Origin of the sequence: Enterococcus sp. DIV1537a, assembly GCF_051712085.1 — a bacterium.
GTDB classification, from domain to species: Bacteria; Bacillota; Bacilli; order Lactobacillales; family Enterococcaceae; genus Enterococcus; species Enterococcus faecalis.
The window spans coordinates 2,395,001-2,510,343 of sequence record NZ_JBIOOE010000001.1; the positions used below are offsets into that span (position 1 = coordinate 2,395,001).

General features: G+C 38.5%; 103 protein-coding genes, 1 rRNA gene, 2 pseudogenes and 1 other annotated feature (2 of these 107 running past the window's edge). Of the genes and pseudogenes, 19 read left to right on the plus strand and 87 right to left on the minus strand.

Annotated elements, in window-relative coordinates; genetic code table 11:
* The 4 genes from IGJ41_RS11800 to IGJ41_RS11815 form a co-directional block, all read right to left on the minus strand.
* Positions 1 to 1,056: ribosomal RNA gene (locus IGJ41_RS11800) — 16S ribosomal RNA — on the minus strand; it reaches 505 nt to the left of the window's first position.
* Positions 1,057 to 1,490: 434 nt separating this feature from the next.
* Positions 1,491 to 1,739 carry a hypothetical protein gene (locus IGJ41_RS11805; RefSeq protein ID WP_002392518.1) on the minus strand — a complete coding sequence of 83 codons (249 nt, stop codon included), beginning with the start codon at positions 1,737 to 1,739 and terminating at the stop codon, positions 1,491 to 1,493.
* Complete coding sequence (locus IGJ41_RS11810) at positions 1,723 to 2,094, minus strand: hypothetical protein (RefSeq protein WP_002385270.1); 372 nt, start codon at positions 2,092 to 2,094, stop codon at positions 1,723 to 1,725. Before IGJ41_RS11810 ends, IGJ41_RS11805 begins: the two co-directional genes overlap by 17 nt.
* A 64-nt stretch (positions 2,095 to 2,158) precedes the next feature.
* A complete protein-coding gene (locus IGJ41_RS11815; protein ID WP_002365178.1) occupies positions 2,159 to 2,527 on the minus strand; it encodes a CvfD/Ygs/GSP13 family RNA-binding post-transcriptional regulator in 369 nt (122 codons plus the stop codon).
* A 183-nt stretch (positions 2,528 to 2,710) separates the two neighbouring features.
* On the opposite strand from IGJ41_RS11815, the gene IGJ41_RS11820 reads away from it, so the two are divergent.
* The gene (locus IGJ41_RS11820; protein ID WP_002381174.1) at positions 2,711 to 3,877 is read left to right on the plus strand and encodes a MalY/PatB family protein; all 1,167 of its coding nucleotides are present in this window, start codon (positions 2,711 to 2,713) and stop codon (positions 3,875 to 3,877) included.
* 33 nt (positions 3,878 to 3,910) lie between these two features.
* On the opposite strand, the gene IGJ41_RS11825 is transcribed toward IGJ41_RS11820, so the two are convergent.
* On the minus strand, positions 3,911 to 4,117 hold the full coding sequence (locus tag IGJ41_RS11825; protein WP_002355151.1) for a DUF3955 domain-containing protein: 207 nt from the start codon (positions 4,115 to 4,117) through the stop codon (positions 3,911 to 3,913).
* Positions 4,118 to 4,281: 164 nt separating this feature from the next.
* Positions 4,282 to 4,872 carry a peptidylprolyl isomerase gene (locus IGJ41_RS11830; protein WP_002361120.1) on the minus strand — a complete coding sequence of 197 codons (591 nt, stop codon included), beginning with the start codon at positions 4,870 to 4,872 and terminating at the stop codon, positions 4,282 to 4,284.
* A 204-nt stretch (positions 4,873 to 5,076) separates the two neighbouring features.
* On the opposite strand from IGJ41_RS11830, the gene IGJ41_RS11835 reads away from it, so the two are divergent.
* Both IGJ41_RS11835 and IGJ41_RS11840 read left to right on the plus strand, forming a co-directional pair.
* Positions 5,077 to 6,087 (plus strand): NAD(P)/FAD-dependent oxidoreductase, encoded by a 1,011-nt coding sequence (locus IGJ41_RS11835; protein WP_010827753.1) that lies wholly within the window; start codon positions 5,077 to 5,079, stop codon positions 6,085 to 6,087.
* A gap of 148 nt (positions 6,088 to 6,235) precedes the next feature.
* Positions 6,236 to 7,198, plus strand: coding sequence for a phosphoglycerate dehydrogenase (locus tag IGJ41_RS11840; RefSeq protein ID WP_002355148.1), 963 nt, complete (start codon positions 6,236 to 6,238; stop codon positions 7,196 to 7,198).
* 64 nt (positions 7,199 to 7,262) lie between these two features.
* Here the strand turns inward: IGJ41_RS11840 and IGJ41_RS11845 are convergent, their stop codons facing one another.
* From IGJ41_RS11845 to efrA, 19 genes are all read right to left on the minus strand, one after another.
* Positions 7,263 to 8,816: a bifunctional metallophosphatase/5'-nucleotidase gene (locus tag IGJ41_RS11845; protein ID WP_002419148.1), complete on the minus strand. Its 1,554-nt coding sequence runs from the start codon at positions 8,814 to 8,816 to the stop codon at positions 7,263 to 7,265.
* Between the two features lie 97 nt (positions 8,817 to 8,913).
* Positions 8,914 to 10,194 (minus strand): extracellular solute-binding protein, encoded by a 1,281-nt coding sequence (locus IGJ41_RS11850; protein WP_002359172.1) that lies wholly within the window; start codon positions 10,192 to 10,194, stop codon positions 8,914 to 8,916.
* A 23-nt stretch (positions 10,195 to 10,217) separates the two neighbouring features.
* Entirely contained in the window at positions 10,218 to 11,507 is a 1,290-nt protein-coding gene (locus tag IGJ41_RS11855; RefSeq protein WP_002359171.1) for an MBL fold metallo-hydrolase, read from the minus strand.
* Positions 11,491 to 12,309, minus strand: coding sequence for a carbohydrate ABC transporter permease (locus IGJ41_RS11860; protein ID WP_002355144.1), 819 nt, complete (start codon positions 12,307 to 12,309; stop codon positions 11,491 to 11,493). Before IGJ41_RS11860 ends, IGJ41_RS11855 begins: the two co-directional genes overlap by 17 nt.
* A gap of 4 nt (positions 12,310 to 12,313) precedes the next feature.
* Positions 12,314 to 13,189 carry a carbohydrate ABC transporter permease gene (locus tag IGJ41_RS11865; RefSeq protein ID WP_002355143.1) on the minus strand — a complete coding sequence of 292 codons (876 nt, stop codon included), beginning with the start codon at positions 13,187 to 13,189 and terminating at the stop codon, positions 12,314 to 12,316.
* Positions 13,189 to 14,322 (minus strand): ABC transporter ATP-binding protein, encoded by a 1,134-nt coding sequence (locus IGJ41_RS11870; RefSeq protein ID WP_002396511.1) that lies wholly within the window; start codon positions 14,320 to 14,322, stop codon positions 13,189 to 13,191. Before IGJ41_RS11870 ends, IGJ41_RS11865 begins: the two co-directional genes overlap by 1 nt.
* A gap of 146 nt (positions 14,323 to 14,468) precedes the next feature.
* Positions 14,469 to 15,407 carry a glycosyltransferase family 2 protein gene (locus IGJ41_RS11875; protein WP_002373102.1) on the minus strand — a complete coding sequence of 313 codons (939 nt, stop codon included), beginning with the start codon at positions 15,405 to 15,407 and terminating at the stop codon, positions 14,469 to 14,471.
* Positions 15,408 to 15,614: 207 nt separating this feature from the next.
* Positions 15,615 to 15,944, minus strand: coding sequence for a HesB/YadR/YfhF family protein (locus IGJ41_RS11880; RefSeq protein WP_002355140.1), 330 nt, complete (start codon positions 15,942 to 15,944; stop codon positions 15,615 to 15,617).
* Positions 15,945 to 15,998: 54 nt separating this feature from the next.
* On the minus strand, positions 15,999 to 16,664 hold the full coding sequence (locus IGJ41_RS11885; RefSeq protein ID WP_002355139.1) for a potassium channel family protein: 666 nt from the start codon (positions 16,662 to 16,664) through the stop codon (positions 15,999 to 16,001).
* Between the two features lie 103 nt (positions 16,665 to 16,767).
* Entirely contained in the window at positions 16,768 to 17,400 is a 633-nt protein-coding gene (locus tag IGJ41_RS11890) for a response regulator (RefSeq protein WP_002355137.1), read from the minus strand.
* On the minus strand, positions 17,375 to 18,478 hold the full coding sequence (locus IGJ41_RS11895) for a sensor histidine kinase (RefSeq protein WP_002365182.1): 1,104 nt from the start codon (positions 18,476 to 18,478) through the stop codon (positions 17,375 to 17,377). The genes IGJ41_RS11890 and IGJ41_RS11895 overlap by 26 nt, the downstream gene beginning before the upstream one ends.
* The gene (liaF, locus tag IGJ41_RS11900) at positions 18,475 to 19,206 is read right to left on the minus strand and encodes a cell wall-active antibiotics response protein LiaF (protein ID WP_002381168.1); all 732 of its coding nucleotides are present in this window, start codon (positions 19,204 to 19,206) and stop codon (positions 18,475 to 18,477) included. Before liaF ends, IGJ41_RS11895 begins: the two co-directional genes overlap by 4 nt.
* 150 nt (positions 19,207 to 19,356) lie before the next feature.
* Positions 19,357 to 19,836 carry a transcription elongation factor GreA gene (gene greA / locus IGJ41_RS11905; protein WP_002355133.1) on the minus strand — a complete coding sequence of 160 codons (480 nt, stop codon included), beginning with the start codon at positions 19,834 to 19,836 and terminating at the stop codon, positions 19,357 to 19,359.
* Between the two features lie 260 nt (positions 19,837 to 20,096).
* Positions 20,097 to 21,482 (minus strand): endolytic transglycosylase MltG, encoded by a 1,386-nt coding sequence (gene mltG, locus IGJ41_RS11910; protein WP_002407365.1) that lies wholly within the window; start codon positions 21,480 to 21,482, stop codon positions 20,097 to 20,099.
* Positions 21,483 to 21,689: 207 nt separating this feature from the next.
* On the minus strand, positions 21,690 to 22,367 hold the full coding sequence (locus tag IGJ41_RS11915) for an HAD family hydrolase (protein ID WP_173963941.1): 678 nt from the start codon (positions 22,365 to 22,367) through the stop codon (positions 21,690 to 21,692).
* Positions 22,368 to 22,441: 74 nt separating this feature from the next.
* Positions 22,442 to 23,593 (minus strand): non-hydrolyzing UDP-N-acetylglucosamine 2-epimerase, encoded by a 1,152-nt coding sequence (gene wecB / locus IGJ41_RS11920; RefSeq protein WP_172451660.1) that lies wholly within the window; start codon positions 23,591 to 23,593, stop codon positions 22,442 to 22,444.
* A gap of 13 nt (positions 23,594 to 23,606) precedes the next feature.
* Positions 23,607 to 24,098 carry a gamma carbonic anhydrase family protein gene (locus IGJ41_RS11925; protein ID WP_002355129.1) on the minus strand — a complete coding sequence of 164 codons (492 nt, stop codon included), beginning with the start codon at positions 24,096 to 24,098 and terminating at the stop codon, positions 23,607 to 23,609.
* Positions 24,099 to 24,340: 242 nt separating this feature from the next.
* The gene (gene efrB, locus IGJ41_RS11930; protein ID WP_108120202.1) at positions 24,341 to 26,110 is read right to left on the minus strand and encodes a multidrug efflux ABC transporter subunit EfrB; all 1,770 of its coding nucleotides are present in this window, start codon (positions 26,108 to 26,110) and stop codon (positions 24,341 to 24,343) included.
* The gene (gene efrA, locus IGJ41_RS11935; RefSeq protein WP_438714495.1) at positions 26,107 to 27,834 is read right to left on the minus strand and encodes a multidrug efflux ABC transporter subunit EfrA; all 1,728 of its coding nucleotides are present in this window, start codon (positions 27,832 to 27,834) and stop codon (positions 26,107 to 26,109) included. The genes efrB and efrA overlap by 4 nt, the downstream gene beginning before the upstream one ends.
* A gap of 228 nt (positions 27,835 to 28,062) precedes the next feature.
* Here efrA and IGJ41_RS11940 point away from each other — a divergent pair, with 228 nt between their 5' ends.
* From IGJ41_RS11940 to rnjA, 3 genes are all read left to right on the plus strand, one after another.
* Entirely contained in the window at positions 28,063 to 28,449 is a 387-nt protein-coding gene (locus tag IGJ41_RS11940) for a YbaN family protein (protein ID WP_002355126.1), read from the plus strand.
* Positions 28,450 to 28,753: 304 nt separating this feature from the next.
* Complete coding sequence (locus IGJ41_RS11945; protein ID WP_002355123.1) at positions 28,754 to 28,966, plus strand: DNA-directed RNA polymerase subunit epsilon; 213 nt, start codon at positions 28,754 to 28,756, stop codon at positions 28,964 to 28,966.
* Position 28,967: 1 nt separating this feature from the next.
* Positions 28,968 to 30,653 carry a ribonuclease J1 gene (gene rnjA, locus IGJ41_RS11950; protein WP_002355122.1) on the plus strand — a complete coding sequence of 562 codons (1,686 nt, stop codon included), beginning with the start codon at positions 28,968 to 28,970 and terminating at the stop codon, positions 30,651 to 30,653.
* A gap of 105 nt (positions 30,654 to 30,758) precedes the next feature.
* Here the strand turns inward: rnjA and IGJ41_RS11955 are convergent, their stop codons facing one another.
* From IGJ41_RS11955 to IGJ41_RS11970, 4 genes are all read right to left on the minus strand, one after another.
* Complete coding sequence (locus IGJ41_RS11955) at positions 30,759 to 30,959, minus strand: cold-shock protein (protein ID WP_010827758.1); 201 nt, start codon at positions 30,957 to 30,959, stop codon at positions 30,759 to 30,761.
* A gap of 153 nt (positions 30,960 to 31,112) precedes the next feature.
* Entirely contained in the window at positions 31,113 to 31,811 is a 699-nt protein-coding gene (radC, locus tag IGJ41_RS11960; RefSeq protein WP_373966905.1) for a RadC family protein, read from the minus strand.
* A 54-nt stretch (positions 31,812 to 31,865) separates the two neighbouring features.
* Positions 31,866 to 32,525 (minus strand): HAD family hydrolase, encoded by a 660-nt coding sequence (locus IGJ41_RS11965; protein ID WP_025191191.1) that lies wholly within the window; start codon positions 32,523 to 32,525, stop codon positions 31,866 to 31,868.
* A complete protein-coding gene (locus tag IGJ41_RS11970) occupies positions 32,509 to 33,831 on the minus strand; it encodes a bifunctional folylpolyglutamate synthase/dihydrofolate synthase (protein ID WP_010827760.1) in 1,323 nt (440 codons plus the stop codon). Before IGJ41_RS11970 ends, IGJ41_RS11965 begins: the two co-directional genes overlap by 17 nt.
* A 248-nt stretch (positions 33,832 to 34,079) precedes the next feature.
* Here IGJ41_RS11970 and IGJ41_RS11975 point away from each other — a divergent pair, with 248 nt between their 5' ends.
* Entirely contained in the window at positions 34,080 to 36,644 is a 2,565-nt protein-coding gene (locus IGJ41_RS11975; RefSeq protein WP_438714499.1) for a YfhO family protein, read from the plus strand.
* Positions 36,637 to 37,236, plus strand: coding sequence for a TVP38/TMEM64 family protein (locus IGJ41_RS11980; RefSeq protein ID WP_252672100.1), 600 nt, complete (start codon positions 36,637 to 36,639; stop codon positions 37,234 to 37,236). The genes IGJ41_RS11975 and IGJ41_RS11980 overlap by 8 nt, the downstream gene beginning before the upstream one ends.
* A gap of 46 nt (positions 37,237 to 37,282) precedes the next feature.
* On the opposite strand, the gene IGJ41_RS11985 is transcribed toward IGJ41_RS11980, so the two are convergent.
* From IGJ41_RS11985 to IGJ41_RS12015, 7 genes are all read right to left on the minus strand, one after another.
* The gene (locus IGJ41_RS11985; RefSeq protein ID WP_173963927.1) at positions 37,283 to 39,925 is read right to left on the minus strand and encodes a valine--tRNA ligase; all 2,643 of its coding nucleotides are present in this window, start codon (positions 39,923 to 39,925) and stop codon (positions 37,283 to 37,285) included.
* 103 nt (positions 39,926 to 40,028) lie between these two features.
* Positions 40,029 to 40,268 (minus strand) — a binding site (T-box leader).
* A 49-nt stretch (positions 40,269 to 40,317) separates the two neighbouring features.
* The gene (gene tpx, locus IGJ41_RS11990; RefSeq protein ID WP_002367321.1) at positions 40,318 to 40,806 is read right to left on the minus strand and encodes a thiol peroxidase; all 489 of its coding nucleotides are present in this window, start codon (positions 40,804 to 40,806) and stop codon (positions 40,318 to 40,320) included.
* A gap of 63 nt (positions 40,807 to 40,869) precedes the next feature.
* Positions 40,870 to 41,517, minus strand: a complete 648-nt coding sequence (locus IGJ41_RS11995) for a redox-sensing transcriptional repressor Rex (protein WP_002365189.1) — start codon at positions 41,515 to 41,517, stop codon at positions 40,870 to 40,872.
* Between the two features lie 129 nt (positions 41,518 to 41,646).
* On the minus strand, positions 41,647 to 42,861 hold the full coding sequence (gene thiI, locus IGJ41_RS12000) for a tRNA uracil 4-sulfurtransferase ThiI (RefSeq protein ID WP_207491815.1): 1,215 nt from the start codon (positions 42,859 to 42,861) through the stop codon (positions 41,647 to 41,649).
* A 159-nt stretch (positions 42,862 to 43,020) separates the two neighbouring features.
* Positions 43,021 to 44,334, minus strand: coding sequence for an NCS2 family permease (locus IGJ41_RS12005; RefSeq protein WP_002355107.1), 1,314 nt, complete (start codon positions 44,332 to 44,334; stop codon positions 43,021 to 43,023).
* A gap of 178 nt (positions 44,335 to 44,512) precedes the next feature.
* A complete protein-coding gene (locus IGJ41_RS12010) occupies positions 44,513 to 45,250 on the minus strand; it encodes an SDR family oxidoreductase (RefSeq protein WP_002359155.1) in 738 nt (245 codons plus the stop codon).
* The gene (locus IGJ41_RS12015) at positions 45,250 to 45,831 is read right to left on the minus strand and encodes a DapH/DapD/GlmU-related protein (RefSeq protein WP_002355105.1); all 582 of its coding nucleotides are present in this window, start codon (positions 45,829 to 45,831) and stop codon (positions 45,250 to 45,252) included. The genes IGJ41_RS12010 and IGJ41_RS12015 overlap by 1 nt, the downstream gene beginning before the upstream one ends.
* A 107-nt stretch (positions 45,832 to 45,938) precedes the next feature.
* Here IGJ41_RS12015 and IGJ41_RS12020 point away from each other — a divergent pair, with 107 nt between their 5' ends.
* Positions 45,939 to 46,823 carry a LysR family transcriptional regulator gene (locus IGJ41_RS12020; protein WP_002365269.1) on the plus strand — a complete coding sequence of 295 codons (885 nt, stop codon included), beginning with the start codon at positions 45,939 to 45,941 and terminating at the stop codon, positions 46,821 to 46,823.
* 19 nt (positions 46,824 to 46,842) lie between these two features.
* Here the strand turns inward: IGJ41_RS12020 and rbsU are convergent, their stop codons facing one another.
* The 4 genes from rbsU to rbsR all read right to left on the minus strand — a co-directional run bounded on the left by rbsU (position 46,843) and on the right by rbsR (position 50,166).
* Positions 46,843 to 47,730: a ribose/proton symporter RbsU gene (gene rbsU, locus IGJ41_RS12025; protein ID WP_108120212.1), complete on the minus strand. Its 888-nt coding sequence runs from the start codon at positions 47,728 to 47,730 to the stop codon at positions 46,843 to 46,845.
* Between the two features lie 20 nt (positions 47,731 to 47,750).
* Positions 47,751 to 48,146, minus strand: a complete 396-nt coding sequence (gene rbsD / locus IGJ41_RS12030; RefSeq protein WP_002355102.1) for a D-ribose pyranase — start codon at positions 48,144 to 48,146, stop codon at positions 47,751 to 47,753.
* A 15-nt stretch (positions 48,147 to 48,161) separates the two neighbouring features.
* Positions 48,162 to 49,079, minus strand: coding sequence for a ribokinase (gene rbsK / locus IGJ41_RS12035; RefSeq protein WP_002381157.1), 918 nt, complete (start codon positions 49,077 to 49,079; stop codon positions 48,162 to 48,164).
* Positions 49,080 to 49,170: 91 nt separating this feature from the next.
* Positions 49,171 to 50,166, minus strand: coding sequence for a ribose utilization transcriptional repressor RbsR (rbsR, locus tag IGJ41_RS12040; protein ID WP_002414145.1), 996 nt, complete (start codon positions 50,164 to 50,166; stop codon positions 49,171 to 49,173).
* A gap of 211 nt (positions 50,167 to 50,377) precedes the next feature.
* Here rbsR and IGJ41_RS12045 point away from each other — a divergent pair, with 211 nt between their 5' ends.
* Positions 50,378 to 51,352: an alpha/beta hydrolase gene (locus IGJ41_RS12045; RefSeq protein WP_104855610.1), complete on the plus strand. Its 975-nt coding sequence runs from the start codon at positions 50,378 to 50,380 to the stop codon at positions 51,350 to 51,352.
* 64 nt (positions 51,353 to 51,416) lie between these two features.
* Here the strand turns inward: IGJ41_RS12045 and IGJ41_RS12050 are convergent, their stop codons facing one another.
* The 26 genes and pseudogenes from IGJ41_RS12050 to IGJ41_RS12175 form a co-directional block, all read right to left on the minus strand.
* Positions 51,417 to 52,784: a PTS ascorbate transporter subunit IIC gene (locus IGJ41_RS12050; RefSeq protein WP_002355097.1), complete on the minus strand. Its 1,368-nt coding sequence runs from the start codon at positions 52,782 to 52,784 to the stop codon at positions 51,417 to 51,419.
* 14 nt (positions 52,785 to 52,798) lie between these two features.
* Positions 52,799 to 53,098 carry a PTS sugar transporter subunit IIB gene (locus IGJ41_RS12055; RefSeq protein ID WP_104855609.1) on the minus strand — a complete coding sequence of 100 codons (300 nt, stop codon included), beginning with the start codon at positions 53,096 to 53,098 and terminating at the stop codon, positions 52,799 to 52,801.
* Between the two features lies 1 nt (position 53,099).
* Positions 53,100 to 55,109: pseudogene (locus IGJ41_RS12060) on the minus strand (BglG family transcription antiterminator).
* A 166-nt stretch (positions 55,110 to 55,275) separates the two neighbouring features.
* Positions 55,276 to 55,500, minus strand: coding sequence for a hypothetical protein (locus IGJ41_RS12065; RefSeq protein ID WP_104855606.1), 225 nt, complete (start codon positions 55,498 to 55,500; stop codon positions 55,276 to 55,278).
* Positions 55,501 to 55,546: 46 nt separating this feature from the next.
* Positions 55,547 to 55,948: an LPXTG cell wall anchor domain-containing protein gene (locus tag IGJ41_RS12070; RefSeq protein WP_173963977.1), complete on the minus strand. Its 402-nt coding sequence runs from the start codon at positions 55,946 to 55,948 to the stop codon at positions 55,547 to 55,549.
* Complete coding sequence (locus tag IGJ41_RS12075; protein ID WP_002415867.1) at positions 55,929 to 57,062, minus strand: DUF916 and DUF3324 domain-containing protein; 1,134 nt, start codon at positions 57,060 to 57,062, stop codon at positions 55,929 to 55,931. The genes IGJ41_RS12070 and IGJ41_RS12075 overlap by 20 nt, the downstream gene beginning before the upstream one ends.
* Before the next feature lie 87 nt (positions 57,063 to 57,149).
* Positions 57,150 to 57,839 carry a WxL domain-containing protein gene (locus tag IGJ41_RS12080; RefSeq protein WP_438714506.1) on the minus strand — a complete coding sequence of 230 codons (690 nt, stop codon included), beginning with the start codon at positions 57,837 to 57,839 and terminating at the stop codon, positions 57,150 to 57,152.
* Between the two features lie 426 nt (positions 57,840 to 58,265).
* A complete protein-coding gene (locus IGJ41_RS12085) occupies positions 58,266 to 59,237 on the minus strand; it encodes a dimethylarginine dimethylaminohydrolase family protein (protein WP_104855695.1) in 972 nt (323 codons plus the stop codon).
* A gap of 111 nt (positions 59,238 to 59,348) precedes the next feature.
* Complete coding sequence (locus IGJ41_RS12090) at positions 59,349 to 60,794, minus strand: alkaline phosphatase (protein WP_162783062.1); 1,446 nt, start codon at positions 60,792 to 60,794, stop codon at positions 59,349 to 59,351.
* An 87-nt stretch (positions 60,795 to 60,881) separates the two neighbouring features.
* A complete protein-coding gene (locus IGJ41_RS12095) occupies positions 60,882 to 62,795 on the minus strand; it encodes an endonuclease MutS2 (protein ID WP_406741627.1) in 1,914 nt (637 codons plus the stop codon).
* A 346-nt stretch (positions 62,796 to 63,141) separates the two neighbouring features.
* Positions 63,142 to 63,885, minus strand: a complete 744-nt coding sequence (gene dagF, locus IGJ41_RS12100) for a 2-dehydro-3-deoxy-phosphogluconate aldolase (protein ID WP_002361094.1) — start codon at positions 63,883 to 63,885, stop codon at positions 63,142 to 63,144.
* 3 nt (positions 63,886 to 63,888) lie between these two features.
* The gene (locus IGJ41_RS12105) at positions 63,889 to 64,992 is read right to left on the minus strand and encodes a DgaE family pyridoxal phosphate-dependent ammonia lyase (protein ID WP_113793655.1); all 1,104 of its coding nucleotides are present in this window, start codon (positions 64,990 to 64,992) and stop codon (positions 63,889 to 63,891) included.
* Positions 64,993 to 65,003: 11 nt separating this feature from the next.
* Positions 65,004 to 65,855 (minus strand): PTS system mannose/fructose/sorbose family transporter subunit IID, encoded by an 852-nt coding sequence (locus IGJ41_RS12110; RefSeq protein WP_002359140.1) that lies wholly within the window; start codon positions 65,853 to 65,855, stop codon positions 65,004 to 65,006.
* Positions 65,855 to 66,604: a PTS mannose/fructose/sorbose/N-acetylgalactosamine transporter subunit IIC gene (locus tag IGJ41_RS12115; protein WP_438714509.1), complete on the minus strand. Its 750-nt coding sequence runs from the start codon at positions 66,602 to 66,604 to the stop codon at positions 65,855 to 65,857. The genes IGJ41_RS12110 and IGJ41_RS12115 overlap by 1 nt, the downstream gene beginning before the upstream one ends.
* 23 nt (positions 66,605 to 66,627) lie before the next feature.
* Positions 66,628 to 67,122: a PTS system mannose/fructose/N-acetylgalactosamine-transporter subunit IIB gene (locus tag IGJ41_RS12120; protein ID WP_002355078.1), complete on the minus strand. Its 495-nt coding sequence runs from the start codon at positions 67,120 to 67,122 to the stop codon at positions 66,628 to 66,630.
* A 19-nt stretch (positions 67,123 to 67,141) separates the two neighbouring features.
* A complete protein-coding gene (locus tag IGJ41_RS12125; protein ID WP_153853880.1) occupies positions 67,142 to 67,543 on the minus strand; it encodes a PTS sugar transporter subunit IIA in 402 nt (133 codons plus the stop codon).
* A gap of 71 nt (positions 67,544 to 67,614) precedes the next feature.
* Positions 67,615 to 70,428, minus strand: coding sequence for a sigma 54-interacting transcriptional regulator (locus IGJ41_RS12130; protein ID WP_173963728.1), 2,814 nt, complete (start codon positions 70,426 to 70,428; stop codon positions 67,615 to 67,617).
* 122 nt (positions 70,429 to 70,550) lie between these two features.
* Positions 70,551 to 71,078, minus strand: coding sequence for a histidine phosphatase family protein (locus IGJ41_RS12135; protein WP_104855699.1), 528 nt, complete (start codon positions 71,076 to 71,078; stop codon positions 70,551 to 70,553).
* Between the two features lie 65 nt (positions 71,079 to 71,143).
* Entirely contained in the window at positions 71,144 to 72,592 is a 1,449-nt protein-coding gene (locus IGJ41_RS12140; protein WP_173963727.1) for an amidase, read from the minus strand.
* A 96-nt stretch (positions 72,593 to 72,688) separates the two neighbouring features.
* Entirely contained in the window at positions 72,689 to 73,354 is a 666-nt protein-coding gene (locus tag IGJ41_RS12145) for a helix-turn-helix domain-containing protein (protein WP_002383329.1), read from the minus strand.
* A gap of 380 nt (positions 73,355 to 73,734) precedes the next feature.
* The gene (locus IGJ41_RS12150) at positions 73,735 to 74,943 is read right to left on the minus strand and encodes an ABC transporter permease (protein WP_153853882.1); all 1,209 of its coding nucleotides are present in this window, start codon (positions 74,941 to 74,943) and stop codon (positions 73,735 to 73,737) included.
* On the minus strand, positions 74,940 to 75,614 hold the full coding sequence (locus IGJ41_RS12155) for an ABC transporter ATP-binding protein (RefSeq protein WP_002365285.1): 675 nt from the start codon (positions 75,612 to 75,614) through the stop codon (positions 74,940 to 74,942). The genes IGJ41_RS12150 and IGJ41_RS12155 overlap by 4 nt, the downstream gene beginning before the upstream one ends.
* Positions 75,607 to 76,773 carry an efflux RND transporter periplasmic adaptor subunit gene (locus IGJ41_RS12160; protein WP_438714514.1) on the minus strand — a complete coding sequence of 389 codons (1,167 nt, stop codon included), beginning with the start codon at positions 76,771 to 76,773 and terminating at the stop codon, positions 75,607 to 75,609. Before IGJ41_RS12160 ends, IGJ41_RS12155 begins: the two co-directional genes overlap by 8 nt.
* Before the next feature lie 171 nt (positions 76,774 to 76,944).
* Entirely contained in the window at positions 76,945 to 77,244 is a 300-nt protein-coding gene (locus IGJ41_RS12165) for a rhodanese-like domain-containing protein (protein ID WP_002355066.1), read from the minus strand.
* Positions 77,237 to 78,886: an FAD-dependent oxidoreductase gene (locus IGJ41_RS12170; protein ID WP_173963726.1), complete on the minus strand. Its 1,650-nt coding sequence runs from the start codon at positions 78,884 to 78,886 to the stop codon at positions 77,237 to 77,239. The genes IGJ41_RS12165 and IGJ41_RS12170 overlap by 8 nt, the downstream gene beginning before the upstream one ends.
* Positions 78,887 to 79,201 (minus strand): rhodanese-like domain-containing protein, encoded by a 315-nt coding sequence (locus tag IGJ41_RS12175; RefSeq protein WP_002365287.1) that lies wholly within the window; start codon positions 79,199 to 79,201, stop codon positions 78,887 to 78,889. It lies immediately after the preceding gene.
* A 168-nt stretch (positions 79,202 to 79,369) separates the two neighbouring features.
* Here IGJ41_RS12175 and IGJ41_RS12180 point away from each other — a divergent pair, with 168 nt between their 5' ends.
* Positions 79,370 to 79,630 (plus strand): metal-sensitive transcriptional regulator, encoded by a 261-nt coding sequence (locus IGJ41_RS12180; protein WP_002355063.1) that lies wholly within the window; start codon positions 79,370 to 79,372, stop codon positions 79,628 to 79,630.
* 48 nt (positions 79,631 to 79,678) lie between these two features.
* On the opposite strand, the gene IGJ41_RS12185 is transcribed toward IGJ41_RS12180, so the two are convergent.
* Both IGJ41_RS12185 and IGJ41_RS12190 read right to left on the minus strand, forming a co-directional pair.
* The gene (locus tag IGJ41_RS12185; protein WP_010816797.1) at positions 79,679 to 80,938 is read right to left on the minus strand and encodes an MFS transporter; all 1,260 of its coding nucleotides are present in this window, start codon (positions 80,936 to 80,938) and stop codon (positions 79,679 to 79,681) included.
* Between the two features lie 97 nt (positions 80,939 to 81,035).
* Entirely contained in the window at positions 81,036 to 82,244 is a 1,209-nt protein-coding gene (locus IGJ41_RS12190) for a pyridoxal-phosphate-dependent aminotransferase family protein (protein WP_002355061.1), read from the minus strand.
* 171 nt (positions 82,245 to 82,415) lie between these two features.
* On the opposite strand from IGJ41_RS12190, the gene IGJ41_RS12195 reads away from it, so the two are divergent.
* Complete coding sequence (locus IGJ41_RS12195; RefSeq protein ID WP_104855702.1) at positions 82,416 to 84,041, plus strand: PucR family transcriptional regulator; 1,626 nt, start codon at positions 82,416 to 82,418, stop codon at positions 84,039 to 84,041.
* Positions 84,042 to 84,158: 117 nt separating this feature from the next.
* Here IGJ41_RS12195 and allE read toward each other — a convergent pair whose 3' ends face one another.
* The 6 genes from allE to sylA form a co-directional block, all read right to left on the minus strand.
* Positions 84,159 to 84,944 carry a (S)-ureidoglycine aminohydrolase gene (gene allE / locus IGJ41_RS12200; protein ID WP_002384779.1) on the minus strand — a complete coding sequence of 262 codons (786 nt, stop codon included), beginning with the start codon at positions 84,942 to 84,944 and terminating at the stop codon, positions 84,159 to 84,161.
* 21 nt (positions 84,945 to 84,965) lie between these two features.
* Positions 84,966 to 86,189, minus strand: a complete 1,224-nt coding sequence (gene allC / locus IGJ41_RS12205; protein WP_156210202.1) for an allantoate deiminase — start codon at positions 86,187 to 86,189, stop codon at positions 84,966 to 84,968.
* Positions 86,190 to 86,370: 181 nt separating this feature from the next.
* The gene (gene allB / locus IGJ41_RS12210; RefSeq protein ID WP_438714518.1) at positions 86,371 to 87,735 is read right to left on the minus strand and encodes an allantoinase AllB; all 1,365 of its coding nucleotides are present in this window, start codon (positions 87,733 to 87,735) and stop codon (positions 86,371 to 86,373) included.
* Positions 87,736 to 89,232 (minus strand): allantoin permease, encoded by a 1,497-nt coding sequence (gene allW / locus IGJ41_RS12215; protein ID WP_104855703.1) that lies wholly within the window; start codon positions 89,230 to 89,232, stop codon positions 87,736 to 87,738.
* A gap of 594 nt (positions 89,233 to 89,826) precedes the next feature.
* Positions 89,827 to 90,339 carry a GNAT family N-acetyltransferase gene (locus IGJ41_RS12220; RefSeq protein WP_156210200.1) on the minus strand — a complete coding sequence of 171 codons (513 nt, stop codon included), beginning with the start codon at positions 90,337 to 90,339 and terminating at the stop codon, positions 89,827 to 89,829.
* A gap of 18 nt (positions 90,340 to 90,357) precedes the next feature.
* Positions 90,358 to 90,810: a transcriptional regulator SylA gene (gene sylA / locus IGJ41_RS12225; RefSeq protein ID WP_113794613.1), complete on the minus strand. Its 453-nt coding sequence runs from the start codon at positions 90,808 to 90,810 to the stop codon at positions 90,358 to 90,360.
* 192 nt (positions 90,811 to 91,002) lie between these two features.
* On the opposite strand from sylA, the gene IGJ41_RS12230 reads away from it, so the two are divergent.
* The gene (locus IGJ41_RS12230; RefSeq protein ID WP_173963723.1) at positions 91,003 to 91,695 is read left to right on the plus strand and encodes a hypothetical protein; all 693 of its coding nucleotides are present in this window, start codon (positions 91,003 to 91,005) and stop codon (positions 91,693 to 91,695) included.
* A 163-nt stretch (positions 91,696 to 91,858) separates the two neighbouring features.
* Here IGJ41_RS12230 and IGJ41_RS12235 read toward each other — a convergent pair whose 3' ends face one another.
* The 3 genes and pseudogenes from IGJ41_RS12235 to IGJ41_RS12245 form a co-directional block, all read right to left on the minus strand.
* Entirely contained in the window at positions 91,859 to 93,520 is a 1,662-nt protein-coding gene (locus IGJ41_RS12235; protein ID WP_173963722.1) for a SulP family inorganic anion transporter, read from the minus strand.
* Positions 93,521 to 93,640: 120 nt separating this feature from the next.
* The gene (locus IGJ41_RS12240) at positions 93,641 to 94,312 is read right to left on the minus strand and encodes a glucose-6-phosphate 1-dehydrogenase family protein (protein WP_156210198.1); all 672 of its coding nucleotides are present in this window, start codon (positions 94,310 to 94,312) and stop codon (positions 93,641 to 93,643) included.
* 265 nt (positions 94,313 to 94,577) lie between these two features.
* Positions 94,578 to 96,236, minus strand: a pseudogene (locus IGJ41_RS12245) (PucR family transcriptional regulator).
* A 127-nt stretch (positions 96,237 to 96,363) separates the two neighbouring features.
* Between IGJ41_RS12245 and IGJ41_RS12250 the strand changes: the two are divergent.
* The 5 genes from IGJ41_RS12250 (at position 96,364) to IGJ41_RS12270 (ending at position 102,943) form a co-directional block, all read left to right on the plus strand.
* Positions 96,364 to 97,230: a DUF2877 domain-containing protein gene (locus IGJ41_RS12250; protein WP_156210196.1), complete on the plus strand. Its 867-nt coding sequence runs from the start codon at positions 96,364 to 96,366 to the stop codon at positions 97,228 to 97,230.
* Positions 97,208 to 98,767 (plus strand): acyl-CoA synthetase FdrA, encoded by a 1,560-nt coding sequence (gene fdrA / locus IGJ41_RS12255; protein WP_025186696.1) that lies wholly within the window; start codon positions 97,208 to 97,210, stop codon positions 98,765 to 98,767. Before IGJ41_RS12250 ends, fdrA begins: the two co-directional genes overlap by 23 nt.
* Entirely contained in the window at positions 98,754 to 100,178 is a 1,425-nt protein-coding gene (locus IGJ41_RS12260) for a DUF1116 domain-containing protein (RefSeq protein WP_002355045.1), read from the plus strand. The genes fdrA and IGJ41_RS12260 overlap by 14 nt, the downstream gene beginning before the upstream one ends.
* A 43-nt stretch (positions 100,179 to 100,221) precedes the next feature.
* Positions 100,222 to 101,403: a hypothetical protein gene (locus tag IGJ41_RS12265; protein WP_002381125.1), complete on the plus strand. Its 1,182-nt coding sequence runs from the start codon at positions 100,222 to 100,224 to the stop codon at positions 101,401 to 101,403.
* Positions 101,404 to 101,503: 100 nt separating this feature from the next.
* The gene (locus IGJ41_RS12270) at positions 101,504 to 102,943 is read left to right on the plus strand and encodes a helix-turn-helix domain-containing protein (RefSeq protein WP_002419572.1); all 1,440 of its coding nucleotides are present in this window, start codon (positions 101,504 to 101,506) and stop codon (positions 102,941 to 102,943) included.
* A 5-nt stretch (positions 102,944 to 102,948) separates the two neighbouring features.
* On the opposite strand, the gene IGJ41_RS12275 is transcribed toward IGJ41_RS12270, so the two are convergent.
* The 8 genes from IGJ41_RS12275 to gst form a co-directional block, all read right to left on the minus strand.
* Positions 102,949 to 105,501 (minus strand): cation-transporting P-type ATPase, encoded by a 2,553-nt coding sequence (locus IGJ41_RS12275; protein ID WP_438714523.1) that lies wholly within the window; start codon positions 105,499 to 105,501, stop codon positions 102,949 to 102,951.
* A gap of 149 nt (positions 105,502 to 105,650) precedes the next feature.
* The gene (gene sstT, locus IGJ41_RS12280; protein ID WP_002359106.1) at positions 105,651 to 106,913 is read right to left on the minus strand and encodes a serine/threonine transporter SstT; all 1,263 of its coding nucleotides are present in this window, start codon (positions 106,911 to 106,913) and stop codon (positions 105,651 to 105,653) included.
* A gap of 128 nt (positions 106,914 to 107,041) precedes the next feature.
* Positions 107,042 to 107,425, minus strand: a complete 384-nt coding sequence (locus IGJ41_RS12285; protein WP_002355036.1) for a potassium channel family protein — start codon at positions 107,423 to 107,425, stop codon at positions 107,042 to 107,044.
* A 102-nt stretch (positions 107,426 to 107,527) separates the two neighbouring features.
* Positions 107,528 to 108,268, minus strand: coding sequence for a tRNA pseudouridine(38-40) synthase TruA (truA, locus tag IGJ41_RS12290; protein ID WP_002365313.1), 741 nt, complete (start codon positions 108,266 to 108,268; stop codon positions 107,528 to 107,530).
* A 243-nt stretch (positions 108,269 to 108,511) separates the two neighbouring features.
* Positions 108,512 to 110,293, minus strand: a complete 1,782-nt coding sequence (locus IGJ41_RS12295) for a hypothetical protein (protein WP_002391386.1) — start codon at positions 110,291 to 110,293, stop codon at positions 108,512 to 108,514.
* 151 nt (positions 110,294 to 110,444) lie between these two features.
* The gene (locus IGJ41_RS12300) at positions 110,445 to 111,371 is read right to left on the minus strand and encodes an anti-sigma factor (protein WP_033600620.1); all 927 of its coding nucleotides are present in this window, start codon (positions 111,369 to 111,371) and stop codon (positions 110,445 to 110,447) included.
* 2 nt (positions 111,372 to 111,373) lie between these two features.
* Complete coding sequence (locus tag IGJ41_RS12305) at positions 111,374 to 111,838, minus strand: RNA polymerase sigma factor (protein ID WP_002383292.1); 465 nt, start codon at positions 111,836 to 111,838, stop codon at positions 111,374 to 111,376.
* A gap of 138 nt (positions 111,839 to 111,976) precedes the next feature.
* Positions 111,977 to 112,486 carry a DinB family glutathione transferase gene (gene gst, locus IGJ41_RS12310; protein WP_002381118.1) on the minus strand — a complete coding sequence of 170 codons (510 nt, stop codon included), beginning with the start codon at positions 112,484 to 112,486 and terminating at the stop codon, positions 111,977 to 111,979.
* A gap of 328 nt (positions 112,487 to 112,814) precedes the next feature.
* Between gst and IGJ41_RS12315 the strand changes: the two genes are divergently transcribed.
* The gene (locus tag IGJ41_RS12315; protein WP_002387350.1) at positions 112,815 to 114,218 is read left to right on the plus strand and encodes a dicarboxylate/amino acid:cation symporter; all 1,404 of its coding nucleotides are present in this window, start codon (positions 112,815 to 112,817) and stop codon (positions 114,216 to 114,218) included.
* Between the two features lie 97 nt (positions 114,219 to 114,315).
* On the opposite strand, the gene IGJ41_RS12320 is transcribed toward IGJ41_RS12315, so the two are convergent.
* Both IGJ41_RS12320 and rlmH read right to left on the minus strand, forming a co-directional pair.
* Positions 114,316 to 115,158 carry an LEM-3-like GIY-YIG domain-containing protein gene (locus IGJ41_RS12320; RefSeq protein WP_002381116.1) on the minus strand — a complete coding sequence of 281 codons (843 nt, stop codon included), beginning with the start codon at positions 115,156 to 115,158 and terminating at the stop codon, positions 114,316 to 114,318.
* 47 nt (positions 115,159 to 115,205) lie between these two features.
* Positions 115,206 to 115,343, minus strand: the end of a protein-coding gene (gene rlmH / locus IGJ41_RS12325) for a 23S rRNA (pseudouridine(1915)-N(3))-methyltransferase RlmH (protein WP_002355021.1). It continues 342 nt past the right edge of the window; the window shows 138 of its 480 coding nt (coding positions 343-480); its start codon lies beyond the right edge, outside the window — the gene reads right to left on this strand; it ends in the stop codon at positions 115,206 to 115,208.

Sequence of the window (115,343 nt, forward strand, 5' to 3'; positions counted from 1 at the left end):
GTCCCCGAAGGGAAAGCTCTATCTCTAGAGTGGTCAAAGGATGTCAAGACCTGGTAAGGTTCTTCGCGTTGCTTCGAATTAAACCACATGCTCCACCGCTTGTGCGGGCCCCCGTCAATTCCTTTGAGTTTCAACCTTGCGGTCGTACTCCCCAGGCGGAGTGCTTAATGCGTTTGCTGCAGCACTGAAGGGCGGAAACCCTCCAACACTTAGCACTCATCGTTTACGGCGTGGACTACCAGGGTATCTAATCCTGTTTGCTCCCCACGCTTTCGAGCCTCAGCGTCAGTTACAGACCAGAGAGCCGCCTTCGCCACTGGTGTTCCTCCATATATCTACGCATTTCACCGCTACACATGGAATTCCACTCTCCTCTTCTGCACTCAAGTCTCCCAGTTTCCAATGACCCTCCCCGGTTGAGCCGGGGGCTTTCACATCAGACTTAAGAAACCGCCTGCGCTCGCTTTACGCCCAATAAATCCGGACAACGCTTGCCACCTACGTATTACCGCGGCTGCTGGCACGTAGTTAGCCGTGGCTTTCTGGTTAGATACCGTCAGGGGACGTTCAGTTACTAACGTCCTTGTTCTTCTCTAACAACAGAGTTTTACGATCCGAAAACCTTCTTCACTCACGCGGCGTTGCTCGGTCAGACTTTCGTCCATTGCCGAAGATTCCCTACTGCTGCCTCCCGTAGGAGTCTGGGCCGTGTCTCAGTCCCAGTGTGGCCGATCACCCTCTCAGGTCGGCTATGCATCGTGGCCTTGGTGAGCCGTTACCTCACCAACTAGCTAATGCACCGCGGGTCCATCCATCAGCGACACCCGAAAGCGCCTTTCACTCTTATGCCATGCGGCATAAACTGTTATGCGGTATTAGCACCTGTTTCCAAGTGTTATCCCCCTCTGATGGGTAGGTTACCCACGTGTTACTCACCCGTCCGCCACTCCTCTTTCCAATTGAGTGCAAGCACTCGGGAGGAAAGAAGCGTTCGACTTGCATGTATTAGGCACGCCGCCAGCGTTCGTCCTGAGCCAGGATCAAACTCTCATAATAAAAGTTAGAACAATCTTACGATTGTTAAGCTCAATTTGTTTGCTAGCATATTGCTTGCTTGTTAAAAATGTTTGTTGTCTTGAATTGAATCAAGACGCCCTACACATTTGGTTCGTCTATTCTTTGTTCAGTTTTCAAAGGTCTACGTTACCTCGCAGCAACTTTTATATCATAACAAACTTTCGTTTGAATGTCAAGAACTTTTTTGAAAAAGTTTTTTTAAGTTGTTTTGCTCGGTCGTTGTTGTCTGTTGTGACAACTTCTATATCTTATCATCTCGTTTGTTATTTGTCAACAACTTTTTTGTTGTTTTTTCAAACTTTTTTCGAGAGATTTGAAATCAAGAATTGTTATTTAATTATTGATTTCTGAATCGCTCAGCTGTGTGACTCGCCTTGCGACATGTAATAATATATCAAGATTTTGATGTTTGGTCAACACTTTTTTTCAAAAAAATTAAAAGAAGTTTTCAATCTGTTTTCATTCTTTTCAATTATTTCGTTTTTAAACTTTTTAAATCCTAATTGTCTATCAAAACAGTTTAATTCCTTACTAAAAATCGAACAATTTGAATCATATATTTGAAATAGTTCGATTAACTTTTTTACGTACAACATAAAAAAAGAAAGAATCTGTTCAATTATCGACAGATTCTTTCTTTTTTGTTTAAAACATTGGGACACCTTCAATATGATATTTTGACCAAATCGTTTTTAATTCTGCAGGCGCTACCCATGTATAGTCTTTATCCATTTCATTTTTAAGTGCTTGTTCATCCATCTCGAAGACAAACAGCGGAACATTTTCTTTATTGATATGCGCGTTAGTTAATTCTACTAAGCTAATTGAAGTAACGTCCAATTGAACCTCTTCTTTGAACCATTGTAGCATACTAGCTAAACCCGTCATCTCATCAGAAACTTTTGCCATCGCAAACTCAATCGCTTCACCTATTGGATGCATCAAAAATTTTTTACTACCATCGTTTAAGTTCAGTATGATTGTTCCAGCGACTTTTTTGTTAGACACGACATCCACCTCAATTAATTTTTAGATTCACTAACAAAAGAAATTGTAACACACTTTCTGAAAAAATACAGAATTATTTTTCAAGCAACTTATCCATTGCTTCATCAATCCATTCTGGAAGTTCTTTGTCTAAGGTTGCAAAGCCAATTTTTTTATTCTTATCCGTAAAATATTTTTTGCGTCGATGGTTCACTGAATGAACTTTGTCTTCAAGGGTTCGTAAAGATAAGCTAATCTTTTGAGAATATTCATCAACATCAATAACTTGAACGGTTACTTTTTGTCCAACGGTTAAGAGTCCATGGATATTTTTGGTAAAGCCAGCTTGTACTTCCGAAACATGAATCAGTCCTTGTGTTTCTTCGTCTAAAGAAACAAATGCGCCATATGGTTGAAGTCCGGTAATTGTGCCAGAAAGTACCATACCAATTTTGTACTTCATCAAATTTCCTCTTTTCATACGATAAATTTCTTTTTCCGTTTCTACTCATTTAAAATAATAGCATTTTTTCAACGTTTGTGCATTATTTCTTCCCTAGTTGTTAAAACTATTGTTTCATCTTTTAAGCAAAATCTACTATACTATAGGAAGTAAGACTTTATATAGAAGAAAAGGAGTTATCTTATGTTTAATTTTAATGAAACCATTGATCGTCGCCACACGAATTGTGTTAAATGGGACACCGTTGAAACTAGTTACCACGAAAAAGATTTACTACCTTTATGGGTTGCTGATATGGATTTCAAAGTACATCAGCCTATTCTTGATGCCTTGTCACAAGTTATTGAACAGGGCATTCTAGGATATGCGATTGCACCTAATGAACTGTATCAAGCAATTCAAGATTGGCAACGGCAACACCATCAATTGATTGTTGAAAAAGAAGAAATTTTGTTTAATAGTGGCGTGGTACCCAGTTTGGCCACAGCCGTTCAAGCGTATACAGCACCTGCTGATTCTGTCATGATTTGTGATCCAGTCTACCCCCCTTTTGCAGATGTGGTAAAACAAAATGAGCGTAGACTTGTGCGCCATTCTTTACTAGAAGTTAACGGACATTATGAAGTTGATTTGGTTAAAATGGAACAACAGATAATCGAAGAAAAAGTGAAACTGTTACTTTTTTGTAATCCCCATAATCCTGGTGGACGTGTTTGGACAAAAGAAGAATTGCTAGCAATTGGCCGTTTATGCCAAAAACACCAAGTAACTGTGGTTAGCGATGAAATTCATCAGGATTTGATTTTCAAACCGCATACCTTCACTTCCTTCACTGTCGCTGATGAAACATTTAAGGAATTCACTGTTACCTTAACAGCGGCAACCAAAACCTTTAATTTAGCGGGGATTAAAAATTCAATGCTGTTCATTCCTAATGAAAAACTACGGCAATCTTTCGTATCTTTACAAGACAAAAATCATCAAGGCGGCATCAATACTTTTGGCTACGTTGGAACGGCAGCTGCCTATCAAACAGGGGAAGAATGGCTAACGGCGTTACTTGATTATTTAAAAGAAAATATTGATTTTGCCCTTTCCTTTTTCCGTGAAGAGCTGCCTAGCGTTCGTGTAATGGAACCTGAAGGAACCTATCTTTTATGGTTAGATTTTAGTTCTTATTCGCTAACGGATCGGGAACTTCGCGATACCTTAATTCATAAGGGGAAAGTGGTTTTAAATCCAGGAATTAGTTTTGGTCCCCAAGGTTCTCAACACATGCGTTTAAACTTAGCTTGTTCAAAAGAAACTCTCGAAGAAGGCCTTTTACGTATCAAAAAAGCCTTTAATTAAAAACAGCTGTCCTAGTTTTTAGGACAGCTGTTTTTAATTCTTTCTTTTGCGTTTAGCTAAATAAACTCTGACGAACCAGATACCTGAAAATAGAAGTAAAATTTCTCCAATTATGATTGTATAAAATCCTGGTTCATGAACGATTCCTTGCTGATCTACATACGTAAAAAACGTTCCTATAAATGGGAGTATTACTGCAAACAAAGCCAAGGCCATTGGATATCTGTATTTTTCTAACAAATTCGCTTCCTCTCCTTCTATTCTTTAATTCAGTATCCTATAAAGACTTCATTAAAAGAAGCGATTTGGATGCTTTTAAAAAAAAGTTAGTCGTTTTAAGAAAAAAATAAAGAGTACCAACGAATTTGTCCCTCGTTGGTACTCTCTTTTTCAATTGGTTAAACTTATTCACCAATGATTTCAACTGTGTCCATCACGACGTCAAATGTTGGACGGTCTTGGGCATCCCGTTGGACTCCACCAATTTCATCCACTACATCCATACCATCAACAACATGACCAAAAACAGTATGACGGAAGTCTAACCAAGGTGTTCCGCCTTGTTTGTAAGCTTCAATAATTTCTTCTGGAAAACCAGCGTCTTCTAACTGACTCATCATTTGAGCTGGAACATTTTGATTAGTAACAACAAAGAATTGGCTACCATTTGTGTTAGGACCAGCATTTGCCATTGACAATGCGCCACGCAAATTGAAAACATCCCGAGAAAATTCATCCTCAAATGCTTCTCCATAAATACTTTCGCCGCCCATTCCTGTTCCGGTTGGGTCACCGCCTTGAATCATAAAATCAGGAATCACACGATGGAAAATAACGCCATCATAGTAGCCCTTTTTCGCTAATTCAACAAAATTTTCAACCGTTTTAGGCGCTTGTTCTGGGAATAATTGAACAGTGATGTCGCCTCGGTTTGTTTTAATGACCGCTTTTGGGCCTTTAGCATTTTCTAAATCTAATTGTGGAAATTGTGACATGAGAATGTCCTCCTAGATAATTATTTTATAGTTCCATCATATCGAAAAATGCTGAAAATTGCTATGATCTTTTTCCAATGATTAAAGAATGCTTTGATTCGTTAGCCAAACTTGCTTTTTTTGAAAAGCCGTGCTATTTTGTGAAGTGTTCGCAAAACGTTCAATAGTTGTCTCAACCCTAAATGAATTAGGAGGAATTTTCAAATGTCTGATGAAAAAGATATTTATGATTTAACGATTATCGGCGGCGGTCCTGTTGGATTATTTGCCGCTTTTTATGCGGGAATTCGTAAAGCGAAAACGAAAATCATTGATAGCCTGCCGCAATTAGGTGGTCAGCTAACAATGCTGTATCCCGAAAAATATATTTATGATATTCCTGGATTCCCTGCTATTAAAGCCGGTGAGTTAATTGCCAATTTGGAAAAACAGATGCAGCCATTTCAGCACGATGTTTGCTTGGAAGAAGAGGTCACACACCTTGCACAGGAAGCAGATGGACTTTTGCGCTTAGACACAACTAAAGGCACACATTATTCTAAAACGGTTATCTTTGCGATTGGTAACGGCGCTTTCCAACCTCGACGTTTAGCTATCGAAAATGTTGAAGCCTTTGAAGGTGAGTCAATCCATTATTATGTGACTGACATGAAAAAATTCGCTGGCAAAAAAGTTGCGATTGCTGGTGGCGGCGATTCCGCAATTGACTGGGCTTTAATGCTAGAAAACGTTGCAGAAGAAGTATCTATTATCCATCGTCGCCCACAATTTCGCGGCCACGAACATAGCGTGGAACAACTGGAAAAATCTAGCGTTTCTATCAGAACTCCTTATATCATTAGTGATATTTTAAAGGAAAATGAAACGTTCACAGGCATCCAATTAACGGAGACAAAAGGTGACCAAACATTGGATCTCCCTCTGGATGATTTAATTATCAATTATGGCTTCACTTCTTCTTTAACACACCTCAAAGAATGGGGATTAGACGTTTCTAGAAATGCTATTAATGTTCATTCCGATATGTCAACTAACATTCCTGGTGTATACGCTGTAGGGGATATCTGTTTCTATGAGGGAAAAGTGAAATTAATCGCTACAGGATTTGGTGAGGCACCTACTGCCGTAAATAATGCTTTACATTACTTACGGCCCGATGCTCGACGTCAACCAGTTCATAGTACAAGTTTATTTGAAAACGGCGTACCTAAATAAGGTTAGCACTGGACTTTAGCAGTTTTTAAGCCAAGGACAAAAATCTAAATCGGATTTTTGTCCTTGGCTTTCTGCTTTACTGAAAAGCCTTTCTTTTTCTCTTTTAAATTTATTTTTGATACAATAAAAAGTGCTAGGAGGAAGAAAGATGAACCAACCAATTATTTATTTAAATGAAGTATTCAACGAAGAACAACTGGAACAAGTGAAAGCTGTGGCGCCCAATTATCTAGTTAAAACATCTACCGATCATTTATCCTCTGCTGAAGAAGAGGCAATCGAAATTATGTTAGGCTGGCATAAAGAAATTGGTCCGCGTTTATTAGCCTCTGATACTAGTCACCTAAAATGGATTCAGCTCATTTCTGCTGGTGCTGATTATATGGATTTTGATAAATTAAGAGAAAAAGGCATTCTGTTGTCTAATGGTAGCGGAATCCATAGTGTTTCTATCTCAGAACATGTTTTAGGCGTTTTATTAGCACATACCCGCGGACTGCAAGAAAGTATCCAACAACAAATGCAACACACATGGAATCAAACAGCCCCTTCCTATCAACAACTTTCTGGGCAAAAAATGTTAATCGTAGGCACCGGGCAAATCGGACAACAATTAGCTAAATTTGCTAAAGGTTTAAATCTTCAAGTTTATGGCGTGAATACCTCTGGACATGTGACGGAAGGCTTCATTGAATGCTATTCACAGAAGAATATGAGTAAAATTATCCATGAAATGTCCATTGTTGTGAACATTCTTCCTTTGACTGAAACAACAAAACATTTATACAATCAGGCACTTTTTGAAAAAATGGCTCCTGAAACAATTTTCGTAAATGTTGGTCGCGGCGCCTCAGTAGCAACGAACGATTTGATAACTGCCTTAAACAATAAAACCATTGCTTTTGCTGCCTTAGATGTCTTTGAAGAAGAACCTCTTCCCGAAGATAGCCCTTTATGGGAGATGCAGAATGTTTTATTAACACCTCATATTTCTGGCATGACACCGAAATTCAAATCAAAATTACTGGCGATTTTTATTCCAAACTTAAATCAATTTGTGACGGATCAGACCCTCGTCAAAAACCAAGTTTCCTTAAAAAAAGGCTATTAACTCAAAAAAGGCCTTCAACCATCTTTCAAGTAATTGCATGGTTGAAGGCTTTTTTTGCTATTTTTTACCAGATAACCTTGAAGTTATCATTTGTCGACGCTTGAATGATTGGATGTTTTTTTAAATATTCTGCAATCAGTTCCGTCATATCAATTTGGATTTCTCGAATAATTTTTTCAGGTTGGAACATTTGATAGTTTCCGCCACCGACTGCACGGTATTGATTTGTCACGATTTCCAAAACATCTTCTGCTTGCACTGCTTTGCCATGATAATTAAGTTTCGTCACTCTTTCACCAAACGGTTGTCTTAAATCAAGCGTATACTCAATGCCTTCATACATATCATAATTATAGTATTGTGGTTTTGGATCGACATATTTCGGGTTAAAAATTGGTTGGCCTTTTTCTAACACAAAATAAGTAGCGCTTTGTTCTAACGCTTCACGGAGGTCTTGTCCAGTGACACGCAATACAGCCAAAGTATTTGGATAAATATAGTTGGTAATGATATCGCGCATCGTAATTTGGTTATTAAACCCTTTGCCTTCATTGTTAAAAAGTGCAGTCCCTGAAATATCCGTTCCGCTTGAAGCCATTTGGACGTTATTAATAAATTCTATATATGGATGTTCTTTGAGGCGTACGGCATTCGGATTTTGAATCGTCATATCCCCTTCCACATTTCCCACTGGTTGATCAAGCCACTCTTCTACCTCGTCATGTAACGCTGTTGTCAAAGCTAAAACTTCTGCATCTGGTTGTTCGTTTCCAACAGGATGAATAGCTGCGTCACTTCCAATAACGCGATAGCCTTTAGCCATAGGTTCAATTTCTAAAGTAATTTCTCCAACAAAAGCTCCTCGAAAACCTGGTTGAATCACAGGTATTCCATTCAGTTTTGTAGCAATTTCTCGATGTTGGTGACCAGTGACTAAGGCATCAATCCCAGGAACTTTTTCCAATAAATCGTAGCCTTCATTTTCTCCTGTTAGTAATTCCGTGGGTTCCCCTGTTTCTAAATCTTTTTCAAAACCGCCATGGTAAGCGACAACAACTAGGTCTGCTTCTTCCCGCAGTTTTGGCACGTATTCCGCCGCTGTTTCAACGACACTTTTAAACGTTAAATCTTTGACTGTTGCCGGCTGTTCCCAATGAGGAATATATTGGGTCGTCACGCCAAGGATGGCTACTTTAACCCCTTGTTTTTCTATGATGACATACGGCTGACCGAAATAAGGTTGTCCATCTTTACCAAGAATATTGGCAGCTAAAACTGGCTGTTGATAACTGGCAATCGTTTCCTTTAAATAATCTAAACCGTAATTAAATTCATGGTTGCCTAAAATGCTAACATCATAATTCATTTGATTAATGATTTTAGTGATGGCTTCCACTGAATGTGTTTCTGCTTTTCTTACGTAGTAACTAAGCGGCGAACCTTGAATAAAATCCCCATTTTCAATTTGAAAAACTGGTCCTTTGGCAGACGCCCGTAACTTTTTCAGCATGGTTGCTGCTTTTGCGGTTCCAAAAGGCAAATCCATCTTTTTTTCACTATAACTTGTCGGCATAATATACCCATGCATATCACTTGTTGCTAAAATTTTTATTTGCATTTTGTTTCTCTCCTTCTTCCGCCCAAAAGAACAGGAAGGTTAGAACACGAGCCATAACGACTCAGATCCCAACCTCCCACGTCTGTTTATTTATTGATTATTGGTTCCATGCTTGTTCAAATTGTGATGTTGCATCTTTCAATAATTTTTTCGTGTCTTTATTTGATGAAGCAAAAATACTTTCCATAATTGTCCGCATTTCATTATAGGCTGAATCAGCATTTTCTTCTACTGGGATAGCGAATAAATCTTTTACTGCGTTTTCAAGTTGTGCAGGTACTTTGGTTGTCTTAGAATTTTTGTACTCATCACTGTGTAAAACAGATTCTAAAATTGGCATATAACCTGTTTGTTGTGCCCAGTACAATTGTGAATCAGGAGTAGCTAAGAATTTCATGAATTCAAATGCCGCTGTCCGTTGTTCTGGCGTAGCACTATCGAACATATAAATATCTGTTCCTTGTTGTAAGTTGATTTTTTCAGGACGTGGTGCAACACCGTATTCATAGCCACCAGCTTCAGCATCTTTTTGAACAAAACCAGCACCAGCAATACTACCGACAAACATTGCTACCTTTTTGTTTGCAAATGGGCCAGATAAATATTTATCTGAACCAGCTGTGCGGAAGTAACCTGCTTCGATACCATCACGGTAATAGTCCACGACTTCTTGTGAATCTTTGCTTGTTAAATCTAAGTCTTTATTAAAATCAACGCCTTTGTTTTTCATTCCAATTGCGTAATAGTTATTTAACGAGTCAAAACCAGCACCAACGACTTCTTTGTTGGATTTTTCGTAAATTGTTTTAGAAGCTTCTTTTAATTCCTCTAATGTTTTCGGTACTTCAACACCATATTCTTTCAACAAATCAGCATTATAGAATAACATTTCTGTCGATTTATTAAATGGAATGCCGTATTGTTTGCCGTCGATTTTGGCGCCGTCTAACAATACTTCACGAATTGGCTCTGCATCTTTCCAGCCGATTGTGTCATCATCCATATATGGTTTTAAGTCCACTAACATTTCATCTTGTGCAGCATTCCATAACCAGCCTGGGTACGCTTGCGTAATTGTTGGTAAATCTTTTGGTGAAGTTAAAGTCGAATTGATTTTGGCTTGTAAATCAGGGTAAGCAGATTGATTTTGTAATTCCACTTTAATTTTTGGATTTTCTTTCATGAAGTCTTTCGTTAATTTTGTTAACGCTTCTTCTTGAACCCCATTCATTGCATGCCAGAAAGTGATTGTCGTATCTTCCTTCACTTCTTTCACAATATCGTTTGATTCTTTGGCCCCATTACCGTTACCACAAGCCCCCAATGCGAAAATAGCTGCGGTTGCTAACACTGTTGTTGCTAGAGTTTTGAACTTCATTTTTTTCTCTCCCTTAAAAAAATTTATAAAACAATTTGCTCGCCACGTTCTGGCAATATTCTTTCACCATACGGGTTTTCCAGTTTTTCTGGTTTTAACGTATGGATTGGAACCAATACTTGAGGTTCAATCAATGCAATAATTTTATCCAGATCTTCTGGAATTGCATGTCCTGAACAAGCTAAACGGACAAAAGTAATGTCTTTTTTAGCCAACAAATCTAAAAACACGCGATACTGTGGATCAAAGTCTCCTAACGGTTGTGCATCACTGTGAATGTATAAACTACCTTCTTGGAGGTTGTCAAACTGGTTCACAACTTGCCACAAATAGTCTGTTTTGTCCTTTAGTAACGTGTCATACGGGATTTCTAACGCTGGATTCAATTCTGGTATTTTACCAGATTCAGCATAATAATAACGAACTTCTATTCCAAATACTTCAAGTAACAACGCAGCCATATTTGCTTCTAAAACGACTGTACGTGGTGACTTTTCAATAATCTTAGCAAAACGTTCCACGTTTGCTGGATAACCATTAAAGGTAATTTGTCGATTCGGGTTTTCTAGTTCTAAACGAACCAAGTGCTGAACAAGATCTTCTTCACTGACAACCGCTATTTGGGCTGGATCTGGTTCACGTTCTGGGAAGCTAATGCTTACGCCTTCCATCATTAATAATTCAGTATGTTTGGCTTTTTCACAAAAAGCTAAAGTCTCTTCACGATTATGGCCATGTAAGCGCAAATCACCTGTGTATGTGATGAAATGGTCAGGCGTGCGAATCAGTAATGCCGAAGCACCGTACGCATCATGATCAACAGGCACGATTTCCACTGAAATTTCGCCAACTTTAATCACATCGTTTTTATTAAGACCAATCATTTCTCGGGTAAAATTCTTTTCTTCAAACGGTGATGGAATCAAAAAATCACCTTTTCGATTTAAACTATTTAGAATCATTTTCGTTTCTTTTAGGGTGTACAACGGAACAGCTGGGTCTAAATAATTAATCATGCGTGAATGATCTAAGTGGGCATGAGATAAGAAAACAGCTGTGTGTTGATACTCTTTGTCTTCTGCACCATGATATTCATAACCTAAACGTGGATCATATAAGTCTTTTAATTCTGGCACTAAACGATTATTAATTAAGGTTTCAATGTGATCATCGGGCAAATCTAATTCTGGTCGAAATTCTGTACCAAAATCAAAGAAGATGTGGGCATCTTTATACGCCACTTCAATCACGGTTCCTCCAATTGTTAAAATGCCACTGTGAAAAGTCACAGTTGTTTTAGCCTTTGATTCCATTTTTTGCAACTCCTCTGATAATTTCTTTTCTGAAAATCAAGTAAATAATTAAAATTGGAATAACGGTTAATGTTGCAGCAGCCATTTGTAAATGTACGTCACTACCGCTCTCTGTCGCAAAGGCCGATAGTCCATTATTCAATAGACGGTATTTTTTCTCGTTCGTCACCAACAATGGCCACAAGAAAGAATTCCAACTAGAAATGAATGTTAAAATCCCTACTGTTACCAACGCTGGTTTTGACATTGGTACTAAAATACGCCAAATATATTCTAAATCACTAGCGCCATCAATCTTGGCAGCCTTGTAAAAAGTATCAGGAATACCTTTTAAATACCCGTTTAAATAGTAAATATAAAAAATACTAGTTAAAAATGGAATAATTAAGGCGCTGTAAGTATTTAACAAACCTAATTGCGCAATCGTTTGATAATTGGTAAAGATAATAGATTCATATGGAACCATTAACAACGAAATCATCAAAGCAATGACCACATTTTTAAAACGGAACTTCAAACTCGTTAACGCGAATGAAGCTAACACGGCGGTGACTACCGTAGCAATCGTTGTAACACCTGAAACAAAGACTGTGTTCAAGAAATACCGAAGAAAGGGTGCTTTTTGAAAGACCTCTGTGTAGTTTTGCCATTGTGGTTGTTTTGGAAACATGGTTGGCGGCATGCTGGTCGCTTCAGAGTAACTCATTAAACCAGCTAAAATCATATAGACAAATGGAAATAACGTAATAACGGCTAAAATGCCTAAGAAAACAAATGCGATAATCGTTAAAACTTTTTTCATTGGCTTATTGCCCCACTTTCTTTAAGAGTTTATTTTGTAAGAAAGTGACCACTAAAATAATCACAAATAAAATCACTGTGGCGGCCATCGCAATTCCGGGACGCCCTGCAATGTGGAATTTGTCATAAATATAGTACACTGCGGTTGTGGCACTATTGGCAATCCCCGCACGACCACCGAATAAAGCATAAACTTGTGTATAAACTTTAAAGGCGCCAATTAAATTGACCGTTAATAAAAAGGCAATGGTCGGGACTAATTGCGGAAACGTAATACGTCGGAAAATTTCGCCGTCTGAGGCACCAAACATTTTCGCTATTTTAAAGTGTTCTTCATCAATATTTCTCAAACCCGCCAACAAAATAATAATATTAAATGCTAAACTCGTCCAAACCCCAAAAATAATCAATGTTGGCATACTCATTTGAACATTATCTAGCCAGTTGACAGAAGGAATGCCGAAAAAACCTAAGACGTAATTGACAATTCCATAATCGCCATTAAAGAAGTAACGGAAGACAATCCCAATGGCAATCGTACTCGTTACATAAGGCATAAAGAAAATCGTTTCAAAGAAACTCTTATGTTTAACTTTTTCAAAGATAATCCAAGCAATTGCTAGGGAAATTATCAAGGCAATCGGTACCACAGCAAATGCATAGAGCGCTGTATTTTTTAACGCTTTATAGAAGATTGGATCATTCAATACACGTTGATAATTTTCTAAACCAGCGTAGCGTTGGTTAATTAAGGAACCTTTTTGGAAGCTCATCCACAAAGAACGAAACAGCGGATAAACGCTAAACAGTAAAATGATTCCTAATGATGGCAGAAGGAAGAGCCATGCTTTTGGTTGATTTTCTGGATTGTATTTTTTCATTAGTAAACCCGGTCTCCCGCTTCGTTAAAGATAAATACTTTTTTATATGAAAAATCAAAAGATAAAGTGTCTCCTTCTTCAATCGCTTCTTCTACACTTACAATTGATTTCACTTGTTCATTTCCTAATGTAAATCGTAAAATACGTTCTCGACCAATCAATTCCACTAAATCTGTCGTTGTGGTAAAGAGACCTGTTTCAGCTGGTACCACATCTTCTGGACGAGAAGCAAACGTATATTTCCCATCAGTCATCGGCATTTTAAAGCGTGCTTGCTCAAAACGCTCAAGCGGAATTTCAAAACTTTCATGGTACATTTTGCCGTCTTTCACTTCAACAGACAATAAATTAATAATTGGGTTACCTATGAACTGAGCAACAAATAAGTTATTTGGTTCTAAGTAAAGGTTTTGAGGTTCATCATTTTGTTGAATAACCCCTTCGTTTAATAAAATAATTTTATCACTGATTGATAGCGCTTCCTCTTGGTCGTGCGTTACAAATATTGTTGTAATGCCTACTTCTTTCACCAAGCGGCGGATTTCTTCACGAATTTTCAAACGCAAACGTGCATCCAAGTTACTTAAAGGCTCATCTAATAATAAAACATCTGGTTTTTGAACTAACGCCCGGGTAATCGCAACACGCTGTTGTTGACCACCAGAAAGTGTGCCTGGCTTTTTATGGCTTAACTCTTCAATATTCGTTAGTTTCATATATTCTTCGGCAATAGCTTGTGCCTCTGCCTTGGGAACTTTCTTACTTCCTACCGTCAAAGGAAACATTACGTTTTCTAGAACAGTCATATGTGGATATAAGGCATAGTTTTGAAAAACGAACCCGATGTTCCGATCTTTTGGTGCTGTTTTGACAACCGATTGCTGTCGAAACTGAATATCTCCATCACTTGGATGTAATAAACCTGCAATTAAGTTTAAAATTGTGGATTTCCCACACCCACTTGGTCCTAACAAACAAACCAAGTCCCCTTGCTCAATCGTAAAATTGACCGATTTTAACGCTTCAAACCCATTATCGAATACTTTTTTCAAGTCGATAACTTCTATCATGACCCAACCTCCAAAAAAACATTTAATAGCATACCTTTTGATTTTAACATTTATTTCTTGCAACCGCGAGAGCAAAGCTGTTTCATTAAGATAAAAATAGGTAAAGTTAATGTATTTTTTATGTAAAAAATGTTGTTTTTCTGAAAAGCCTGTTTACACTTTTTTTAACGCACAACAAAAAAACAGAGAATTTTTCTCTGCTTTTTTGGTTATTTTTTAGAATCTTTTTCTGATTCCTTTACAATATAAATTGGTCGTTTTTTCGTTTCTAAGAAAATTTTGCCGATATATTTGCCAATAATTCCTAAACATAATAGTTGCAAACCACCTACAAAAAGTACAATACAAACCATTGAAGGCCAGCCGCTTGTTGGATCACCATTAACTAATGTTCGAAAGATAATCACTAACATTGCTAGTGCAGAACCAATACACGAAAAGGCGCCAACGTATGAAGCAATATTCAATGGTGTTTCTGAAAAATTGACAATCCCGTCAATTGAATAACTTAATAGACTCCAGAAAGACCAAGAGGTTTCTCCAGCAATTCGTTCTCGATTTTTAAATTCAATATATTCTGTTTTAAAGCCGACCCAACTAAAAATCCCTTTTGAAAAACGATTATACTCAGATAACTCTAAAATCGCATCGACCATTTGTCGGGTCATGACACGAAAGTCACGGGCACCATCCACCATTTCCGTCTCAGCAATTCGATTAATGAGTTTATAGAACATCCGTGCAAAAAAGCTACGAATGGGCGGTTCGCCGTCTCTTGTTATGCGTCGTGTGCCAACACAATCTAAATCTGTACTGGTTTCAATCATCTCAATCATTTGAGGTAATAACTCGGGCGGGTCTTGTAAATCAACGTCCATGACTGTCACTAAGTCACCTGTTGCTTCTTTTAAACCAGCGTATAAGCCTGCTTCTTTCCCAAAATTTCGTGAAAAAGAAAGATAACGGACCTTCTCTGGATGTTCGCGATAAAGCTGTCTTAAAACAGCTAACGTATTATCTTTTGAGCCATCATTCACAAATATATATTCTACTGAATGAGATAGTTGCTGGCTAATTTTTTCTACTTCTTCAAAAAACAGCGGAATCGCTGCTTCCTCATTATAACAAGGGACAACAATTGATAACATTTTATTTCCTCCACACTTCAGTTAATTATCATTATACCATATGATAGCCTTATTAAATAACGATATCCAATTAAGAATAGCTTAATTAAATAGAAAGAACCTGAGAAAAAATCCAAAACGATTTTTTCTCAGGCTGACTAGCGGTTAAACGAAAGCAACAGAAATAGTCCTACGCACTACTTAAGCTTCTTCTGTTTAGCACTAAAATTATTTTGTTAAATCTTCTTGGTTTGCTTCAAATTGATAACGCGGTTCATCATTCTTTTCATCATAATCAACAATCAAATCATACCCTTTAAAGAACCAATCATCTGTTTCTTCAATAAAATAGGTAATCCCATCTAGGTTCTCTTTAATCATTGGCTCATCTGGCGCTTCTACAGACATCGCAATGGAAAAACCATCATGAACAGGTGTTTTTCCGTAAATTTTTCCGAAAAAACGAATGCCTGTCTCAGGCTGAACCCCGGTTTCTTCTTTAAACCATTGTTGGGCTTTCGGTGTCACTTCTAATTTCATTCTTTGTTCCTCCTTCACATCTCTGTCGCCATTTATTGTAGCACAGCGCAGTGCTTTTAGAGAATAAAGTGCTTAGCCATTCATTTTTTCATCTAATAAATCGACATCTGCGGTATCACCGATAACTAATAAATTGTCGTTTTCTCGAACAATTTCAGAAGCATCTGGCGAAGCAATTACTTCTGTTTTCGAGCGGCGGATTGCTACCACAGTTAAACCAAATCGCTGACGGAAATTTAATTCTGCTAAGGTTTTATTGTAAAATTTAGGATTGGTGACCCGAACCTCAGCTAATGAAAATTCGCTAGATAATTCAATATAATCTAAAATATTGCGTGAAACAAGTTTGTGAGCAATTCGAATACCCATATCCCGCTCTGGGTGAACGACCATGTCTGCCCCAATTTTATCTAAGACACGGGCATGATATTCATTGACTGCTTTGGCTAAGACATTGGGAACCCCCATCTCTTTAACCATTAGTGTCACTAAAATACTCGCTTGAATATCTTCACCAATTGCCACCACTACGTGATCAAAATTCCGAATCCCTAAAGAACGCAACGTCATTTCATCTTGGGCGTTAGCCACCACTGCATGCGTTGCAATATTCATATATTCATTGACACGGTCTTCACTGCTGTCAATGGCCAAAACTTCTTGACCAGCTTCCACCAAAGTTTGGCATATGCTGCCGCCAAAACGTCCTAAACCAATAATTGCAAAATTTTGTTTCATTTCTTCTGACCGCTCCTGTCTGTTCGTTAAAATTAGTATAACAAATCCATAAATAAATTCCTAGAAGGATTTCCTAGAATTTATTTATGGATTTATCTGATATTTATTTGGCTAAACCATGTTGAAAAGCATAAATCGCTGCTTGGGTCCGATCATCCACATCTAGTTTTGCTAAAATGTTTGAAACATGTGTTTTAACTGTTTTCAAAGTGATAAAGAGTTCATCAGCTATTTCCTGATTACTTTTACCTTGTGCAATCAACATTAAAATTTCGTGTTCTCGATTTGTCAAATCTTCATGCAACACCGGCTCTTGTTTTTTTGTTAACCGTTCCATCATCTTATGCGTCACTTCAGGTTCCAACACACGCTCTCCGCGATAAGTCGCCCGAATTGCATCAGCAATCTCATGTGCTGTTGATGTTTTTAATAGGTAGCCCGCTGCACCAGCTTCAATCGCCGGATATACTTTTTCATCATCAATAAAACTCGTCACAATAATAATCTTGGCTTCTGGCCAATCTTTCAAGATCGCTTTTGTTGAATCAATGCCGTCCATTTCTTCCATTACCAAATCCATCAAAATAACATCTGGACGTAGTTCCAATGCTTTTTCATAGCCAATCTTACCGTTTTCTGCTTCGCCTACGACTTCTATATCCTCTTGAATAGATAAATATGATGAAACGCCTAAACGGACCATTTCATGGTCATCCACTAACATTACTTTGATCACTTGCAGTTTCCTCCTTTATGACAGGAACTTTAATTTCAACGCTGGTTCCCTGCCCTTTAAAACTAATAATTTTAACTGTACCGCCCATGCCGACAACACGTTCTCGAATATTATTTAAGCCATAACTACCGGCTTTATTACTTTGTTCCTTCATATCAAAGCCGACACCATCATCAACAATACGCAATAACACGTTTTTATCGACTTGGTGTAAGTATACCTCTAATTCCTTTGCTTTGGCATGTCTTAAGGTATTGGAAAGTAATTCCTGCACAATTCGGAAAAGATGATCCTCAATGCTGCTATTTAAATGAACATCTTCAACATCCCAAATCAATTCAATTTTAATTTTTGTTTGTAGTTCTTTCAGTAATTGTTCAATACCTTTACGCAAACTTTTTCCTTCTAGACTGATAGGACGCAAGTGCAATAGTAACGCGCGCATTTCCGATTGGGAGGCATTAATGATTTCTGCCACCATGGCTAGTTGTTTACGATATGGTTCCGGGGTTTCTGTTCGTTGTGCTTGTTCATTTAAGGCAGACAACATCATCATGGCTGCAAAAAGTTGTTGACTGACTGAATCATGCAACTCCCGCGCCAAACGATGCCGCTCGTTCTCTAAAATTTCTTCTTTTGTTTGCCCATCCATTAATTGCGGCCGACTGTTTAATAATTGCAATTCTTTAGACATCTCTAATAATTTATTTTTAATCGACCAAATATCTTGTTCGACTTCGGTTAGATAATGGTCTTGATTCTCACTGGTCGTTGGTTTGTTTAAGACTGGACTTTCATAATTACCATTGGCCAATAACCGAAGTTTTTCTTCAATCCGTCCATATTGCCCTTTTTGAACCAATGAAATCAGTAAAAAGGTCAATAAGCCTATTAGTAAGGATATGAGAACAATATGCACAATTAGTGGTAAATAAAAGACTTTTCTCTGAAGAAGCTCTAATAGCCACCGGTTTTGTTTAATCGAATGAAAATATGAAAACAATGTAATTAAGATAACAATAAAGGTGCTAAGGGACGCATATAATGAAATCATGCGTCTTGAAATCCGATCGGTCATACACGGATCACCTCAACATCTCCTACTAAAGTGTTCGTCATAATTTTCAAACGACGAAGATTGGTATCATAATCATTGCTGTAAATTTTTAATGATTCGTTTTTCAATTGATATTTTTCTTCTTCAAAACGTACCGTTCCGTAAAAAGTTGAATGTTCTAACAAAATAGCTACACCTAACGGCACTAGAATTCGCGTGCGGCCAAAACCTTTACGAATAATAATAATATTGTCTTCTTTCGGTAGTAGCGTATTACCTAAATCAATAATGGTGTCCCCAGAGATTAAATCAATATTGATGTCATCCCATTCATAGATATTGTTACCAATGCGTTCGTTGGCAAACCAGCGGCGTTTAAATCGTTTGCCATTTTTAGGTTCTTTTGCCGCCGTCTCTACCATAATCATTTGTTTTTTACGCCAAGGTGCTCGTTCAGCTATATCCACGCCTGAAATCTCAAAGCCTTTTAAGCCGATAAAGAGTACGCCAAAAATCAACATAAACCAAACAGCCGTGCTGTTCATTGCACCAATGACAATAAAAACAACGCCGAGGACGAATTGAAAGTTGTTAAAATGTGTTTTAGATGCTTTCCTGGAAACATAGGCCACAAGTAAAACGCCAATTGTTAATAAAACAGCTAATCCAGGATTATGTACAATTTGCCATAACGCCAGAATAAAAAGTAATGCTTCTGCGACGATAAAAAAGCGCCAAGGGTTATTCATAGATTTGCCTCCTCCCTCTCTCATTTATTTTACTCGTTTATTTTATTTAATCATAGTGGTTTGCGCCTCAGGTTACCATAGGACTTTAGCCCTAAATGTCCTATATTGCGAAAGGACAGGCCTTGGAAGCTGCCTGCCCTACTCAATTATTTAGTTTGCTTCAACTTTTGTAATTTTAACTGTCATGTCGCCACCAGGGGTTGCAATAATCACTTGATCGCCTAATTGTTTACCAATTAAGGCTTGCGCAATCGGTGAATCGTTAGAAATTTTACCAGAAAATGGATCGGCTTCGGCACTTCCTACGATTGTGTATTCCTCTTCTTCTCCATCAGGCAATTCTTGGAAAGTAACTGTTTTACCGATGGAAACTTCGTCTTGGTCCACGCCATCATTGTCGATAATTTCTGCAAAACGAATCATATTTTCTAACGTTGTAATACGTCCTTCAACGAAAGCTTGTTCATCTTTAGCTGATTCATACTCTGAGTTCTCTGAAAGATCCCCAAAGCTACGAGCGATTTTAATACGCTCTACGATTTCTTTACGTTTAATTGTTTTTAATTCTTCTAGCTCTTGTTCTAATTTTTCTTTTCCTTCAAGAGTCATTGGATATACTTTTTCTACCATGTTAATTCTCCTTTTTCGCTTAACGATACGTAGTTCTTGGTTGGTTATTGAAAAAAATTCCGCTTTCAATCCACAAAAGAGTACCACGCTTTTTCTAAATTGTAAATATAATTATTGAATTTTTGTGATTTTGCTAAATTTTATTTATATAAATTTCTAGTTGCTACCCTTTCCCTCTGTTAAACAGATTACTTTTTGAGTATCTAAAAGCTTGGTGAATCATACAAAATTGATTCACCAAGCTCTTTTATGTTTTCATTTTATTCACTACTTGAATTATTGACATACTGATCTACTAATACTTGATGTTCTTCATATGTTTTTGAGAAGTATACTTTTCCTGTAGAAATATCTGCTACAAAGTATAAATAGTCACTTGGTGTCGGATTCAAGACTGCTTTAATTGACTCCTCACTTGGGCTATCTAATGGTCCTGGTCCATAACCAGTATTTTTATACAAGTTATAAGACGAGTCCACTTCCAAGTCAGCATACGTTACAGTTTCTTTGTGTTCTCCTAGAGCATACAAAATAGAAATATCTGATTGGATTGGCATATCAGCAGCCAAGCGGTTAAAGAATACTTGCGCAATTTGTTTGCGGTCTGCTTCTTTGACTCCTTCTTTTTCAACCAGTGAAGCTAACGTTAAGACTTGCTGATTGGTTAAATTCTTTGCATGAATTGTCGGCGTATATTGTTCCATTACTGTGTTCATTTTAGCAATCATTTGTTCGACAAATTCAGGAAGTGTTGCTTTTTTGTAGTAATCATAAGTTGCCGGGAACAAATAGCCTTCTAAGCGATAACGAACACCTTCTGCAGTTGCAGCACTTTCAAGTAAATCAGGATACTTAGCCTTCATTTGATTGAAGAAGTCTTCGTTTTTCATTAATGCAATGAAATCTGCTTTCTTGAAATCCGTATTTTTTTCAATGGCTTCGCCAATTTTATCTATATCGTAGCCTTCAGGAATCGTTACTTTGCCATCTGCAATTTTAGTTGGTTCTGGCGTGCCTCCTTCTTTTAGCATTTCACCAATTTCATCGAGTGTCATGCTTGGAGACATTTGATAATAGCCCGCTTGAAAATCTGTTAAGTTTTTAAATTTTACGTAGTAGTTAAAAACCATTCCGCTTTTAATGACGTTGCTTTCTTCTAAAACCGCAGCAATTTGCTTATTAGAAGATCCTTCTGGGATATGCACTTGAACAAGCTTCTTATTGTTCTTGTCTAGTGGTTGTAGCCCAGCATCTACATATTTATAAAAAGTAAACCCAAAGATTGCCATCATTAAAACCAATACAGAAACTACAATTAACACGATACGACCGACTAAACGATCTTCTTTTTTACGTGTTTGTTTTTTTGTATTTGTTGGCTTTTCGTCTGTTTCAATCGGGGTTGGCTCTTCGACTGTCTGTGTTGTCTTGTCTTTCCCACGTCTTCGAGCAGCTCTAGAACCTGCACGTGTTTGTGTTGTGCGGCTCGCTGTTTCTTGTGATTCATCATATGAAGGTTGGGGAGACCTATCATTTTTTTCAGAGGAATCAGGTTGATCGCCATCATTTCTACCTTTTAAAGACCCAGTTACTTGGTCTCTAAGCGAAGATTTGGGATCTTGGTTATTTTGGTTATCATTAGCCAAAACTAACCCTCCTTACTATTCTATCGTTTATGACTGAAACTATTATACATGAAACCTCTTTAAAATTAAATGTTTTTAATAAAAAGACCGTCATTCCCTGATAAAAAATTCATCATTGACAACGGTTAAAGCCTATGATGGCGCTTTTCTATTGAAACGATAATAAATCTTAAAATCCTCCTAAATTTATCGAAAATCCATTTTCTATTAAGAATTTTGTAGCAAAATAGCACCTAAGTCTTTAGGCGATTGTACTAGGAATGTTGCTCCCGCCTCTTGTAATTCTGTTTCTTCACCAAATCCATACAAGACACCTATACTATCTAAGCCATTTTGTTGAGCACCAAGAATGTCATGATTACGATCACCAACCATGATAATCGCTTCTTTGGTTGGGTCTAATTGAGCTTCCGTTAATGCATACTGAATCACATCTGCTTTTTTAGAACGATGACCGTCCATACTCGCTCCATAGATGCCTGTAAAATAACGATCTAAATCAAAATGAGTAATAATCTTTTTAGCAAATTCTTCTGGCTTGGAAGTCGCAATGTATAACTTTGCTCCCGCTTCCTTTAACCTTGTTAACACTTCTGGAATCCCTAGATACACATGGTTTTCAAACATACCTTTTCTCTGATAATACGCTCGATAATGACCCACGGCTTGTTGCGCTGCTTCAGCTGAAGGCGCCATGTGCAAAAATGACTCATATAAAGGCGGCCCTATGAAAGAACGTAACGTCTCCTCGCTAGGATCTGGCCAGCCTAATTGTTCTGTTGCGTACAAAATAGAACGCATAATGCCGCTACCAGAATCCGTAATTGTGCCATCTAAATCAAATAAAATCGTTTGATACATCTTCACTTCACTACTTTCTAGCATTTTTTGTCTAATTGATTCTTCAAAATAAGATACGCAAAAGAAGCACATTTTTCAGCGCTTCTCTGCCTTTTTATTTATTTTGCTGTAAACGAATCTGGTTTTTTATCTGATTGCTGCATTTCATAGGCAATGGCTTCAACGATTCGGCGGCTAGCTTGACCATCCCCATACGGATTTTGTGCATGCGCCATCGCGTGGTAAGCATCAGAATCAGTCAATAATGTTTTCGCCTCTTGATAGACTACTTGTTCGTCTGTACCAACCAATTTCAATGTTCCTGCCGCTACGCCTTCTGGACGTTCCGTTGTATCTCGTAAAACTAAAACTGGCACCCCTAAGGAAGGAGCTTCTTCTTGCACACCACCAGAATCAGTTAAAATTAACGCACTTTTCGCTGCAAAATTTTGAAAATCTTTGACATCCAATGGTTCAATTAAATGCACACGAGCTAATTCACCTAAGTGTTCCGCTACTATTTCACGGACTTTGGGATTTTTGTGCATAGGGAAAATGACTTCAATTTCTGGATGTTCCATTACAAGTCGACGAACAGCTTTAAACACATTTGTCATTGGCAGGCCTAAATTTTCACGACGATGCATTGTAATTAGCACGATACGTTGGTCTGTAGGGATTTTTTCCAATAAATCATTTTGATAGTGGGCATCAACAGTGTACGCCATCGCGTCAATCGCTGTATTGCCAGTCACATAAATATGTTCTTCTGGATGATTTTCTTTGATTAAATTGTCCTTACTTTGAGTGGTTGGGGCAAAATAAATATCCGTTAACACATCTACCAGTTGACGATTCATTTCTTCCGGAAACGGAGAATATTTTTGCCAGGTCCGTAATCCTGCTTCCACATGTCCCACCGGAATCTGTTGATAAAAAGCAGCCAATGCAGCCGCAAATGACGTGGTTGTATCGCCATGAACCAAGACAATATCCGGCTGTTCTGTCACAAGAACCTCAGTTAATAAATTCAAAACACGACTTGTAATATCTGTTAAGGTTTGCCCATCTTTCATGATATTTAAATCATGATTCGGTGTAATTTGAAAATCTTCTAACACTTGATCCAACATTTGGCGATGTTGCGCTGTTACGACTACTACAGAGTCAAATCCTTGACTTTGCTCTTCTAAAACTTTGATTAAGGGAGCCATTTTGATTGCTTCTGGCCGTGTTCCAAAAACCGTCATTACTTTAATTTTCTTCATCATTTTCCTCCTAATTCTATGTTAGTTTCGGGTATTTTTGTTGGCGAAATTCTTCTGCTCGTTGAATATAATGTAAGGCGTTCGTATGATTACTGGCTATTTCTGCTGCCGTTAACGGACGGATAACCTTCGCTGGTCGACCAAATGCTAAAACATTTGGCGGGATAATTTTGCCTTCTGTCACTAAAGAGCCCGCGCCAATCAGGCTGTTTTCTCCAATAATGGCATTATTTAGAATCGTTGAACCCATGCCAATCAAAGCACCATCACCGATTTTACAACCGTGTAACATGCATTGATGGCCCACCGTTACATACTTGCCTACAATTGTCGGGGCATCTTCATCAACATGAATAATCGTGCCATCTTGAATATTACTACCTTCACCAATGGTAATTGTGTTACTGTCACCTCTTAAGACCGACTGAAACCAAATATTACTATCCTTCGCTAGTTGTACGTTTCCATAGACATCTGCACTAGCAGCAATAAAATATTCTTTTTTCAAACTCTGTCACCTCTTTTCATTAAGTATAGACAAGAATTCCTCACTTTCATAGTAAAAAAGACAAGAAAGAGGTCGGGACAGAAGCGTTTAACTCCGAGAAATAAGAAGGAATTTCCGAAAATTGTTCTATAATTTTTGGATAATTTCGGCTTATTTCCGAAGGAGTTGCTTCTGTTCCCGCCGTTTATCAATTTTTAAGCCTGGGACAAAAATCCAAAGTGATTTTTGTCCCAGGCTCTTTTTTATTCCTCATAGTCGCCTTCTTCAGCAAATTGACTATTGTATAGTTTTTCATAGAAGCCACCTTGTTCCAGCAACTCATGATGCGTACCTTTTTCAATGATTTCTCCTTGTTTCATAACAAGAATTAAATCAGCTTCACGAATAGTTGATAGGCGGTGGGCAATAACGAAACTCGTTCGTCCTTCCATAACACGATCCATTGCTTTTTGAATTAAGGCTTCCAAGCGTGTATCGACTGAACTAGTCGCCTCATCTAAAATCAAAATTTTCGGATCAGAAATTACCGCTCGGGCAATGGTCAACAATTGTTTTTGACCAAGGGAAACGTTATCTCCCTCAGAATTGATTTCCATTTCATACCCATCTGGCATTGTCCGAATGAAGTGATCCACATTGGCCGTTTTCGCTGCATCGACAACTTCATAATCCGTGGCATCCAACTTCCCAAAACGAATGTTATCTGCAATGGTACCTTTATACAACCAAGCATCTTGCAATACCATTCCAAATACAGAACGGACATCACTACGGTTCATTTTTTTCGTGTCAATACCATCAATTTTAATGGCGCCTTCTGTTACATCATAAAAACGCATCAGCAAATTGATTAAGGTTGTTTTCCCAGCGCCAGTTGGTCCCACAATCGCAACCATTTGGCCCGCATCAACTTTAAAGTTCAAATTACGAATTAACGGTTTTTCTGGGTCATAACTAAAGCTGACATTTTCAAATTCAACAGAGCCTAAAATAGGTTCTGGTAAAGGAACATCTTGTTCGTTAAGTTCTTCTTCTGGTTCATCTAGGATTTCAAAAATCCGCATGGTCGAAGCTGAAGCGCTTTGTAAAGCTGCAGACAACTGCGTAATATTCCCCATTGGTTGGCTAATTTGCCAAATATATTGAATAAACGCTTGTAATTGCCCCACTACAATCACACCAGCAACCACATAGTAACTACCAAGGACAGCTACCCCGATATAGGTCCCATAAGCGGTCATCTGAACCAATGGCAACATTAATCCTGAGATAAAGGATGCTTTGAAACCAAAACCATTTAATCGATGATTGACTTGTTTAAAGCCTTCAAGGGTTTCTTTTTCCCGACCATATAGTTTTAAGACACTGAACCCAGTCATATTTTCTTGGACATAACCATTTAAGTCTCCTAAAGAATTTTGCATTCCTTGGAAATATTTCTGGGAGATTTTAACAATTGTTTTGGAAATAATCAGAGACAACGGAATCATAATCACTGAAAAAATCGCCATCAGCGGATTGATCAAGAACATCATCACTACCGCCATCACAATCCCTAAGACTGCCGAAACAATATTAATAAAACTTTGTTGCATCGCATTGCTGACAGCATCCACATCGTTCGTCACCCGTGACAAAATATTTCCTTGTTGGTTCTTATCAAAATAAGAAACTGGCAAACGATTGATTTTTTCTTCAATATCTCGACGTAAATCGCGCATGGATTGTTGAACGACATTCGTCATTAAAAAGCCTGACAAAAATTGTGCCACACAATAACCTGTTCCCACAACTAAAATCCAAATTAAACATTGGATTACATAATCAAAATTGATTGATTCACCGGCCGCAATATTACGGCTAATTTCTGTCGTTGGTAATCCAGTCAAATAAGGCAACGCTGCATTAAAGGCAACGGTTAATATTGTAAATAAAATAACTAAATAAAACGTCACTCGGTACGGTTTAATATAGCGACCGATTCGTTTCATAGAAGAAAAGGCGTGTTTCATGCTAATTCCTCCTCTGACAATTGAGAAGCCGCAATATCATAGTAAATTGGACAAGTCTCAAGTAATTCACGATGTGTGCCAATTCCGACCACGTCGCCTTCGTTTAAAACAACAATGCGGTCCGCATGCATAATTGTTCCAACACGTTGTGCCACAATTAAAACAGTGGATTCTGTTGTTTCTTTTTTCAGACGCGCTCGTAAATTTGCATCTGTTTGATAATCTAACGCAGAAAAACTATCATCAAATATATAAATTTCCGGATTGCGAATAATCGCCCGTGCGATAGCTAAACGTTGTTTTTGACCACCAGAAAAGTTCGTGCCACCTTCTGAAAGAGGTTCATCATAGCCTTGCGGTTTTTGTGAAACAAATTCTGTAGCTTGAGCAATGTCAATTGCTCGTTCCATTTCTTCTAACGTCGCATCTTCCTTACCGTAGCGAAGATTATCAGCAATTGTACCAGTAAAAAGTAACGCTTTTTGTGGAATATAGCCAATCTTATTGCGTAATGCACTAAGTTGGTACTCTTTTACGTTCACTCCATCGATTAAAATTTCACCTTCTGATACATCATAAAACCGTGGAATCAATTGAATTAATGTTGATTTCCCACTACCTGTGCTCCCAATAAAGGCCACTGTTTCACCAGGTGACGCCTTAAAACTTACATTGCGGATGACTGGGCTTTCCGCATGTCCAGGATAGGCAAAGGTTACATTTTTAAACTCTAGATAGCCTTTAGTAGCTGTTTCTGTTACGCCTTCTTCTTCACGAATAGCTGGTTCCATGTCTAAGGCTTCTTGAATCCGTGAAGCCGAAACCGCAGCCCGCGGATACATCATAAAGACACTGGCAAATAACATAAACGAGAACAGCGCATGGAAAATATATTCAATAAAAGCAATTAAATTCCCAACTTCTAAATCCCCATGGCTGATTTGAACAGTCCCGCTCCAAATGATTAAGACCATCACAATATTAAATAAGAAAAAGAACCCTGGTTGGGCTGCTGCCATTAAACGAAACAGACTTTTTGAACTTTTAGTGTAAGTTTCATTGACTTTATTAAAACGAGATTCTTCAAATTTTTCATTAACAAATGCGCGTATTACCCGCAATCCAGAAAGATTTTCTCTTAAAATCCCGTTGATTCCATCTAAGTTCTTTTGTTGCTTTTTAGATAACGGTTCTGACAAACGAGCAATCCCGACAACGGCTAGCAGTAGAAAAGGCAAGGCACCTAAAACGTACATTCCTAACGACGGACTCGTCCGCATCACCATGTAAAGACTGGCAATAAACATCACTGGCGTCATAAAGCCAAGACGTAAAATATTTCCCATGAAGAGCATAATTTGGTATGCATCATTGGTAGTTCGCGTAATTAAGGAAGAAACCCCAATACTTTCATATTCACTGTGTGAGAAAGTTTGAATCTTTTCAAATAAATCATCACGAATATCACGAACAATGTTTGTTGTAATTCTGGCACCAAAGTACCCCAGCAAAATATTCATTGCGACACCAATAATCGTAATTACAACCATCCAAATCCCTTGCTGATAAATATAGTCCTTATCTCTAGGAATAATTCCTTTGTCAATCATTCGTGCTAAAATGGTCGGCAAGCCTAATTCAATCAAAATAAAACCAAACACACAAATAAAATCAGCGAAAAGTAATTTCTTATAACGCATTGTGTAACGCCACATTAACTTCAATTAATCATCTCCTTCTTATCTTACTTTAAATTTTCTAGTACTCCCACTGTATCAAAAAGAAATCGGTAATACAAGCTGTCTGGCTAGAAAAAACAGCCTTTCTCTTTCTATCCTTTCCCTTTTAGATTTTCTAAAAAATAGATAATTTTAATGATTTACTTATACGATTAAAATTGCTACTTCCTTTTGATTGTGCCATAATTGGGAAAAACTGAAAGGACCCTTTGAATGAAAAAATTATTCTTCATTTTTCTCGGTTCCTGTACGTTTGCTTTAGGCACGTTAGGAATCTTTTTGCCGCTTTTACCCACCACTGGTTTTTATTTATTAACGGCCTTTTTTTGGATGCGTAGTTCAGATAAACTTTATAACAAATTTTTAGCTTCTTCTTATTATCAAAAATATATCCAAGAAGCCTTCTTTGAGAAAAAAATTACTCGTAAAGGCAAATGGAAACTATTTATTTCCATGTTTCTTTTATTTGCCATTCCGTGTTTAATTGTCCGAAATACGTTGATGACTACGACTTTAGCGATTGTTTATTTAGCCCACGTGATTGGCTTAAGTTGGTATTGGCGTCCTAAAAAAAAGGCACTTGAACTTGATCAAGAATAAGGCGACACAAGAAGTTTGTTTTTTTTTAAAGTCCAGTGAGTGTTTCTATACTTCCTTATCATTCTATGATAAAATAAGCTTAATTGTTGTTATTCACAACACACGGGACGGTTGAAAAAGAACACATAAAATCAAATACCCAGAATGAAGCAAAGTCGAGGCTTCATTTCATCATTAACAGATGTTTTTGATGAGCATTCTTTTTTAGGTGATCAGCACCTCGTTTTGTTGTGTTTAATTTTCTGTCTTAAAATGAAAAAAACTATAAATTGCTACTATTAGTAGCTGAAGGAGAAATGAATCGATGATTTACAAAGTATACTATCAAGAAACAAAAATCAGAAACCCAAAAAGAGAAGACACAAAATCTCTTTACATGGAAGCCGATAGCGATGTAATCGTGCGCCAATTAGTTGAAGAAAATACCCCATACAATATTGAATACGTTCAATTATTAGACGAAAAACATCTTGCTTACGAGCAAGAACATGCGGACTTCACTCTAACGGAGTTTTAACATGAAAGTAAACATAAAAAATAACGAAACTGGCGTTTTTGCAATCGGTGGTTTAGGCGAAATTGGAAAAAACACATATGGGGTACAATTCCAAGATGAAATTATCATTATTGATGCTGGGATCAAATTCCCAGAAGATGATTTACTTGGGATTGACTACGTGATTCCAGATTATAGCTACATCGTTCAAAATTTGCATAAAGTCAAAGCACTCGTTATTACCCACGGTCATGAAGACCATATTGGTGGCGTTCCTTATCTTTTACGTCAAGCGAATATTCCAATCTATGCGGGACCACTAGCCTTGGCTTTAATTACCAACAAACTAGATGAACATGGTTTATTGCGAGAAGCGGAATTACACGAAATTAATGAAGATACGGTGATTCGTTTTAGAAAAACAGCGATTAGCTTTTTCCGGACGACTCACAGTATTCCTGATGCCTTGGGCGTTGTGGTTAAAACGCCTTCTGGTAACATTGTCGCAACAGGTGACTTTAAGTTTGACTTTACACCCGTTGGCGAGCCAGCCAACTTACACAGAATGGCAAAATTAGGTGAAGAAGGCGTCCTTTGTCTTCTTTCGGATAGTACCAATGCTGAAATACCCACCTTTACAAAATCCGAAAAAACAATTGGGACCTCTATTTTAAAAATCTTTGAAAAAATTGATGGTCGGATTATCTTTGCCAGTTTTGCTTCAAACATTTTCCGTTTACAACAAGCTGCTGACGCAGCTGTGAAAACCGGTCGCAAAATTGCTGTTTTTGGTCGTAGCATGGAAAATGCCATTGTCAATGGCGAACGCTTAGGCTACATCAAAGTGCCAAAAGGAACGTTTGTCGATGCGGCGGAACTGAACCAATTGCCAGCAAATGAAACAATGATTTTATGTACTGGCTCTCAAGGAGAACCTATGGCCGCGCTTAGTCGGATTGCTAACGGTACACACCGCCAAATTAGTATTCAACCAGGCGATACGGTTGTTTTCTCAAGCTCACCAATTCCTGGGAATACGACAAGTGTTAACCGTTTAATCAACTTATTATCTGAAGCCGGTGCGGAAGTTATCCACGGAAAAATCAATAATATCCATACTTCTGGTCACGGTGGACAAGAAGAGCAAAAATTAATGCTTCGCTTGATGAAGCCTAAATATTTCATGCCTGTTCATGGTGAATTTAGAATGTTAAAAATCCATGCTTCGCTCGCTCAAGATACAGGGGTTCCTGAAGAAAATTGCTTTATCATGGGCAACGGCGATGTCTTAGCTTTAACGGCTGATAGCGCACGTCCTGCTGGTCACTTCAACGCTAATGACGTGTACGTTGATGGAAATGGTGTCGGTGATATCGGGAATGTTGTTTTACGGGATCGTCGTATCTTATCTGAAGAAGGTTTAGTTTTAGCGGTAGCAACGGTTGATATTAAAAATAAAGAAATTATGGCTGGTCCAGACATTCTTTCCCGTGGTTTTGTCTACATGCGTGAGTCTGGTGATATGATTCATGAAGGCCAACGTCTTTTATTCAATGCTCTACGTGAAGCAATGAAAGATAAAAACTGTACCGAAGCAAAATTAGGCGAAGCCATGACGACCGCTTTACAGCCTTTCTTGTTTGAACAAACAGAACGTCATCCAATGATTCTGCCAATGATTATGACTGCCACAGTTAGTGATCAATAAAGCTCTCATTTAATAGAGAAGAAAAATGTTTGTTCATTTTTCTTCTCTATTTTTTCTAACAAAAAAACACCTAACATGCGTTAGGTGTTTTTGGATTATTTTTTATTAGTTTTTTTCTACGTTAACTGCTTGAGGGCCACGGTCTGAATCTTCAACATCAAAAGTCACTGATTGACCTTCTTCTAAAGTTTTGAAACCATCACCTTGGATAGCTGAGAAGTGTACGAATACGTCGCTTCCGTCTTCGCGTGAGATAAACCCAAAACCTTTTTCTGCGTTAAACCATTTTACTGTTCCTTGTTCCATTCTTTTGTTCCTCCTCGTGCATTTGCACATAAATAGTCGTAACTTTGCTCGCTTCCAATAGAATATTTAAAAACATTTAAAAAGTCTACATAATTCCAAACAAGATTACCCTTTCATTTTACACGTGATAAAATATTTTTGCAAGAATTGTCCTCATTCTGAAGCAAAAAAATTCTCTTCTCTCAAACTAATGTATCCGCTATCACCAACAATAATATGATCCAACAATTGAATCCCCATCATTTCGCCACATTCTTCCATTCGTTTGGTAAATTGAATATCTTGTGGAGACGGTGTCGGATTGCCAGATGGATGATTATGAGCTAATAGTATGCGAGCAGAAGAATATTTAACCGCTTCCCGAAAAATTTCGCGTGGATGAGCAATACTTTGATTCAGTGATCCTTTGAAAATCGTTTTCTGTTGAATAATGTCATTCTTAGTATTCAAGTAAATACAAATTAAATGTTCTTGTTGCAGCCCCTTCATCTCTTGGAGTAATCGTAGAGCGACTTGTTGACTGGACGTAACTTTGCCAAATTTGATTTGACTACTTTGATAAATTCGACACCCCAATTCAATAGCCGCACGTAATTCAATGGCTTTCACTTGGCCAATGCCTCTAATAGCCATTAACTCGTTCAATGTGGCTTGCCGCAAATAAGAAAGTTGCTTAAACTGTTTTAACAGCGTTGCGGCAACAGTCATCACGTCTGCTTCTTTTGAGCCAGTTCGTAACAGAATCGCCAACAACTCTTGATTTGATAATGCTTTTTCTCCTATCGCTAAGAGCCGTTCTCGTGGTAAACAATCACTCGGCATCTCGCGAATAAATAGATCCGATACTTGCATAAAAAACCTCCTTTGCTAGTCATTAATAAACTACGCAAAGGAGTGTTGTTTTTATTATTTTAAATAATGTGGCGCTTGATGTAAACTCTCCAAGACATGCAATGTTTTCTCTTGGATAACTTCAGTTGGTTGCAATAAATCAGGTACCATGATCACTGGAATGCCCGCACTATGAGCCGCACTTACCCCATGAAATGAGTCTTCGAAAATCAAGGTTTTCGGGGCTTCTGTTCCTAAAAGTTGACGAGCTTTTTGAAAAATTTCTGGGTCCGGTTTTGCTCGTTTAACATCCTCTGCTGAAACGATCCCTACAAAACGATCCTGAATCCCAGCATGGCTTAATAACATTTCAATTGCTGGACGGACGTTACTTGAAGCAACCAATCGAGGAATTTTTTGATCATCTAAAAAGTCGAGGAATTCCACCACCCCTGGTTTTAAAGGGACGTTACCAGATCGAAACTCTTGTAGGGTATCATCATAAGAACGGCGGATAAATTCTTCCACTGTGTCGTGACCATAGGATGCATAAATACGTCGGTAATTCTCTTGTACTTCTTCATCGGAAATCCCAACATAGTCTAAATAGACTTCTTTACTATATGGTAACCCTATTGCATCTGCTACTTTTTGAGTAGATGTATAGTAAATCAACTCCGTATCAAAAAGCAACCCATCCATATCAAAAATTACGCCATCAAATTTCTTCATCATTTCCTCCTATAGTTAAAAGTAATTCTCTTACTTGAGAAACAAAATATAATGAACCTGTTACTAATAATAAATCATCTGCCGACATTTTTTCTAAAATTTCGCCTAAGCCAAATTGCCATAAAGACACAATTTCTGTTAAATCGTCTTCATATTTTTCCATTTCTGTAAGTGCAATAGCTTTAGGGTAATCAAAGCTAGTTAAGTAAAGATGCGCATTCGGTACTTGCTTTAAGTCCTGAATCATCTCATCCACATCTTTAGTTGCTAAAGCTGAAAATAAAATATGAATCGTGTGTTGTGGAAACTCTTTGCGCAAGTTTTCAACTAAGCGTTTTACTGCATGATCATTGTGGGCACCATCTAAAACAATCAACGGTTCATCACTAAGACGTTCCATTCGAGCTGGCCATTGCGCTTTAGCTAACCCTTGAGTAATGTCTCGTTCTTTAAACGGCAAATGTTGTAGTTGGCAATACTTGTCAAATAATTGAATAGCTACCGCCGCGTTTTCTACTTGGTGACGCCCCAACAAGGGAACTTTAATCTTTGTCAGTTTGCCCATTTCTCCATAGAAATTAAATACTTCCCCCCATTGTGTGTCAGGATGTAGATATTCCACTTGATACTCTTTGCCAAAACGAAAAATTGGACTCTGTTTTTCTTGTGCGACTTTTTCAATGACTGCTAGCGCATCAGCACAAATATTGCCTGTTACTACTGGGACTTTTTCTTTAATAATACCCGCTTTTTGATAGGCAATTTCAGCAATTGTTTCACCTAAAATTTCTGTGTGATCCTTTCCAATTGTCGTAATTCCCGTCAATAATGGCTTCACGACATTGGTGCTATCAAGTAATCCACCTAAGCCAACTTCAACAACTGCGATATCCACTTGTTCATTCACGAAATAGTCCAAGGCCATTCCTGTCAATGTTTCGAATTCTGTAATTCCAGCCACTTCAGTGATTTTGTCTAATTCTTTAATGATTGGTTGATACTTTTCCACATAGGTAATCAATTGTTCGTCTGAAATTGGTTGACCATTTATCGCAATTCTTTCATTAAATGATTCAATATAAGGAGAGGTAAAGGTTCCGACTTTCAAGCCCATTTCTTCTAATAGACAGCGTAAATATGTCACGGTTGAGCCTTTACCATTGGTTCCTGCGATATGAATCGTTGGCACTTTGTTTTCTGGATGATCAATTTTTTCTAATAACGCATTAATCCGATCCAAACCAGGTCTTGAACCAAAGGGTAACCGGCTATGAATCCATTCAATGGCTTCTTCTATTGTTAATTGCATCTTGTCCAACTCCTTGTCTTCTTCTACATTATAACTAAGTTAGGTGACTTTTTCACTAATAACCAATTGAAACTTTTTCTTGAAAACTTTTTGCATTTTTCATAATTTTGCGTTATTAGCGGATACATTAATGAACTTATGGTAAACTAACATTCTGGATGGTTCGTTCCAGCCAGCCAATTAAAAACTATTTTTAGAGCGTTCAACACGCTTATTCATGATTTTTTTATAAAGGTGGACTTATTTTGATGAAAAACAAATCGAAGCTTTTATGGTTAGGAAGTTTTTTCTTGCCGTTTTTACTTCTGTTGCTTGTATGGATGACATTACAACTTGCGCCTTTTGGTGACAACAACTTATTAGTTAGTGATTTAGGCACGCAATACATGCCTTTCTTGAGTTTTTTAAAACGCTCTTTTCACGAGGGAATAAATACATTCTACTCTTTTTCCAATGAGATTGGTGAGTCGATTGTTCCTTTGGCAGCCTATTACTTACTGAGCCCTTTTAATGTGTTGGCTTTCTTTTTTCCTTATGAACAATTACCTATAGCAATTTTATGGATTATTACCTTAAAACTTGCCTTGATGGGCACTACGATGTTTAGCTATTTAAAATACACCTATCAAAAAGTTGATGGCACCACGTTACTTTTTTCAACGTCCTATAGTTTCTGTGGCTTTGTCACCGTCTATAGCCAAAACTTTATGTGGTTGGATGCACTGATTCTATTCCCGCTTATCTTATTGGGACTCCAACGTTTATGGGATCAACGCAAATGGGGCTTATACAGTATAACCCTGTTTTTAGCGATTGTGACGAATTACTACATGGGTTATATGATTTGTCTCTTTGCTGTTTTGTACAGTATCTATTGGTTCTTTAAAAAGAATACTCAAGCCCATGCTATTCGGCAATTTTTTAAACAAAGTCCGTTATTCATCCTCGTTTCTTTTTTAACAGGAACCGCAACTAGCTTTTTATTATTACCTGCAGCAGAAGGAATGCTCTATACAAAAAAAGCAGATTTTGATGTCTCGACGTTCTTTTTAACGCCTAAGTTCAACACTTCGTTCTTCTCGCAATTAGGCTTAGGTTCTATTAATTATGAGTTGCGTTTAGACCATTTACCAACCGTTTTTGCTGGATTATTTGTGACACTCCTCTGTGTCGCCTATTTTCAAACGAAACAAATTGCGTTAAAAGAAAGAATAGCTTCAGCGATTCTTTTATTCATTCTCTTTTTAAGCTTTTGGTTAGAAGCCTTTAACACTGTCTGGCACATGTTTCAAAGCCCAGCTGGTTTCCCTTACCGAAATGTCTTTATCTTTAGCTTTTTATTGATTGTCTTTGCCTATGAAGCTTGGCTTAAAAAAGTGACCATTCCTTGGTCCGCACCTATTATTTTTAGTCTGCTGTTAGTCATTGGCTACGGATCTTTGTATTATGGTCCACAAAAGAATCTCTTAATTTCGATCAATTATTTATGGCTAAGTTTACTTTTTATTTGGTTGATTTTCTTTTGCTTGCGTTTAGCACACAAAAAGGCCTTAAGAAACTATGTAGTCGTGGCTTTATTCTTACTGGTCAGCACAGAATTAACAACGAATTTCTGGATTTCTTTTAAACATATGCCCTTTGGTAGCCAAGCAACATTTGCCCAAGATTACCGAAAACACAGCCAATTAATCGATGAAAAAATGACCTCAGCACCAGAACTTTATCGCATGAAACAAGTCATTCCTTCCAAAGAAACAGGGTTCCGTGAAATCAATAACGGCTACAATAATCCTTTACTTTATGGCTATGCTGGCGTTTCTAGCTATACTTCGACTTTAACTGCCACTACCCAAGACACATTAAGTGCGCTAGGTTTATATCGAAAAAATGATCGCCGGATTGCTTATGTGGATAATTCACAATTAACCAATTTACTTTTAAATGTGAAATATGACTTTTTACCAATTGAAAAACCTACGAGTGAAAAATTGCTAAAAACAGTTGGTTCCACGAAAATCATGGAAAATGATGAAGCGATCGGTATGGGCTTTTTGGCGCCAACCGCATTAACCAAGTTAAAATTAGCAAAAAATAATCCTTTAGATGCCCAAGAAGAACTCCTGCAAACGCTCGTGCCGACGGATAAACCTTACTTTAAAACAGCTTCGTTGATAAATGAACCTCATCATACCAACGAAACAATTGAAGCAACCTTTAAAGTGAATAGCACTGGCGACTTGCATCTTTATATTCCGAATTTAAAATGGAAAAAAGTTACACAATTGAAGGTAAACCAACAAGTTATCTCGACGCCGATTTATATTGCAACCAATCAACTGTTCAATTTAGGGCATTTTGAAAAAGGAACTACCGTGACCCTGTCACTAACTGCTGAACAAGTGGTTGATTTAACTAATTGGCAACTTCAAACTTTAGACCAAACAGCCTTTAATCGTGCGGTTGACAAATTACGCCAACAAGCTCTTCACGTGAATGCAACTAAAAAAGGCCATTTAAATGGCGCACTGAATGTACCTGGAAATGATACTCAGTTACTGTATACGTCCATTCCTTATGATCAAGATTGGCAAGTCAAATCGTCGCTACAAAAAGAACCATTAAAAACACAACGCATTCTAGGTGGCTTTTTAGCTGTTGAAGTCCCAGCTGGCAAACAGCAGTTAACCTTTGCCTATCATCCAAGAATGATTTATCTCGGCACTGCCGTCAGCGGAACGATTTTACTGGGAACGGCTGGTTATCTTGGCTTTAAAAAATACCGTCGAAAACGTCAGGAGGCCACTCATGACTAATCAGAAAAAATTTTTAAATGGACTCATTCGGTGGTTACCCCTAGTTGGACTTGTGCTTTTCTTCGGCTTAATTTTATGGGGATATTCCAGAGGAATTTTTCATTCTGTTGCTTCCTTGCAAGCTTTTATTAAACAGTTTGGTAACTATGCGGTTCTGTGTTTCATTTTTTTACAAATCGTCCAAGTGATTATCCCTATTCTACCTGGAGGAATCTCTTCTGTTGCAGGAATGTTGATGTTTGGCAATTTGCAAGGCCTTTTGTATAGCTATATTGGATTGATTATTGGTGAGTTTATTGGCTTTTTACTAGTTCGTTACTATGGACGTAGCTTTGTAAAAATAATCCTTTCTCCCAATAAATACAAAAAATTTGAAGAGATTTTAGACAAAAATGAACACAATGTCAAAAAGCTTTTAATCTTTACTATGTTAGTCCCCTTCGCTCCAGATGATATTGTTTGTTTAGTGGCGGGAATTACAGATATTTCTTTAAAAGAATTCATGAAAATTGTTCTTTTATTGAAATTCTGGTCTGTGGCTACTTACAGCTACTTAATGTTGTATTTGTTTCAATTATTTGGCAAATTATAACAAAAAGACAACAAAACCAACGTTTGGTTTTGTTGTCTTTTCTTTTTTAGATTGAACGTAAATGGGCAATCCGTTCTTTGACAGCCTCTTGTTTTTCAAGGTAGTCTTTTTCTTTTGCACGTTCTGCTTCCACGACCTCATCTGGTGCATTTGACACAAAACGTTCATTTGAAAGTTTGCCTTGCACACGTTTGACTTCTTTTGTCCATTTGTCTAATTCTTTTTCTAAGCGAGCAATTTCTTCTTCAATATTAATCAAACCAGCTAATGGTAGGAATAGTTCTGCGCCTGTTAAAACAGCGGACATGGCTAATTCTGGCGCTTCTATTTCACGACTGATGACTAATTCCTCTGGGTTACAGAAGCGTTCCAAGTAGCTAGTATTAGCTGTTAAAAATTCTTCTACTTCTGTATCGTTTGTTTTAATTAACAAAGTAATTGGTTTAGAAAGTGGTGTATTCACTTCTGCTCGAATATTCCGAACTGAACGAATGACTTCTTTCAGAACTTCCATTCCTCGAGCTGCTGCTTCATCGTTAAATTCTTCATGCACAACTGGATACTCTGCCACAACCAATGACTCACCTTGATGCGGAATTTTTTCCCAAATTTCTTCTGTTACAAACGGCATAATTGGATGTAATAAGCGTAAGATTTGATCCAATGTGTACACCAAGATGCTCCGTGTTGTTTGTTTAGCTACTTCATTGTCTCCGTAAAGAATTTCTTTACTCATTTCAATATACCAATCACAGAAATCATCCCAGATGAAGTTGTATAATTGGCGACCTGCTTCACCGAATTCAAAACGATCAAATAATTCTGTCACACGGGCGACTGTTTCGTTTAAGCGCGTTAAAATCCAACGATCAGCGACAGTCTTTTCACCACTAAAGTCAATATCTGCAGCAGTCATACCTTCTACATTCATGATAACGAAGCGACTTGCATTCCAGATCTTATTGATAAAGTTCCAAGAAGCATCCATTTTTTCATAACTAAAACGAACATCTTGACCTGGAGCTGAACCATTTGATAAGAACCAACGTAACGCATCTGCACCATATTTTTCGATGACATCCATTGGATCAATCCCATTCCCCAATGATTTACTCATTTTGCGTCCTTGCTCATCACGAATTAAGCCGTGAATTAAGACATTTTGGAAGGGACGTTCACCTGTAAACTCTAAACTTTGGAAAATCATACGACTCACCCAGAAGAAGATGATGTCATAGCCAGTAACTAATGTGCTTGTTGGGAAGTAACGTTGATAATCTTCGCTTGCTTCGTCCGGCCAGCCCATCGTTGAAAATGGCCATAATGCAGAACTAAACCATGTATCTAAGACATCACTATCTTGAACCCAGTTTTCACTGTCGGCTGGTGCTTCCATTCCAACATACATCTCGCCCGTTTCTTTGTGATACCAAGCAGGAATTTGATGGCCCCACCATAATTGTCGCGAAATAACCCAATCATGTACATTTTCCATCCAACGTAAAAATGTTTGATTGAAGCGTGGTGGATAAAATTCAACAGCGTCTTCTGTTTCTTGATTTTTCATTGCTTTTTCAGCTAGTGGTCCCATTTTTACAAACCATTGGGTCGATAAACGTGGTTCCACGACAACGCCTGTTCGTTCTGAATGGCCCACGCTGTGATTCATTGTTTCGATCTTAATTAAGCGACCTAGTTCTTTCAAGTCAGAGACAATCGCTTTACGTGCAGCAAAACGATCCATTCCTTCATATTTTCCAGCCAGTTCATTCATCGTGCCGTCTTCGTTCATAACATTTACTCGAGGTAAGTCATGACGATTACCGACTTCAAAGTCATTTGGATCATGGGCAGGTGTGATTTTTACAACCCCTGTTCCAAATTCCATATCTACATAGTCATCTGCAATAATTGGAATTTCTTTATCGACTAATGGCAAGACAACTGTCTTACCAATAAGTTCCTGATACCGTTCATCTTCTGGATGGACCGCAATCGCCGTATCTCCCAACATTGTTTCAGGACGCGTTGTCGCAATTTCAACAACGCCAGAACCATCTGATAATGGGTAGCTCATGTGGTAAAAAGCTCCTTCAATATCTTTATGGATTACTTCAATATCAGACAATGCTGTTTTCGCTTTTGGATCCCAGTTAATGATATATTCACCACGGTAAATCAAATCTTTCTCGTAAAGAGAGACAAACACTTTACGAACGGCCTCAGATAACCCTTCATCTAAAGTAAAACGTTCACGGCTGTAATCTAAAGAAAGGCCCATTTTTGCCCACTGTTCACGAATGTGAGAAGCATATTCTTCTTTCCATTCCCACACTTGATCAACAAATTTTTCACGACCTAAGTCGTAACGTGAAATTCCTTGTTGTGCTAGTTTCTCTTCTACTTTTGCTTGCGTGGCAATTCCGGCATGGTCCATTCCTGGTAGCCATAACGTATCAAAGCCTTGCATTCTTTTTTGGCGGATAATCATATCTTGTAATGTTGTATCCCAAGCATGCCCTAAGTGTAGTTTTCCTGTTACATTGGGTGGTGGAATAACAATTGAATAGGGCTTCGCTTTTTTGTCGCCACTTGGTTTAAATAAATCTTGATCTAGCCATTTTTGATAACGGCCAGCTTCGATTTCTGTCGGTTGATATTTCGTTGGTAAGTTTTTTTCTTCTGACATTTTTTCCCCTTCTTTCTTAAAATACGCGATTTGGAGCGGTAATTATTTTACAAATGAGTTTTTTTGGGCTAAACACTAAAATACGCCCTAAAATACTTTCGTATTTTAGGGCGTAGATTCATCTTATTTACGCGGTACCACCTAAATTGCATTTGAATTGAATTCATTCAAATGCCACTCATTCGTGAGATAACGTTCACGAAACGAATCGTTCTACTAACGTACTGTGTTCAAACCATTGACTCACAAGCTACCTTCTCACTGGTTGTGTAAAAGTCTTGCACCTGAACGACTTTTTCTCTAAAACGACACCAATGATACTCCTCTTGTTCGCTGTCTTTGCTTCATTCTACAATGAAGCGCAAGCAAAGTCAATTTGTAATCTAGAGGGATTACACTTTTTTTGCAGCTTCTAACGCTTGTTGATAATCGGGTTCCGACGAAACTTCTGAGACGATTTCTTCATAAACTAACGTTCCTTCTGGGTCAATCACAAAAATAGCACGTGCTAAACGGCCCATTTCTGGAATATACAAACCATAAGCTGCACCAAATGAGTCTTCAGTATCATGAAGCATTTCCATTTCGACACCCTCAGCGGCACACCAATTTGCTTGTTCTTCAACTGTGTTATTGGAAATCGTGATAATCTGAACACCGTCTAATTTCGCCGCTTCTTGATTGAAACGTTTCGTTTGCAGTGAACAAACACGTGTGTCGATATCAGGAACCACACTAATTAAAACCGTTTTACCTTTATAATCTGCCAAGTTGATTTCTTGGTTGTTTAAATTTTTCAAAGAAAAGACGGGGGCTTTTGTGCCAACTTCGGGCTGTTCACCTGTCAATTCTAATACGTGCCCTTTTCTTGTAACATTCATTCTGAAATCCTCCTTTTCCACTTTCAATAATAAGTATAGTAGAGGATTTTTATGAAGACAATTTTATTGCTTTGGGCTATTTGCTAGTGAAAAAGTTTCATTAAAATAAATCAGTGTTTGCAGTTCCGTTGTTAAATCAATATACTGCACACTAACGTTGGCTGGCACACTGACACGGTCTGGCGCAAAATTTAAAATCGCAGTCACACCCGCTTGAACAATTTTGTCGATGGCTTTTTGGGCATGGTGACTTGGTACTGTAGAAATGGCTACCGTGACCCCTTCTTGTCGAACGAATGCTTCTAACTCAGACATATCATGAACTAATAATCCATTAATCGTGGTGCCAACTAAAGCTGAATCATTATCAAAAGCACAGACAATATTCAAATTCTCGTTGCGTCTAAAATTATTTTTTAATAATGCCTTGCCTAAATTGCCACAACCAATCAGAGCAATTCTTTTTTCTTCTTGCGTATTTAAAATATTACTAAATACCTCAATTAAATACGGCACATCGTAACCATAACCGCTTCGGCCCAGTTCACCAACGTGGGAAAAATCACGCCGAATCGTTGCAGAAGGAATCTGGATCATTTCACTAAACTCTCGTGATTTAATGCGTTTAACACCAGAATCCCCTAACATTTTTAAATAACGTAAATAAACCGGCAAACGTTTTGCCGTTGCTTTAGGCATTTTTTTCTCCATCCTCTGTCCCCCTTGTTACCTACTTCACATATTCAGTTTATCACGGTTCCCCTCTCCGAGCAACTTGTTTGTGAAATAAGTACAAAATAAATACAGTGACGTCTAAGCGACCGTCACTGTATTTATTTCTTATAGGAAATCTGCAAATTCGTCTTCTTGTTTATCTTTCACTGTTTCTGCTGAAATCTCTGTAATTTTGAGTCCTTCTAAGGCCCGAGCCATTAAACCTTCCAAGTCTAAGCGCGCTTCATAATCTTGCGCTTTATCCAAGCGAGGTCGTGTTTTCGGTTGCGGTGGCGCAAAAATTGTACAACAATCTTCGAAGGGTTGGATGGCTAATTCAAACGTGTCAATTTTTTCGGCAATTTCGATAATTTCTGTCTTATCCATTGAAACAACGGGTCGAATTATCGGTGTTGAGGTAACCTCATTAATTGCTACCATACTTTGAAGTGTTTGCGAAGCCACTTGTCCTAACGATTCACCATTAATAATGACTAAACCTTTCCGCATTTCACGAATTGCATCTGTTAAGCGTAACATTAAACGTCGTGTAATGGTCATTAAGTAGCCTTGGGGAACAACTCGTTTTATTTCTTCTTGAATTTCTGTAAAGGGCACTTCAATAAATTGAATAGTTCCTACATAAGGGACTAATTTTTCAGCTAAATCTTTAGCCTTTTGTAACGCTTGTTCACTTGTATAAGGCGGACTAGCAAAATGGACAGCTTCCACTTCCACGCCACGTTTCATAGCTAAATAACCAGCAACTGGTGAATCAATGCCTCCTGACAACATCAACATACCACGACCACTGGTGCCCACTGGCAATCCACCCGCACCGCGAATCGTTTCATAAGATAAATACGCCGCATCTTTACGAATTTCAATTCTTAAGTTAATATCAGGCTTTTTCATTTGTACTTGAATTTCCGGAATGGCTTCAATAACTGCCCCACCTAATTCTTGATTCAAGCCATTTGAATCAAGTTCAAATGAATGGTCCGAGCGTTTAGCAGTAATTTTAAACGTCTTACCTGGCGTATAAACTTCCCGAACAACCTCTTGAACCATTGCACGAATCGCTGGCATTTCTTTTTCAATACGAATACTTGGCGAAAAATTTTGAATTCCAAACACTTTACTTAGTTTCGGAATCACTTCTTCACTATCTTCCCCATTTAATAAAATATGCATTCTATCTCGATCTGCATGGATTTTCAATGCTGGAAAATCAGCTAACGCACGTTTCACATTTTGTGCTAACTGCATGATAAACGTTTTACGATTTTTTCCTTTAGTTGATAATTCGCCATAGCGAACCATAATTTCTGTATACTTCACTCAATTAATTCCTCTCTGTTCCTGTATCTTCACAGGTCAATGTCTTTGCAAATTATACATCAAATAAGGGGCGTTTTTCTAGTGCTTAGTCGAAAAAAAATAGTTGATTCATAAGACAATGAACTTATGAATCAACTATTTGATAACTTTCTCTCTTGCTTATTGCGCATTCAGGATCCACATGAATCCGACAAAAACAAAGAACAAGCCATACATAATTGGCGAAACTTCTTTCCCGCGTTTTGCCGCAATCATTGTAATTGGATAGAAGATAAAGCCTAAGGCAATCCCATCTGAAATGCTGTATGTCAATGGCATTCCTAACAAGATTAAGAAGGAAGGGATTGCAATTTCCATTTCGTTCCATTTAATTTTGCTTAAGGATTGTGCCATCAAAACACCAACAATAATCAACGCTGGTGCTGTAACTTGCGAAGTGACAACTGCTAACAAAGGAGAAAATAGCAAGCTGAAAATAAATAAAATCCCTGTTGTAATAGCTGTGATTCCTGAACGACCACCCACAGCAATCCCCGCAGATGATTCGACATATGCGCCAACTGGCGATGTCCCTAGTAGAGAACCAGCTAACATCGCTGTTGAATCAGCGGCTAAAGCTTTCCCCACACGCGGCATTTTATTGTCCTTCATAAAACCTGCTTGATTGGCTAAGCCCACCAACGTACCAGCCGTATCAAAGAATGTTACTAATAGGAACGTTAAAACCACGACCCACATTTGAATCGTATTGATATCTTTCACATGTCCTAACGCCACTAAAAATGTTGGTTCTAAACTTGGCGCGCTTGAAATAATCTTATCAGGCATTGGAATAACGCCTGTCGCTAAACCAACAATCGTTGAAATCGCCATTCCAATAAAAATACCACCAGGCACTCGACGAACTAACAAAATTGCAGTTACGACTAAGCCGACAATGGTGACCCACGTTGAACCAACATTCAAAGGTCCTAAGCCAACGAGTGTCGCATCATTTGCCACAATTAAGCCACCTTGGCTTAAACCAAGAAAAGCAATAAACAACCCGATCCCACCTGAAATAGCAAATTTCAAGTCTGCAGGAATTGCATCAATAATTAGCTCGCGTAATTTAAAAATTGTAATTAAAATAAATATCAATGAAGCCACAAAAACGCCTGCTAATGTCGTTTGCCAAGGAATCCCCATACCAACAGAGACTGAATAAGCAAAGAATGCATTAATTCCTAAAGCTGGTGCTGTCGCAATCGGATATTTCGCCAACACACCCATTAAAATACAACCTAAGGCACTCGCTAAAGCGGTGGCAGTAAAAACAGCGCCTTCGTCCATGCCAGAAGCACCAAGTACGGTTGGATTAACGAACAAAATATACGCCATTGAGATAAATGTGGTGAAACCAGCTAACATTTCTCGTTTCATATTCGTATTCAATTGTTCAAGTTCAAAATATGAACTTATTTTTTCTTTCATGTTCCGTCCTCCTAAAATCTAAACATTTTACAATGTTCGTAAAATATTCAATTTATTAATGAAACAACGTGTTTAATCATATAATAAACCAACAAATAAGTAAATATCAAATTCTAAATTCTGTAAAAAACGAACAATCACGATTTAAAAAAAGTATTCCTTTCTAGGAATACTTTTTTTAAATCGTTTGTGTGGTCGGGCGAACAACCATTTCACTGATTGACATACGATCTGGCGTGTCTATGGCAAAGACCACCGCTTGCGCAATGTCTTCCGCCTTTAAGCCCCAACTTAACTGTTCTAGATGTAACGTTTCAGCTACTACTCGATTAGAAATTGTTTGATAAAGTTCTGTTTGTACAGCACCTGGTGAAATAATCGTTGATTTAATGTTATTCTCTCTTTGTTCTTGTCGCAATCCTTCCATAATTGCTCGAACAGCAAACTTTGTTCCACAGTAGACAGCCGAATCTGGATAAACGACATGTCCTGCCACAGAATCAGTAGCAATAATCTGCCCTGATTTTTGTTCAACCATAATTGGAAGAACTGCCGCAATGCCATTTAAAACACCCATAATATTAATATCTAGCATTTGACGCCATTCTCCTTTTGGTGCTTCAATAAGAGGCGCCGTTGGCATAACTCCTGCATTGTTAAAAAGAACATCAATTCGTCCATATTTTTCCATTGTAAGCTTGATTACACGCTGAACTTCCTCTTCTTTCGTTACATCTGCTTGTTGCACGAGAATCGTTGCTTCAGGAAGTTCTTTTTTTATAGCAATTAAACGTTCTTGTCGACGTGCTGCAATGACTAACTTCGCTCCTTTTCTGGCAAGTAAACGGGCTGTTGCCTCACCGATGCCACTGGAAGCGCCCATGATAACAATAACTTTTTCTGATAATGATTTCATTATATTTCCTCCTTATCTTCCTGAATCCAACGAATAATTTTAGCTGGTGTTCCTGCAACAATAGCGTTAGCTGGCACATCTTTAGTTACAGTCGCATTAGCTGCTACGATAGCATTTTCACCAATCGTAATACCTGGTAAAACAGTGACACCCGCGCCTAACCACGCAAATTTTTTAATGGTAATTGGTGCTAGCAATACACCTCGCCGTTTCATTGGCAGTTCCGGATGATTGACACTTAAGAGATTAACGCGCGGACCAATTAAAACATTGTCTTCAATTATAATGCCCCCTAAATCAACAAACATAGCTGCCCGATTAATAAAAATATTTTTACCAAAATGTATATTGCGTCCAAAATCTGTATAAAAAGGCAATAAAATCGTAACGGTTTCGTCAATTTTGTCTTGGATAATCGTGGCAAGAAGATTCCTTACTTCATTATGTGTATAGGCTTGTTGATTTAATTCTATTAAATAGCGACTATTTTCCTCTTGAATCTGATGAATAAGTTGAAATAGTGGTTCATCTTTATCAATGCTACCTGTTGCAATTAGTTCTTGGAGATTTTTTGTAAGCATTCCTAATCGCCTCCTTTTGCTAAATTTATCGTAATACGTGACAACTCCTCTGTCTAATACTTATAATAAATAGATAAGCATGCGTTTTAGTTATAGGAGGGAAAGTAATGGAATTACGAGTGATTCACTATTTCTTAGCAGTGGTCCAAGAAAAAACGATTAGTGGCGCAGCCAAACAATTGCATGTATCACAACCAACATTATCTAAGCAATTAAAAGAATTAGAGGAAGAATTAGGCGTGACATTATTTATACGAGGAAATCGACAAATACAATTAACACCTGAAGGAGAATATTTAGCTAAACAAGGGCAAGATATTTTAAGCTTAGCGAATAAAACAGTCACCAACTTGTCGCAAAATGAATTCATTAATGGCGAAATCACGATTGGTGGTGGCGAAACAAAAGCTATGTCTTTTTTAGCGAATGCACTACAACAAATAACAAGCCAGCACTCAGCTGATATTCACCTTCATTTATACAGTGGGAATGCAGATGATGTAATAGAACGGCTAGACAAAGGATTATTAGATTTTGGTTTAATTATTGAGCCTGCACCTAAACAAAAATATAGCTATTTAACATTACCAATTGTAGATACATGGGGCTTAATTACTGTAAAGGACCATCCCTTAGCCACTAAAAATGTTATTACTGCAGCCGATTTAAAAGAAGAACCTTTATTTATTTCTCGACAAGCACAAGTTCCGAGCCAACTCTCTGATTGGCTCGAAGCAAGTCTAGATCAGTTCCGAATCGTTGGGACCTACAACTTACTTTACAACGCTTCACTGATGGTAGAAGCTGGGCTAGGTAGCGCCCTAAGCATTGATGGTATTCTAGAAACAAAGCAAACAAATTTACGTTTTATCCCGCTATATCCTGCTTTAACAGCCAAAATTAGTTTAATTTGGCGCAAAAATACGGTTCTTTCCACAGCTGCTGCATTATTTTTAGAACAAATAAAAAAAAGTATTCAACGCCCTGAATAATAGGTCGTTGAATACTTTTTTAAATCATCACTGTGATCGTAGCTGCTGCCAAAATCAAAACTAAGCCGATAAGCGTTACGGTCATTTCCTTGGCTGTTTTCTTTTGACCTAAGAACCAAATACCTGTCAACGTTGCAAGCACAACTGATGTTTGGGATAGAATAAAGCCAGTTGCCAAGCCGTTCATATCTGGCTGCGCTGAAATTAAATAAGTTAACGCTGCAAAGGCGAAGAAAAAGCCTGAAAAAATTTGTTTGTAAGAAACAGCTTCTATAAATGGGGATGTTTCCCCACCCTTAATAGTGACAACTGCTGAGTAAATAACTGCCACAATTACCATGCCTATTGCTTGTGGTAAAAAGGCATGCATGCCATCAATTGCCGTCGCTTGTGGTGCTGCAGAGTACGCCCAATAGCCGATTTCACCAACGGCTAATAGAAGAACTGCTTTTTTCATAATTCCAGCACTCTCAGCGGACTCCGTTTCCGACCAGACCGTCATTTTGGCACCAATCATGATTAACACTAAGGCAAATGCGCCTAACAATTTGGCTGTCGCACCTGGCCAGTTTCCTAAGAAAAAGACACCCCAGAGAGAAGCACCTAAAAGTTGGAACGCGGTCGTTACTGGCATAGCACGTGATGACCCAATCATCGTGAAGCATTTAAATGTAATGATTTGCGCACAGGCCCAACCGACACCAGATAAAATTGAAAAGAATAAATCCATGCCCGCTGGAAAAGCCAAACCATTAATCATTGAAAAAATAGCGGCAAAAATTAATGTTCCTAAACTGGTACCGAGAATTTGATTCACTGGACGACCACCAATTTTGGAAGCGATTGTTGGGAAAAGCCCCCAACCTAGAAGCGGTCCTAAACCGATTAATAATGCAGTCGCATTCATCTCTATTTCCCCTCTCTCGTTTAAAAGACAACGTTACTTTCTAATAAAATATTTGCGTAAGGGGTCATTTCCCCTGTCCGAATAAATGCATGGCAGTTGTTTAATTCTTGTTTCATTTCTGTATGAGGAATAAAACTGATGGGAGTTTCTGGTAAACGAGTTTTAATTGCTGTCAACATGTCAGGATTTTCTGTTTTAATTTCTTCTGCTAAATAAATTCGTTGAACTGCCAATTCCTCAAGAACATTGTTTAAAACTTCCATAAAACTAGGGACGCCATTGGTAACTGCTAAATCAATTTTTTCTGTAGTTCGAGGCACTGGCATGCCTGCATCACCAATACTTAATTTATCAAAATGACCCATTTGTGCGATAACGCGGGAAATATCTGAATTAATAACTTTTGTTTTTTTCATGTCGCTCGCTCCTTTTTATTTGTCTGCCAATTCGTGTTGATAAGGAATCGAAGGTTGGGCTCCAAAACGTTGAACAGTCAACGAGGACGCCTTGTTTCCATAACGAATAGCTTCTTCCAAATTGCTAAAATCTTTCTCTAATATACTACTTAATGCGCCAATAAAAGTATCGCCAGCAGCCGTTGTATCAACCGCTTTCACTTTAAAAGCAGGCACAATACCACTTCGTCCATTGACGTCATAAAAGGCGCCTTTACTACCTACTGTAATAATTACTGCTTCAATCCCTAATTGATGAAGTGCTTCTGCGGCTTTACGCATACTCGCTTCATCTGTGATTTTAATGCCTGTTAAAATTTCGGTTTCTGTTTCATTTGGTACAATCATATCTGTAACGTTTAGTAATTCTTCAGGAACTTGTTCTAACGCAGGTGCGGGATTTAAAATCGTTTTGACGCCTGCTTTTTTAGCAATTTTAAACGCTGCAATCGTACTATCAATCGCACTTTCAAATTGGGCAATCACAAAATCACTTTTTTCAATAATTTCTTGATGTTCCTGGACTTGTTTTGGCGTAAAGGCGTTATTGGCTCCCGCGTAAATCATAATGCTATTTTCACCAGCGTTATCTACCATAATAAAGGCTTGGCCAGTAGCTGTTTTTTCTAAAGTGGTGACCCCAGTTAAATTAATTTCATCTTGACTCATTAAATCAGTCATCATAGCTCCAGCGCCATCATTTCCCACAGCACCAATAAAATATGTTTCTGCGCCTGAACGTTTCGCTGCGACTGCTTGATTTGCTCCTTTACCACCGCCCGCTGTAAAATGTTCAATGGCGTGAATTGTTTCGCCTGGTTTTGGCATTTCTTTGACTCTTAATGTTGTGTCTAAATTGATACTTCCGATAATTGTAACCGCGTTCATTTTCATCCACCTCAATAAAATTTATTTTTTTATTCTAATTAAAACGTTTTAGTAAAACGTTTTAATTCCACAACAAAAATATAGCACACCTTGAAAGCTATTTCAAGGGTGCTGTCGAAAATCGTTCAATCAGTTGGACAGGCAAGGTTTGCTCCTCCCAATCTTTTGCAGGCTGATGGATTCTTTCCAATAATAAAGTCGCCGTAGTTTGCCCCAATTGAAAAACAGGTTGAGCAATTGTTGTTAGCGGCGGCGAAACATACTCGCACATATCAACATTGTCATAACCAATAATACTATAATCCTCAGGAATTTTTTTGCCCGCTTCTGCTAATCCTCGATATAAACCAAAAGCAATTTCATCATTGATAGCAAAAATTCCGGTGCTCTCTGTTTTTAAAATTTCGGGGACAGCTTGGTAGCCGCCGGTTTTTGATAATTCTGTTTCGATCAACTGGACCTTTTCCGTATAAACAGAACAAAAACCTTTTAACCGTTGTTGAATATTGACTGGCGCATGTGGTGGCATTACCACGATGACTTGTTCATGTCGTTGCTCTTGTAAATGCTTTGCTGCTAGTTGCCCACCTCTATAATCGTCTGTCAAAACAGCGTCGCTAAAGCCTTCTGCTTTTTTTTGGTCAAGTACAATAAACGGAATCTTTTTCGCACGTAGCGTTTCATTAATCGTTTGATTGGAAATTTCAGAACTTGCAATCACAAAGCCATCGACACTACGACGAATCAACTCTGTTAAATATTCATGTTCTCTTGTAACATCTTGGTCCGCATTGCATAACATCAGTATAAAATTTTCTTTGTATAAAACACTTTCAATTCCTCGAATCAATTGAGCGAAAAATGGATTGGTAATATCAGGTACGATTACGCCAATCGTCTTACTTTTTTTCATCACCATACGTTGCGCAAAATAGTCGGGCTGATAGTTTAATCGCTCTTTTGCAGCCAATACTTTTTCGACCGTTTTCCCACTAAACCGTGCCCCATTCCCGTTTAAAATTTGTGAAACGGTAGTAATGGAGACCCCTGAATCATTGGCAACATCTTTAATTGTAACCTTTTTATTTGTCATCCTACTTCTCTCCTTGCCGTGAACGCGCCCATTCACCGGACCTCTTAATCTCATTTAATTTACTACAATCATTTACTTTACGCAACCACAAATAAATACGTACATTCGTTTAAACCGTCCTTTCATCCCTTCAACAAATTTCGTTGTTCTACTTTTAAAATGTTATACTGTAGAAAAAATGATTTACTTTTTGCTGAATGGAGGGCCTTAATTGAAAAAGAAATCGATTGGTTTGTTGTTAGCTAGCGCATATTTGTTTCACGCACGTTCTCGTCAAAAATCCTTAAAAGCCTGTCTTTTTGAAGATTCTTTACGTCTTTCCCAAATTGCTCGACTTGAACGAAATCCGAAAGTCACCAAGGCTTTTTATCATTGGCAACGATCATTAAATGAACAAGTAACTTTGCCAAAACATTTACGTCATCTTTTTCCTCTTCAAGAAATGACTCAATTTCCTACGATGTATCGCATGTCAAACTCCGTTATTGCACCTACCAAGAAAGCTGTACTGTACCTGCATGGTGGGGGCTTTACATTGAATCTCGCCTATAGCCAATTAGACTTTAGTTATAAACTAATTGAAGATCTCTCTTTTGCAACAGATTATTTTATCCCTGTATATCCATTAGCACCAAATAAGTCTTTTGCTGATATTTATAATCATTGCTATGCTGCTTATCAAGAAATTTTACATCATTATGATCCCGAAGATGTTATTTTATTAGGTGATTCTGCTGGTGGCACATTGGTTTTAAACGTATTGCAGAATTTAGCCACCGATTTCCCTGAACGCTTACCCAAAGCTGCTGTTTTAATTTCTCCTTGGTTAGATGGACATTTAGACATTCCTGTTGCCAAAAGTTATCAAAAAAAGGACAAAATGATTGGCATGAACTATTTACAATTAATTGCCCAAGAGATTGACGACACGGCCAATCACTCCACGCTTTCTTTAAATTGCTTGTCCTTTGATTATCAAAAATTTCCGCCACTTTTTTTCGTGGGCGGCACACATGAAGTTTTTTGTCCTTCCTATCACCAATTTTTAAAACAATTAGGGCCACGACCACAAGATACTTGCCGATTGGTGCCTGGCATGCAACACGTTTTCGCAATGAAACAATACTTGCCAGAAGGACGACAAGCGCGGAAACAAATTGCACAGTTTATCCAAGAACAATGGTAAAAGGCAAGTGGGACAGAAGTCAAAACGACTTCTGTCCCACTTGCCTTTTTTTAGAACAAAACACTTAGTTTTCTTCGGCGACTTTTTTCTCCCGCATAGTCAAAACAGCGCTAGCCAAAAGAACAACCACTACAAAAGCAATGATTCCTCCTACTAAAAGACTCGGACCTGCCTCACCTAATTTGCCTAAAAATAGGCCTGGGATTAAATAATCTGTATCCGCAAACGTTGAGGATGCTAACTGTAAATCACCCAAGACTGGTAAAATAAATAACGGTAACCAACTAATTAATAAGCCATTAAACGCAGCCCCTAAAATCGCTCCCCGACGTCCCCCTGTGGAATTTCCAAAAACACCTGCCGCGGCACCACAGAAAAAGTGCCCAACAACGCCTGGTATAATCACAGTGGTATTCAGACCAACCATCGCTAACATTGAAATAGTTCCCACAATAAAGCTCACAAAGAACCCAATCAAGACAGCATTTGGCGCATAAGGAAAGATAATGGGAACATCAAGTGCTGGTTTAGAATTAGGCACTAATTTTTTAGCAATTCCTTGGAAAGCTGGCACAATTTCTCCTAAAACCATCCGCACACCCTGTAAAACCACAACGAAACCAGCCGTAAAGGTTCCTGCTTGAATTAATGAAAAGATAATCGCATTTTCGCCATTGCTTAACTCATGCTCGACATAGCCTGTCCCAGCCAGCAAAGCCAAAATCACATAGACAATCGACATCAAAATCATAATTGAGATGGTTGAGTCTCTTAAAAAACCAAAACTTTTAGGAATTTTAATATCTTCCGTTGACTTTTCTTTATTCCCAAAGACTTTTCCAATAAAGCCACTTGCCGCATAACCAATATTCCCTGTATGCCCCATTGCTACTTTATCATTTCCGGTAATTTGTTTCATAAAGGGCTGACAAAGAGCAGGTGTCACTGTTAATAAAGTTCCTTCAAATAAACCACCTAAAAGAATCATTGGCAAACTAACGCTAAAACCGGCCCCCACTAAAATAACGGCTGTCAAACACGAAACGTACATCATCGCTTGACCTGTCAAAAAGATATATTTAAAACGTGTAAAACGCGCCAACAGAATATTAACAACCATGCCCACCAACATAATCAGAGCAGTTGGTGTCCCATATTGTTGCAAGGCAATCGCTACAACTGCTTCATTACTAGGTACCACTCCTTGTGTATTTAATGCGGTTTGGAACATCTCCGCAAAGGGCGTTAATGAGTTCGCCAATAGCCCTGCGCCACCAATTAAAACTAAGAAGCCGACGAATGTTTTCAACGTTCCTTGAACAACATCAGAAAATTTCTTTTTCTGTAAAACTAATCCCAACAAAGCAATTAATGAAACCAGAATCGCTGGTTGGCTAACAATTGAAACAAATAAATTCAATAAAGTTTCCATGTTTTTCCTCCTTCTTATTGATGTGCAATGCCATTGTCATCTAAAACTTTCAAGACTTTCTCCTTCGTTTCATCGTAATCAATAATCGCATTTAAAGGAATGATTTTTTCATCAGGAATTGACCCTAAAGCATCTTGCAATGTTTTTTCGACAAAGAAGTAATCAGCCATATCGCCACTGGCACTCCCGACATCTGTGTGATCAATTTGAAAACTATCTGTATCAACACCGACTTCCTCTAAAATTTGTTGGATATTCATTTGCACCATAAAACTTGTTCCTAAACCACTTTGACAAACTGTAAAAATCTTCATCTTATTTCTCTCCTTCTTGGATAATTGATAGTATTTCTGGGACGGTTTCAGCCGCCACTAAGCGATGTAATGATTCTTTTTTTGATAGAATTTTTGTCAGACTAGATAAGGCCCGTAAATGTGTTTCGTTATCTGAAGCAGCTAAACAAATAAAAAGGTGAATTTCATGCTTAGGATCTTCTAATAAATCGACACTTTTTTGGATTTTTAGTAATGACATGCCTAACTGATTAACGCCATCTTCTGGTCGCGCATGAGGCAATGCTACGTCTGGACAGATATGGATAAATGGCCCAAACGATTCAACTTTTTGAATCATTGCATCAATGTACTTTTCCGTAATACTGCCATTTTTTAATAACGGCTTGGCAGCTTCTGTAATTCCCGCTCGCCAGTCTGCAACTTCAGGCAGGACTTGGACTGTTTCTGTTGTTAATAATTCCGATAACATTGGACGCAGATCCTCCTCTTTTTCTAAAATTTTGTTCATTTTACGATGCAAGACACGATATAACTGCGCTTCTGTGACTCCTTTTTTTAAGGAAATATAAGGTTTTAACGCATCTAAAATATCTTTAACATCTGGCATGGAAATACCTGGCAATAGCCAATCTGATTGTACTTGGTGCATCAATTGATTTTTCTCCAAAGAGCTCATAATGGGCTTGGTAAGATAAACCTTTTTGGCTGTTTCAATAGGGACCGTTGAGAAAATGATGTCATAGCTTTTTTCAGATACATTCTCTATTTCCCTCACCGCATTTGTTTCTTTAAATTCAATCATTGGAAATAGCCGACGCAATTCCGATTGCAAAATCAACGAAGAACTGATGCCACTGGGACAAACAATTAGCGCTTTTAGCTTTTCTTGCCGCTGTTCATTTTTTTGCCCGAAAATTTCTCCACCAAATAATATGGTAAAAAAACCAATTTCCTCTGACGGGATTGACCGTTTCGTTAATTTTTCTAAAGGAGCTAACGCTTGTTCACAAAGATGATAAAGCGACCGATACGATTGTCGAATATCCTTGATTAAAACATTCGGCAAGTAAAAGCCATAGTTAATTCGAAAATAGGCAGGAACCAGATGATAATACACATTCATGAGCAATTCACGAGGCTGCTCAAATTGAACGACGGCCAATAATTCCATTTTCCGAATAATTTCACCAGAAATATCTAATAAAAACTCTAACTTCGTATCTCGCAATTCTCCTTACAAGGCTGTCATTAAACAAATCGTGAAAAAAAGACTCTCGGTTTCTACATTCGCCACTGGCCCAACTAAATCACTTAAAATACGACGACTGACGGGATAAGCCCGTAAGGACTGAATTAACTGGTTCTCAGGCCAGACGACTGTTCCATATTTGCCTAATCTTTTTTGAGAAAAAGCAAGAAAGTAACTAATTTCATCCAATCTGCTGGGTACTAGTTGAAGCTGCGCTTCCTGGACGGCTAATTGAATGCCGTCACGCATTTTTGCGTATTGGCTCATTTGATGCTGACTGAGCCAGCAAAATAAAGCGAAGGTGCCCGACTTTTGTTGTAAGAGGCGGGCAAGCCAATTTTTCCCGAAACGACGAATCCGAAATTCATCTCCTTCTAGGTAAAACCCTCGTTTTCGTTCGTAGGATAAAGCAATGTTTTCAGTTGCTAGTTGGTGTCGGACTTTTTTGATGTCCGCTAAAATAGTGCCTTTCGAAACGTCTAAAAAATTTTGGTAATGATAAACTGATAGTTCTTCGATCTCTGAATAAGTGAGTAAAAAAATGAGTGCTTGTCTTTCTGCTTCGCTATAGATCACTTGACGTTGTTGAAAAAGTTGCTTCCCCCATTCATTTGCGGAAAGACTTGGAATGCTGACAGTATTCTGTTGAACTTCTCCGCCTATTGTCGAAAGTTGCGTCACTAATTCTCGTTGCGAAAGATCGGTTATTTGTTGAGCCAAAGAGAGCGCAATTTTTTGCCCTGCATACTCGTCAAGGAGATAACTTATTTTATAATTCACAGCCTGTGTCCTCCTCCTGTAATCATCATATAATGGTAGCGCTTTATTTTCTATCTAAGTTGGGTACAAATGTCTACTATACTTTTTTGATAAATTGTACCGTTCTTTATTTTAAAGTTAACAAAAACCCGTTGCAAGTTTCTTAAAAACTTACAACGGGTTTTCTTTATGTTAATTGTGTTTGTAATGCGATATTCAGTAAAATAGCCACCGCTACCCAGCCGCCACACATCACCAGAAGCAGCCAACTAAACATTGATTGTTTTACTAAAGACTGCTTATGCTTTGCTTGATGAACAAAATTCATGCTACTTACTAAGAATAGTAAAAATAAAGCAAAACAAAGGACGGCCAAGCCGGCACAAATCCAAATCCACATCGTAATCCCCATCAATACGCCTCCTTTTCAAATTGATTTTATTTATAGAAACGGCAATCTATTTTTCTTTTTTCCTTTTTTTATTCAAATAATAGAAACTTATTAGTACTACGAGTAAACAGGCAATACCAAGGCTGTAAAGCCATGTGCTATTTCGTTCACCTGTCCTTGGTAAGAACGTCTGTGCAGCTGTGGGATTCGTTTTAGCAGTGTTTTTTCTGCTCACTTTTTCTTGTTGTTGTGACGTTTTTTTATCTTTATTAGTGACTGGTTGTTCTGTTGACTTAGTGCCACCTTCCGTTTTTAGGGGTGCCTTCCCACCATAAAACGTCACACCGATATTCGTTTGTCCCGCTTCTTCTGCAAAGCTCTCAGAAGAAGCGGTCAGAATCGCAATGCTGACGGTTAAAAGTATTCCCAATGTCACCAGAAGTGATCCTTTACTTTTCGCTATCATCATCGCGCACTCCTTGTCTATTTTTCAAGGCTGCCTGTTTTTCTTGTTGTAAATAGGCTTGTTGTTTTAGTATCGCTTTCTGTTGTGTAAAACGCCAAATAGCTAGAATTAGACTCACAATTGTTGCAGCTAACAATCCATAAAAAGCTTGATTCCACCAAGTCGGTAGGACCAATTTCACTACTGCTTCTTTGTTTAATTTCTTGGCTTCTTGACTACTGATGGTAAATTCTTGCTTAAACGGCCACACTTGTTGTTCATCTTCTTTCAAGACCGCTTTTCCTTCAAAAATATAGGTTCCTGGACGAACATCTTCTTTCCCAAAATCTAAATGGAAGTTCATCGTCGAATTCGGTGCGAAACGAACACTTGGTAAAATCCGTTTGGCATATTCTTTCGTTTCGCCTTTTTTCGTTACTTTTCCTTCTAAACGTACTTCAGGAAAAATAGCGGATGTCGGATTCTGAATAACCGCTTGGACCGATTTATTTCCTAAAGCAATGGTCGGAACTAATTTAACTAATTGAAGAGTCTCTGCTAGATACATTGGTGTATCTTCTGACGTTCGTAAAGCAATCGCTACGTTAAACCCATATCGACTGGTTAACCCCGTTGATTTTCCTTTTTCTTCCTTTTCATCTTCTGCAAGCGAAGCGTAGACACCACCTAAGACTAATCCCTGAAAACCATTTTCTGGAATTTCGACAGTCATTTTGGCTGCTACGGTTTTCTTAGCGGGAACTTTCACGTGTTCCTCAGGCAATTTGATCAATGTTGTCAAGGGTACTTTCAAACTTGCATCTGGTTTTTTCTCGAAATCATTGTACACAATTAAACCATTGTCATTCGTCGTAGCATTTGCCAAATTTAAATCAATCGTTAATTCTTCATTTGTTTTATTAATTAATGACAGTTCTACTTCTTGTTTTTGTCCTGGTTTCACAATGAGATCGTAGTAGGATTGCGTATTTTTCGCTTGATTCTCTGGAATATTGGGTTTAACTGTAAATTTTGTATTCATGTTGTCATCCGCTTCTTCTGCTTGTACAGCAGAAGGGATGCTTAATGCCATCACACAAATAAAAACTGTGACGATTAGCCAGCGCATTGTCTTCATTATTTGTTCCTCCTATGTATCGAAAAGGAGCCGTGCACCACTGCGCAGCTCCTTTTCTAGTAATGCAGTATTCTCGTTAGTAACTTTTTATGGCGCAGCCACTAATGTCCAAGTTACGTTACCTGTATACGCACCATTTGTAATTTGTGAACTAGGTGTTGTAATGTTTAATTTTACATTTGATAATTCAGAATCCCATGTACCTTGACCTTTACCAACTGCTGCTGTAGCAATTGATACAGCTGCTCCACCTACTGGAATAGTTGTTCCAGCAAATTCAGGACTTCCTGGATCTGCTGCAAAGGCAGCTACATCACGGGAGTATGTTTTTGCTGTTTCATCGTATTTCGCTACTGCTCCTGTTTGTGCAAAGGTAATTGAGCCTTCTAAAGTAGCAGTGCCATTTTTCATTTCAGCAACGCCGGCAGTAACTGACCAACCCGCTTGTGTTCCACGAACATCCCCAACTCCATAGCGTTTTGTTTGTGTACCAGTTGCATCTAATGAAATCGCTGATAAATCAGAACTAACTTCTGTCGCAGCAAATTTGAATTCTGTTGGAACATATAATAAATCAAAGTTAGTATTCGGATTTGTAGGATCTGGATCTTGTGTATCTCCATCACCATCACCAGTTCCATCAGGTAATGAACCACTTGTCATTTCTACGTTTGCTGACGTTGTACCAGTCGTTGTTGCATGTGCCGCTGCGGGAGCGATGCTTGCGCCTAAAATAGCTGTTCCTGCAAATAAAGTTACCAATGTTTTTTTCTTCATTTTACTCTCTCCTTTAGTATCTTGGTTGATTAATGAATAAAAAAGTGAAAAACTTTTCTATCTCGGTAGAACGTAAACTAAGTATAGCGAAAAAAAGCCTGCTTGTGATTTCAAATTTTAAACACCTCATGCAAAAAAATTGAATTTATTATAATAGCAAGGTTTCAACGACTTTTAACGTCTTTGAAAACGTAATTTTCAAATGAGATACTGTTTTCTCCCGCTTATAAAGTAGTGATTTTATAAAAAAACAGCGAGAAAACGTCAAAATGTCAGTAACAAATACTGACATTTTGACGTTTTCTCGCATTTATTAAATCAAAATTTCCTCAATATTTTTAAAAAAAATAGTGAAAACTAAAATTATATCGTTTTCATAGACAAAACGTACATTTTTTCTTACGAAAATTGATAATCACTCGCTGACTATTCTCTAATCAACGCTTGCGTTGTACAACGGAAAGAACCACCTAACATTCTAGAAACATGGTAATCAATTGCCTCAACTTTGATACCTTTTGCTTCTATTTGAGGAATTAAGGTTGTAAACGATTGGTCCGTTATATACGTTTCTTCGTTAAGCGGTAGACCATTTGTCACTAAATACGCTGCTTCTTGCAAAGTAACGTGAATTTTTTCCCAGTTGGCTAATTGTGCAGGGATTCCATCCAAAAAGGCCTCTTCACAAACAATCATCAAGCCTTCTCTCAACAAGCTTAACGCACAATCTAAGTGGAGAATATGCGGATGTAACCGAACCGGCACCACTTCATAACCAAAATGACCAATCATATTGGCTAACCATTGAATCCCTGCTAGGTTACTTGCCAAACCAGAGTAGCCCACAAAAATTGTTTTTCCTAGAACTAAAACATCACCGCCTTCAATAAAGGGACCTGCTTCACTTAAAACGCCCTCAGAAGTGTCAGGTTGTGGCGCAGCAAAATAATAACCTTCTGCTTCTTGTGTCCACTGCTGAATAATCGGACGAATTGGTAAAATTTCTTGTCGACGGTGCTGGAATCTTAAGTTTCCTTCTATTAAAAGGTTACCGATTGTAAAAAAGGGATCTCGTGAAAAGAAGTTACTATATCCTACGCCCAATTCCTTGCCATGTTCTTTTTCATAGGGTGTCAATAAACGTGGACGAAATACTTCTACGCCATAAGATTCTAATACTCCTTGCATGACTTCTTTTTCTTTTTCCCAACGCACTTGTTGTTCTGGTGCAAAGTCTGCTAAATCGCGCCCTTCATTATTCTGTGTTAAACGGGCATTTTCCTCTGTTAAAAAAGTCGTATCAGCTTCATCAAATTTATCTGGTAAACAAAATTGCGATTGTGCTAAAACAACTGAACGTAACGGTGCAAATTCACTTTCAACATGCATTTTTTTCATTATTTGACCTCACTTTTATCTGGTTACCTTCATTATAACAGAGATAAAATTTTTATGCCTTCAATGAAGAAAAAGCAGAACTTCTATACGTTCTGCTTTTTCTTCATTTTGTTATTTACCAATACCTTTATCTTTAATCTCAGCTTTTTGCCCGGTGCCATCTACTAAGCCAAAAATAATCTTCGCTTGGTCTGTATTATCAATTTGTCCTGAAAAAGCTTCTGCTTGTGGTCCATAAGCATAGACATTTACATCTTCTCCTGTGTGTCCGCCTGTAGTCCAACCAGTATTCGAACGTTGATCAAAAATCTTTCTTAATGCCTGAGCAATTTTTTCAACATCTTTTGACTCCGCCGCTGTTTTCACTGCTTTCAATTCAGCCTCACTTAATTGAAAATCAATATACTCAGTCACTGTTTTTTCCACATTACCATTTTTAATGATTTCTTCTGCCATGAAATCAGGCGTGCGTTTTGCCGCATGTAAAGGCTCCGTCAACCAATTGTATTGATCTCCTTTACCTAAAGACAAGCCACCAGTAGAATGATCTGCAGTTGTAACCACCAATGTTTCACCATCTTTTTTTGCAAAATCGATAGCCTTTTCAAACGCCGCTTCGAAATCTTGCATTTCGCTCATCGCGCCAACAATATCATTACTATGCCCGGCCCAATCAATTTGGCTACCTTCAACCATTAAAAAGAAGCCTTTTTCATTTTTATCTAACCGTTGAAGAGCCGCTTCTGTCATATCAGCTAATGAAGGAACTTCTTCCGTTCGGTCAATCATTTTAGGTAGCCCGCCTGGTGCAAACAAGCCTAAAATTTTGTCGTCTTGGTTCTCATTTAACGACTTTTTATCTGTGACATGACCATAACCCGCTTGGGAAAATTCTTTGACTAAATCACGATCTTTCCGCGCAAATAATTCGGAGCCGCCGCCAAGTAACACATCGACTTTGTGTTGTCCGTCGATTTGATCATCAAAATAGTCATCGGCGATTTCTGCCATGTTTTTGCGTGAAACATTATGTGCGCCATATGCAGCAGGGGTTGCATGTGTTATTTCAGATGTTGCTACAAGCCCCGTTGATTTCCCCACTTTTTTCGCACGTTCCAGCACTGTTTCTGTTTTGGACTTGTCATTATCGAGTGCTATAGCATTATTATAGGTTTTTACTCCGGCAGCCATCGCTGTCGCTGCGGAAGCTGAATCGGTGACATTCTCTTCTTCATCTTCTGGATAAGTGGCTTGCTGTCCGACCAAATAGGTATCAAAAGCTGTTTGGGGAACACGCTTGTCTGAGTGATTGGCTTTGAAATAGCGATAGCCCGTTGTATACGGATTCCCCATGCCATCTCCAATCATAAAAATAACATTTTTTACTGGTGCTTTTTCAGATTCAGTTGCCTTCGCTTCAGCAACCTCTGTTTGTTTTTCGCCGCTTTTTTGTTCAGATAAATTTGTACAACCCGCTAATGTTGTGAATGTTAATAAGGTAACCCCTAGCAAAGCTCTTTTCTTCATTTCCTTGTTTCCTCCTTTATATCTACCCATACATTGACTATAACAAGTCTTAGTTGATTTCTGATAAATAACAAGTAAACAAAGTGTTAAGTTGTTGTATTGCTTCTGTTAAGTTCCTTATTTTTCGCGTCTTGCTGCTCTTTTTTCGGCCTCTTTGCGTAATTGTTTCTGCGCTTTTTTTGAGCCGCGTTCAATATCTTTGAGTTTCTTTCGTTCATGGAAATCTGTAAATAAACTTTCTAAATCATAGTCTTGCGGATATAGATCTTGTGCTTTCGCTTGTAATTTCAACCGTCTTCGTGGTACATTTTCAATTTTATCATTCACAAATACTTGGATTTCTTGTTCACCCTCATCTGTAAAAACCAACCCAATTTGTTGTGTTTCTGTCAATAGGACACGATCACCTTTTTGATAACGGTCTGTTTCTTCTACAAACGTGGCAAAGGTCGTTTCTTTTGCTTTCAGGGGTTTAAATAGACTTCGATTAGTAGGGTATTCTTTCCGCTGAATATAATGAGCCGCCTTTTCAATGAGCTGTGGCTCCATCTTCATTTTACGTGCAATCCAAAGAGCCTGACTATCGCCAACTTCACCAATTTTCAATTGATATTTGGGCGTTAATGTTTCACGATCGAAGGCCATTGCGGCGGGCACAAAATCGTCATGCTCTTGGGCAAAACGTTTAATTTCACCATAATGGGTCGTTGCAACTACCAAGGCTCCCTTTTGATACATCGTTTCCATGATAGCAATCGCTAAGCCCGCTCCTTCGTTCGGCTCGGTGCCACTACCAATTTCATCTAATAAAACAAGCGTGTGTCGCTTAACATTACGCAACATTTCCGCAATATTTTTCATGTGCCCAGAAAAAGTGCTTAACGCATTTTCCAGATTTTGCTGATCACCAATATCGACAAAAATTTCATCTAATACTGGAATCTCTGTGCCCGCTTGTGCTGGAATTTGCAACCCAAATTGTGTCATGACAGTCAATAAGCCAACTGTTTTCAAGACAACCGTTTTACCACCAGCATTGGCACCTGTAATGACAAGTCCTCGATACTCTGCTCCTAAAGAAAACGTCAATGGTACTGCGTGTTCTAATAAAAGTGGATGTTTTCCTTGAACAATGCGCAAGCGTTCTTCTTTGTTTACTTTTGGCGTGATCCCACCAATTTCGCGACTATACTTTCCTCGTGCAAAAATAATATCTAAGGTGGTCATTGTATCGACGGCTTGATCGACAAGTCGTTCTTGCTCATTGATTAACCCAGTTAGTTCCGCCAAAATTTGATATTCTTCCGCTGTTTCTTCCGCTTTTAAGAGTGTCAATTGTTCATTTAATTTACTAATTGCTACAGGTTCAATAAAGACCGTTTGTCCTTTATTGGATTGCTCAATGATTGTGCCTGAAACCTTATTTTTATAGCTAGCTTTGATTGGTACCGTGTAATGTTCCCCTTTTTTCACCATCATATTTTCTTGAATATACAGTTGATTATTTTTATTGCGTAAAAATTTGGTGACTTTTGTTTCAATTTCTTGTTGGCATTCATTGATTTGACGCCGGATTTTCCGAAGTTGTCGAGAAGCATCGGTGGCAACTTTTTGATTATGGATTTTCGTATAAATTTGTTCTTCGATTGCTCTGAAATCAGCTAAGTGCTGACTGTAACTAAATAGGCGTGGTGTTTGGTATTGATTTTTTTCAAAAAACTTCTGGATTCGCTGACTACTTCTTAAAAAGTCAGCCACCTCAATCAATTCGTTTGGTGTAAGGATTAAGCCTTTTTTCACTTGTTGAAGCAAGCGGGTAATTTGGCTCAAGCCCATGAAAGGGACGTGTTGTCCGCTATCAATAATTAAGCGGGCCTCGGTTGTTTCCGTTAAGCGGGACTGCACTGTTTCTAAACGTGTTGCAGGGACCATTTTCGCCAACCGTTCTTTACTATACTCGCCAATCGCACGTGTTTGAACTTCTTTAAGAATTGTTGTAAATTGTAATTTTTGAATGGTTTCATGATTCATTTGTTTTTTCTTCCTTTCTATCGCGAAAAGAATACCTGGCGCCTTTAAATAAAAACCAGTTTCTATAGAAAAAAGAGGACAGCGTTCTACCGCTGTCCTCTTTATCATTGGATAAAGGTTACTAAAGAAACCTCTTTTAAAGGAGGTATTTAGTAAATGAGATGACTGACAGGTATCACTTTCTAAGCACACCAAATAAACCTTGCTTGGTTCACTGGTTATTCAACTTATCAATTAGATACCTACGACACTCACCAAAATACCCCACATTCATTTGTTGGTTTTTATTTATTCTCCACTTGAGAGTAGCAAATCTGGCGAAGAAAGTCAAATAAAGATTGGCCCTTTACTTATTCAATGTGTTTTTCATCATGGTTAGTAACGTTTTCACGTCTTCTGTTCTAGTGTCCCCTGTTTCTTGATCGATAATTGAGCTGTAGACATGAGGAATGATTTTTTTAACGCCGGCATCCACCGCAATTTGAACAATTTCTTCAAAGTTTTCTAAATCAATGCCCCCTGTTGGCTCTAAATAAAAGTCATACTTGGCACAAGCTGCTGCTACTGCTTGGTATTCTTCTTTGTGAGCCAAGCCTTTCATCGGGAAATATTTAATGGAACTGCCTCCCATGTCTTTCAACAATTTGATGGCGGTTTCGATAGGTACTTCCGCCGCTGGCGCACCAGAGCTTAACGGACCTGTCGCAATGTTGACATAGCCAACTTTGCCTGTGGGTGAAACCAAGCCATTAATCACTGTTTCGTCTTGACGAAGTAAGGCCCGCGAAGCGCCGACACCTGTGAAGACTTGGTTCACGTGTTGCGGTTGTAGAACTTCTGATAAGCGAGCCACCATTTGACTTTGATTAGGATCGCCAGCCCCTAAGCCGACAGATAAAGCGTTGTTGGTTGCTGCTTGGTATTTTTTCATATCGTCAATGGCTGCTTCATCGGTTTCATAGTTTTTTGAAAGGACGCCTAACACAACATGCCCTTCTGCTGCTTCATAACAGGCTTGGGCATTTTCTACTGAATTGGCTAAGACGTTTAAACAAATGCGTTCTTCTAAATAATTAGGTTTTAATGACATGGCTTATTTCTCCTTTGTGTCCATAATTTCTTGTAATCGTTGCACGATTTTGTTCATTTCTTCTTGATTGACAGAACGAATGTCAAATTCAATGATGCCATTGTTTGCTTGATATTCTCGCGTATAAATGGCCGGACTTTCTGCTTTTAATGCTTGGATGACTTCCTTGGCGGTTTTTCTGCCGTCCACTTTGACACTGGCGCGATAAATGTCTCGTCCGGCGCCATCTTGGACGATTTTGGCGGTTAAATCTGACAAGTTGTTGATGGCTTCAACAAACGGTTTTAAGCGCTCTTGCATCGAAGACCCTGATTCACTGCCATGCGCCAAGTATTCTTCCACTGCTTGGGTAAAACCTAGGATATTGTCTTTGCCAATTTTCATTGCTCGACCAATGCCTTTTCCTTGTAGGCGCACCCAGTCAATGTATTCTTTTTTCCCGACCACTAAACCGGCACTTGGCCCTTCAATGGCTTTGGCGCCGCTGTAAATCACCAAATCAGCGCCTGCTTCGGTGTATTTGAAAAGATCTTCTTCTGCTGCCGCGTCAACAATTAGCGGCACCTTGTGGCGTTGCGCCACTTTGGCCGCTTCGGCCACCGTCAGCATACTTTTTTGCACGGTATGATGGCTTTTGATGTATAGAATGGCCGCTGTTTTTTCGGAAATCATCATTTCCACGTGTTCTGGACTGCACATGTTGGCGTAGCCAGCTTCCACTACTTGGCCGCCGCCTTGCGCTACCATGACTTCTACAGGCGTGCCGTAGTCCACGTTGTGCCCTTTAGGTAAAATAATCTCTCGCTGTTCAATTTTTTCTGTATAGGGATGATACGCGTGGTACAAGCTGCCTTTTCCAATCAAGGCAGCCACCGCTTGGGCAATCCCCGCCGAAGCCGAGGAAACGATTTGGGCATCTTCTACCTTCAACAAGTTGGCTAAAAAGGCCCCTGTTTGCACACTAAGTTCACTCATTTCAAAGAAATGTTCGCCGCCGAATCGTTGAGCCGCGAGGACTGCCTCCGAAACTTTGGAGACACCTAGAATGGTCATTTTGCCAGAAGCATTAATGACTTCTTTTAAGTGGAATTTTTCGTAACTATTCATTATTTTCTCCTTTATAACAAACCAAAGAATGAAGTGACCAAACTAACTAAGACAATCGTGCCGATAATGATACCGTAACGTGGGCCTTTTTTTACCATGAAGAAATAAATAGCCATGACTGCTGCTAAAGGAAGTAACCCTTTCATAATTTGATCTAGAATATCTTGTAAAACAATCGTGGCACCGCCAGTAACTTTAAACGTCATCGGGCTAGCAATTTTAACATAACTCGCACTTAAAGCGCCCATCATCATCATTCCTAAAACATTTGCTGAATAAATGACTTGCTTAATTTTGCCGTCTTTTAACAAACTTAAGATTGAATTACGCCCTAATGTATAGGACTTATTCACTAATGTCCAACTGATGTATAACGTAATGGCTGTGTACAGAACCAACGGACCGATACTTCCAATCACGTTACCTCCTTTAGCCATTGGAATAAAAATGGAAATGATTAACGGCATTAATGCTGCCCAAATAATCGAATCGCCAATCCCTGCCAGCGGACCCATCAACCCAGTTTTAATCGATGTGATCGCCGTATCAGAGATAGCTGCACCATTGGATTTTTCTTCCTCCATAGCAATTGCAATCCCTTGAATTGAAGCCCCTACTGTTCCTTCAGTATTAAAAAAATTCAAATGACGTTTCAGAGCTTCTCTTTGTTGTTCTTCATCGTCTGCGTAAAGTTTTTTAATTGCAGGAATCATCGATGCACAAAAAACTAAACTTTGAAGACGTTCATAAGAATTTGATAATTCACAACCTAGTTGATAAATCCAAAAGGCTTTGGATAATTCTTTTTTAGTAATTTTTTTCTGTTCCAATTGTTGTTCATTTGCTTGTGTCATTTGTTCCATTATGCTGCCTCCTCACTCAATGCCTTATTTCTAACTAAAAAGGCAATACAGATTCCTAAAATAGCGACGGCCATAACTTCTGCGCCAAAATATACTACTGCAACAAAACCAATTAAAAAATAAGGAATCAAATTTTTCTTGCCAATTACCATAATTGTTAAGGCGAATCCTAACGCTGGTAAAATACCACCCATTACTTCAAAGCCGTGCATCAACCATGCTGGGATAACTTCTAAGACTTTATTCACCACAGATTGACCAAAAAAGTTCGCCGCAAAAACCAACGGAAAGCGAATTAAAAATCCCGCTAAAGCTGGATAAACAAACGCAGCTCGGTAAATCCCCCCATAATTTAACTCTTCTGCATATTTATCAGCCATATGCACCCAAGTCGCATTGATGGTCCGCCGTAATTGATCCATAAAGACGCCTAACACACCAAAAGGAACAGCTAGTGCAACAGCCGCCTCGGCATTTATTCCCACACCTAAAGCAATTGGAATCGCAATTGCTGAAGCTAAAGCCGGATCACTAGGCACATTGCCGCCCGGTGTAGAGGTAACTCCTAGATAAACAAGTTGAATCCCCGCCCCCACAACCATTGCTTCACTAAGTTTTCCTGTTGCTAAACCAGCCACCAATGCTGCACCTAATGGCTGAGACAGCATGCCTGAAAATGTGTACCCAAAACGCAAACGTGCAAACCAATAATAAAGTCCCATAATAATTGAAACACCTAAAACGCCCATATGATTCTCTCCTTTTTCTCTGATTATAGTGATTGATATTTTTCAATTAATTTTTGAATTGGTAGGGGATTTTCTTCGGGAATCGCTTGGAAGAAAACATGAATGCCCTTCGTTAAAAGTTCAGTCAAAATTGCAACATCTTCTTCAGATAAATTGATATTTTTTAAAACATTTTTCCGATTAGGTCCACCACCTAAGCCACCAACTTGAATCTCCTCTTTAATAATTTCTTGGTCCACCATCGCTTTTAAGGTCGTTAAATCTGGCACTAAAAATAACACCTTTTTCTCTTCCTTTTCTTGCGATTCCCAATATTCTTTGGCACTTTCAATCCCTTTAATTACTACAGAAACCCCTGGAGGCGCCGCCATTAAATAAATACTTTGTAAAAATTCATCTTGCTCTAGTTCATCACTCACTACCAAAATTTCATTTGCACCTGATTGTTGTAACCATTTAGTCACTACTTGTCCATGGATTAAACGGCTATCGACTCTTGTTAATACGATTTTTGACATTCTGTTCACCTGTACTTTCTTATTTTGGAATTTTTAAAATTTGACAACTGTCTACTGCTGCTTGTTGAATCATTTCTGCGTCTTGTAAACGAAACCCAGGACCACTTTGTTTCATGACGGATTCTAATAATAACGATGTGCATAATCCGGACACAATCAAGAGATCATAATCTTTTGATAAACGCAATGCAACATTACTAGGTGTGCCGCCTTTAACATCTGTTAAAATTAGCAACTGGTTGTGCCACGTTAATTGTTCAATTTTTTCTGTGACTCGTTCTAAATAATCCCCCAGTGAATCCTCTGCTTGTAATGCAACTTCATGTACATTTGTAACTTCTCCAACAATCATCTGGACGCTTTTGACTAATTCCAAGCCCCAACCATTGTGTGTTAAAAGTAAAATTGGTTCATTTTCCATAAACAAACTCCTTTGCTAATTAATCATTTTATTAAAAGCAATAAGTGTGCCAACTTTCATTTCCGTTTGAATTAAGCCTTTTCAAAGAGCAATTCATAAATATAACGCACTTCCAAAGGTGGAATCAACAAATTATAGGACACTTCAATCGGTCGAAACGCCATTTTTATGACAGATACTGCTTCTGGCAACTCTCGGTATGACACTTCATAAGCTGTCGGGTCATATTCTGGATTCAATAATTGCCGTTCTAACATACAGGCACAATGAATGATAAAACGAAGTAAAATCTTTTCGTCACTTTTTATTTTGGTTTGCAAGCAAATGTCTGAATAAATCTTAGCTAATTCGATTGAAATGGTTGTAGGATTCAAAACCGTTAGTAAGTCTGTAATAGCTTCGATTGATAATCCTTGAATATATTTAGCTGAAACTTTCTTTAGTAACTCTTGGTTTTGTTTTTCTTCTAAATGATGGCCTAATAATTCGAAAACTAGCTGAATGCCCCGCTTCGATAGTAAATCTTGTAAAGAAATAAACGGAATATCTGGCACTTCTGTCTTTACGGTGCCAATGATGCCAACGATTTTCTCTTCTTTCCGAACAAAAGAATGCAAGCGATCAATGTCTTCCACTTCTCTTTTCTCTAAAGTAATGATGCGTACATTCGTTAGTAATTCATTAGGAAAAGTTTTTAGTAACAACTGTTCAATTTTAATAGCAGTCCCCATACCAGTTAGACAGGAAATAATGAGAACTTTTGCCTCGTTGAAGCGACCTTTACTGCAAATCAAGGCGCGATGATTTTTTTCTTTTAAGACTGGTAATAGATACTCAAACGCCGTCGATTCATAAATGACTTCTCGGGCCACTTCTAGTAATGTTAAGAGATTGATATTGCTAATTAGCAGCACTTCCATTTGAAACGTTTGACTGATAGCATTACCAAAGTAAACCAGGGAACCGATGTCCACCATTAAAATAATTTTTTTATACTGATTTTGCTTTACAATTGTACGGACTTTTTCTAATGTTTCTTCCACTGATTGATTAATCGGCATATCAACTGCACGCATGACAGTTGTTGAAAACAGAAGGTTGGTGTACTCAACCATGCTGCTGGCCGTCGCGGCACCATGTGCAACGACGATAACGCCACAGTTTTCTTCAACTGAGTGCGCTCTTTTTTTAGCTGTGACTTTACGAATAAATAGATCAAAAAAGAGGATTTCCGTATCAGCAAAAGAAATCCCAAACAATGTTTGTAAAAAGTCCACCATGGTCTTAGCAGCTTGATACTGGGTTACTTTGCCAGAATAGATATTTTTGGTATCTGAATAAAATGTTTCATTCATTTGTGCAGAATAAAAAACAGCAGAATAAAGGTGGACAATCAAAATATTCTGGAAATCCTCTGTCAATTTTTCTTGGATTAGTTGTTCAAAAAAGACAATGGCTTCTTGAATTTTTGGCTGCAATGTTTCGTCAATGGCCTCTAAGGCTAGCGGTTCTTGAGCAAAAATATCCATATCATAAAGTTGCTCAACTTTGTTTTGCATGATTGCTAGCGCATCCTCTGTCGAAAGAGTTAATTTTTTCAAATCCGCATATTCTTTCAATAGAAAATTATAAAAACGATCATTTTTCAGACTTTCTGATTTAAGTAACTCTTGACTGCTTAAATAAAAATGGTTGTATTGAATCGTGATGCCATCGTTAGGTATCCACTCATTAAAAGCCAGCAGACTTTCTACATCAGGTTGCTCTTTGACTGTCCCCTCGTTTGCTTCAATGCAAATAGTTTCCGTTAATTGATCGAACACCTCTAAATAGGCTTGTGCGCTCATAAATTGAATCGCCGCTTTCAATTCGCCAACGTTGGCTTCAAAATGAGTAAACGTTAATTGTTTCAACGCCTCATAACGAATATGGATATTCTTTTGAATCCGTTGACTTTCTTCTAAGAAAAAGGACAAAATCAATTGAATTTTTTCTTTCAAAGAGCGCTCGGCTAAAGCTGGAATAGCTAATGTCACAGGGATCCTTCTTAAAAACGTTTTCAAAAAATGTTGATTGACTGCTTCGGTTGTTGCAAAAATAAATTTTATCGATACATTTCTTTGTTTTTCGGCTTCGCCCATCCGTGTAAAATACCCTTTATCCAAAACTGTAAACAATTTTTCTTGGCCTTCGCTCGTTAATCGATGGACTTCATCTAAAAATAAAAAACCACCATCTGCCAACTCTACTAAGCCTTTTTGGTCATTGACGGCACCAGTAAAACTGCCTTTTTTATAGCCAAACAGATGAGAAGTTAATAATTCTGGATTGTTGAAATATTCTGCACAATTAAAATAAATAAACGGAACTTCTTGGTTCATTTTAACTTGATAAAATTGGTGTAATTGTTCTGCAATTAAGGTTTTCCCAACTCCAGATTCTCCAGTAAGTAAAATATTCAAGCCATTAGGCGGATATAAAATAGCGGCTTTCAACTTCTTGATGGCGTCTGCTAAGCTCCCATCAAAACCAATTACGTTCGCAAATGGATTCATTTTCAGTAGCTGCTTTTTCTTATGTATCTGTTCTGTCTGTTGATAAATGTCCTCTTGCAGCGAAGCGAGGGAATCGTAGCACGTGCTACTTTTAAAAAAAGGAAACTGTTCCTCTAAGTAGTCTTTATCAAAAAATAACACTGGTCTAGATTTAACTTTAACGACTTGGTCTTTTCTCACTAATTCTGAAAGCTCTTCACTAACAGCGGTTCGGGTATAGCCAGAGGCCTGACTTAATTGCGAAGCCGTTGCGGGCAACAAGGTTGCTTTGCTACTTGGATTTTGTACGTGAAACTGTTTTAACGCTTGATGAATATTATCAATTCTCATAGTCTTTTCCCCATTTCTTTTTTGATCCAAAAGTTAATTTATTATACATTAAAACGGAAGCGGTTTCTTATCTACCATAAAAAAAAATCAAGTCTTTAACCAAAAGATTAAAGACTTGATTTTTATTCTCCGTATTGTACAAGTTGTGTATTTTCACAATGAAAGTCCAAGAAATCTTGGATTTTTTTACCATTGAAGTAGTTATCAATGACTCGCATAACCGCATTGTGGCAAACAAATAGGTAAGTTTCCTCTGAAGCCAAGGCTTCCTCAATCAAGGGATAAATTCGACCCGCGACATCTAAGACTGATTCCCCTTCTGGAAATGGCAAGGAAATCTCAGAACGATTTTCCTGGAAAGCCGTTGTTTCAATCGGTTCACCATCATAAATGCCAAAATTCATCTCAATTAAACGCGGTTCTGTTTCAACCGTCAACTGATTTCGTTCCGCAATTTTACGTGCTGTTTCTTGCGCCCGTTTTAAAGGGGACGCCAGTAAACGGTCGATTTGAATTCCTTGTTTGGCAATTTTTTCAGCTACCAATTCCGCTTGTTGATAGCCTTTTTCGGTCAATTGCGCTTCCGCATGACCACAAATTCTACGGGCCACATTATAATCTGTTTCACCATGTCTCACTACGTACAGCATTTTTCCACCTCAGTTTTTTGTCTTGTGTCTATTTTATCTGAAATTTGGTCACAATAACACCCTATTTAGCGGTAACTTTCTGGTAATTTAAATTTGCCTTCTTGCTCAAACTGTTCACCTACTTGGAACAAGAGATCTTCACGTCCACGAGCAGCCAACAATTGAATACCTAAGGGTAACCCCGTTGCTGTAACATGTGTGGGCAAGCTGATGGCTGGTTGTCCTGTCAAGTTCGCTAGTTGAGTATACGGTGTTAGCTGTAAACTTTTATCAAAATAATCATAGATTAATTCAGCTAATTCTGCTTCTGTTAATTCTGCTGCTTGCGCCATTCGTTGACGAATGTGCTCACTTTGCAAATCTTCGTTAATTTTTGGTGCTGAAAAAGCCGTTGTTGGTGATAAAAACAGATCAAATTTTTGAAAAAGTTCTTCCATCGTTACTGCTGCTTGATCCCACAACTGTAATGAATGAACATAGGTGGCTGCTGGAATCTTTTGGCCAAATTGATGCATGGTCCATGAAAAAGGTTCGATTTCTTCTTTACGAATTGGGCGCCCGAGCCCCTGTTGAATGCTGTTCATCATCGCTGTAGTTTCTGCGCCGTTCATTTGATAATAGGAGCGAATCAGCGCTGCACCATCGACTGGATAAGGAATCTCAATGATTTCATGGCCAGCGGCTGCCAGAAAATCAGCCGCTTGTTTCGCCGCTTGTGTTGCTTCTGGCGAAATCAGTGAGCCGATAGGCGAAGCGGTACACAGAGCAATTTTTAGCCGTTGTTTTTTAGGGTGTGTTTGCCATTCTGCCAAGGGCGCTTGGTAGGGGGCGCCACTGTGGCTACCACGTAGGCCATAAAATAATGCTTTGGTGTCTCTCATAGAAATAGTCAACGCAAAGTCAATCGAGGCACCTTGCCAGCCTCGCCAGCCTTCTGGGCCGACAGGCATGGAGCCACGGCTAGGTTTTAAGCCAATTAAGCCACTAAAAGAGGCGGGAATTCGGATGGAGCCACCGCCATCACTAGCGCCGGCGATAGGAACAATCCCGCTAGCGACAACTGCGGCAGCGCCGCCACTGGAACCGCCTGGCGAATGATCCAGGTTCCAAGGATTGCGGGCTGGCCCGTAAAGCGCAGGATCCGTAATATTTTTAAAGCCAAACTCTGGGGCGTTGGTTTGTCCTAAGGGCATCAAACCAATCGTTTCTGCTTGTTTGACAAAGTTAGAGGTCGTTGTTGCAGTACTATTTTTAAAAAGTTGCGAGCCGGCCGTTGCTGACCACCCCGCTTTTTCTTGGCCTAACATTTTCAATGGAAATGGCAAACCAGCAAATAGTGTGTCCTGCTGTTTATTTTTTTGATAAGTTGCTTCTGCTTCTTGGCTATCAAAGGTTACAAAGCCATTGATCTTTGGATTTAACTTTTGGACTTTTTTCTCAATATCCTTTAAGAGTTCTGCGCGACTTACTTTCTGTTCTTTTAATTGTTGTACCCAATATAGTCCGTCTTTCATACAGACCCACCTCCTATACTATTCCGTATTAGTATAGCATGGTTTTTAGGGGTCATCCTGTGATGGTGATTTTCATTCGTCAAGTGCTTCTCTATTTTAAGTAAATAATTCGCCAATGTAAGGAAGCAACTGCGGATGCAGTTTGTAGCCTTTATACCGTGTATTTTGGATACCTTGTTTTTTAAAGCCCCCTACTTGAATTTTTTTATTTAATTTTGTCAGCTGTTTGGTCATTTTTTTTCGATTGTTGGCGGTTTCTTCTGTGTCATAAATTAATTTACACAGGCGCTCCATTGGTAAGTGTTCTTTTGGCGTACTGTACAAGACAGCCAGTAGTGCCCGTTCTGTAGCGGTTAGCTTTATCCCTTCTACGTTTAACTTTTCATCTTCTCGTTGGATGGGTTTATTTAATTCTGCCAAGAGGAGATTTTCTCTTAATGTATCCAAAGTCGCATCCAATCGTAGCCAATTGAGAATGCCATATTGATAGCTGATGCTCAATTCTTCCGAGGTAGGAATGTCTTCGGAGCGAAGAAACAACGGCGTTTTAACTCTGGCTAATTCCTTTAGATATAAATATTGTTCTTTGCGAGGAATCGTTTCGCTGAGAATGATGGCATCAAATTTTCGATAAAACAAATGACTTTCCTTAATTTCACCAATCAGACACGTCGTACAAAAAACTTGGTGATCTAAATGCTGTAAGCGGTTTTGAAAAGCAGTTTCTGATAAAATATTTTTTGTGATGACCATTATTTTCATTCTTGATTCCTCCTTAATTCTTTTTTAGTTCAAAATTTTCTCAATTTTCGTGTTTTGTTTTGATATATTTAGTATACTGGAATTTTTTCGAATTAAAATTTAGAAATTTACAATCAAATCAGTCATTAACAGTCATTCCTATAACCCCTGATTTATAAAGGCTTTCTAATAGTCTTATTTAAAAAATATTTGTTATTTAATCCTCAATATGCTATTTTTTTAATTTTTTCTTTTTTTATTTAGCTAACAAACGTCAAAAGGTTGGTAGCTAATATCAACCTTTTGACGTTTGTTAGCTATTTTCTCTTGAAATCTTTGGATTTTTTTCTACTTTCACTAAAAAAAACAGCCAAAAATGGCTGTTTCTTTGCTGTTTATATTTATTTCATAATATCGATTAAGTCTTTTTTCGAAGCTGCCGAGGCAGGGAAATAGCTAAATACAACCCCGATAAAGACAGAAATCCCGATGGCTAATGAAACGGTCATTAAATCTGGTCGAACAGAAAACGGTAGTGCCATTGATGCTAAGTAGGCAATAATCATTCCTAAAAGATAACCAGTAATTCCGCCGATTAAGGTCAAGGCAATTCCTTCTGTTAAGAATTGCTTTTTAATATCACTGGCTGTCCCGCCCAATGCACGGCGGATACCAATTTCCTTAATCCGTTCTGAGACCGAAATGTACATCATATTCATAACGCCGACCCCAGCAATTACCAGTGAAATAGCCGCAATTGCGGAAATAAACAAGGTTAAATTATTTAATAAAGAGCCCATTTCTTTGATGGTATCTTTAACATTATATTCTTGATACGTCCCGCTGTTTTTCATGGTTCCTTGTTGAGAGAGAGTTTTTATTGTTTCTTTCAATACTTGATCTGGTTGGTAGCCAGGTGCTACTGTTAGCTTCAACGTAGATGTATCTTTTAGCTTGCCGAAATAATGTTCATAGGTCTTTTTGGGAAAATAAAGCAATGAGTCATCATTACCTGGACCAATGGCACCGCTGGTATTGGTTGTCACGCCAACAATGGTAAAAAGTTGATCTTTATATGGAAAAGTTCGATTAACTGCTGCAGTCGGGTCTTGGTAGAGTTCTTTGGCAACCAGTTCATCCACCACCACTGTTTTATCCAGTTTTGCATTGTCTCCATCATTCAGTTGGCGTCCCGCCAACAATTCTTTGGTGGTTTTGTCGGCAAGTTCATAGGTTACGGAAAGATTTTTCGGTCCTGCTTGAAAATTCAGTGTACCTTTTTGGGCACCATCAACTTCTCTTTGATCAAAATCAATTTTTTCTACGCCAGGAATCATACGCACGACCCCTAAATCATTGTCGGTAAACATCGCTTGGTCACTAAACATATCCGAGCTGTTGTAAGCTGAAAAAGAAATCTTTTTCACGTTTTCTTTTTGTTTTTCAGCAGATAATTTATCGACCATGTCTTCTTTAAAACCGTTACCGATAGCCACGATGGTAATCACCGAAGCGATCCCGATGACAATCCCTAGCATCGTTAACAAGCTGCGTCGCTTATTTTTCAAAATGGAACGGAAGGCGGTTTTCCAAATAATTGAACGTTTCATGTCAGCACCTCCTCTAAAATCTTTCCATCACGAACTTTAATCAAACGATTGCAGTATTCAATTGTTTCTTCATCATGTGTCACTAAAATAATGGTGACTCCTTCATTGTTTAATTGCTGAAAGAGCGTTAAAATTTCTTCCGATGTTTTACTATCTAAAGCCCCAGTTGGTTCATCTGCAATAATAAAACTTGGCCGATTGACAATCGCACGCGCAATGGCCACACGTTGTTGTTGTCCGCCCGAAAGTTGTTTTGGATGCTTCTTGCCTTTATCTGGCAAGCCGACTTTTGTCAGAACTTCGTGGACACGATCTTTGGCTTCTTTTGGGGTTAACCCACTATATAAAAGAGGTAATTCAATGTTTTCTTCAACTGTTAGTGTTTCAATTAAACTAAAATTCTGAAAGACAAAGCCGACTGCTTCATTTCTAATTCGGGATAGTTCCTTATCAGAAAAGTCGCCAATTTCACGGTCTTCAAATAAATACGTTCCTTCAAACTTTTTATCAATAAAGCCTAGCAAATTAATCAAAGTCGATTTCCCAGAACCAGAAGGACCCATAATCGCTAAAAATTCTCCAGCGTCTACTTGGAGGTTAATATCATCTAACACATGCAGTGTTTCTTCTTCGGAATAATAATATTTATGAATATGGGCTAGCTTAATCATTGGCAGCTACCTGAACATCTTGATTATCTTTTAATTCTTTATTGGGATTGGCAATCACTTGGTCTTTCCAATTCAAGCCACTTTTGACAACTTTACGACCTAAATTTGTTTCTGTTTCAATCGGTGTTTTTTTCGCTTTGCCCGCTTTGTAAACATAGACAAATTCTTTTTCGCCTTCTTTTTGGATTGCTGCTGTCGGTATAATCATTTGTTTTTGCGGCACAGCGATGCTAGTAGACAAGCCTTCTGCCCAAGGAAAATCACCTTCTACTGTAAATTGATAACTCACTACTGGATTGCCTTCATTTTTAGCTATTGGGGTTTGCGCAATGGAAACAATTTTGCCTGGCGCTGATTTGCCTGAACCAACGGTCGTCACTGTTACTTCTTCCCCTGTCTGTAATTTATCGTAATCATATTCGGTTACTTTTCCTTGAATATTTTTCTTTTGTGTTGCAATTTTAATGACTGGTTTGTCGGTACTACTCATGGCACTAGCATCGACAGTGACTTGGCCATCAATTGGTGCTGTAACGACTGTGTTAACTTTGCCACGTGTTTGTTCAAGCGTGTTTGCTGCTCCGACGGCATCACTGTTGGCTAATTGAAGGGCTTGGTTAGCTTGGGCGACTTCACTATTCGCAGCACTAACGGCTTCATTCAATTGCTGAATTTCCGCATTTAGTGTTTCTTTCTCTTCAGCCTCTTTTGCGGTGTTTAATTTTTGCTTGGCTGCAGCAACTTTGTTTAAGGTTTCATTGTATTTTTGAGTGGCTAAGTTAACGTTCTCTTGTGCTTGTTGGACTTGAAGATTATTCCGATTAACGGCATTCGCTTGTTCTGTTTCTGTGGCTTGGATGTCTGAGTTATTGTACGTTAACAATGGACTATCTTTCTTGACTTCTTTACCATTTTCAACATTTATTTCGGCAATTTTCCCTAAAGAAGGATCAAAGAAAATATCCCGAGTATCTAGAAAACTCACTTGACCATCTAATTTTAATGAGGCCATTTCTGTAATGGTATACGTTGTGTATTCAGGTTCAACTTCTTTTGAAGAAAAAACTGTTTTTGCTCCGATAAATCCGACGACGACCACTGCGGCACCAATACCGAACCACACTTTTTTATTTCGCTTCTTCTGGCCTGACTTTTTCATTTATTTGTTCCTCCTTGATTTCTGTTGACGAGTTTGTCATTTTATTTAGTATATAATGAATAAAAAAATCGGTCCCTTCATCTTCCTATCATTCCTCTTACAGTTTTGACACATCTTTATCTAACAAAAAAACGTTTATCCTGTGTAAAAGGATAAACGTTTTTTGTTATTTTATTGTTCTAATTGACCCAACCAGCCAGATGTACCACCTAGAACATTGGTTACTTGATACCCTTGTTGACTGAGAAACGCACATGCTTGTGCGGAGCGCGATCCCATTTGACAAATCAGATAATAGGGTTGGTTTTTATCTAATTGCTGATAATTTTCGGTTAAAGTACTTAAAGGTAAGTTGATGGCCTGAGGGACATGCCCCAGTTGGTATTCCATTTCTTCTCGTACATCAATAATCGGTAATTTTTTTCGTTTTGCTTCCTGATAAAATTCAGGCATGCCAATCGTGTTATACATTTTCTAGTTCCTCCGGTTTTACCATTCTATATAGCGCAAAAGCACCATCTAAATTTCTGACTGAGATGCCCGCTTGTTTTAGCATCCGTTCTGCAATATAACTACGCAAACCACTGTGACAACTAACAATGTACTCCGTTGACTTGTCTAATTCCTCCAAACGTTCTCTTAACTCATTTAAAGGAATAGACACAGCATTTTTAAATTGACCATTGGCTTGTTCAGCGGGATTACGGACATCTAATAAAACAGCCCCCTTAGCTAATTCGTTGGATAACTCATACCATTGAACGTTTTCACTCAATCCTTCTACAAGGTTCATCGCTGCATAGCCTAACATGTTCACAGGATCTTTCGCTGAACCAAACGGCGGCGCATAGGTAAACTCTAATTCAGGCAAATCAAAAATAGTTAACTGTCCTTTAATAGCGGTCGCAAGAATATCAATCCGCTTATCTACGCCCTTTGCCCCAATTCCTTGTGCACCATAAATTTCCCCTGTCGTAGGATGGAAAACTAATTTTAACTGAAGATCTGTTGCGCCAGGATAATACCCCGCATGGTCTTTTCCACTGATATGCACAACAGCTGTTGTTAGTCCAGCAGCTTTAGCAGCCCGTTCGCTTAAACCAGTTGAAGCGGCGGTTAAATCAAAGACTCGCACAATAGCGGTCCCAATGCTCCCTTGATTTTTTCTCTCTAACCCAGCAATCACATCCGCTACTTGACGTCCTTGGCGATTGGCGGGGGAAGCTAAAGAAATCAGCGCATCTTCTTGAGTGATTTGTTGTTTCACTACAATAGCATCCCCAACCGCATAAATATCGGGTTGATTCGTTTGATAGTGTTCATCAACAACAATACCGCCACGTAAACCAGTTGCTACACCTGCTTCAACTGCTAAGGTATTTTCTGGTTGGACACCCACCGACAAAATGGTTAAATCAGAAGCTAATGTTTGACCGTCTTCTAAGCGAATCACTTGCCCTTCTTCTTCAAAAGCAACCGCAGATTGTCCCGTAATTACTTGAACATTGTTTTTGCTTAATTCAACTTTGACAAAAGCGGCCATTTCTTCGTCTAATGGCGGTAAAACATGGGGTGCCTTTTCCACGAGAGTGACTTCTAATCCGCGTTTTTGTAAGTTTTCTGCCATTTCCAAGCCAATGAAGCCTGCGCCAATCACGACGGCTCGTTTTGTTTCTGGTGTCAAGGCTGTCATAATTTGATCTAAATCAGGAACATTTCTTAATGAAAAAACATTTTTGGCTTCTGCCAATCCTGTAATTGGTGGCACAAAAGGTTTCGCCCCTGGTGATAAAATTAATTTGTCATAGTGTTCTGTTAAAATTTCTGTTTCATGTTTCACTGTGATCACTTTTTCTATTGGATCAATTGCCACGACTTCATGGTGAGGACGAACATCTAAATTAAACCGTGCCTTTAACGCTTCGGGTGTTTGAACAAGCAGTTGCTCTCTTTCTGCGATTTCGCCAGAAACGTAGTAAGGCAAACCACAGTTTGCAAATGAAACAAAAGGGCCTTTTTCCATGACAACAATTTCAGCATCTTCCATTAAGCGACGTAAACGTGTCGCTGCTGACATGCCACCAGCCACGCCTCCAATAATTACAATTTTCATTTATTTTCCTCCTTTAATTTGACCAGACCATTGGGACATCCCGCCACGAACGTTAATCACGTGATAGTTTTTTCTCGCTAAAATTTTGGCCGCATTTTTACTGCGCATGCCAGACTGGCAAATCACATAGACTTCGTTAGCGGATTTGTTGTAGGCGGGAATTTTGTTAAGTGGGACATTAATCGCTTGTGGAATATGCCCTGCGCGGTATTCGCTAGGTGTCCGGACATCTAATAACGTTATCTCTTTAGATAAACGTGACTGCAATTCTTTTGTTGAAATACTTGGCGTTTTTTTAAACAATTGAAATAACATCTTTTTCTCCTTCTCTTATATACCTTACGGGGTATATTTAACATGAAAAAGTTAGACTTGTCAACTGAAGAGATTTCTGCCATTTTTAGATTCAAAGAAAAGATAGTTGACAAAAATACCTAGTGTAGGTATATTTTAAACCAATCACTACTCTTAAGGAGGGGCAAAATGACTGAAGAAAAAAAGAAAGTGCTGAATCGTTTACGCCGCACAGAAGGTCAAATTCGCGGGATTCAAAAAATGATTGATGAAGAAAAAGAGTGTATCGATGTTATCACTCAGTTGAGTGCGGTCCGTTCTAGTATTGATCGCGTAATGGGGATGATTGTTGCGGAGAATTTAAAGCATTGCTTTGAAAATCCTGAAAAAGATCCTAAAGAACAAGAAGAGCGATTAGCACAAGCGATTAATATGATTGTCAAAAAGTAAAACAACGCAAACTTATTCAACGAAAGATAAGTTTGCGTTGTTTTATTTTTATTTATTAGAGGAATCTGCCCCGCGTTTTTTTAAATTGACAAGCATAAAAAGAATCGTGCCAATTAGTAAAATCACGACGGCGATATAAAAGCCCATGACTTTCGAACCAGTTGTGTCAGAAATTTTCCCAGTTAAAGCTGGGGCGATCACAGATGACATCATGCCGAAAAAGTTAAACACACCCAAAGTAGTGCCAATTCCAATTTTTGGTGCATTTTCACCTAGCCAAGAAATAATAATCGGTTCTACAGCTAATTTCCCTAAGAACCCATACATAATTAAAGCAATTAATAACAACGTTGCATTACTTACTTGTACAGTTAACAAAAGCATGGCTGTTGCTAAAAATTCTAAAACAACGATGAATTGAACTTTTTTATGCATGTACTTATCCGCCAACCGACTAAAAAATAACGCTCCTGGAATAGAGGCAAATGCGACCAGCGAAGAGGACAATCCAATTGCCGCTCCTTGGAAACCACGTTCGGTACTTAAAAAATTAGGTAACCAAGTCACAATCATATAATATGCATAACAAGTGCCAAAATATAAAATGTACGCAAATAGCATATGTGGCGCAAACAGTTTTTTAAAGGGCACTTTTTCTTTTACCGCTCCGTTATCTTTTTCATCAACAACGGTTGGCTGAATCAAGGCCATGTCTTCTTTATGATTGCGAATAATCACTTGAAAAGCTACTAACATACAAATAATCATAAAGGCGGAAATGTACATCATCACTTGCCAAGGCAATCCTTTTTGGGCAACTAAATAACTAGATAAAATCATCCCTAAACCTGAACCAACTGCTGAACCACTGTTGACAATAGCTGTTGCAAAACTTTTTTTGGCTTGAGGAATGTTTTGCGACGTCAACGAGTAAGCCGAGCCATAGAAAGAACCACATCCTAAACCTGCCAATAAGCTACCTAAGTAAATTATTCCAATCGTTTGGGCTTGGGCAATCAGTAATGCTGCCAGCGCAAACAAGATAAAGCCTGGAATTAATACACGTTTTTTCCCAATTTTGTCTACCAAGAAGCCTGCAGGAATCTGCATGACTACGTAACCGAGAAAATAAAAGCTAGAAATGGACCCTAGGGCCGTATCTGAAGCGTTACCATTTAAAGACGCACGAATTTGCGGATAAACAGGAGAAAGCGCGGAACGATAAATCCAGATTGTTACCCAGCCCATACATAGTAAAATAACGATTTTTTTCCAATAAGCCAACGAACTTTTTGTCTTGTCTGTCATTTTCTTTTCCTCCACCAATCATTTTTTTGGTTAACGTTTCATAAGGAACAAAAGCACTACGCTTTTTTACGTAGTGACCTTTGTCCTACCTTCTTTTTTAGTTTAAATACTCAGCCAATGCATGAGTACTACCGCTACCGCCTTCAAATTGATAACCTTGGTGTTTCAATACAGTCTCAAAGGCACTCAAGAAATGCAACACATTGTCTTCGCGACTGCTGTACCCCATATTACCGACCCGCCAAATTTTTCCTTTTAAATCACCGAAAGAAGAGGCAATTTCAACTTTAAAATGATCCAGTAATAAGCTCCGCACCTTTTCACCATCAATTCCTTCTGGAATGACCACAGGAATGACTGTTGGTGTTTTTGTGTCTAACTTCCCGAAAATTTCTAAGCCCATTTTTTGCAGACTTTCAACTAAAATACGATCGTTTTTCCGATGACGTGCGTAGACATTTTCCATGCCTTCTTGAAGTAACAAGCGCAGCCCTTCATGTAGCCCATAAATCATTGTAGTCGCTTCTGTATGGTGATTTAAGCGCTCTGGTCCCCAATATTTTTCTAATTGCGATAAATCCAAGTAGTTACTTTGAATGAACCGTTCATTCCGCGCATCCGCGCCAAGCCCTAACTCTTTTTGGTAACGGCCCGCCAGATAATCGGCTACACGTTGGTTGTAGGTAATCAAAGAAAGGCCTGAAGGTACGCTGACACATTTTTGAGTGCCTGCTACCGCAATATCAATCTTCCAATCATCGACCTTTGTTTCGACACCGCCGTAAGTCGCCACCATATCTACTACGAAGAAAATTTCATTTTCCCGACAAAAGGCGCCAATTTGATCCAGTGGTTGCATTTGTGCATTCGCCGTTTCGCCGTGGACCATCGCAACAATTTTTGGTTGATGTTCTTTAATCGCTTCAATCACCGTTGTTTGTTCAAACGGTGCGAGCCAGTCCTTTTCTAAATAAATGACTTCGGCCCGGGCGCGTTCGCAAATTTCACCTAATAAATAAGCAAACCGGCCATACGCAGGCACAAGCACTTTGTCGCCTGGCTCAATCAATGCAAATAACCCCGCTTCCAAGCCTGAACGTGACGTGCCATCAATGGCAAAGGCTTGTTGATTCTTTGTGGCAAAAGGTACTTTAATCATTTCCCGAACTTCATCCATAATTTGTAGAAATTCTGGATCGAATTGCCCTAAAATTGGTTGACCCATTTGACGAAGTACCGATGGATGGGCTTCGACTGGTCCCGGCGTCATGATTGTTCGCCGTACAAAATTTGGTTGTTGATACATAGTAATCCCTCACTTCATTTTTAATTCTTCTCTTTTATTATCTTTGGAAAAACTCAGAAATTCATTGTTCAATTTGCACTATTTTGACTTTGTTTTTTAGACATATTCAATAACTATCTTTTGTACTCCTTTTTATTCTTCGCTATACTATAAAAAAAGGAGGTTGTTGTGATGAAAATATTAGCTGAGGTCTTGGCTTTACCAAGATTTTCTGACTTACAATTATTATCGTCTCACTCAAACTTAACACAGCCCTTGGAAAGTGTAGAAATCACGGAAACACCTGATGTGGCTGATTTTATCCCTAAAAATGTCATGATTTTAACAACGGCAATGATTTATAAAGATGATCAAGAAAAATTGAAACCTTTTATTGACTCGCTAAAACAAGCAGAGTGTACGGCTTTAGGAATCAAAGTTGGGCGGTTCCTTGACGAAATTTCACCTGAAATTGTTGACTATGCCAGTGCCGTTGATTTGCCCCTGATTAAAATTCCTAGCACACAGCCACTAGGCGGGTTGTTGCATGAAATTGTAGGCTATCTTCGTGATAGCAAAACCGAACAGATGTCTGTGGCATTTGACATCCAAAAGCGTTTTTCAACATTATTAATGCAAGATGTTGATGCTACGCGTTTCATCGCTGAATTTGCGAAAATTTTAAATGCGCCAATTATTTTATTAAGTCCTTGGCAACAGGTGATTGCCCACTCGAATTATTTTTATGGCAATCAAAAATCGGCGGAGTTTTTCATCGAACAATTATCAAAAGACCACTTTCAACAATTGGCACAAGAAAAGAAAATCTTTCGTTTAAAGGATGAGCGACAAGAAAACATTCAAGTAGCTGGCTTTCCAATTCGTGTGAACGATTATTTTCCCTATTATTTATTGGTCTTATCTCCTGAACAGATTCCTTATCCTATTTCTGAATTTGCCATTGATCAGGCCATTTTAGTTTTGACCTTTATGTTATTTAAAAACCAGAAAATTGCTGAATCTTTTGAACATCTCAAAACAGACTTTTTGGACCGCTTGCTTGACATACATCAAGAAGTGCTGAGTAAACATCAAAATTGGTTGGAACTTTGGAAAAATTATCGTTTAATCAACAGCGATTATTATCAATTAGCGATTGTCTACGGCGTGACTAAACCAGAAAATGAAACCCATATTCGTTATCAGCAAGCGGAAGGGCAACTAATTTTCCAATGGCTCAAAGAACAATTGCCGGAAATCCTGCCAGATGTCGCCTTGTTTAAATTAAAAAATCAAAATAAAAGTATCTTGATTTTTCAATCTAAGAAAAATGACCATTTGATGATTTTGCAAAACCTCGCTGAACGTTTGCAACAGGCTTTGCCTATTACCATTCGCTTTGCTTTAGGCAACGCTTATGAAAACCTAGAAGATTTGCCTAATTCTTATATTGAAGCTTCCTCGACATTAGAGGCTTCTTTACACGCTCAAAAACCAGCAACTGTGCAATTGTTCCATCCCAAAGGCCTAGCTGGACTTTTTGAAAAGATTGGCACTGAAGATGTTGAATACTTTTGCCAGCAACAATTGAAAGAGTTGGCCTATCCGACGGAACCGACGTTACAAGAATTACGAAAAACCTTGAAAGTTTTTTTAGATTTCAATTGCGAAATTACTAAAACGGCCAACGCTCTCTACCTTCACAGAAACACCATTAAATATCGCATGAATCAATGTGAAAAATTATTAGACACCTCTATTCAAGAGCCTGAGACGAGTTTACTCTTACGGGTAGCGTTGGAACTTTCAGAAAAATAATTAACAGGAAAATAGCCGAATAAAAGTAACGTCTACCAAGAAAAAGGACTCTACCGTTCACCACTGCGTGTTCAAATCCTATTGTTCCGAGGTCATTACTTTACATTCGGCTTTTCGTTATAATTCTGGTTCACGATTGGCATCTTTGGAATAAACGTACATTAGCGGTTCTTCACGGCCAACCGCATAGGCTGCTTGTGGCACATAGGCACTCATGAAAATATAGTCCCCTTTTTCCACTGGATACCATTCATTGTCCAAATTGTACATCCCTTGCCCACTAATTAAATACGCACCATGCTCTTGGACATGCGTTTCAATGTAGGCATGACTAGCGCCTGGTTCAAAAGATAAGATATGCATATTCATATCAAAGTCAAACTCTTTCGGTAATAAACTCCAAAGTAACACGTCTGTCATTCCTTCATATTCTTCTGGTTGTTGGTCATGAATTGACCCAACCACTTTATAAGGTTGATGGCCCGCCAACGGCTGATAGCGTTTTTTATATAAGAAAACTTCTGTGTCCGCTTCCTGTGCATTCGCTAAATACATTTTCATTTCAGGCGTAAAGTAGGCATAGCCCCCGGCTTCAAGCTCATGAGTTTCTTGACCATCTGAAACGCGCAAACGACCGTCAATGACATAAACCAACGTTTGGATCCCATCGCCACCAAAACCAGTTGTTTGTTGACCATTTTTATGAAACGTAGCAATGTAATCCACAAATGTCGCACCTAATTTAGGCGATCCCAAAATGGAAATATCGACATTTTCAAAACCAGGTACTGCATTTTGCACCAAACCATCATGGGGAATAATGGCGTAATTGTCTTTTTTTATCACAGCTCTTGATGTTAACAATTCTTTTTGGTAACCAACTCGATTATTTTTATAACCCATCACAATTCTTCCTTTTCTATCTTATTTATACGCTAATTCATATAAGGTATCTGCTAAAAGCTTGACGCCTTCAACCAAATCTGGAAATGCCGTTGCTTCTGCTGGATTATGACTAATCCCACCAATACTTGGCACAAATATCATCGCCGTCGGGTAATGGGGCGCAATAATTTGCGAATCATGCCCAGCGCCACTATGCATCATACGATACTGATACTTGCCTTCTTTGGCTTTTTGTTCAATAACTTCCACAATTGCTTGATTCATCGGTACAGGGGCTTCATCCATCCAGCGGTCAATTGCAATCGTTAAGCCTAATTCTTGAGCAATTGTCTTCATCCGTTCTTCTAATTCACCAGTAAAATGTCGTAAAAAAGCAGCGTCGGTATGACGGCAGTCAATTGTAAATTCCACTTCTCCAGGCACCACGTTGACTGTATTGGGTTTCGGAATGACTTTGCCGAATGTTAAAACTAACGGATCCCCAATTTCGTTCGCACGATCAATGGCTTCTGCACAAATTTTAGCAAAGCCGTACACTGCATCATGACGGTAACTCATTGGCGTAGTACCTGCATGATTGGCTTGCCCTTTTAAGTTAACCGTGTAGCGACGTTGCCCTACAATACTATGAACAACACCGACTTGGAGCTTTTCGTTCTCTAAAATATTGCCTTGTTCAATATGAATTTCGACAAATGCTTCAATGTCCTCACGTCTAGTTTGCTCTTGCCGAAAATCAAAGCCTTGGCGATGCATCTCATCAACAAACTTTTTACCTTCGTTGTCAGAGATGTCGACTACTTCTTCACATTTGGCTTCACCAACGACATTTTTGCTTCCCCAGAAAACCGTTGGAAAACGACTCCCTTCTTCTTCAGCCATGGAAAGCACTTCTAAAGAACGCCGTGGTTTCCCATATTTGTCTAATAAATATTGAACAGCCGTCATGGAAGCAATAACACCATATTGACCATCTAAGGTCCCACCATTAACTACTGTGTCGATATGTGACCCAGTTAAAATCGTTTCCTGAGGAAATTCCGTTCCTGCCACTCGACAAAACAGATTCCCAACTTCGTCAAATTGCGTTTCCAGTCCAAACGCCTCAGTTTGGCTTTGCACATACTTTTGTGCTGCCAACCACGAATCTGTATAAAGTAAGCGTGTCATCCCTCCAGCAGGATCACTCCCAATTGCTGACAACTCTTCGATTCTTTGTCTTAAAACTTTTTCCAAGTCCATCACAAAACCTCCTGACTGATTACACTCTAATTGTAAACGTTTCCCTAGTTATCTTCATTGTACTTATCAAACAAAATTAAGCCTTTTTTTGTGCGAAACAACCAACGAACATCCTCTAACTCGTGGACAGAGGCGCTAATTCAATTACGCTTCTGTCCCTTTCCATTTCTAAAATAGGTGTTTAATTTTTGATAAATACGCCGTTAAACGCCTCGGTTACCCCAGTTTCTTGTGCGTAAATTGTTTCGCCTCTTAAAATTGTTTGAATCACTTGGGCCCCAATTTCACGACCAATGTAAGGACTAATTTTATTTCGATATTCTAAATCTTCTGCTTTTAAGATATACGGTGCATTAGGTTTAATTAGTACAAAATCGGCATCCTTACCAATGCTGATGCGGCCCTTTTGTGCTAAGTGATAACGGTCAGCTGGGTTTGCTGCAATCATATCCGCGAATTGTTTCAAGGATAAACCACGTTTTTGGACGGCTTCATCGAATAACACGTCGACGTTATTTTGAACACCAGAAATGCCGCCCCAAGCTTCAAAAGCATTGGTTGTATCTTTTAAGTCTGGCGTACAAGGAGAATGGTCAGAGGTTACAAACGCGATGCCGCCTGTTTGCACGTGGTTCCATAAGGCGGCTTGTTGGTCCGCGTCACGAATCGGCGGCGAACATTTGACAACTGGACCAATGGCATCAAGTTCATCCGTGGTAAAATATAAATAATGCGTACATGTTTCACAAGTCACATCTACCCCTTCTGCTCGGGCTTTCAAAACTTCTTCCACGCCTTCTTGACAAGCCACATGACAAATATGAATCCGACAACCTGTTTCTTTGGCAAATAAAATGGCTTTTTGAATCGCTTCAACTTCGGTAAACACAGGACGTGTAGCTACATATGCTGCTAAAGTCGTTTCGCCATTTTGATAAGCTAACGCGCCTAATTTATCCGTAATTGGCGCATTTTCTGCATGGATTGCTAGCACTTTGCCAGTCTTAGCAACTTGTTTCATTCCTTCATATAGTGAATAATCGTCGACATTTTGAAAATCTCCTTCAATTGAACGATCGCCGCACGTTCCTAAAAAGCATTTATAGCCGGAAACGCCTCCTTCATCAAGTTCCTGAATCCCACCAGCCAAGTTGGTCGGGACCACGCCGCCAAATGACCCTACATCTACTTTTAGTTTATTTTCTCCTGCCTTGTATTTGATCTCAAGAGAGGTCTTATCCACAGTTGCTGGAATCTGATTTAAAGGCATTTCCATAAAGGTCGTCACGCCCCCTTTGGCACAAGCGGCCGTTCCTGTGACATACCCTTCCCATTCATCGCGGTAACCACCACCAGGATCGGTAATATGAACATGGGCATCCACCATCCCAGGACTAACGACTAAACCCGTCGCATCAATCACACGTTCTCCTGACAAGTCTTGCCCAATCGCTACGATTTTTCCTCCTTGAACGGCGACATCCGTAATGACTTCTCCAGTTTCTAAAATAACTAACCCGTTTTTAATCACTAACTCTGCTTGCATTTATTTTCCCTCCTGATAAGCTGTTTCTTTCACTTTTTTTGAATCCCAAGTCCATTTTTTTAACACTAAGTACAGCACAAAACCTGTGGTAAAGCCCACAAACCACGAAATATCAGCAATGATTTTAACCTGTGGAATAAATTGACCACTTAAGGAAAGAACCAACGCCAGAATAGTAGCAACATACGCCGGCTTGTTTAATCCGTAAAAAGGATTGGCTTCCTCTTTTTTGTGTTTATCTACGTATAAAGCATTTAAATCAATTTGTTGCTTTTGAACAAAATAATAATTCGCAATCATCACGCCAGCGACTGGTCCTAAAACAGCTCCAATTGCGTTCAGAAAAATAAAAATACTATCGGCGTTTTCCATCAGTTTCCAAGGCATAATGAGAAAGCTGATAACACTGGCAATCATGACGCCTTTTTTATACGTCATTTTTTTAGGAAACAGTGCTGCCAATTGATAACCTGCCGGAATGATGTTCCCTGTTGCATTCGTTGAAATAGTCGTTAATAAGAAAACTGACATGGCTAAGACCACCACCGCCACATTATCTAAACGATCAATAATGTTTAAAATATTCCATTCTTGAATCCCAAAATACAGCGAACCACCTAACAGAATAACCACACTGGAAAAAGCGAAAATCCCATAACCAACAACTAAACCTGCTGTTTGCCCCACAACCTGAGCACGTGTCGAGCGCGCATTCTTAGTAAAATCCGCCACACTCGCACCAGGCGCTGACCAAACGGCCACAACCGAGTTAAAAATAATCAGATACGCCACAAGTGGATTGACTGAACGAATCGCACCAGAAACTTGATAGGACAAAATTGGTGTTAAACCGCCCCCAGCTCGAATGGCCCAAATCGTTAATCCAATAATAACGACATAAATCAACGGACTTAAAATGGCGGTAAACCGGTTCAAAATTTTGCTACCACCGAAACCTATTGCCACATTTAAGAGCCAGAAAAGAGTAAACGCCATTAATTCAGGTAGCCTGAGACCAAAAAACTGGAATGACCCACCAATTTGTAAAAAGTTCGGCCAAAATTTCCCGAGAATAATTAATAAAGCGAGCGATCCTGTAAACGTTTGCAGACCAAACCAAGCAATTGCGGCCACACAACCTCTTAAGAACCCTGGCAGTTTTGCCCCGAGACTGCCGTAAGTAGACTGTAAGTGCATCGCAAAAGGAATGCCATATTTAGAGCCAGCCCCGCCATTTAAATTCATGAAAGTTGCTACAATGAATGAGCTTAACACAACTGCCAGCATAACTTGCAGCGGCGATAAACCTAAGAAAATAAAGCCGCCCACTGCTGCATAATTCGGGATATTATGAATCGAACCCATCCATAATGTAAAAAAATTGCGCGCGCCCATCGTCCGTTGTTTCGGGCTACTTGGCAACAAATCCTCATTGTAGCCACGTGCTTTCATCGCTGTTTCTTCTTGAGCTGTTACTTGAGACACATTTTTCTCCACGACAAACTCTCCTTTTTATTAAAAATTTTTTTCTATTAAAACACCCTGCCTTCTCTTTTTTGTCACTTTTGCACAAACATGCGTACTACTCTCATCACACAAATTGTAAGCGCTTTTTATAACAACAATCATTAGTTACCCCAACTAAATAACAAACGATTCTTTGTTCACTTTGAACGAAAAAATAGCAACCTTTTTTATATCGCCCTCTCACTCTAGAAAGTAAGAAACAAATCTTTTTATTCACATATTATGTACAACTTCTCTTTTCAAATACTAAAATACGCTTATTATTAAAAATGACATAAATAAATTATACATTTAAATGAAATCCAACACAACATTTTTTAATCAAACACACACAAAACAGATAAACTGAAGTGGATTTTCAGGAAGAGACCCATCCTGAAAAAAGACACTGACAAAAGAGTTTTCTCACAAGATCGACAACTTTTCACAGATTCAAAATCTTCTTTTTCAATTTTTACGTTTTAAAAAATAACATTTTGAAAATAAAAAAATGCTTAATTTTAATCAAAAAAATAAACAAAGATTTCTGATTTTATCAGAAATCTTTGTTTCTAAATTTTCTTGCTATAATTCCTTTAACAAAATAAAATCCGTCTGTTCATCGTCTCCCATAAAAAATGAATGTTGACTGTAATAGCGGTAGCCAATTGTTTTATAAAATGCCCGCGCCGCATCATTGTGTTCCCAGACACCTAGCCACAGTGCTTTTTTACCAAATTCACGAGCTTTTTCTTCCGCCAGTTCTAACAATTGTGTTCCCAGCTTCTTTCCTTTAAACGCAGGCAAAATATACAATCGCTCAACCTCGAGCTTTTCTGACCCCATCGGTTCCGTTTGTGCCATCTCACGATTTAATTTCATGTAGCCAGCCAATTGATTATCGACCAAGATAAAATAAAAGTCAGAGTGGGGATTAGCTAATTCCTTTTGTAATTTTTCTAAATTGTAGGCTTCTACTAAATAGGCTTGCATATTTTCTGGCGTATTGTACGGTCCAAAAGTATCTGTATATGTTTCAATGCTGATTTCTTGTAACACTGGTGCATCCTCTATTGTTAATTGTTTTATTTCTCCCATCGACCAGTCGTCCTTTCCTTAATAATTTCGTGTGTTCCCTTTTTTGACAAATTCCCAATCTTCGCTGACATTTTTACGCATCTGGACTAAGTACTCTGCCAATTGTGAAATTTCCACTTCTGACAAGCCTTGCAAAGCCACTTGATTCGAGTGTTGATTTTCGCGCACAATGATTGGATAAACGTTTTTCCCTTTTTCTGTGGCATAAATCCGCTTAATTTTTTTGTTGCTTGCATCTTCTTGACGATAAATAAAGCCTTGTTCTTCCAAACGCTTAATCGCCCGCGCCGCTGTGGTTCGATCAACTTTAATCAGTTCGGCGATCTTTTCTTGGATAATCCCAGGATTTTCACAGACCCTGACCAAATAAAGATATTGTCCTCGTGTTAAAGATAATTCCTTAAATTCAATATTACTGATTGAATCTAAGGCCCGCGCAATCATGCCAATTTCTCTTAAAATATCTGTCACTAGGACACTTCCTTTCGCTAATATTTTATGATTGTCATTACTTTAACTTATTTTTGTTGTAAATGCAACAAAAATAAGTATAAAAACTACAGATTTAAACAATTGGAGCATTCATGAAAATAAAATAATTATTCCTTTTGTTATATTAACAAGTACGATAAAATTAGTTATAGCGTCTATAGGAGGAATAGTATGAAAAAATTAGTTTGTGTTATTTTAGTTATTTTTTTAACAGGTTGTAGTTCTCAGAAAGCGAATGAACCTAAAAAACAAGAAAATTCTACTAATAGAACAACATCAATGAAAAGCAGTACTAATCATTACAGTTCTAGCACAGAAACAAGCTCTAGTAATAAACTAAAAGAAACTTCTGAAAGTTCCAGCACCACTCAAACTTCGGCAAAGTCTAAAAATGAAGTATCTACAAATGTCGAAGAAGCAAATTCTTTAGAAGCAACACCTTATGCTGTCGATCTTAGTAGTTTAAACAATCCACTCGTATTTAATTTTAAAGGAATGAATGTGCCAACTTCAATTACGTTAGAGAACTTAAATTCAACACCAACTGCTACCTTCCGAACTAAATTGTTTGGGGCTGAAAATGGTCAAGTGAAAGAAGCCATTAATAAATATGACCTATCTATAAATACAATTCCTACAAAAGAGATTAGAATATTTTCAGCGGGCGATAACAGTATTCGCACCGTTAAAGTAAATACAGAGTTAATTTTAGGAACTAATATTTCTTCAAACGATGAACAAAATAGATCGGGCACTTTATACTTATTCAACAATAAAAATGGTTCAATATCTTTAATCACTCCTAACTACGCAGGCAATGTTACGGATGATCAAAAAGACGTTATGCTAGAAGTAATTCAATAAATAACCAAAAAAATAATAAAGAGAAAACTTCATACTTAGAAGTTTTCTCTTTATTATTTTTTTGGAACTTCTCTAGAAACTTGTTTTAGTCCCCACTTATTTTTCTTATTTCTTCACCCATTAAGCCCGCAATAGAAAATAGAACATTTTATTTGAAAATGACTTATTGTTCTGCAATATGCACCGTTTGTAAAAATTCTGCGACTGAGAAATGGTATTCTTTCTCTTGATTTCCTTGAATGGTTTGAATCATTTTTTCAACTTCTGGTTGCAGAGCGGCAAATTGAACTTGTTGTCCGCGACCTTCTGCTGCGAGACAAAATTCTTCTAAAATATCTAACGCCGTACTATCAATGCTAGGAACTCCTCGCATTGAAAATACTACACCACTTTTTGTTTCCAATTGTAGTAACGTTTGTTTCAATCGTTCAGAAGACATGAAAAATAACGGGCCACTCAAATAAACCACCACCCAATTTTCCGTACAATCGGTCGGTACTAGCCCCATTCTTGACCAATCAACTTCCTCGACATTAATCGTAATCACGGCACTTTTCGCAATGAAAAACAGGCAACCCGCTAAGACCCCTAAAACAATCGCTAAACTCAAGTCAAAAATAACGGTCGCTATCATCGTTAAAAAGAATAAACATAAGGCTGTGTGGAAACGTTTCTGGAAGAATTCTTTAATCACCGACCATTCATTCATTCGCCACGCTGTCACCACTAAAACACCAGCTAACGCAGGCATGGGAATTTTAGACATGACTGGCGATAAAAGCAACATCGATAACAATAAAAAGACTGCATGAAAAATACCCGCTAAACGTGTTTGCGCACCAGATTTAATTACTACGCTCGTGCGGGCAATCGCTGCCGTCGCAGGCACGCCACCGAAAAATGGCAAAATTAAGTTGCCAATTCCTTGTGCCACTAGTTCCTGATTACTGTCTAATGGTTTCCCTGTCATGCGACCAGCCGAAGCGCCACAAAGCAAACTTTCAATCATACCTAACATAGCAATGCTAATCGAAGGCACCAAAATATCCTGAAACGCACTTAATTGAAGCGAACCAAGTTCCAAACGTGTATCACTAAAAATACTTGTCGGAATTTTCCCTACAGTGGCCACTGGCAGTTGAAAAACCACTGTTGCTAACGTAGCTAAAATAATCATCACCAATGAAGCTGGTATCATCGCATTCCACTTTTTCGGAAAGAACACTAATCCAAGCACCACTAAAATCGACATCACCGTCGTTGGTATACTTAAATCAAAGCCCAATGAACGATAACTGCTGATTTTCTCAATTAAATTGTGTCCTTCTGAACGAACCCCAAAGAAATTATCAAGCTGCCCCAACGCAATAATAATAGCAATTCCTGAAGTAAACCCGGTAATGACCGGTGACGGAATAAAAGAAGTCAAGCTCCCTAAACGCAAAATCCCTGCCAAAAGCAAGAAAATTCCCGCCAAAAAGGTGGCCAATAAAATCCCTTGCATACCATGCACTGCCGCAATTGACATTAAAATAGCTGCCATCGCACCTGTTGGTCCTGAAATTTGATAAAACCCACCCGAAAGGCTTCCAATCACAATTCCAGCGATAATCGCCGTGATCATGCCAGCTGCTGCAGTGGCGCCGCTGGAGACCCCAAACGCTAACGCTAACGGCAACGCGACGGCTGCGACAGTCAAACCTGCCAAGAAATCTTTTTTCAATTTTTTTTGATTATACCCTTTAAATTCATCCCTTATCATTTGTGTGTACTTTTTAAACATTCGCATCCTCTTTTCATGAAATTTCCATTCTAAAGATATCATATTTTCGGAAAGATAATAAGGTGTTTTGTGAAGGAAATCGCAATTTTTTTTCGTCTTCTCTCCATTATTAATGAGTTAATTGTTGATGACTAGAAGAAAAAAACTTCTCTGATCAATAAATCAATCAAAGAAGTTTTTTTCTTCATGTAATGCCACGTACAGAGGTGCTAATTCTTGAAGCGCCTGACAACTTTTTTCTTCAATCGTTTCAAGCTTTTCTGTCGCAAACCACAACTTACCAATCTGAAAGGAGCGATTGCCTATCCGCTCTTCTAGAATTTTCCGCTGCTTTTCATCTGCTAAATAATCTTTTAAAGGCAAATGGTCCACTAGTTCATGCTCCTCCTGCGGCCAAATATAATAGCCTTCGCAGTCGATGGTTTGACTCCAAGCTTCTAAACGATTAAGCAATTGATTGTAAGCGACGACTGAGCCTGCCCGCTCCTCACTTTTGTAATGTTGAAACATCAAATATACTTGAAATTGCTTTTTATTTAATAACAACGCCAGACAAGCATTTTCCGCTTGGCGTTGCTCACTGCGATACGCAGCCCAGAAATGACTGCGTAAATTCCAGCCGTTGGTCCAGCTTTCGATTTTCGGCTTAGTGATGCCGAGTTCAGCTGATAAACTTTGGGCGATGACGAGGTTTAAGGCTTTCCACTTTTCCCAATGTTGCTTGTAGACTTGCTTTAAGGCATCGATTTCTGCTGATGTTTGTTGCTCTTTGAGTTGTTTGAATGTGAAGATTTCTCGGTTGAATAGGTTGAAGTCTTGATGGGTTAGGTTCATTTTTGGGCTTCTTTCTAGGGTGTATTTTGTTAAAATTATTTATTGTATCATGATGTAATTTTTGCTGATATATAAAACAGATAGTGTATAGAGACGATTGGGAACAGTGTAAGTGTAATGAAATACCCTAACTTTTTCAATAAAAAATGGCATCTTTTCAATAAAGATGCCATTTTTTATTGATTAAATTATTCTTCTTGTATAATCGTTTCTTTTAGCTATATATATATTCCATTAAATTAAAAACCGCCACTTATATTGCTTCTTAAGTTCCCACAAACAACGCCACTTCCAACGCCAACAAGTCCACTTCCTTATCAAAATCCAACAGCACTAGCTGTTCAATTTTCTCCAATCGTTGTAACAAAGTATTACGATGAATAAAGAGCTTTTTGGCTGTTTGAGACAAGTTTCGTTTTGATTGAAAATAGACATTCAGTGTATGGACAAAGTCGGTATGTTGCTGTTGATCACTTTTCTGCAATGGTTGAAGATATTTTTTTCTGAGGGTTGCTTGTCCTTCTTCTAAAAAATAACGTTGTAGTGTCTGTCTAAAATGAAAATTCGCGTAGGAAGCAATCCTCATTTCAGGTTTTTCTGCAACGAATTGACGTTGAAAGGCTAAAATGTCAATCGCTTGTTGATAAGATTCATGAATCTGGGTCAGACCTTGAATCTTAGGTCCTATTGTTAGGAAAAGTTCCACATCTTCTTGTACTTTCATTAACTGATTTATGCTGCTTTTTGCTAGGCGTTGCATCATTTTCAGATAATCGCCTTCTTTTTCAGGTGGATCTTCAACTAATAAAATAAAGGAACTACCAATTTCAATACAAACAATTTTTTGTTTATCCCCTAAGATAACTTGGTTTAACTGGTTACCTAAAATAGACATTTTTTCTTGCCTTTGGCGTTCATTTAAGGTTAATGAAATTAGCAAAATCGCATAGGGCTTATCTATTGTCAAGCGATAATACTGTTGAAATTGTTGGAAAACAGCTTGATCCCTCTTTTCATGCGCAATCAGCTTAAAAAATAATTCGTTTCGTTGTTGGTATTCTTCAAATTTCCGTGAGTATTCCAATTGCAATTGTAAAAGTAAGTAATGAGCTGTGATTTTAAAATGAGCCACGTCGACTGGTCGTAATGGGGCCAAGGTGTTCCAGACGAGTAAATAATATAAAATAACATTTTTCTTTTTAATTGGATAAATTTCAATTGGCACCACTTGGTTCTAGAGTTTCAACTGTAAATGAATCGGTTCTTGATAAAAGCGTAGTAATGGATGACTTTGTTCCAGCAATTGTTTTTGGAACTCTGAGGTTTCTTGTCTATCTTCTAAAATGCTAGAAATACGAATTGGGTTTTTAGGCAAGTCAAAAAAATTAACTCCTTCAAAGTGGTCATTCAATAACAAGACAGGATTTTGAATGGTTTCTGCTAGATCCTGCAGCAAATGAAAACTGCTACTTCCCGTTTCTAAGATTTGATAAATTTTATTATGCAATGCGGTTTCTTGCGCATTCATGTCAAATTGTTCTAACGTGACACGACTTTTCAACACGTCAGCAATTTGCGAAAAGGTGTAGTTGTAAGGAATTGCTAAAATAGGTACATTCATTTCATTTGCTAGTTTGATTAGGTCTGGTGGAACTTCTTCAAAATAACGTTGGGTTTTAAATCCTAAGGCAGCACAATGGTGTTTGGCTAGTTCTTTCAAAAAATTTTTCTGTAATTTCCGATCATCTTTAAATATGTACCCTGTCGTTAACAGCAGCTCACCTGCTGTTAGCCAATCTAAAATATCAGGATTTTCTAAAATATTGACTTTTAAAATCGGTTGGTCCTGATTTTTATGTCCTGCCACTAAGGTAATGCCAGGTAATTCTTCTAACGTTAATAAATCACTCACTTTTAACATCATTTATCCTCCCAATGTACAAATTGTCCATTCAAACTTGTAAATCAATGTCATTTTTAGCAATTGTTTAGCGTGCTGGATTCTTTTATTATGAATTCATGAAAGCGCTATTAAAAAGGAGGTCGTTGGAATGACAAAAATTTTAGCTTATGACCAAACGATTTTATCGAAACTCCCTCATCAAACATTGACTAGTTTGCAATGTTTTACGCACGCTATTAATTATGGTCATGTAGACACCCAAGAAATTCTCTTGACCATTTCAACGCATCCCGAACATATAGCACCTAACACGATTATACTCGATGAAAAAAAACTTAGCCATTTCGCTGATTTACCTGTCCAAATTGAGCCCCTGTTTATCCGGTTAGGCCGACGACAATTAACACTAGCCGATGCCCAAATTTGGCAACCAACGTCACTTTATTTAACACCCAGTAAAACAAAGATAGCTATTTTTTTAACGTATATTCAGCAAACTCGTTTCAATCCTTGGCAAGCACTTTTCCCTGCTTCGCCGTCAACCTTTCTTTTTGATTCTTATAGTCGGACCCAGATTCAAAAAGAAATGGTTCATTTTCAACAAGCTTGGGCGCAAAAATCTTTTAAAATAGCTCTTGATTGTTTAACGAAGATTTTGGGATTGGGGATTGGTTTAACCCCCACTGGCGATGATTTTATCACAGGATTACTTGCTAGTTTTTCTGCATTACAGCAGCTTCCCTCGAATTTCCAACAGCTGGCTGTGCTAGCCAAGGAACGAACGAATGCGGTCAGTTATGCGGAAATCCATGAAGCAGTGAACGAGCGGTTTTCTCAACTAGTTCAGCGTGTTTTTTTATCAATTGAAAGTGGAAATACAAACGAAATGGCTCAAGCGGTTTCAGCTTTAGAGGAGGTGGGCTCAACTTCAGGAAGCGACATACTTTGCGGCATTATTTTTGGTTTAAAATTATTTTGTGAGGAGAATAATCATGACAATTCAAACAGTAATTAAAGAGAACGCCTATTTTGATTCAGTTACTTTAATGACCATTTCAACACGAGCCAATGAACTGGCTGGAGTTAAAACTGCAATGATTGGGATGGGAACCGACATGAATCTTGAAGTGATTCGGAATGTTGGGTTATATACACCCGCCTTGGAGCATGTTACAACAGGTGATTTATTAATTGTTTTAGATCTTGATGACCAAGCGAACTCAGAAGAAATTTTACAGCAAGTCGACGAGTTATTTACAAAGAAAAAGAAAACCGCTTCTTCTGAAGTAACCTATAAGACGTTAGATTCAGCCCTTCATGAAGAGCCTGATGCCAACTTAGTTGTAATTTCTGTCAATGGAAAATTTGCTGCACGAGAAGCGCATAAAGCTTTAGATCAGCAAAAACACGTCATGCTCTTTAGTGATAACGTGACGGTTGACGAGGAATTAGCGTTAAAACAAAAAGCACACGAAAAAGAACTGTTTGTGATGGGCCCTGATTGTGGAACAGCGATTATTAATGGCGTTGGGTTATGTTTTGCTAACGAGGTACGTTCAGGAGATATTGGAATTGTCGGCGCTTCTGGTACAGGCAGCCAAGAAGTTAGTGTCCAAATCCATAAATATGGTTATGGGATTTCACAATTAATTGGTACTGGTGGCCGTGATTTGTCTGCTGAAATTGGTGGGCTGATGATGCTTGACGGGCTGGATGCTTTAATGGCTGACGAACAAACTAAGGCAATTTTGCTTATTTCTAAACCGCCTGCTCCAGAAGTAACAGAGAAAATTTTAAAAAAATTAGCTGTTTCAACTAAACCAGTTGTTATTTATTTTATCGGCAGTGAACAAACGGAACGAAAAATAGACAACGTCACTTTTGCTACTTCTTCTCTGGATGCAGTTCAAAAAGTGATTCAATTTAGTCAAACACAGGAAGCGGAAACCAGCCTCTATCAAAATCCGACAGGCGCAACGTTAACAGCCATCCAACAGCAACAAGCCCCTTCTCAAAAATTTGTTCGTGGGTTGTTCTGTGGTGGCACTCTTTGTGATGAACTTTTATATGCTTTAACAGAAGTCTCTGATGATGTTTATAGTAATATTCATAAAATTCCTGAACGACAATTAGCAAATCCTGACCACAGCCAAGCACATACATTGATTGATTTCGGTGATGATCGTTTCACAGAAGGCCGCCCACATCCAATGATCGATCCGACTTCTCGGATTACTCGCATTCTTCAAGAAGCCAAAGATCCTGAAGTGGCAGTTTTAGCGTTAGATTTTGAATTAGGTTATGGTTCTCACGAAAATCCCGTTGGCGTGTTAGCGGAGGCGTTAAAGGAAGCCAAAGCAATAGCGAAAGCAGATGGTCGTGAGTTAGCCATTATTGGCTATGTTTTAGGGACCGAAGAAGATCCACAAGATATTCATGAACAGCGGAAAATTTTAGAAGATTTAGAGGTTCTCGTTGTCGACAGCAGTCATCAACTTTGCGAAGCCACCAAAACTTTTGTAAAAGGAGCGAACGAACATGAGCAGAAATGATCTTTTTAAACAGCCTTTAGATACGATCAATGTAGGCATTGACTTTATTCATGAAGATATGAAAAAACAAGGGATTCCTTCACATCAAGTAAATTGGGCACCGCCAGCCAATGGTGACCCAGAGCTATTAAAATTATTGGATCAATTAAAAAATCCAACACTTTATGAAAAAATCCAACAAGCCAACGAAGAAGCGGTTACCCGCATTATTCAATCAAAACCTATTTTAGTAGGATTTGATAAAGCAATTAATGTCATGCCCGATATGACTGAAACGACCATTTTACATGCTGGGCCACCCATTACTTATGAAAATATGTGCGGACCGATGAAAGGTGCCGTTCAAGGAGCGCTTGTTTTTGAAGGATTAGCAAAAGATCTAGCTGATGCCGATCGGGTTGCTCGTTCTGGCGCGATTACGTTTTCTCCTTGTCATGAACATGATGCCGTTGGTTCTATGGCTGGCGTGACTTCTCCGAATATGTACGTTCATATTATAAAAAATGAAACGTACGGCAACACGGCTTTTACTAATTTAAGTGAACAATTGGCGAAAGTTTTACGATTTGGTGCAAATGATCAATCCGTCGTGGATCGTCTGATTTGGATGCGCGATGTTTTAGGTCCATTACTTCATGATGCCATGACTTTTTGTCCAGAAGGCATTGATTTACGCTTAATGCTTTCGCAAGCCTTGCATATGGGCGATGAGTGTCATAATCGCAATGTAGCTGGAAGTACGTTGTTAGTCCAAGCATTAACGCCTTACATGGTTCAAACTGATTTTTCTCGTGAACAATTAAAAGAAGTATTTGAATTTCTTGGCAGTTCTGACTATTTTTCTGGTCCGACTTGGATGGGTGCCGCTAAATGTGCGTTAGATGCTGGGCATAATGTGGAGAATAGTACAATTGTCACCACCATGTGTCGCAACGGGGTCGAATTTGGAATTCGTGTCAGTGGGATTGGTGGAAATCACTGGTTTACGGGGCCTGCCCAACGGGTGATTGGTCCGATGTTTGCTGGTTACACACAAGAAGATGCTGGTTTGGATATGGGCGATAGTGCTATTACAGAAACGTATGGTGTTGGCGGATTTGCCATGGCAGCTGCACCAGCAATTGTCCCATTAGTTGGCGGAACAGTGGCAGAAGCATTGAATTATTCAAAAGAAATGCTGGAAATTACTACGAAAGAAAATCCCAATGTCACGATTCCTGTTTTAGATTTTATGGGGATTCCTTCAGGCATCGATGTCTTAAAAGTCTTAGAAACAGGGATGCTGCCTGTCATTAATACTGCTATTGCTCATAAAGAACCGGGGATTGGTATGATTGGCGCTGGATTGACTAATCCGCCAGCAAATGTCTTTAACGAGGCACTAAAAGCTTTAGTAGCTAAAATAAACTAATTTCAAAAACTTAGTAAAATGTCATTTTTTTTGGAGCGATCATATGAAAAATAAATCGATCAATTACGAAGCCGTTTTAGCTCTTGTTGTAAAAATTTTTTTGGGAATGTTCCTGTATTGGATCATGAATGGCTTTCGACATGTGTCTAACTTTTTTCCTTACAATGACGTAGTTACCAAAGTGAATCAGCAGGGATTTTACAAATTTATCTATTTTGTTATGAACTTCACGGAAGGGGAATTTTACGGTGGACTTTTTACAACGCTTTTCTTACTAATCGGCGGTCTGATTGCTTGGCAACTTTATCGGAAAAATTCAAAATGGCAGGGATTTGCAATTGCTGGTGGCTCTGGTGCTTGGCCTTGGGTACTTGCTTCTCAGCTACTTTCCCTCTTTTTAACTATTTATGTTTTTGATTTTACACGCTTTTTTACAAAAGAAGTGTTGTGGTTACCAACATTTATTGTGGTGGTCGGCACGCCGCCAGCTTTAACGCTCGTTTATGGTCCTGGCTGGAAAAAATTAGGAACGATTTCTCTGTTGAGTGCGCTTTTCACCTTTCCGTTTGCCAATTGGCTGAATGCGCAATTGATGCCCCTTTTAAATGTACCTGGGACAGTTTCCAACGTTACCACAATGGCTTTTGTTGGCTGGATTGTTTCAGCCATCTGTCATCAACTTCCTTGGATGGTTCCTTCTGTTGCACCAATCGCTCAGAAGCGGCAAAAACAACCTAAAATTGAAAATACGCAAACCTTTCAATGGTCAATACGACGCACTTTTGCTGACTTCTCCGAAGCTTGGTTTTATGGAAATGAGTTAGTTGGAGGTTTGGTAATTCTAGGCGTTTTAGCAGATTGGTTTGTCAATATTAATCATATTACAAATGGTTCTGGCTTGGTTCCTGACATTTTAATGGGACAAATGATTGCTTCGGCTGTGGGTGTTTTTCTTTATCGAAAACATTTCGCTGAAGAAGGTTGGTATCCAACATTTATGCCACTGGTCAGTATTGTTCCTGGTGTGATTTTAATGATGGGTGGTGGCTTTTGGCTTTCCCTGACCATCGCCGTTTTAGCAGGAATCAGTGCGGCCCCTGTCGGTAGCTATATTGCTAAACGATTACCTCCGTTTGTTCCTGGTGCTGTCGGCTTTGTATCAGGAATGGCTGTTGTAACCATTTTATTGTCAGCCGTTTTGCATACATTTGATATTTTTGTATAGTGAATAAAAAGAAGCGAATGACGATTCGCTTCTTTTTTTAATTGACCAATCCCCTTTTTATCCGTATTCTTAAGCAAAAGGAGGTTTTGCCATGTACTCCATGTTAAAACGTGTGATAACGGAAAAAGATTTGCTTCGGCAAATTCGTTTGTTGGAACAGTTGTTAAATGTTCCTCAGCTGACAGCCAAGCGTTTAGCCACGCAAATCCAGACGACAGAGCGAACCGTTTTTTCGGATTTACAGTATATTCGCAGTCAATTACCCGCCGACTGGTCCATTGAAACCGATAGCAGTGGTATTCGGTTACGTAATCAGGGGAATGCGCAAACCAATGAGCTTTGGTCATTATTTTTACCTCAATCCATTAGTATTCAACTATTAAAAGAGCTACTATTTACGAAAGAGTTAGTAACAACTTCTTTTTTGAGCACTAGTGGTGTTTCTTATGAAACTTTGAAGCGACATATCAAAAAAATGAATCAGGCCTTACGTGATTTTCATTTAACGATTCAACTAACAACGACGACCATTCAGCTAATCGGGGCAGAAAGCAATATTCGGATTTTTTATCATCGTTTGTTGGTGCCTTTTACTCATAATAATTATTTTTTTGACGATTATTCTATTCATGAGGAGCATTATTTTCAATTTTTGAAACAAGTTTACAGTAGTGAGTTGACGGTGGAAACGGAAGAAATTTTTGGCGCTTGTTGGTTTTTTATTAACACGATTCGCAACAAAGCCAATTGCCGAGTGAGTCAATTTTCTTTTGATTCAAAAGATGTCTTGTTTCAACTTTATCAACCGTCCTTGGCAAAACTTTATGCTTCTGAAGGCATCTATTTGCAAGGAGAGGAAAGTTTTTTTGCCTTCTTTTGTTTCTTAGAAAGCTGGAATTACGATAATGTCTATGGCGAAACGTTGGCTTCTGCGCTCCACACTCATTACAGTCAGCTGCGAAAGTCGTTACAGCAGTTTGTCACTAATTTGTCCACTGAAGAAGCCCGGCCTGATTTAATCCAAACAAATTTATTGGATAATCTGTTATTGTTATTCATTAAATATACCGAGTCCCCAACACTTTCTGAGCAATTTCAATTGGAATATCAAGAATTAATGACCGAACAAGCCGCAGAGGACCTTGCGTTATCAAAGAGCAACCAAGAACTTTTGGAGATTTTATCTCGCTACACCACGATTGAAGAACCGACTTATTTTCTTAGTTTGGCTTCTTTGTTAGAAAAACAAGCCATTTATTCCATTCAGGCGCAAACGATGACTGCCTATTTCCTCTTTCAAGGGGAACCTGCTTGGAAAGCTTTTTTACAACAAGAATTAGCTGCTTATTTAGGTACTCGTGTGAAATTACAAGCCATTGAATATGTGGAACTAAGCCAGTTGACGTTAAATGAAGCCGACATAATTATTTCCAATTTTCCCTTGGATCATCTTGATCTTCCTGTCTTTTATCTCTCTTTAATTCCAACAAAAAATGAACTCCGCCGACTAGCAGAGCTCACTCTTCATTCTTATTTTTAAAGGAACTAGCGAGGACATTCGCTAGTTTTTTGGCTTTCTTTCGTCATGAATCGTTTGGTTATATATTTTTCCCCTTCAACAAGGAAAAACAAACTCACAACATGGACGAAAATCATTGCTAATTGAAGGCCATTTAAAGAAGTTGTGCCAATTAATTGCTGCGCTACTGGCAAGTAGACCACTAGTGCTTGTAGTAAAAAGAGGATTCCTAATGAAGCAAACAACACTTTATTTTGGAAAAAGCCTGTGCTTAACGACGGATCAACCAACTTACGACAGTTGATCATATACGCTGCTTGCGCTAAGACGATACTTTGTAAGAGGAACGTTTGCTGTAAGGCTTGGCCCTCAAATTGTAACGCCATGAGGTAACCTGGCACCATAATGAGTACCGACACATAGACGATTCTAAAAATACTGTACTTTGTTAAAATGCCTTCGTTGACATCTCTTGGTGGTCGTTTCATGGTATCAGCACTCGCTTTTTCAAAACCTAATGCATAAGACAAAGTAATCGTAGTTACCATGTTTACCCATAATATCTGGACAGGTGTCAACGGTAGAGGATGATTCATTAAAAGCGCCCAGACAACAATTAAACCTTGTGCCAAAGAAGTTGGCAAGAAGAAAGTAATCGTCTTTTTCAAGTTATCAAAAATGCGGCGTCCTTCTTTCACGGCTTTAGCAATCGTATGGAAATTATCATCTGCCAAAACCATATCTGCGGCTTGTTTGGTTACTTCACTTCCTTTAATTCCCATGGCAATTCCGACATCGGCTTTCTTTAGTGCTGGCGCATCGTTCACGCCATCGCCGGTCATCCCGACAATTTCACCATTGTTTTGTAAAGCCGTGACAATTCGTAATTTATGTTCTGGCGTCGTTCGTGCAAATACATCGACTTTTTGAACGTGCTGAGCTAATTCTTCATCTGACATAGCATCAATTTCTAATCCTTCAAGGACTTTTTTCGTATGCTTTAAACCAACCTGCTCGCCAATGGCTTGCGCTGTATCTTTATGGTCTCCGGTAATCATTTTGACGGAAATACCTGCTTCTTGAGATTCTTTGACGGCTTGAATGGCACTTTCTTTTGGCGGATCGATGATGCCTGCCAGTCCAGCAAACGTCAATCCTGACAATGTTTCATGTGTCAGTTCCTGTTGTGACGTAACTGTCTTATAAGCGAAACCTAATACCCGTTGTCCTTTTTGCGCTAATTGCGCAGCTTGTGCTTGCCAAGCACCTTTTTGATTATCAGATAACGTAGAAAGTTGTAACAATACTTCTGGCGCACCTTTGACATAAATAATTGAACCTTCTGCTTGCGGATGGCGAGTGGCCATGTATTTGTAACTTGAACTAAACGGAATTTGCTTTTCTACAGGGCGTAAAGACAGTTGATCCTGATCAACATACTGTAGTAAAGCTAACTCGGTAGGATTCCCTTGTAAGTCGGCGATTTTTTGTTGGTCTTGTAATTTCAATTCTTGACAGTTGGCCATAATCTCTTTGACAATGGTCATTTCTTCAGTCACTACATCCATTACCGTCATTTCATTTTTAGTTAGCGTTCCTGTTTTATCTGAACAGATAACTGTCATTGAACCTAATGTTTCAACGGAAGGCATGCCTTTAATAATCGCATTTTCTCTAGCCATCTCATGAACACCCATCGATAAAATCATCGTTAACACAGCAGGTAAGCCTTCTGGAATCATTGCTACAATTAATGCAATCATCGCAGAAAATAAGAGGCTCCATTCCATGCCATGACGAAAAGTGGTAAAGAAAATCAGAAACAAGATCAAGACCATAATCCCTTGGAAAATTTGCTTGTTTAATTGGTGCATTTTCCGTACGAGCGGCGTTGTTTTTTGATCTACTGACTGCAACGCGTGATTAATTTTTCCAACTTCAGTGGAATCTCCTGTTTCTACTACAACACCTAAGGCCGAACCTGCTTGGACAAGTGTTCCTGAAAAAGCCAAATTCTTTTGATCGCCTGTTGGTAATTCTTCATTCAAGGAACTGGTAATTTTCTCCACGGCTTCTGATTCACCTGTCAAAATTGATTCTTCAATCATCAGATTATGAACATCAAATAAGCGCAAATCTGCTGGGACTACATCGCCAGCTTGTAACGTGACTACATCTCCCAGAACCAATGTTTCAGAAGAAACGGTTGTTTTTTGTCCATCAATTAGAACGACTGTCTCTTGGCCCATCATCTGTTTCAGGCCGTCTAATGATTCTTCTGCTTTACGCTCTTGCCAATAACCGACAAAGCCATTGACAAGTACTACTAGAAAAATGATACTTCCTTCGACCACTTCGCCTGTGGCAAATTTTAGAATTGCGGCAGCGAGTAAGACCACCATTAGTAAATCTGTAAAATGTTTGGCTAGCTTTTGCCACGTTTTCAGTTGTTGTTTTTCTTCAATTTTATTTGGACCATTCGTTTGTAAACGTTGCTGACGTTCTTCGCTAGAAAGACCCGTTTGCTTCGTCTTAGTCTGCTCGATTACTTTTGTTGAGGAAAGTTGATACCATTTCATTTCGTGTACCTCCTGTTTACTTGATACCTTTATTATAGAGAGGATTTTCTTCACAAAATGGTCGATAATTTCAGTGGCCCCTGAAAAAAATGGGGCCGAGATTATAAAAGAAAGGAACAACCCGCATTTTAGCGGGTTGTTCCTTTCTTTTAAATATTTTCTTGTTCGACCACCAATTGACTTTTACCAATTAACGCTTTGACATCAATACTTTCACCATTTTTACGTCGGTCTGCTAACTCAACTGAGGTGGTAAACAACAAGTCACTAGAAGAGTTCAACGCTGTTTCAATGGAATCTTGGACTACGCCGACGATAAAGCCAACGCCGACGACTTGCATGGCAATATCATTGGAAATGCCAAACAAACTACATGCAAGCGGAATTAACAACAAGGAACCACCAGCAATTCCTGAAGCCCCACAAGCAGAAACAGCGGCGATGATACTCAACAATAATGCTAAATAGATTGGCACGGACATGCCTAATGTGTGGACTGCCGCCAATGTCATAATGGTAATCGTAATGGCTGCGCCGCCCATATTAATCGTTGCGCCCAGCGGAATAGAGACCGCATAAGATTCTTCATTTAAATCCATTGCTTTCGCCAATTCCATATTAATGGGAATATTGGCCGCAGAACTGCGTGTAAAGAATGCGGGAATCGCACTTTCCTTTAATACAAAAAAGACTAACGGATACGGATTTTGCCGAATATTCCAAAAAACAATCGCTGGATAAACGACTAAAGCAACCACGGCCATCGTACCAATTAACAATAATAGTAACTGACCATACTTGGCTAACCCTGCAATGCCTGTTGTTGCCACCGAATGAAACACCAAACCTAGAATTCCAATTGGTGCAATGCCGATAATCATTTGAACGACCGTGGTAATCCCTGTTGAAAGATTGGCAATCACATCCTTGGTAGCGACCGAACTTTGACGTAACCCAATACCGATTAATGAGGACCAAAATAAAACAGATAAATAATTGCCTTCAATCATCGCTTGAATCGGATTTTGGACAACGCTTGTTAACACATTGCTTAAAACATCACTAAGTTGCGTTGGGGCTGCTTGCGCTTCCTGCGCCGCCTCCAAAACAATCTTAACGGGAAACAGATAGCTTGCCGTCACGGCAACAACAGCTGCCAAAAATGTCGCTAACAGATACACAACTAAAATTGATCCAACATATGTTTTCGCCCCAGCCTTTTGTTGGGCTAGCGACGCAATAATTAAGACAAAAACTAAAATCGGCGCAATTGCTTTTAAGGCGCCCACAAACAATTCACCAAGAACGCTGATGAAGGTCCATTCTGGCACCAAGAAACCCAAGGTGGTTCCAATCACAATCCCTATCATGATTTTTTGAATTAACGATAATTTCCGAATCGCTTTGACCATTCACTTCACGCTCCTTTAAAATAAAATACAGTTTGGGACATACTACCATAATTATTAAGATAAAAAAAGAGTGTTTCTCAAAAAACTTTCATTTTTCGAGAAACACTTGGTCAACTCATCAATTTCGTCTATTTTTCTGAAGACTTTTCCGCTGAATGTTCTTTGTTTTTATGGTGATGGTGGTGATGACTTTGTTTAGAATACAAGTAGGATTTTGCTACGACCGAAATAAACATAGCCATAATCCCCAAGCCCACTGTAGCATAAACCATGGTGAAAATTTTTCCCAAGTCAGTAACTGGATGCACATCTCCATAACCAATCGTGGTTAACGTCATGAAACTTAAATATAACGAATCTAATGGCGACAATTTTTCCACTGTTGAATAAAAAATAGTCCCACTCAACAACGTGGTTGCCAGTAAAAAGAACAAGGCACGAGTGTCTTCTTTTTTTAAGATACCTAAAAAAGATGAAAATAATTTTTTGACAGAAATAAGTAAAGATAGCAAAAAAATGACCTCTTTCTATTGTTAATCTCTTCTTAACGTTAGCACTTTTTAGATAAAGTTCAACTTTTTAATTGGTGTGGTTAAAGAAAATTTATTTTTTTGTTATTTATAATACACTTCATCTAAAAACAACCCTTGTGCAGGAGCCGTTTCACCTGCGCCTTCTCGGACTTTTGTTGCGAATAATTCGTCAATTATCGCTAATTCTTTGGTGCCTGCACCAATTTCTAAAAGTGTCCCAACGAGGATGCGGACCATTTTATGCAAGAAACCATTACCCACAAAAGTGAACTGTAACATTTCGCCGTTTCTTTCAATCGTAATCTTTTCAATCGTTCGAGTAGTCGATTTTTTGGTTTTTTTCAATGCTGAAAAACCAATAAAATCATGGGTCCCTATTAATTTTTGGCAAGCTTGTTCCATTTTTTCTTGATCCAACGCTTTGGGAAAGTGAAAACTATGATACCGTTCAAAGGCATTAGGAATTGGGCTATTCCAAACATAGTAGCTGTATTGTTTGCCTGTGGCGTTATAACGTGCATGAAAACGTTCAGGCATTTCTGTAACTTCTTTAACAACAATATCGCCAGGTAAATATCGATTTAAAAAGGATAACATTTCGGTTGTTGTTAGTGAACTAGTCGTTTTAAAATTCGCTACTTGACCACGTGCATGTGTGCCGGCATCCGTTCTGCCTGAGCCAATAATTTCAATCGGTTCACCCGTCATTTGTTTTAAAATACTTTCAATTTTCCCTTGAATCGTTTTCTCTGAATTGCCTAGTCGTTGCCAACCTGAGTATCTTTTACCATCATATTCAATGGTTAATTTTATGTTGCGCATGGGCGAAGCTCCTTCGTATTCTTTTTCTCTCTTATCATAGCAGAAATAAGTGGATTTTTCTTCTTTTCCAAGAGAGCCTGGGACAAAAATCACTTTGGATTTTTGTTCCAGGCTTAAAAATTGATAAACGGCGGGAACAAAAGCAACTCCTTCGGAAATAAGCCGAAATTCTCCAAAAATTAAAGAACAATTTTCGAAAATTCCTTCTTATTTCTCGGAGTTAAACACTTCTGTCCCGACCTCTTAGTTTAATCCTGCAATTTTCAATTCTTCAACATTCGCTGCTTTAGCATTTTCAGTCACTACGGCTTTAAATGTCACTTGGTCGCCCTCTTTTAAGAATAGCGCCAGCGGACTGTTATTAGTCGTTACGCTAAAAATGGTTTTTTCATCTTCTAGTAAAAATGAAACTACCGTTTGCGCTTCCCCAGCTACTACTGAGACACGAGCTACTTTACCTTGCATCGTTTTCAAGTTGGCTTTGTCTGTATTTTCATTGTTACTTCCTTTGGTTACTAACTCAATTCGATAAGCGTCTAATGCGCCTTGTGCCGTGTCTGCATCAATCACAATATCATTATCTACGGCGTTTATATAGACATATTTTTTGAAAATCCCTTTACTGTCCATTAACGAAACAATCCACGTTGGCACGCCATCAATGTTATAAAGGACTGGCATACTAGCTTTCCATTTCTTTTCTGGATAAATTTTTGAGGCGATAGAAATGGCGCCATCACTATCCATAATGCCGACTTTAGTATCACGATAATACGTAACTTGACCTGTTCGGGCATTGATTAAGGAGTAACCTAAAGCGGAATCTTGGTCTTTTTCACTACTTGTAAAGTCCGTAAAATAAAGCAACTGGTTCCCTTCCTTGTTCATCATCGGCGTAATTTGTCCTGATGCATAAATACCATTTTCAGTTGGAATTTTAACATCTTTTTTGGCACCAAACATTGTCTGGTTCCACCAGCCTTGACTGTAACGACCAAAGAATTCATTTAAGCTATTCGCCGCTGAGCTAGTAATCGGCGCATCAACGAAACTTGGGGCTTTTTGACTGTCATAAACGTTAACTTCTCCTGTTGTAGCATTCAATACTGCCGTTTTAAATTCATTATAGTGCATGCGACCAGAAACCCCATACTCTTTGTAAAGCGTTTGAATATAGTAAGGATTCCCTTGGTCATCCAGCTCTAAATTGATTGTGCCAGTTGCTGCATAACCTGGATAAGCGGAATAAATTTTTCGTGCGGCATCTTTGCCAAAGTAAGCTGAAGGAGTATAAACAATTGGTTTTTCTACAAATTCTGGCTGTGCGTTGATATCTGTTGCACTAATGATGAAATAGCCAGGTACTTCCCCCAGTTTTAGCCATTTAAAGAAGCCATTAAATTCGACTGTTGCTACATAAACATACTCGCCATTGACAACTTGTGCCGTTATACCATCCAAAGTAAACATATTGGAATTGGGAATGACAGAAAATTTCTGTAACATTTTTCGTTTCGCCGTTTGTGGTGCAATCGCAATGGGTGTTTCTTTCGCCGAAGTTAAAACTTCAGCTTTTTCTTCCGTTTTTAAAGGAATCGTTTGATAAATTTCATCAATAGAAGAAATTCTGGTAATACTACTGACAATGGTCAACAAAATCATTGCCAAAACGGCAACACCCAAAATTTTGCCAGACCAGTCTTTGTTAGCCGTTTTGTTGGTATTCTTCCCTACTTCTTTGCGGCCCTTTTGGATACCAGGAACTTCGACTTTACTAGCTAAGCGTGTACTTAATAACACCCCACTAGCAATCACTGCGCCAATCAGATTAATCCATAACACGGTTGAAAGATTTTTACTTGGCAAAGTCACAAATAAAAAGATACCTAACAAGAGCAATTCAATCGCCATTAATAGAATGGTCCCCTTACTCTTTTTCCCTTTATTCGCTACAATTTTGGCGCCATTCGCAACTAAGATCCCGATACCAAAAAATAACGTTAACCCAATAAAATTAAAAAACATTCACTTGCCCTCCTCATAGATAAGTAAAAAAAGTGCTCCCACGCATTGTAGAAGCACTTCCTGTGATCCATTCTATTATAACGTTTTCTATTTTTACTGACAATATCGTTGAAGCAAAATCAGTCGGAAGGCTTAGAGTTCTGAAGAACGTTTATTTCTCTGGCTGAATATAAGGAACGATAGGTACGGTCACGCCAATTGAAGCACCACGAACAAAAGGTTCATTTTGTAAGGCTTTGAAATTTTTGGTTTGTCCGGTGAGCATGACTCCCCAAATAGGTAATTTTTCGACTTTTTTATTTTTATTTTGTTGGATAAACTTTTGGCCTTCTTGGTTGTCAGCAAACAACGGGGATTTTTCTAAGGTTTCAAAAAAGTGTTGCTTGTCGTTTTCAGGATCAAATATTTCGTTGTGATCGTCCATGCTTAATTGAAAACCATAAGGCAGCGTACCAGAAGGACCTTCTTTTTCATTAACCGTTTCGGAGTATACATAGAGCCAAACTAAGTTGACATTGCTCGGTAACATTTTGCGGACTTCTTCATATGGATAAGGTTTATCAAAAGAAATCGCCACTTCCGCTACTTGGTTTTCCATTTTATCTAATTCACTTAACTCGTTTTTGATACCACCATAGTAATTGGTAATCGCTGGGTTATAAAAAGATGCTACTTTCTGCTTGGTTTGTCGGTTGTATTCATAAAAATTCTTAGAAGAATAATAGCTACCAGGATAGACTTCATTCCAGTCAATCGAATTTCTGAAAAAGCTATATCTGCTACGTAAATTACTCCACTCCACCGTGTAACCATCAATATTTTTTGAACGATTGGTCACAACTTCGCCCCCAAAAGGCGAACTATTAGCAATTACCTGGGAATCTAATTGAGTGTTTGGTGAAGCAATCATTTCTTGATCATTAATTACTTCTAGTAGGGTATGATAGTTTTTCGTCGAAAGTTTATCCATTCCCACAAAAAAACCGACAAACAATACAGCAAAACTAACAACGGTTATGGCACCAATCACGATAAATTGTTTTCTTTTCGCTTTACGAATACTTTTTTTTAAATCCACTTCTATTCCTCCAGTTCTTTTTTTAATTTTTGACGTGTGCGATACAATTTTTTGCGAACATTTTCAACAGATAATTCTAAAATCAACGCAATCTCGGCATACGATAATTGATAATAATATTTCAAAAGTAATAGTTCTTGTTCCTCATCTTTTAAGGAATCGATCAATAATAATAACTCTTGCCCTTCCATTTTTTCTATTGATTGTACAGGATGGCTGTTTGCCACAAAAGTGCGTTCTCGTTTCTTTTTTCGATACATCGTAATGTAGTAATTAAATGTTACTCGGAAAAACCACGGGCGTAGATTTTCTGATGTAATTTCAGGTAATATTGAAAAAATCGTTGTATATGTTTGCGACACTGCATCTTGTGCATCTTCAAGACTTGCTCCTCGGCGAATCAAGACTTGGATGACTTCTTGCCCCAAAGAAAATAGTACTTCGTCAAAATTTGCCTCCTTTTTCATCTGATTGCTCCTTGCACTTATACAACGTTTCAACTAGGGAAAAAGTGGACAGTCCTTCGCTCATTATTTTTATGTATTTTTTCTTTCAATAAAAAATGCTCCTGCTTAAGCAGAAGCATTTTTGTTTTTGCTTATTTATCATTTTCCAATGACTAATCTTCGTGTATAAACGGCTTGCCCAGAATGCATCACTGCATCATCAATCGCTGAAACTAAACGCACTTGTCTAGTCACCGGTGGGGTCCAATTTTTATCAATCACGTCTGACAATTGTTCTTCTTTGATTTGGTCTAAATAGCTTTTGGTAAGTGCCACACTGGCAGCCAAATAGTCACTAAGCAATTGCTTTTCTGTCACCACGACTTTCGCCGCTTCCTCTGGTGTGTGATGCCAGTCTTCTGTTTCATCTGGCAAATCCAAGGCAAATTTTTCTGTCCAGTGTTGGCTAAGCCATAACGGTTCACTATGATTAAGTGCGGAAATTTGTAGGTCTAATTCTCTGGCTGTGTGCCACATCAGCCAAGTAACAGACTTGATTAATGGTGCGGGCATCGTGTTTGCTTCGGCAACGGTCATTTGCGCAAGTGTTTCTTCAAAACGTTCATGCGCTCGGTCAAGGGTTTCACTAGAAAGTTGAGTGACTTTCATAAAAATACCTCCTTTGTGTTGGTGCCTGTTCTTTCGTTTCTATTTTCTATTATACTGCAAAAGAATCCGTTGTAGTTCTTTTTTGGCTGCGGTATCTGCGGAAAGGGTAAAGATCACTTTCTTCAAAAATAACACTTCCCTAAGTAAAAAAGAATTGACAATTCTCTTAGTTTCCCTTAGTATGTGGAAAAGTACCTTTAAGATAGTCCGAGAGGCTAACAAGGCAAAGTTCTGTAAAATTCTGTATTTTTGTATAGTGAATGATACGAGATGTCTTGCCCTTTTTTTGTGTGCAAGGCTTTTTTTGCGCGGTGCTTAATCAATTTATTTGGGAGGCAACAAAGTGGAAAAGAAAAAACGTGAAGTGAAAGGTATCTCATTTACCAAAAAAATGGTGATTTCATTGGTGGGAGGATTAATCGTTGGGCTCGGCTTTTTATTTTTAAGAGAGCACCTTATTCGCAGCAATCAAGGCGCTGTGTGGCAGACAATCAATCAGATTCTTTTCCAAGATATTTCAGATCCTGAAAAAGGACAATCTGCGATTGGGCTTTTCTATATTATTGGTCAACTATTTATCAACGGCCTACAATTAGTGATTGTGCCGATGGTCTTTACTTCAATTACTTTAGCCATTTGTCATATTACCGATACGCAAAAATTAGGACGAATTTCTTATAAAACAATTTTTGGCTTTTTATCGATGTCACTGATTGCTCTATTAACGGCTGGAATTGTGGGCTATAGCGTATATTTAACTGGCGCTTTTAATGTGTCGTTATCTGAAACGCTAGCTCCTGTCGAAGTAAGTACGAGCGGCAACCCATTAATGGTGATTGTCAATGCTGTCACGAAAAATATCGGTTCTGCATTTAGCGACAATGGTGCGATTTTAGCCGTTGTTGTGTTGGCAGTGATTACTGGTTTATGTATTAATGCATTAGGAGATAAAATTCGTGTTTTCAAAAAATTAATTGAAGAAGTCAATGCGATGGTCACGTTATTTTTAACCTTTGTAATTACTAAATTTGCTCCTATTGCCGTCTTTATGTTGTTAGTTCGGACGTTTGCTTCTTACGGGATTGATTATTTAAAACCAGCGTTAGTCTACGTCGTAACCACGACAGCGACGCTCTTAGCCTTTTTGATGATCGGTTACCCATTATTTATCTTATTTGCGACAAAACTAAATCCTGTTCCTTTTATTAAAAAGATTATGAAAGTTGTGGTCTTTGGATTTTCTACTTCTTCTTCGGCAGCCACTTTACCGTTAAATACAAAAACAACGGTTGAAGAGTTAGGTGTCGACAGCGATGTTGCCGCCTTTGTCTTGCCGTTAGGAATGACTATTAATATGAACGGCACAGCGATTATGCAAGTAATTGCGGCTATTTTTGTGGCGGGCGTAGCTGGTTATGAAGTGACACCAGCTAATATTGCCTTGATTGCCATTTTAGCTTTAATGTCATCCATTGGTACACCGGCTGCACCTGGTGCTGGCGGGATTATCCTTTTCACTATTTTAACTGGTTTAAACTATAACAATGAGATTGCGATTGCGACGTATTCATTGATTTTAGCCATTAATCGTCCAATCGAAATGCTCGTTACTAGCCTAAACGTGGTTGGTGATAGCGCCACTGCGATTTATGTTGCACATTCGGAAGATTTGTTGGATGAAGCCACTTATCTGACTGATGTCGCTGACTTGCAAAATGCGGAAGCGGAGTAATTAATGAAAAAGCAGACTTCTTGTATGGAAGTCTGCTTTTTTCGTTATTGTTATTTTGAATATATTCATTAAAAAATAACTTTTTTAAATAAAAATTCTAGTTATTAATATACGCAACAGCACTACCGCTACCAAACTTAATTCCTGGCAAACATTTTTTATACAAATTGAGCTCTTTTAATGTGTCTTTTCTACTTGATAAAGCTTGGAATGCATAACGAGTCAATCCATTCTCAAATATTTTTGATTCTGAATACTTTGAAGAAACTTTGTATGCAGCAACAACAGCATTGTCCGCTCCAGTGTTAACGGCAATAATATAGCGAATACGGTGTATTTTATCACGACCAATTACCCAGTTACCCAAGGTCCGCGATTTCAAGTTATTAACATCACGTAATGTATCATCTAATGGATACTCTTTCGTTTCATCCTTACTAAGGCGAAAAGCATCTCTTACTTTCACCGCTAGAATCAACTCATCTGTTGCTATTTCACTTATTGACATAGGTTGAAAACCAAAACATTCTTCAATGTCTTCCACTAACATAGCTTTAGAACCATGCCCTTTTACTAAGTTTGTCAACGGTAGCCTTTGAATAAGCCGTGCATAATTAATCAACGCATTTTCACTTGCAAAAGCCTCAGCTTCAGATAATCCATAACTAAGTATATAGCTTAGTACTTGCATCCCCAATGCATTTATCTCTTGAATCGTTTTTATTTTTAATGTTCCCGCTGTTTCATCGTTTTTTAATAAATTTGATTGTCGCAACAAATTTAGCGCAGCTTGTCGATGAGCAAAAACACGATTATCTTTCCCTTTACCAATATAAAAAGGTTGGTTGTTTCTTGGATCAACCAAACAGTATACATAATAAATATGCTGATTATCTTTTTGTAACTTATTTAGTGTTGGGGCAGAAAACTTATCTAACATCTATTTTGACTCCTTCTTTCTAAATTTCCGCTTCTTAAACACCGCCCCTACTTATGATAAGGTTCCCCTTTCATAATCCGAAAACCGCGATAAATTTGTTCCACTAATACCAAACGCATTAACTGATGTGGATAAGTCAAGCGGCCAAAAGAAATTTGTTGGTTACTTCGCTGAAGGACTGAATC

Coding starts and splice junctions, on each gene's coding strand:
- IGJ41_RS12175 (WP_002365287.1), bottom strand. CDS start 79,201: ATGTTATTTCAATTGTTTAAAAAAACGCCAAGTATTTCAACAAAAGAA.
- IGJ41_RS11940 (WP_002355126.1), top strand. CDS start 28,063: ATGAAAAAATTATTCTTCATTTTTCTCGGTTCCTGTACGTTTGCTTTA.
- IGJ41_RS12120 (WP_002355078.1), bottom strand. CDS start 67,122: ATGTCAAAAATCGTATTAACAAGAGTCGATAGCCGTTTAATCCATGGA.
- IGJ41_RS12185 (WP_010816797.1), bottom strand. CDS start 80,938: ATGACAGACAAGACAAAAAGTTCGTTGGCTTATTGGAAAAAAATCGTT.
- IGJ41_RS11885 (WP_002355139.1), bottom strand. CDS start 16,664: ATGAAACAAAATTTTGCAATTATTGGTTTAGGACGTTTTGGCGGCAGC.
- IGJ41_RS11845 (WP_002419148.1), bottom strand. CDS start 8,816: ATGCAAATAAAAATTTTAGCAACAAGTGATATGCATGGGTATATTATG.
- IGJ41_RS12070 (WP_173963977.1), bottom strand. CDS start 55,948: ATGATGATAGCGAAAAGTAAAGGATCACTTCTGGTGACATTGGGAATA.
- rnjA (WP_002355122.1), top strand. CDS start 28,968: ATGAAAGTAAACATAAAAAATAACGAAACTGGCGTTTTTGCAATCGGT.
- IGJ41_RS12005 (WP_002355107.1), bottom strand. CDS start 44,334: ATGAAAGAAAAAATAAGTTCATATTTTGAACTTGAACAATTGAATACG.
- IGJ41_RS12110 (WP_002359140.1), bottom strand. CDS start 65,855: ATGGAACAAATGACACAAGCAAATGAACAACAATTGGAACAGAAAAAA.
- rbsR (WP_002414145.1), bottom strand. CDS start 50,166: ATGACAAATAAAAAGGTTACAATTAAAGATGTTGCCAATGATTCAGGG.
- IGJ41_RS12240 (WP_156210198.1), bottom strand. CDS start 94,312: ATGAACCTAACCCATCAAGACTTCAACCTATTCAACCGAGAAATCTTC.
- IGJ41_RS12075 (WP_002415867.1), bottom strand. CDS start 57,062: ATGAAGACAATGCGCTGGCTAATCGTCACAGTTTTTATTTGTGTGATG.
- IGJ41_RS12155 (WP_002365285.1), bottom strand. CDS start 75,614: ATGATTAAGCTAGCCCATATTCATAAATATTATTATTCCGAAGAAGAA.
- IGJ41_RS12165 (WP_002355066.1), bottom strand. CDS start 77,244: ATGTATAACACGATTGGCATGCCTGAATTTTATCAGGAAGCAAAACGA.
- IGJ41_RS11835 (WP_010827753.1), top strand. CDS start 5,077: ATGTCTGATGAAAAAGATATTTATGATTTAACGATTATCGGCGGCGGT.
- IGJ41_RS12170 (WP_173963726.1), bottom strand. CDS start 78,886: ATGAAAATTGTAATTATTGGAGGCGTGGCTGGTGGCATGTCAGCAGCG.
- IGJ41_RS11860 (WP_002355144.1), bottom strand. CDS start 12,309: ATGAAAAAAGTTTTAACGATTATCGCATTTGTTTTCTTAGGCATTTTA.
- sstT (WP_002359106.1), bottom strand. CDS start 106,913: ATGGTCAAAGCGATTCGGAAATTATCGTTAATTCAAAAAATCATGATA.
- IGJ41_RS12080 (WP_438714506.1), bottom strand. CDS start 57,839: ATGAAGAAAAAAACATTGGTAACTTTATTTGCAGGAACAGCTATTTTA.
- IGJ41_RS12235 (WP_173963722.1), bottom strand. CDS start 93,520: ATGATATCTTTAGAATGGAAATTTCATGAAAAGAGGATGCGAATGTTT.
- IGJ41_RS11865 (WP_002355143.1), bottom strand. CDS start 13,189: ATGAAAAAATACAATCCAGAAAATCAACCAAAAGCATGGCTCTTCCTT.
- gst (WP_002381118.1), bottom strand. CDS start 112,486: ATGAAAGTCACTCAACTTTCTAGTGAAACCCTTGACCGAGCGCATGAA.
- IGJ41_RS11955 (WP_010827758.1), bottom strand. CDS start 30,959: ATGGAACAAGGAACAGTAAAATGGTTTAACGCAGAAAAAGGTTTTGGG.
- dagF (WP_002361094.1), bottom strand. CDS start 63,885: ATGTCATTAAAACCTAATTATTTAGAAGAACGCATTTGTTTAAACGTC.
- IGJ41_RS11995 (WP_002365189.1), bottom strand. CDS start 41,517: ATGGAGAAAAAAATGCCTAAAGCAACGGCAAAACGTTTGCCGGTTTAT.
- efrB (WP_108120202.1), bottom strand. CDS start 26,110: ATGAAACACGCCTTTTCTTCTATGAAACGAATCGGTCGCTATATTAAA.
- allC (WP_156210202.1), bottom strand. CDS start 86,189: ATGGACTTGGAAAAAGTTTTAAGACAAAGAATCGAAGAGTTGTCAGCA.
- liaF (WP_002381168.1), bottom strand. CDS start 19,206: ATGAATAACCCTTGGCGCTTTTTTATCGTCGCAGAAGCATTACTTTTT.
- IGJ41_RS11820 (WP_002381174.1), top strand. CDS start 2,711: ATGTTTAATTTTAATGAAACCATTGATCGTCGCCACACGAATTGTGTT.
- IGJ41_RS12160 (WP_438714514.1), bottom strand. CDS start 76,773: ATGAAAAAGTCAGGCCAGAAGAAGCGAAATAAAAAAGTGTGGTTCGGT.
- IGJ41_RS12125 (WP_153853880.1), bottom strand. CDS start 67,543: ATGGAAAATGAACCAATTTTACTTTTAACACACAATGGTTGGGGCTTG.
- IGJ41_RS12250 (WP_156210196.1), top strand. CDS start 96,364: ATGACAAAAATTTTAGCTTATGACCAAACGATTTTATCGAAACTCCCT.
- IGJ41_RS12265 (WP_002381125.1), top strand. CDS start 100,222: ATGAAAAATAAATCGATCAATTACGAAGCCGTTTTAGCTCTTGTTGTA.
- IGJ41_RS12105 (WP_113793655.1), bottom strand. CDS start 64,992: ATGAATAGTTACGAAAAATTCCACTTAAAAGAAGTCATTAATGCTTCT.
- IGJ41_RS12015 (WP_002355105.1), bottom strand. CDS start 45,831: ATGCTTACAAAAAATCTCCAAGAACTAATTGCAACAGGTAGCATTGAT.
- IGJ41_RS12055 (WP_104855609.1), bottom strand. CDS start 53,098: ATGAAGATTTTTACAGTTTGTCAAAGTGGTTTAGGAACAAGTTTTATG.
- IGJ41_RS12260 (WP_002355045.1), top strand. CDS start 98,754: ATGAGCAGAAATGATCTTTTTAAACAGCCTTTAGATACGATCAATGTA.
- IGJ41_RS11975 (WP_438714499.1), top strand. CDS start 34,080: ATGAAAAACAAATCGAAGCTTTTATGGTTAGGAAGTTTTTTCTTGCCG.
- IGJ41_RS11875 (WP_002373102.1), bottom strand. CDS start 15,407: ATGTTATCAATTGTTGTCCCTTGTTATAATGAGGAAGCAGCGATTCCG.
- IGJ41_RS11915 (WP_173963941.1), bottom strand. CDS start 22,367: ATGCTAGAAAGTAGTGAAGTGAAGATGTATCAAACGATTTTATTTGAT.
- IGJ41_RS12130 (WP_173963728.1), bottom strand. CDS start 70,428: ATGAGAATTGATAATATTCATCAAGCGTTAAAACAGTTTCACGTACAA.
- rbsK (WP_002381157.1), bottom strand. CDS start 49,079: ATGAAAATGAACGCGGTTACAATTATCGGAAGTATCAATTTAGACACA.
- IGJ41_RS11855 (WP_002359171.1), bottom strand. CDS start 11,507: ATGGAATCAAAGGCTAAAACAACTGTGACTTTTCACAGTGGCATTTTA.
- IGJ41_RS12195 (WP_104855702.1), top strand. CDS start 82,416: ATGAAAATATTAGCTGAGGTCTTGGCTTTACCAAGATTTTCTGACTTA.
- IGJ41_RS11945 (WP_002355123.1), top strand. CDS start 28,754: ATGATTTACAAAGTATACTATCAAGAAACAAAAATCAGAAACCCAAAA.
- IGJ41_RS12090 (WP_162783062.1), bottom strand. CDS start 60,794: ATGGGTAGATATAAAGGAGGAAACAAGGAAATGAAGAAAAGAGCTTTG.
- IGJ41_RS12150 (WP_153853882.1), bottom strand. CDS start 74,943: ATGAAACGTTCAATTATTTGGAAAACCGCCTTCCGTTCCATTTTGAAA.
- IGJ41_RS11965 (WP_025191191.1), bottom strand. CDS start 32,525: ATGATGAAGAAATTTGATGGCGTAATTTTTGATATGGATGGGTTGCTT.
- IGJ41_RS11815 (WP_002365178.1), bottom strand. CDS start 2,527: ATGAAGTACAAAATTGGTATGGTACTTTCTGGCACAATTACCGGACTT.
- IGJ41_RS12085 (WP_104855695.1), bottom strand. CDS start 59,237: ATGAAAAAAATGCATGTTGAAAGTGAATTTGCACCGTTACGTTCAGTT.
- IGJ41_RS11850 (WP_002359172.1), bottom strand. CDS start 10,194: ATGAAGTTCAAAACTCTAGCAACAACAGTGTTAGCAACCGCAGCTATT.
- radC (WP_373966905.1), bottom strand. CDS start 31,811: ATGCAAGTATCGGATCTATTTATTCGCGAGATGCCGAGTGATTGTTTA.
- IGJ41_RS12270 (WP_002419572.1), top strand. CDS start 101,504: ATGTTAAAACGTGTGATAACGGAAAAAGATTTGCTTCGGCAAATTCGT.
- IGJ41_RS12135 (WP_104855699.1), bottom strand. CDS start 71,078: ATGCTGTACGTAGTGAGACATGGTGAAACAGATTATAATGTGGCCCGT.
- IGJ41_RS11830 (WP_002361120.1), bottom strand. CDS start 4,872: ATGTCACAATTTCCACAATTAGATTTAGAAAATGCTAAAGGCCCAAAA.
- IGJ41_RS12230 (WP_173963723.1), top strand. CDS start 91,003: ATGAAAAAATTAGTTTGTGTTATTTTAGTTATTTTTTTAACAGGTTGT.
- IGJ41_RS12190 (WP_002355061.1), bottom strand. CDS start 82,244: ATGTATCAACAACCAAATTTTGTACGGCGAACAATCATGACGCCGGGA.
- truA (WP_002365313.1), bottom strand. CDS start 108,268: ATGCGCAACATAAAATTAACCATTGAATATGATGGTAAAAGATACTCA.
- IGJ41_RS11840 (WP_002355148.1), top strand. CDS start 6,236: ATGAACCAACCAATTATTTATTTAAATGAAGTATTCAACGAAGAACAA.
- fdrA (WP_025186696.1), top strand. CDS start 97,208: ATGACAATTCAAACAGTAATTAAAGAGAACGCCTATTTTGATTCAGTT.
- IGJ41_RS12140 (WP_173963727.1), bottom strand. CDS start 72,592: ATGAAAGACGGACTATATTGGGTACAACAATTAAAAGAACAGAAAGTA.
- IGJ41_RS12010 (WP_002359155.1), bottom strand. CDS start 45,250: ATGAAATCATTATCAGAAAAAGTTATTGTTATCATGGGCGCTTCCAGT.
- IGJ41_RS12305 (WP_002383292.1), bottom strand. CDS start 111,838: ATGAAAAAGGAGGCAAATTTTGACGAAGTACTATTTTCTTTGGGGCAA.
- allB (WP_438714518.1), bottom strand. CDS start 87,735: ATGCAAGCAGAGTTAGTGATTAAAAACGGGTTAGTTATTTTAGAAACT.
- IGJ41_RS12320 (WP_002381116.1), bottom strand. CDS start 115,158: ATGTTAGATAAGTTTTCTGCCCCAACACTAAATAAGTTACAAAAAGAT.
- IGJ41_RS11980 (WP_252672100.1), top strand. CDS start 36,637: ATGACTAATCAGAAAAAATTTTTAAATGGACTCATTCGGTGGTTACCC.
- IGJ41_RS11985 (WP_173963927.1), bottom strand. CDS start 39,925: ATGTCAGAAGAAAAAAACTTACCAACGAAATATCAACCGACAGAAATC.
- rbsU (WP_108120212.1), bottom strand. CDS start 47,730: ATGAATGCGACTGCATTATTAATCGGTTTAGGACCGCTTCTAGGTTGG.
- IGJ41_RS12275 (WP_438714523.1), bottom strand. CDS start 105,501: ATGAAATGGTATCAACTTTCCTCAACAAAAGTAATCGAGCAGACTAAG.
- IGJ41_RS12115 (WP_438714509.1), bottom strand. CDS start 66,604: ATGGGCGTTTTAGGTGTTTCAATTATTATGGGACTTTATTATTGGTTT.
- IGJ41_RS12295 (WP_002391386.1), bottom strand. CDS start 110,293: ATGTTTTTTAATTTTATTGGGTTAACGTTATTTTTTGGTATCGGGATC.
- IGJ41_RS12095 (WP_406741627.1), bottom strand. CDS start 62,795: ATGAATCATGAAACCATTCAAAAATTACAATTTACAACAATTCTTAAA.
- allE (WP_002384779.1), bottom strand. CDS start 84,944: ATGGGTTATAAAAATAATCGAGTTGGTTACCAAAAAGAATTGTTAACA.
- IGJ41_RS12050 (WP_002355097.1), bottom strand. CDS start 52,784: ATGGAAACTTTATTGAATTTATTTGTTTCAATTGTTAGCCAACCAGCG.
- IGJ41_RS11970 (WP_010827760.1), bottom strand. CDS start 33,831: ATGCAATTAACAATAGAAGAAGCCATTGAATGGATTCATAGCCGGTTA.
- rbsD (WP_002355102.1), bottom strand. CDS start 48,146: ATGAAAAAAACAAAAGTTATTAATTCAGATATTTCCCGCGTTATCGCA.
- tpx (WP_002367321.1), bottom strand. CDS start 40,806: ATGAATGTTACAAGAAAAGGGCACGTATTAGAATTGACAGGTGAACAG.
- IGJ41_RS12145 (WP_002383329.1), bottom strand. CDS start 73,354: ATGAAAATAATGGTCATCACAAAAAATATTTTATCAGAAACTGCTTTT.
- IGJ41_RS12020 (WP_002365269.1), top strand. CDS start 45,939: ATGGAATTACGAGTGATTCACTATTTCTTAGCAGTGGTCCAAGAAAAA.
- IGJ41_RS12065 (WP_104855606.1), bottom strand. CDS start 55,500: ATGGGGATTACGATGTGGATTTGGATTTGTGCCGGCTTGGCCGTCCTT.
- wecB (WP_172451660.1), bottom strand. CDS start 23,593: ATGATGAAGAAAATTAAAGTAATGACGGTTTTTGGAACACGGCCAGAA.
- IGJ41_RS11895 (WP_002365182.1), bottom strand. CDS start 18,478: ATGACCGATCGGATTTCAAGACGCATGATTTCATTATATGCGTCCCTT.
- greA (WP_002355133.1), bottom strand. CDS start 19,836: ATGGTAGAAAAAGTATATCCAATGACTCTTGAAGGAAAAGAAAAATTA.
- IGJ41_RS12180 (WP_002355063.1), top strand. CDS start 79,370: ATGACTGAAGAAAAAAAGAAAGTGCTGAATCGTTTACGCCGCACAGAA.
- IGJ41_RS12220 (WP_156210200.1), bottom strand. CDS start 90,339: ATGGGAGAAATAAAACAATTAACAATAGAGGATGCACCAGTGTTACAA.